78 protein-coding genes, 2 tRNA genes and 1 pseudogene (1 of these 81 running past the window's edge) are annotated in these 87763 nt (G+C 70.9%); 30 read left to right on the top strand and 51 right to left on the bottom strand.

Annotated features, from left to right (window positions below; translation table 11 throughout):
- Positions 1 to 81: 81 nt before the first annotated feature.
- The 4 genes from ACWF62_RS06805 to ACWF62_RS06790 form a co-directional block, all read right to left on the bottom strand.
- Positions 82 to 1404, bottom strand: a complete 1323-nt coding sequence (locus ACWF62_RS06805) for a C40 family peptidase (protein WP_452629690.1) — start codon at positions 1402 to 1404, stop codon at positions 82 to 84.
- Positions 1405 to 1590: 186 nt separating this feature from the next.
- Entirely contained in the window at positions 1591 to 2793 is a 1203-nt protein-coding gene (ilvA, locus tag ACWF62_RS06800) for a threonine ammonia-lyase (protein ID WP_378506033.1), read from the bottom strand.
- An 89-nt stretch (positions 2794 to 2882) separates the two neighbouring features.
- Entirely contained in the window at positions 2883 to 4031 is a 1149-nt protein-coding gene (locus tag ACWF62_RS06795; protein WP_378505705.1) for a cystathionine gamma-synthase, read from the bottom strand.
- A gap of 24 nt (positions 4032 to 4055) precedes the next feature.
- On the bottom strand, positions 4056 to 5441 hold the full coding sequence (locus ACWF62_RS06790; RefSeq protein ID WP_452629689.1) for a cystathionine beta-synthase: 1386 nt from the start codon (positions 5439 to 5441) through the stop codon (positions 4056 to 4058).
- A gap of 167 nt (positions 5442 to 5608) precedes the next feature.
- Here ACWF62_RS06790 and ACWF62_RS06785 point away from each other — a divergent pair, with 167 nt between their 5' ends.
- On the top strand, positions 5609 to 6826 hold the full coding sequence (locus tag ACWF62_RS06785) for an acetyl-CoA C-acetyltransferase (RefSeq protein ID WP_378569664.1): 1218 nt from the start codon (positions 5609 to 5611) through the stop codon (positions 6824 to 6826).
- A 151-nt stretch (positions 6827 to 6977) separates the two neighbouring features.
- On the top strand, positions 6978 to 7847 hold the full coding sequence (locus tag ACWF62_RS06780) for a hypothetical protein (RefSeq protein WP_452629688.1): 870 nt from the start codon (positions 6978 to 6980) through the stop codon (positions 7845 to 7847).
- 57 nt (positions 7848 to 7904) lie between these two features.
- On the opposite strand, the gene ACWF62_RS06775 is transcribed toward ACWF62_RS06780, so the two are convergent.
- The 17 genes from ACWF62_RS06775 to ACWF62_RS06695 all read right to left on the bottom strand — a co-directional run bounded on the left by ACWF62_RS06775 (position 7905) and on the right by ACWF62_RS06695 (position 25390).
- A complete protein-coding gene (locus tag ACWF62_RS06775; protein WP_452629687.1) occupies positions 7905 to 8267 on the bottom strand; it encodes a hypothetical protein in 363 nt (120 codons plus the stop codon).
- Between the two features lie 93 nt (positions 8268 to 8360).
- Positions 8361 to 9206 (bottom strand): Bax inhibitor-1/YccA family protein, encoded by an 846-nt coding sequence (locus tag ACWF62_RS06770; protein ID WP_378505700.1) that lies wholly within the window; start codon positions 9204 to 9206, stop codon positions 8361 to 8363.
- Positions 9207 to 9347: 141 nt separating this feature from the next.
- A complete protein-coding gene (locus ACWF62_RS06765) occupies positions 9348 to 10475 on the bottom strand; it encodes a class I SAM-dependent methyltransferase (protein WP_378505699.1) in 1128 nt (375 codons plus the stop codon).
- A gap of 19 nt (positions 10476 to 10494) precedes the next feature.
- Positions 10495 to 11175, bottom strand: a complete 681-nt coding sequence (locus tag ACWF62_RS06760) for a nitroreductase (RefSeq protein WP_452629686.1) — start codon at positions 11173 to 11175, stop codon at positions 10495 to 10497.
- Between the two features lie 45 nt (positions 11176 to 11220).
- A complete protein-coding gene (locus ACWF62_RS06755) occupies positions 11221 to 12000 on the bottom strand; it encodes a M23 family metallopeptidase (RefSeq protein ID WP_378505697.1) in 780 nt (259 codons plus the stop codon).
- A 115-nt stretch (positions 12001 to 12115) separates the two neighbouring features.
- On the bottom strand, positions 12116 to 12790 hold the full coding sequence (locus ACWF62_RS06750) for a M23 family metallopeptidase (RefSeq protein WP_378505696.1): 675 nt from the start codon (positions 12788 to 12790) through the stop codon (positions 12116 to 12118).
- Between the two features lie 551 nt (positions 12791 to 13341).
- Positions 13342 to 13415, bottom strand: a tRNA-Leu gene (locus ACWF62_RS06745).
- Between the two features lie 26 nt (positions 13416 to 13441).
- On the bottom strand, positions 13442 to 14386 hold the full coding sequence (locus ACWF62_RS06740; RefSeq protein WP_378505695.1) for a Ppx/GppA phosphatase family protein: 945 nt from the start codon (positions 14384 to 14386) through the stop codon (positions 13442 to 13444).
- On the bottom strand, positions 14383 to 14964 hold the full coding sequence (locus ACWF62_RS06735) for a DUF501 domain-containing protein (RefSeq protein WP_378505694.1): 582 nt from the start codon (positions 14962 to 14964) through the stop codon (positions 14383 to 14385). The genes ACWF62_RS06740 and ACWF62_RS06735 overlap by 4 nt, the downstream gene beginning before the upstream one ends.
- Entirely contained in the window at positions 14961 to 15668 is a 708-nt protein-coding gene (locus ACWF62_RS06730; RefSeq protein WP_378505693.1) for an FtsB family cell division protein, read from the bottom strand. Before ACWF62_RS06730 ends, ACWF62_RS06735 begins: the two co-directional genes overlap by 4 nt.
- A 14-nt stretch (positions 15669 to 15682) precedes the next feature.
- A complete protein-coding gene (gene eno, locus ACWF62_RS06725; protein WP_378505692.1) occupies positions 15683 to 16969 on the bottom strand; it encodes a phosphopyruvate hydratase in 1287 nt (428 codons plus the stop codon).
- A gap of 67 nt (positions 16970 to 17036) precedes the next feature.
- Positions 17037 to 17756: a lytic transglycosylase domain-containing protein gene (locus ACWF62_RS06720; RefSeq protein ID WP_378569659.1), complete on the bottom strand. Its 720-nt coding sequence runs from the start codon at positions 17754 to 17756 to the stop codon at positions 17037 to 17039.
- 11 nt (positions 17757 to 17767) lie between these two features.
- Entirely contained in the window at positions 17768 to 18433 is a 666-nt protein-coding gene (locus tag ACWF62_RS06715) for a MazG family protein (RefSeq protein WP_378505690.1), read from the bottom strand.
- Entirely contained in the window at positions 18430 to 22113 is a 3684-nt protein-coding gene (gene mfd, locus ACWF62_RS06710) for a transcription-repair coupling factor (RefSeq protein WP_378569658.1), read from the bottom strand. The genes ACWF62_RS06715 and mfd overlap by 4 nt, the downstream gene beginning before the upstream one ends.
- A gap of 93 nt (positions 22114 to 22206) precedes the next feature.
- Positions 22207 to 23442: a Tat pathway signal protein gene (locus tag ACWF62_RS06705; RefSeq protein ID WP_378505688.1), complete on the bottom strand. Its 1236-nt coding sequence runs from the start codon at positions 23440 to 23442 to the stop codon at positions 22207 to 22209.
- Positions 23439 to 24746, bottom strand: coding sequence for a lipase family protein (locus ACWF62_RS06700; RefSeq protein ID WP_378505687.1), 1308 nt, complete (start codon positions 24744 to 24746; stop codon positions 23439 to 23441). The genes ACWF62_RS06705 and ACWF62_RS06700 overlap by 4 nt, the downstream gene beginning before the upstream one ends.
- A 53-nt stretch (positions 24747 to 24799) precedes the next feature.
- Positions 24800 to 25390 carry a TetR/AcrR family transcriptional regulator gene (locus ACWF62_RS06695; RefSeq protein WP_378506032.1) on the bottom strand — a complete coding sequence of 197 codons (591 nt, stop codon included), beginning with the start codon at positions 25388 to 25390 and terminating at the stop codon, positions 24800 to 24802.
- Positions 25391 to 25598: 208 nt separating this feature from the next.
- On the opposite strand from ACWF62_RS06695, the gene ACWF62_RS06690 reads away from it, so the two are divergent.
- From ACWF62_RS06690 to ACWF62_RS06665, 6 genes are all read left to right on the top strand, one after another.
- Positions 25599 to 25669, top strand: a tRNA-Gln gene (locus ACWF62_RS06690).
- A 71-nt stretch (positions 25670 to 25740) separates the two neighbouring features.
- Positions 25741 to 27216: a bifunctional UDP-N-acetylglucosamine diphosphorylase/glucosamine-1-phosphate N-acetyltransferase GlmU gene (gene glmU, locus ACWF62_RS06685; protein WP_378505686.1), complete on the top strand. Its 1476-nt coding sequence runs from the start codon at positions 25741 to 25743 to the stop codon at positions 27214 to 27216.
- Positions 27213 to 28193 (top strand): ribose-phosphate diphosphokinase, encoded by a 981-nt coding sequence (locus ACWF62_RS06680; RefSeq protein ID WP_378505685.1) that lies wholly within the window; start codon positions 27213 to 27215, stop codon positions 28191 to 28193. The genes glmU and ACWF62_RS06680 overlap by 4 nt, the downstream gene beginning before the upstream one ends.
- A gap of 69 nt (positions 28194 to 28262) precedes the next feature.
- Positions 28263 to 28889 (top strand): DUF2461 domain-containing protein, encoded by a 627-nt coding sequence (locus ACWF62_RS06675; protein ID WP_378505684.1) that lies wholly within the window; start codon positions 28263 to 28265, stop codon positions 28887 to 28889.
- 173 nt (positions 28890 to 29062) lie between these two features.
- Positions 29063 to 29749 (top strand): hypothetical protein, encoded by a 687-nt coding sequence (locus tag ACWF62_RS06670; RefSeq protein ID WP_378505683.1) that lies wholly within the window; start codon positions 29063 to 29065, stop codon positions 29747 to 29749.
- A 25-nt stretch (positions 29750 to 29774) separates the two neighbouring features.
- Complete coding sequence (locus ACWF62_RS06665) at positions 29775 to 30263, top strand: GNAT family N-acetyltransferase (protein WP_378506031.1); 489 nt, start codon at positions 29775 to 29777, stop codon at positions 30261 to 30263.
- A 34-nt stretch (positions 30264 to 30297) separates the two neighbouring features.
- Here the strand turns inward: ACWF62_RS06665 and ACWF62_RS06660 are convergent, their stop codons facing one another.
- A complete protein-coding gene (locus tag ACWF62_RS06660) occupies positions 30298 to 30624 on the bottom strand; it encodes a hypothetical protein (protein ID WP_452629684.1) in 327 nt (108 codons plus the stop codon).
- Positions 30625 to 31114: 490 nt separating this feature from the next.
- On the opposite strand from ACWF62_RS06660, the gene ACWF62_RS06655 reads away from it, so the two are divergent.
- A complete protein-coding gene (locus ACWF62_RS06655) occupies positions 31115 to 31249 on the top strand; it encodes a hypothetical protein (protein ID WP_378505681.1) in 135 nt (44 codons plus the stop codon).
- Between the two features lie 72 nt (positions 31250 to 31321).
- Here ACWF62_RS06655 and egtD read toward each other — a convergent pair whose 3' ends face one another.
- The 4 genes from egtD to egtA are packed head-to-tail and all read right to left on the bottom strand — an operon-like array spanning position 31322 to position 35591.
- Positions 31322 to 32299, bottom strand: a complete 978-nt coding sequence (gene egtD / locus ACWF62_RS06650; protein ID WP_378505680.1) for an L-histidine N(alpha)-methyltransferase — start codon at positions 32297 to 32299, stop codon at positions 31322 to 31324.
- Positions 32296 to 33066, bottom strand: a complete 771-nt coding sequence (egtC, locus tag ACWF62_RS06645) for an ergothioneine biosynthesis protein EgtC (RefSeq protein ID WP_452629683.1) — start codon at positions 33064 to 33066, stop codon at positions 32296 to 32298. The genes egtD and egtC overlap by 4 nt, the downstream gene beginning before the upstream one ends.
- Positions 33059 to 34369 carry an ergothioneine biosynthesis protein EgtB gene (egtB, locus tag ACWF62_RS06640; RefSeq protein ID WP_452629682.1) on the bottom strand — a complete coding sequence of 437 codons (1311 nt, stop codon included), beginning with the start codon at positions 34367 to 34369 and terminating at the stop codon, positions 33059 to 33061. The genes egtC and egtB overlap by 8 nt, the downstream gene beginning before the upstream one ends.
- Positions 34362 to 35591 (bottom strand): ergothioneine biosynthesis glutamate--cysteine ligase EgtA, encoded by a 1230-nt coding sequence (egtA, locus tag ACWF62_RS06635; RefSeq protein ID WP_452629706.1) that lies wholly within the window; start codon positions 35589 to 35591, stop codon positions 34362 to 34364. Before egtA ends, egtB begins: the two co-directional genes overlap by 8 nt.
- Before the next feature lie 158 nt (positions 35592 to 35749).
- On the opposite strand from egtA, the gene ACWF62_RS06630 reads away from it, so the two are divergent.
- Positions 35750 to 36919 carry an aminotransferase class V-fold PLP-dependent enzyme gene (locus ACWF62_RS06630; RefSeq protein WP_452629681.1) on the top strand — a complete coding sequence of 390 codons (1170 nt, stop codon included), beginning with the start codon at positions 35750 to 35752 and terminating at the stop codon, positions 36917 to 36919.
- A gap of 25 nt (positions 36920 to 36944) precedes the next feature.
- Here the strand turns inward: ACWF62_RS06630 and ACWF62_RS06625 are convergent, their stop codons facing one another.
- Complete coding sequence (locus tag ACWF62_RS06625) at positions 36945 to 38768, bottom strand: flavin-containing monooxygenase (protein WP_452629680.1); 1824 nt, start codon at positions 38766 to 38768, stop codon at positions 36945 to 36947.
- 160 nt (positions 38769 to 38928) lie between these two features.
- Between ACWF62_RS06625 and ACWF62_RS06620 the strand changes: the two genes are divergently transcribed.
- The 5 genes from ACWF62_RS06620 (at position 38929) to ACWF62_RS06600 (ending at position 44594) form a co-directional block, all read left to right on the top strand.
- On the top strand, positions 38929 to 40224 hold the full coding sequence (locus ACWF62_RS06620; RefSeq protein WP_452629679.1) for a GAF domain-containing protein: 1296 nt from the start codon (positions 38929 to 38931) through the stop codon (positions 40222 to 40224).
- Positions 40225 to 40400: 176 nt separating this feature from the next.
- The gene (locus tag ACWF62_RS06615; RefSeq protein ID WP_452629678.1) at positions 40401 to 41021 is read left to right on the top strand and encodes a 50S ribosomal protein L25/general stress protein Ctc; all 621 of its coding nucleotides are present in this window, start codon (positions 40401 to 40403) and stop codon (positions 41019 to 41021) included.
- Positions 41022 to 41115: 94 nt separating this feature from the next.
- Positions 41116 to 41694, top strand: a complete 579-nt coding sequence (gene pth, locus ACWF62_RS06610; protein WP_378505673.1) for an aminoacyl-tRNA hydrolase — start codon at positions 41116 to 41118, stop codon at positions 41692 to 41694.
- Positions 41695 to 41837: 143 nt separating this feature from the next.
- Positions 41838 to 42947, top strand: a complete 1110-nt coding sequence (locus ACWF62_RS06605; protein WP_452629677.1) for a flavin-containing monooxygenase — start codon at positions 41838 to 41840, stop codon at positions 42945 to 42947.
- 18 nt (positions 42948 to 42965) lie between these two features.
- Positions 42966 to 44594: a LuxR C-terminal-related transcriptional regulator gene (locus ACWF62_RS06600; RefSeq protein ID WP_452629676.1), complete on the top strand. Its 1629-nt coding sequence runs from the start codon at positions 42966 to 42968 to the stop codon at positions 44592 to 44594.
- A gap of 4 nt (positions 44595 to 44598) precedes the next feature.
- Here ACWF62_RS06600 and ACWF62_RS06595 read toward each other — a convergent pair whose 3' ends face one another.
- Complete coding sequence (locus tag ACWF62_RS06595; RefSeq protein ID WP_452629675.1) at positions 44599 to 46233, bottom strand: fatty acyl-AMP ligase; 1635 nt, start codon at positions 46231 to 46233, stop codon at positions 44599 to 44601.
- Positions 46234 to 46452: 219 nt separating this feature from the next.
- On the opposite strand from ACWF62_RS06595, the gene ACWF62_RS06590 reads away from it, so the two are divergent.
- Together ACWF62_RS06590 and pnuC are read left to right on the top strand one after the other, a co-directional pair.
- Positions 46453 to 48111, top strand: a complete 1659-nt coding sequence (locus ACWF62_RS06590) for a peptide chain release factor 3 (RefSeq protein ID WP_452629674.1) — start codon at positions 46453 to 46455, stop codon at positions 48109 to 48111.
- Complete coding sequence (gene pnuC / locus ACWF62_RS06585; protein WP_452629673.1) at positions 48111 to 48779, top strand: nicotinamide riboside transporter PnuC; 669 nt, start codon at positions 48111 to 48113, stop codon at positions 48777 to 48779. Before ACWF62_RS06590 ends, pnuC begins: the two co-directional genes overlap by 1 nt.
- 66 nt (positions 48780 to 48845) lie before the next feature.
- On the opposite strand, the gene ACWF62_RS06580 is transcribed toward pnuC, so the two are convergent.
- The 7 genes from ACWF62_RS06580 to ACWF62_RS06550 all read right to left on the bottom strand — a co-directional run bounded on the left by ACWF62_RS06580 (position 48846) and on the right by ACWF62_RS06550 (position 55458).
- Entirely contained in the window at positions 48846 to 49319 is a 474-nt protein-coding gene (locus ACWF62_RS06580; RefSeq protein ID WP_452629672.1) for a hypothetical protein, read from the bottom strand.
- Positions 49320 to 49604: 285 nt separating this feature from the next.
- Entirely contained in the window at positions 49605 to 50459 is an 855-nt protein-coding gene (locus ACWF62_RS06575) for an SDR family oxidoreductase (protein WP_452629671.1), read from the bottom strand.
- A 31-nt stretch (positions 50460 to 50490) separates the two neighbouring features.
- Positions 50491 to 50982: a nuclear transport factor 2 family protein gene (locus ACWF62_RS06570; protein WP_378505665.1), complete on the bottom strand. Its 492-nt coding sequence runs from the start codon at positions 50980 to 50982 to the stop codon at positions 50491 to 50493.
- Positions 50983 to 51100: 118 nt separating this feature from the next.
- Positions 51101 to 52879 carry an ABC-F family ATP-binding cassette domain-containing protein gene (locus tag ACWF62_RS06565; protein WP_378505664.1) on the bottom strand — a complete coding sequence of 593 codons (1779 nt, stop codon included), beginning with the start codon at positions 52877 to 52879 and terminating at the stop codon, positions 51101 to 51103.
- A complete protein-coding gene (locus ACWF62_RS06560; RefSeq protein WP_378505663.1) occupies positions 52879 to 53814 on the bottom strand; it encodes a 4-(cytidine 5'-diphospho)-2-C-methyl-D-erythritol kinase in 936 nt (311 codons plus the stop codon). Before ACWF62_RS06560 ends, ACWF62_RS06565 begins: the two co-directional genes overlap by 1 nt.
- A gap of 142 nt (positions 53815 to 53956) precedes the next feature.
- A complete protein-coding gene (locus tag ACWF62_RS06555; RefSeq protein ID WP_378505662.1) occupies positions 53957 to 54151 on the bottom strand; it encodes a hypothetical protein in 195 nt (64 codons plus the stop codon).
- A 53-nt stretch (positions 54152 to 54204) separates the two neighbouring features.
- Entirely contained in the window at positions 54205 to 55458 is a 1254-nt protein-coding gene (locus tag ACWF62_RS06550) for a WS/DGAT/MGAT family O-acyltransferase (RefSeq protein WP_452629670.1), read from the bottom strand.
- On the opposite strand from ACWF62_RS06550, the pseudogene ACWF62_RS06545 reads away from it, so the two are divergent.
- Positions 55408 to 56364: pseudogene (locus ACWF62_RS06545) on the top strand (carboxyl transferase domain-containing protein); the annotation flags it as partial. The gene ACWF62_RS06550 and the pseudogene ACWF62_RS06545 sit on opposite strands and share 51 nt — an antisense overlap.
- A 71-nt stretch (positions 56365 to 56435) precedes the next feature.
- Here the strand turns inward: ACWF62_RS06545 and ACWF62_RS06540 are convergent.
- Positions 56436 to 56579 carry a hypothetical protein gene (locus tag ACWF62_RS06540; RefSeq protein ID WP_378505659.1) on the bottom strand — a complete coding sequence of 48 codons (144 nt, stop codon included), beginning with the start codon at positions 56577 to 56579 and terminating at the stop codon, positions 56436 to 56438.
- Positions 56576 to 58003: an MFS transporter gene (locus ACWF62_RS06535; RefSeq protein ID WP_378569649.1), complete on the bottom strand. Its 1428-nt coding sequence runs from the start codon at positions 58001 to 58003 to the stop codon at positions 56576 to 56578. Before ACWF62_RS06535 ends, ACWF62_RS06540 begins: the two co-directional genes overlap by 4 nt.
- A 181-nt stretch (positions 58004 to 58184) precedes the next feature.
- Between ACWF62_RS06535 and ACWF62_RS06530 the strand changes: the two genes are divergently transcribed.
- Genes ACWF62_RS06530 through ACWF62_RS06520 form a run of 3 tightly spaced genes read left to right on the top strand, consistent with a single transcriptional unit; the run spans position 58185 to position 61552 of the window.
- Positions 58185 to 58391 (top strand): heavy-metal-associated domain-containing protein, encoded by a 207-nt coding sequence (locus ACWF62_RS06530; RefSeq protein ID WP_378569648.1) that lies wholly within the window; start codon positions 58185 to 58187, stop codon positions 58389 to 58391.
- Positions 58388 to 59299 (top strand): hypothetical protein, encoded by a 912-nt coding sequence (locus ACWF62_RS06525; protein ID WP_378569647.1) that lies wholly within the window; start codon positions 58388 to 58390, stop codon positions 59297 to 59299. The genes ACWF62_RS06530 and ACWF62_RS06525 overlap by 4 nt, the downstream gene beginning before the upstream one ends.
- A 24-nt stretch (positions 59300 to 59323) precedes the next feature.
- The gene (locus ACWF62_RS06520) at positions 59324 to 61552 is read left to right on the top strand and encodes a heavy metal translocating P-type ATPase (protein ID WP_452629705.1); all 2229 of its coding nucleotides are present in this window, start codon (positions 59324 to 59326) and stop codon (positions 61550 to 61552) included.
- Between the two features lie 79 nt (positions 61553 to 61631).
- Here the strand turns inward: ACWF62_RS06520 and rsmA are convergent, their stop codons facing one another.
- Positions 61632 to 62534, bottom strand: a complete 903-nt coding sequence (gene rsmA, locus ACWF62_RS06515; protein WP_378569646.1) for a 16S rRNA (adenine(1518)-N(6)/adenine(1519)-N(6))-dimethyltransferase RsmA — start codon at positions 62532 to 62534, stop codon at positions 61632 to 61634.
- A gap of 23 nt (positions 62535 to 62557) precedes the next feature.
- Positions 62558 to 63685 carry a transglycosylase family protein gene (locus ACWF62_RS06510; protein WP_378569645.1) on the bottom strand — a complete coding sequence of 376 codons (1128 nt, stop codon included), beginning with the start codon at positions 63683 to 63685 and terminating at the stop codon, positions 62558 to 62560.
- A gap of 190 nt (positions 63686 to 63875) precedes the next feature.
- On the opposite strand from ACWF62_RS06510, the gene ACWF62_RS06505 reads away from it, so the two are divergent.
- Together ACWF62_RS06505 and ACWF62_RS06500 are read left to right on the top strand one after the other, a co-directional pair.
- Positions 63876 to 65327 carry an amino acid ABC transporter substrate-binding protein/permease gene (locus ACWF62_RS06505; protein ID WP_378569644.1) on the top strand — a complete coding sequence of 484 codons (1452 nt, stop codon included), beginning with the start codon at positions 63876 to 63878 and terminating at the stop codon, positions 65325 to 65327.
- Positions 65324 to 66073, top strand: a complete 750-nt coding sequence (locus ACWF62_RS06500; RefSeq protein ID WP_378505652.1) for an amino acid ABC transporter ATP-binding protein — start codon at positions 65324 to 65326, stop codon at positions 66071 to 66073. The genes ACWF62_RS06505 and ACWF62_RS06500 overlap by 4 nt, the downstream gene beginning before the upstream one ends.
- A gap of 47 nt (positions 66074 to 66120) precedes the next feature.
- Here the strand turns inward: ACWF62_RS06500 and ACWF62_RS06495 are convergent, their stop codons facing one another.
- Complete coding sequence (locus tag ACWF62_RS06495) at positions 66121 to 66960, bottom strand: TatD family hydrolase (RefSeq protein WP_378505651.1); 840 nt, start codon at positions 66958 to 66960, stop codon at positions 66121 to 66123.
- A gap of 20 nt (positions 66961 to 66980) precedes the next feature.
- On the opposite strand from ACWF62_RS06495, the gene metG reads away from it, so the two are divergent.
- From metG to ACWF62_RS06480, 3 genes are all read left to right on the top strand, one after another.
- Positions 66981 to 68537, top strand: coding sequence for a methionine--tRNA ligase (metG, locus tag ACWF62_RS06490; protein WP_378505650.1), 1557 nt, complete (start codon positions 66981 to 66983; stop codon positions 68535 to 68537).
- Between the two features lie 65 nt (positions 68538 to 68602).
- A complete protein-coding gene (locus ACWF62_RS06485) occupies positions 68603 to 69682 on the top strand; it encodes a DUF2786 domain-containing protein (protein WP_452629669.1) in 1080 nt (359 codons plus the stop codon).
- 59 nt (positions 69683 to 69741) lie between these two features.
- Complete coding sequence (locus tag ACWF62_RS06480; protein ID WP_452629668.1) at positions 69742 to 71055, top strand: aminodeoxychorismate synthase component I; 1314 nt, start codon at positions 69742 to 69744, stop codon at positions 71053 to 71055.
- On the opposite strand, the gene ACWF62_RS06475 is transcribed toward ACWF62_RS06480, so the two are convergent.
- Both ACWF62_RS06475 and rsmI read right to left on the bottom strand, forming a co-directional pair.
- On the bottom strand, positions 71013 to 75065 hold the full coding sequence (locus ACWF62_RS06475; protein ID WP_452629667.1) for an NACHT and WD repeat domain-containing protein: 4053 nt from the start codon (positions 75063 to 75065) through the stop codon (positions 71013 to 71015). The two genes, ACWF62_RS06480 and ACWF62_RS06475, sit on opposite strands and share 43 nt — an antisense overlap.
- Before the next feature lie 399 nt (positions 75066 to 75464).
- Positions 75465 to 76295 (bottom strand): 16S rRNA (cytidine(1402)-2'-O)-methyltransferase, encoded by an 831-nt coding sequence (gene rsmI, locus ACWF62_RS06470; protein ID WP_452629666.1) that lies wholly within the window; start codon positions 76293 to 76295, stop codon positions 75465 to 75467.
- 23 nt (positions 76296 to 76318) lie between these two features.
- Here rsmI and ACWF62_RS06465 point away from each other — a divergent pair, with 23 nt between their 5' ends.
- Entirely contained in the window at positions 76319 to 77878 is a 1560-nt protein-coding gene (locus ACWF62_RS06465; protein ID WP_452629665.1) for a dolichyl-phosphate-mannose--protein mannosyltransferase, read from the top strand.
- Positions 77879 to 77882: 4 nt separating this feature from the next.
- On the opposite strand, the gene ACWF62_RS06460 is transcribed toward ACWF62_RS06465, so the two are convergent.
- The 5 genes from ACWF62_RS06460 to ACWF62_RS06440 all read right to left on the bottom strand — a co-directional run bounded on the left by ACWF62_RS06460 (position 77883) and on the right by ACWF62_RS06440 (position 81377).
- Positions 77883 to 79547: a BCCT family transporter gene (locus ACWF62_RS06460; RefSeq protein WP_452629663.1), complete on the bottom strand. Its 1665-nt coding sequence runs from the start codon at positions 79545 to 79547 to the stop codon at positions 77883 to 77885.
- Positions 79548 to 79614: 67 nt separating this feature from the next.
- On the bottom strand, positions 79615 to 80046 hold the full coding sequence (locus ACWF62_RS06455; RefSeq protein ID WP_378505643.1) for a DoxX family protein: 432 nt from the start codon (positions 80044 to 80046) through the stop codon (positions 79615 to 79617).
- 64 nt (positions 80047 to 80110) lie between these two features.
- Positions 80111 to 80503, bottom strand: a complete 393-nt coding sequence (locus ACWF62_RS06450) for a DUF2784 domain-containing protein (protein ID WP_452629662.1) — start codon at positions 80501 to 80503, stop codon at positions 80111 to 80113.
- Between the two features lie 40 nt (positions 80504 to 80543).
- Positions 80544 to 80903: a GntR family transcriptional regulator gene (locus ACWF62_RS06445; protein WP_378505641.1), complete on the bottom strand. Its 360-nt coding sequence runs from the start codon at positions 80901 to 80903 to the stop codon at positions 80544 to 80546.
- 36 nt (positions 80904 to 80939) lie between these two features.
- A complete protein-coding gene (locus ACWF62_RS06440; protein ID WP_452629661.1) occupies positions 80940 to 81377 on the bottom strand; it encodes a nuclear transport factor 2 family protein in 438 nt (145 codons plus the stop codon).
- Positions 81378 to 81444: 67 nt separating this feature from the next.
- On the opposite strand from ACWF62_RS06440, the gene arsC reads away from it, so the two are divergent.
- Positions 81445 to 81819, top strand: coding sequence for an arsenate reductase (glutaredoxin) (gene arsC / locus ACWF62_RS06435; protein WP_452629660.1), 375 nt, complete (start codon positions 81445 to 81447; stop codon positions 81817 to 81819).
- Between the two features lie 47 nt (positions 81820 to 81866).
- Here the strand turns inward: arsC and arcA are convergent, their stop codons facing one another.
- The 3 genes from arcA to ACWF62_RS06420 all read right to left on the bottom strand — a co-directional run bounded on the left by arcA (position 81867) and on the right by ACWF62_RS06420 (position 84966).
- Positions 81867 to 83072 (bottom strand): arginine deiminase, encoded by a 1206-nt coding sequence (gene arcA / locus ACWF62_RS06430; protein ID WP_378505638.1) that lies wholly within the window; start codon positions 83070 to 83072, stop codon positions 81867 to 81869.
- An 80-nt stretch (positions 83073 to 83152) separates the two neighbouring features.
- Positions 83153 to 83776, bottom strand: coding sequence for a response regulator (locus tag ACWF62_RS06425; protein ID WP_378505637.1), 624 nt, complete (start codon positions 83774 to 83776; stop codon positions 83153 to 83155).
- Positions 83773 to 84966 (bottom strand): sensor histidine kinase, encoded by a 1194-nt coding sequence (locus ACWF62_RS06420; RefSeq protein ID WP_378505636.1) that lies wholly within the window; start codon positions 84964 to 84966, stop codon positions 83773 to 83775. Before ACWF62_RS06420 ends, ACWF62_RS06425 begins: the two co-directional genes overlap by 4 nt.
- Positions 84967 to 85094: 128 nt before the next feature.
- Between ACWF62_RS06420 and ACWF62_RS06415 the strand changes: the two genes are divergently transcribed.
- Both ACWF62_RS06415 and ACWF62_RS06410 read left to right on the top strand, forming a co-directional pair.
- Positions 85095 to 86162, top strand: a complete 1068-nt coding sequence (locus ACWF62_RS06415; protein WP_452629659.1) for an FtsX-like permease family protein — start codon at positions 85095 to 85097, stop codon at positions 86160 to 86162.
- Positions 86163 to 86179: 17 nt separating this feature from the next.
- Positions 86180 to 86872, top strand: a complete 693-nt coding sequence (locus tag ACWF62_RS06410; protein ID WP_378505634.1) for an ABC transporter ATP-binding protein — start codon at positions 86180 to 86182, stop codon at positions 86870 to 86872.
- Between the two features lie 61 nt (positions 86873 to 86933).
- On the opposite strand, the gene ACWF62_RS06405 is transcribed toward ACWF62_RS06410, so the two are convergent.
- Positions 86934 to 87763: the 3' portion of an Ig-like domain-containing protein gene (locus ACWF62_RS06405; RefSeq protein WP_452629657.1), read on the bottom strand. The gene runs 580 nt beyond the window's last position; the window shows 830 of its 1410 coding nt (coding positions 581–1410); its start codon lies off the right edge, out of view; the stop codon is at positions 86934 to 86936.

Below are 87763 nucleotides of genomic sequence, written 5' to 3'. Positions count from 1 at the left end.
GGGGACCCCACTGGACGCGGGAAACTGGGGAGGAGTCCCACTCGGGGGGGGGGAAACTCAGCGCACAGGCGCGCAGCGCAGCTAGACGATGCGGCGGGCCTTCATGCCGTCGAAGACCGGGCCGACCTTGACCACGTCGCCGGTCTGCGGGGCGTGCACCATCTGCCCGTTACCCATGTAGATGCCGACGTGGCCGGGGCCGCCGGACTGCCAGTTCCCGAACACCAGGTCGCCGGGGCGGGCGGCGTCCATCGGGATCTCGGTGCCGATGTTCCATTGCGTCTCCGAGGTCCGTGGCAGGGTGAGGGTGTCGCCGGTGGCCGAGTACATCGCGTACGACGTCAGGCCGGAGCAGTCGAAGCCGCCGCCGGAGGGGCCGTTGATGTTGCCGCCGCCCCACACGTACGGCAGGCCGAGGTACCGCAGCGCCGCCTCGACAACCCGGCCGCCGATGGTGCCGTCGGACCCGCTGAGCGGGGCCAGGATCGCCGCGAACACCGGCTCCGATTCCCGGATCTTCTTCACGTACGGCTTGGTCTGATGCTCGTAGTCGTATGCGCCGCTGGGCATTCCACCCGCACGTCGGACCGCCCCGATGCCCGCGTTGTATCCGGCGAGGGTCAGGTCCAGGGTGTCCCCCTCGACGAGGCCCTGCCGCTTCCACTCGTCGATCTGCCCGTACATGCTGCACAGCATGTTTCCGGACGCCATCACCGGGTCCGCGACGCCGAGGATGTCGACGGTGCCGTCTCCATCGGCGTCCTTGCCCCACGTCTCCCAGGTGCCCGGCATGAACTGGCCGGGGCCGCGGGCGCCGGTGCGGGACACCGGGGCGGTCGGGCCGTACCGGAACCCGTTCTCCGCGTTGTACAGCGCGGCGAGGATCGGCGCGCTGATGCCGTCGCAGATCTCGCCCGCCTTGGTGAACCAGGGCACGAACACGGCGATCGACCCGATCGGTGCGATGTTGCCGCCGGGGAACGCCGCGTCGAGCGAGGACACCGCGCGGGACAGGTCGCCGCCGAACGGGACACTCGAGACGTCGGCGCCGCGCGCGTCCGCACGGGGCGCCTGCGGGGCGATAACGGGCGGCGGGGGCGGCGCGGGAGCCGGCTCGGGTTCCGGGGCGGGGGCGGGGGGCGGCGGCGGGAGGTACGGGTCGAGGGCGTCGACGGCCGCGGTGGACGCGTCCTCGACGGCCTGCCGCGCCTGCCCCTGCATCGGTGCGGGCAGCAACCCGATCACGTCGTCGACCTGTTGACTCGCCGTTGGCGAGGTGGCCTGGAACGACTCGATGGCGGCCGTCGCCTGCTCCTTGACCGGGGCGGGCAGGTCGGCACCCTGCACCAATCCGCCCAGTGCCGTGGCAACGGCCACAATGACCGCCGATGGATCAACCGGCATTCGCATCCTCCCTACGTCGACCGAGGTGCATCGGCACCGCGGCCGCCCCCTGATCTGTGACTCGCATCACCGTATGGTGCACGGTGTGAGATCCGGCGCATTTCGAGCGAACTCTTAGACAGCCTTCAGATTGTCCGGAACGTGCGGTACCGGATACCCGGAATCGGCCGTCCGCGCGCGCCACGCCTACTCCTGGACCCTCGCGGTGAAGCCGGCGGACCGGATGGCGGCGAGGACGCCGTCGCGGTGCTCGCGACCCCGGGTCTCCACGGTCAGCAGGACCTCCACCTCATCGAGGCCGAGGTCGCGGCCGGTCCGCGCGTGCACGACGTCGACCACGCTCGCCCCGGTGCCGCCGACCACCGACAGCAGGCCCGCGAGACCACCGGGCCGGTCCGGGATCCGCACCCGCATCGCCAGGTAGCGGCCCGCGGCGCGCAGTCCGTGAGTGATGACGTGGGTGAGCAGCAGCGGGTCGATGTTGCCGCCGGACAGGATCGCGCACACCGGCCCGTCCAGGCGCGGACCATCGCCGCCGAGCGCCGCGACCGCGGCCGCCCCCGCGGGTTCGACGATCAGTTTCGCGCGCTCCATGCACAGCAGCAGCGCGTGGGAGAGCGCGTCCTCGCTGACGGTGGCGACCTCGTCGACGTACTCCGTCACGTGCGCGAACGGGACCTGCCCCGGCAACCCGACCGCAATCCCGTCCGCCATTGTCGACATCGACTGCGCGGCAACGGGTTCGCCGGCAGCGATGGATGCGGGCCAGGCCGCCGCCTGGTCGGCCTGCACCCCGACGATGCGGACGTCGGGGCGGGCCGAGCGGATCGCGGCCGCGACCCCGGCGAGCAACCCACCGCCGCCGGTGGGAACCAGCACCGTTCCGACGTCGGGGAAGTCGTCGAGGATCTCGAGGCCGACGGTCGCCTGCCCGGCGACGACGTCGGGGTGGTCGAACGGGTGGATCGGCACCGCACCCGTCTCCGCGGCGAAGTCGAACGCGGCCGACAGCGCCTCGTCGACGGTGTCTCCGCGCAGGTGCACGGTGGCACCGTAGGCACGGGTGGCTGCGAGTTTCGGGAGCGACGCGCCGACGGGCATGAAAACGGTCGCGGCGACGCCCAGTTGCCGCGCCGCCCACGCCACCCCCTGCGCATGATTACCCGCGCTCGCCGCGACCACCCCGGCCGCGCGGTCCTCGTCGGTGAGGTTCACCATCCGGTTGTAGGCGCCGCGGGGTTTGAACGACCCGGTGTGCTGGAGGTTCTCGCACTTGAGCCGCACCGGCCTGCCGGTCCGCTCGGTCAGCACCCGAGAGTCCAGCAGCGGGGTCCGGCGGATCACCGGGGAGAGGGCACGCTCCGCCGCCGCGATCCGGGCCGGCGTCACGAGCTGCACGCCGTCAGCCTAAGGCGGCGGCGCCGCTCGTGCGCGGCGTGCGGATCCGGCGGACCCGCGCGCCGCGCGGACGGGAGGCGTCAGCCGAGCGCCTGCTCGATGTCGGCGAGCAGGTCGGAGGCGTCCTCGATGCCGACGGACAGCCGCACCAGGTCGCCGGGAACCTCCAGTTCGGAGCCGGCGGTGGACGCGTGCGTCATCGCGCCAGGGTGTTCGATCAGCGACTCGACGCCGCCGAGCGACTCGGCGAGGGTGAAGATCGTCGTGCGGGAGCAGAAGTCGAGCGCGGCCTGCTGACCGCCCTTGAGCCGCACCGACACCATGCCGCCGAACCGGCGCATCTGCCGTGCCGCGACCGCGTGCCCCGGATGCGACGCCAGGCCCGGGTAGATCACCTTCTCCACCGCGGCATGCCCGGTGAGCAGGTCCACGATCTTCTCGGCGTTGTCGCTGTGCCGTTCCATTCGCAGCGCGAGGGTCTTGATGCCGCGCATCGTCAGGTAGGCGTCGAACGGTCCGGGCACCGCGCCAGCACCGTTCTGCAGGAACGCGAACTTGGTGTCGAGTTCCTCGTCGCTGGTCACCAACGCGCCGCCGACGACATCGGAATGCCCGCCCAGGTACTTCGTGGTCGAGTGCAGCACGACGTCCGCGCCGAGCGCGAGCGGCTGCTGCAGGTAGGGCGAGGCGAAGGTGTTGTCCACCACGATCTTCGCGCCCGCCTCGTGCGCGAGCGCGGACAGCGCCTCGATGTCGCCGATGTTCAGCAGCGGATTCGTCGGGGTCTCCACCCACACCAGCTTGGTGGTGGGGCGGATCGCCGCCCGGACGGCGTCGAGGTCGCCCATCGGCGCCGGGGTGTGCTCGATCCCCCACTCGGTGAACACCTTGTCGATCAGCCGGAACGTGCCGCCGTAGGCGTCGTTCGGGATCACCAGGTGGTCGCCGGGCCGCAGCACCGACCGCAGCAGGCAGTCGGTGGCGGCCATGCCGGACGAGAACGCCCGCCCGTGGCGTCCGCCCTCGATCGCGGCGAGGTTCGCCTCGAGCGGACGCCGGGTCGGGTTGCCGGTCCGCGCGTACTCGAAGCCGCCGCGCATGCCGCCGACGCCGTCCTGCGCGAACGTGGAGCTGGCGTAGATCGGCACGTTCACCGCACCGGTCTGCGGGTCCGGATCGAAGCCCGCGTGAATGGCCCTGGTGGAGAATCCCTGCTGCTGCTCGCTCATGGCGACAGCCTAGCGAGCCGGGCGTCAGGCGCCCGCGCTGAGGAAGCCGAGCAGGTCCTGCCGGGTGATGACGCCGACCGGCTTGCCGTCGTCGACGACCATCAGCGCGTCGGTGTCGCCGAGCGCCTTCGTCGCGGCGCTGACCGGCTCGCCGGAGCCGATCAGCGGGAACGCCGCGCTCATGTGCTTGGACACCGGGTCCGCGAGCTGCGCGCGGCCCTCGAACACCGCGGAGAGCAGTTCCCGCTCGGTGACGCTGCCCGCGACCTCGCCTGCCATCACCGGCGGCTCGGCCCCGACCACCGGCATCTGCGAGACGCCGTACTCGCGCAGGATCTCGATGGCGTCGCGCAGCGTCTCGGTCGGGTGGGTGTGCACCAGGTCGGGCAGCTCGCCGGACTTGCCGCGCAGCACATCCCCGACGGTCGGCTCCGCGGCCCTGCTGCCGTCGAGCGGGGTGCGGAGGAAGCCGTACGACGCCATCCACTTGTCGTTGAAGATCTTCGACAGGTACCCGCGGCCGCCGTCGGGCAGCAGCACCACGACCACCGCGTCCGGGTCCCGCTCGGCGACGCGCAGCGCCGCGACGACCGCCATGCCGCAGGATCCGCCGACCAGCAGGCCCTCCTCGCGGGCGAGGCGACGGGTCATGTCGAACGAGTCGGCGTCGGAGACGGCGATGATCTCGTCGGGGATGGACGGGTCGTAGGCGGTGGGCCAGAAGTCCTCGCCGACGCCCTCGACGAGGTAGGGCCTGCCGGTGCCGCCGGAGTACACCGAGCCCTCGGGGTCGGCGCCGATGACCTGCACCTTCCCGCCGGAGACCTCCTTGAGGTAGCGGCCGGTGCCGGTGATGGTGCCGCCGGTGCCGACGCCGGCGACGAAGTGGGTGATCTTGCCGTCGGTGTCGCGCCAGATCTCGGGGCCGGTGGTCTCGTAGTGGCTGTCCGGGCCGCCCGGGTTGGCGTACTGGTTCGGCTTCCAGGCGCCGGGGATCTCCTGCACCAGGCGGTCGGAGACGTTGTAGTAGCTGTCCGGGTGTTCCGGGGCGACCGCGGTCGGGCAGACCACGACCTCGGCGCCGTACGCCTTGAGCACGTTGCGCTTGTCCTCGCTGACCTTGTCCGGGCAGACGAACACGCACTTGTAGCCGCGCTGCTGCGCGACGAGCGCGAGGCCGATCCCGGTGTTGCCGGAGGTCGGTTCGACGATTGTGCCGCCCGGCTTCAGCTCCCCGGACGCCTCGGCCGCGTCGACCATCTTGACTGCGATCCGGTCCTTGGAGCTGCCGCCCGGGTTGAGGTACTCGATCTTCGCCGCCACCAGGCCGGAGCCGGGTGAGACCACCGAGTTCAGCTTCACCAGGGGGGTGTTTCCGATGAGGTCAACGACGTGATCCGCGATGCGCATGACCCCATCGTCCCAGAGTGCGCGGTGTCGGCAACAGCTGGTCCTCGGCCCGCTGACCGGACTGTGTGACATGCGCCCGATCGGGGCAACGTAACGTCATTCCCACACACCCGAGTTCGGATTCACCTGTTCGGATTCACCGCTGCACAGAAACGCAAGGAGTACTCATGCCCGAGGCTGTCATTGTCTCCGCCGTGCGCTCGCCGATCGGCCGCGCCGGTAAGGGATCGCTGAAGGACGTCCGTCCCGACGATCTGGCCGCGCAGATGGTCGCCGCCGCGCTGGCGAAGGTCCCCGAGCTCGACCCCGCCGAGATCGACGACCTGCTCATGGGCTGCGGTCAGCCGGGCGGCCAGTCCGGCTTCAACATCGGCCGCGTCACCGCCGTGAACCTGGGCTACGACTTCCTGCCCGGTGTGACCGTCAACCGCTACTGCTCCTCGTCGCTGCAGACCACCCGGATGGCGATGCACGCGATCCGCGCCGGTGAGGGCGACGTGTTCATCTCCGCCGGCGTCGAGTCGGTGTCCAGCTTCACCACCGGCAACGCCGACGGCTGGCCGAACACCAAGAACCCGAAGTACGCCGAGGCGATGGAGCGCTCCGCCAAGGAGGCCGAGGGCGGCATCGCGTGGTCCGACCCGCGCGAGAAGGGTCTGCTGCCCGACGTCTACCTGGGCATGGGCCAGACCGCCGAGAACGTCGCGTCGCTGACCGGCATCTCCCGCGAGGACCAGGACCGCTGGGGCGTCCGCAGCCAGAACCGCGCGGAGGAGGCGATCAACCGCGGCTTCTTCGCCAATGAGATCACCCCGGTCACCCTCGCGGACGGCACCGTCGTCTCCACCGACGACGGCCCGCGCGCCGGCACCAGCTACGAGAAGATCAGCCAGCTCAAGCCGGTCTTCCGCCCCGATGGCACCGTCACCGCCGGCAACGCCTGCCCGCTCAACGACGGCGCGGCCGCGCTGGTCATCATGTCCGACACCAAGGCGAAGGCCCTTGGCCTGACCCCGCTCGCGCGCATCGTCTCCACCGCCGCGACCGGCCTGTCCCCCGAGATCATGGGCCTGGGCCCGATCGAGGCGGTCAAGAAGGCCCTCGGCTACGCCAAGATGGGCGTCTCCGACATCGACCTGTTCGAGATCAACGAGGCGTTCGCGGTGCAGGTGCTCGGCTCGGCCCGCGCCCTCGACCTGGACGAGGACAAGATCAACGTCTCCGGTGGCGCGATCGCCCTCGGCCACCCGTTCGGCATGACCGGTGCCCGGATCACCAACACCCTGCTCAACAACCTGCGTGAGCAGGACAAGACCTTCGGCGTCGAGACCATGTGCGTCGGCGGCGGCCAGGGCATGGCGATGGTGCTCGAGCGCCTGAGCTGATTTTCGTTCCGCCGAACGGGCGGTTACCGGGCGGGCCTCTCGGCCGATGCCCCGGTAACCGCCCGTTCGGTGTCTGTGGACAGGTTCTCGAGTTGTCCACAGCCACGGCGCAGGGCTGTACGGCGGGTGCGGCGGACGGCACGGTGGGGCGATGGGGGTGTACGACTCACCGTTTCGCGGTTCGCGCGCGGTCGCGGCGCGGCAGCTGACCCAGCATCAGCTGCGTCACGACTGCACCCGCATCTACCGCGACGTCTACGTCGGCAACCGGGTGCCGGTCACCGCGGCGGTCCGTGCCCGCGCCGCCTGGCTGTTCGCCGGACCCAACTGCGTGCTGGCAGGGTTTTCGGCCGCCGCACTGCACGGCACCAAGTGGATCGACGACTGCACGCCAGCGGAGGTCGTCCGGCACGGGCACTGGAGAGCACCTGCCGGGATGCGCTGCCACGACTACCGACTGGACCCAGACGAGGTCACGGTGGTCGAGGGCGTGCCGGTCACCACCGCGGCTCGCACCGGGTTCGACCTCGGTCGGAGATTGCCTCGCATCGCCGCGATCACCGCGCTCGACGCGCTCTGCAACGCCACCGGCCTCGAACCCAAGCAGATCGCCGACGTCGCGGACCGGCACCCGGGTGCGCGGGGAGTGCGCAATCTTCGTCGACACCTCATCGACGTGGACGGGGGCGCTCAGTCGCCGCCGGAAACCCACACCCGGCTGGCCATGGTCGACGCGGGGCTGCCGCGGCCAGCAACGCAGATCCCCATCGCGGAGGACGACGGTTTCGTCTTCGCGCACTCCGATATCGGGTGGCCGCAGTGGCGCGTGCTGGTCGAGTACGACGGCGAGCACCACTGGACGGACCGCAGGCAGAGGGCCTGGGACATCGAGCGTCTGGCGCGGATCGAGGCGCTCGGCTGGACGGTGGTCCGCGTCGGCGCGGAACTGCTCTACAGGCGCCGCGCCGTGTTGGTGGAGCGGGTCACCGACGCCCTCCGCGGCGCCGGTGCGCCGGTGTAGCGCCGAACGGGCGGTTACCGGGACGGCCACTCGGCCGATACCCCAGCAACCGCCCGTTCAGTGCGGGCGCGCGTGTGCGTCGACGAGATTCTTGGCGTCGAGCAGGCCGAGGCCCGGATGCAGTTCACGTAGGGCCTTGACCGCGCGCACCGCCGACGGTGCCGAGGCCACCGCGTCCCGCACATCCTCGACGGGGACGGTGGCGGGGTCCACCCGCTCGGGTGCCGGTCCATTGCCACGCCCGCGCCAGATGACGACGGCAAAGGTCACCGATCCGACCAACGCGAACGCCCAAACCGCGAACGTGACCCAGTCCCACACCGACGCGTCGGACCGCACCCCCTGAACCGTGTCGGGCGCGGACAGGATCAGCCAGACGAACAGCAGCACCCAGTACCAGCGCTCCGCCTTCCGAGTCATGCCTCGATGATGCCTCCTGAGACACCGAACGGGCGGTTACCGGGACGGCCACTCGGCCGATGCCCCAGCAACCGCCCGTTCGGCGGGGTGCTGCTAGTCGTTGTTGAAGTAGCTCAGCAGTCGCAGGATCTCGACGTACAGCCACACCAGGGTGACGGTGAGGCCGAGGGCGACGCCCCACGCCGCCTTCTCCGGCGCCTGCGCGCGGATCAGCTGGTCGGCGGCGTCGAAGTCCAGCAGGAAGCTAAACGCGGCGATGCCGATGCAGACGAGGCTGAAGATGATCGCCATCGCGCCGCCGTCGCGCAGGCCCAGGCCGCCGTCCATGAAGAAGCTGGCGATCAGGTTGCCGAGCGAGAGCACCACGACACCGATCAGGGCGCCGACGATCATCCGGGTCAGCCGCGGGGTGACGCGGATGGCGCCGGTCTTGTAGACGACGAGCATGCCGAAGAACACGCCGAAGGTGCCGAGCACGGCCTGCGCGATCATCGTCGACGCGCTGACACCGGAGATCTGGAACGTCATCAGGAACGACAGTGCGCCGAGGAAGACGCCCTCGGCCGCTGCGTAGGCCAGCACGATCGCCGGGTTGTCCATCTTGTTGCCGAAGCTGGCGATCAGCACCAGTACCAGGCCGACGAGGCCGCCGACGATGACGAACGGCGCCGCCAGGTTGATGTTCTGGTTGACCAGCACGTAGGAGACGATCGCCGTGATGGTCAGCACGCCGAGCGTGATGCCGGTCTTGGTGACGACGTCGTCGATGGTCATGGCCCGCTGGGCGGGTCCGGTGGTGTAGGGCTCGGCCTGCGTGTACTGCGGCTGGCCGAACTGCTGGGTCATCTGCCCGGCGCCTGCCGCGGCAGAACCGAACGAGGCGTATCCGCCCTCCTGCTTCGGGAGGTTGCGGAACACCGGGTTGCTGGTGGTGCGCACCGTGCGTGTCCCTTCTTTCGATGGCCCGGATGGGCCGGTCGGGCCGGAATGACCCGACCTCACTACCTGGGTAACGACTAACGCCCGTCTGCGAGTTCCCCTCGGACGGACAATTCGGACTCTACCGTCCCGGACGCCGACTCATCGTGCCACCGACCGGGTAACGGTGAACTTGGGATTGCGTCCGATCTGTTCGGTTGGACCGACGGCGGACGCCAGCGCCGGGCGGTAGCCGAGGTGCGAGTTGAACACCGTCCACAGTTCCCCGCCGGGACGCAGGACCCGGGCGGCGGCCCGGAACATCGCCTGCGCGGCGCCGGTGTGCACGGCGGCACCGATATGGAACGGCGGATTGCACACGATCAGGTCGGCGGAGCGGGCGTCGAGGGTCGACATCGCGTCGTCACGCAGGCAGGTCACTCGCTCCCCCACCCCGTTGGCTGCGGCGGTCGCGGCGGCCGAGTCGACGGCCGCCGCGGACTGGTCGGTGGCGATGACCGCGAGCTCGGGCCGCAGCCGGGCGAGGCTGACCGCGAGGATCCCGGTGCCGCAGCCCAGATCGACGGCGGTCCGGGCAGTCGGGTCGGTGCGCGGCAGGACGTCGAGCAGGAACCGGGTGCCGAGGTCGAGCGTCGGCCCGGCGAAGGCGGCGCCGTGCGCGACGACGTCGAGACCCAACTCGGGAAGGTGTTCGCGCCGAGGGTAGCTCGCGGGGCCCGGGGTCGGTCCGGCGGCGACGAGGACACGAGACTTCTGCCGTCCGCGGGTCGCGTGCACCTCGGCGAAGGAGCCGGCCAGCACGTCGTTGAAGGTCCGGCCCATGTGCTTGTCGCGTCCGCCGCCGTAGACAACGACGGACGGATCCGCATACCGCGCAATGGTTTCGGCGATCTCGGCGAGCGCGGCCAGGCCACGCGGCAGTTGCAGAAGCACGACGGTCGCCCCCGCGAGCAGGTCCTCCCCCAGCCCGCACTGCCGGTAGCTGCCCGCCAGCCCGGCGCGCTCGGCGTTGCCCGCGAGGGCGAGCTCCCCGGTGAGCGGATCCTGATGCACCCGAACCTCGCTCGCACCGTAGCCGGCGACGGCGCCGAGGGTCAGCGCACCGTAGTGGTCCCCGATCACCGCAACCGTGCCCGACGCGGCCGCCGCGAGCGCGGCCGCGGCCTCGTCGAGGATCAGCCGGTCGGCGCCGTCAACGGCGTACAGGTTGGGCGCCTCGACGTCGGGGTGGCGACGCAGGGCGGCGAAGAGTTCCTCGGGGACCGGCACCCGACCAGTGTCTCAGGTGCTACGACACCCAGGTGACGACGGCGTCGAGGTCGGCGCGGCCGGTGCGGAACGCGTTCGCCGGATGCGTCAGGTCCGGATAGCCGAACGAGATGGCGCACAGCACGTTCCGGTCGTCGGGGATCTCGAAGAAGTCCCGCACGTAGGGTGCGCAGCCGGCGAGCGCCGCCTGCGGCACCGTCGCGACACCGAGGCTCTGCGCGGCGAGCAGGAAGGTGTTGACGTAGAGCCCGCAGTCGACGGCGGCGTAGGTGCCGAGGGCCGCGTCGGTGGTGATGATCGCGACGTGCGGGGCGCCGAAGAGGTCGAAGTTCCGCATCGTCTGGTCCGCGGAGGCCTGCCGGTCACCCGCGATACCCAGGCTCGAGTACAGCTGCAGCGCGCATTCCTTGCGGCGGTCCCGATACACGCCGTGGTAGCCGCTGGGGAACTCGATGTCGGGCGCCTGGCCCGCGACCCGCACCGCCTCGGCGAGCCCGCGGCGGAACCGGTCCGTCGCCTCACCGTCGGTGACGGCGACCTGCCACGGCTGGGTGTTGCACCACGACGGGGTGCGCTGGGCCATCGTGAGGATCTCGACGATCACGTCCTCGGGGACGGGATCGGGGAGGAACGCGCGGCAACTGTAGCGGGACGTGAGCAGTGCCGCGAGGGTGGCGGGCGCCACGGTGGTGTCGGTCACGAAATCGAATCCTCGACAGTCGAATTCCGGGCCTCGACGGCCCGGTCAGACGTTGCGGCCGTTGTTTCCCCAGGTCACCGAGACGCCGTTGTCGCGCAGCCAGCCCCCGGGGTCGACCTTATTGCCCTGCGGATCCCACACCTCGAAGTGCAGGTGCGGTCCGGTGGACTGGCCGCGGTTGCCGACGGTGGCGATCTGCTGGCCCGCGGCCACCTGCTGCCCGACCGCGACCTGGTAGTCGTTGATGTGTCCGTAGACGGTGATCGTGCGGTCGGCGTGCATCACCCGCACCCATAGCCCGAACCCGGATGCCTCGCCCGCGGAGATGACGGTGCCCGCCTCGGCGGCGAGGACCGGGGTTCCGATCGGGGCCGCGATGTCGAGGCCGCCGTGGTGCGCGCCCCAGCGGGATCCGAAGTCGGAGGTCAGCACCCCGTTGACCGGCTGAACGGCCCGCTTGGGCAGCGGGTTGGCCGAGCCGAAGTTCTGGTCCTGCGCCCACTGCTTCGCGGTCGCGAAGCCGGGGATGGCGTCCGCGGCGAAGTCGGGCACCTCGACGGTGGCGGGCACCTCGACGCCGACCGAGCGCAGGCCCGCGGTGACGTCGGCAGGGAGGGCGGGCATCTCGACCGTCGCGGCCGCCGCGGTCGCGCCGCCGAGCTGGGCACCGCCGACGAGGATCGCACCGGTCGCGGCGGCCACCGTCGCGGCCTTGACACCCGTTCCGTGACCTTGCGCGGGAACGCGGTGGCGACCCCGCACTGCATCGGGATCGACGGCGGCGAACGCCATCGTTCCCGGTCCTGAACTGCGATGATCTGCCACGGTCGGTACCCCATCCGTTTCTTTGGTCGGCGGCGAGCAGGTTCCTGCGCACCGTTTGTCCGCGTCCGAAGATAACAAGATGATCTCGGCCTCGTCCACCTTTACCGAAGCTTGATCAGGAACCCCAGGTGGGCACCACGCCGCGGTCACCGAGCCACGCGTTCGGGTTCAGCCGGTTGCCCGCCGCGTCCCACGCCTCGAAGTGCAGGTGCGGCCCGGTGGACTGGCCACGGTTGCCGACGGTGGCGATCTGCTGGCCCGCGGACACCCGCTGGCCGACGTGCACAAGGTAGGTGTCGACGTGGCCGTACACGGTGACGGTGCCGTCGTCGTGCCGGACCCGCACCCACTGCCCGAAACCGGCCGCCGGGCCAGCGGAGATCACCTCACCGTCGGCGGCGGACTGCACCGGGGTGCCGATCGGGGCTGCGATGTCGAGGCCGCCGTGGTGGGTGCCCCAGCGGGCGCCGTAGCCGGAGCTCAGCGATCCGGACACCGGCTGCACCGTGCGCGCCTTGAACGGGGCGGCGCTGCCCGGGTCGACCGATGCGAGCAGTCCGGCCGCCCAGTCCGCGGCCGGGCCTGCGGGGAGGTCGAGCACGGGAGCCTGCACGCCGGCGGGCAGCAGCCCGGCCGGGACCTCGAGCGGCTGCGCTGCCGCGGTGCCCGCCCCGAACTGGATGCCTGCGACGGCGATGGCGCCGGTCACGGCGGTGGCCGCCGCGAGAGTCAGGCGGCGGGTGAGCGGGTGAGAACGAGTAACCGTCCTGTGGGTGTTGGCCACAGTCATTTCCTTCACTGTCGTCGTGCCGCGGCGCGCGCATCCCCAAGCGCAACCGCGATCCCCCGGAACGCAGATGAAGGTAACGAAGTCATCTCGACACGTCGATCGTGACCAAATGTTTATCAAACTTTGATCTTGATGAGCCCTCAAGCCGAAACGCCCTGCTCAGCGGGTTTGCGAGTTTCGTACGGCGTAGCGTGACGTCACCCACACGTGGGCCGTTTCGCTGCGGATTCGGGCATGCACAGGGCACGAAAATGCCCCCGGTTCGCACCCGAGGATCGGGGCGCTGCCGGGGGCCGACGGTCGCCGAAACGACCGATGTCCGCCCCACCGACGGGTGGGACGGACATCGCGAGCGTGTACTAGGAGCCGAGGGCGTCCTTGACCAGGTTGGTCAGAACCTGCGAGAGAACGCCGACGAGGATGGTTTCCGCACTGCCCATGATTGCTCCTTTGATGCATGTTCGTACTGTCGGCGCCGACGCTACGGGACGGAAGCGCCCGACATGCCGGTTTCAACTGAACAATCGTCCAACCAGTCGACGCCGACGCGGTGCCCCCGGTCGGGCTCGAACCGACACTTGGCGGATTTTAAGTCCGCTGCCTCTGCCAATTGGGCTACGGGGGCGGGCGCCGGTGACGACTGTAGTGCGGTCAGAGGATCGAGAGCGCGATCCCGTCCAGGATGTCGTGCTCGCTGACGATCAGTTCGGTGATGCCCGCGCGGCGGGCGAGTTCCTCGCCGAGAACGTCCGCGACGATCGCGCCGCCGCCGATCACGTCGACGCGGCCGGGGTGGATGGTGGCGATCGCGGCCCGCTGCTCGTGGGTCCGGTGCAGCAGTGCCGCGTTCACCTCATGCAACCGGTCCAGCGACATCCGCGACAGGTGCACCCGCTCGGCGTCGTAGTGCGGCAGGTCCAGCGACACCGCGGCCAGCGTGGTCATGGTGCCCGCGACCCCCACCCAGGTGCGCGCCCGCTCGACGGGCACACGGGCGAAGGCCTCGCCGATCTTCACGGCGGCGAACTCCCGGGCCGCGGCGATCTGGTCGGCGGTCGGCGGGTCGTCGTGCAGGCAGCGTTCGGTCAGGCGGACGCACCCGATATCGGTGGAGTGCGCCGCGTGCACCCCGTCCGCGTCGCCGAGCACGACCTCGGTGGATCCGCCCCCCAGGTCGACGACGACGAACGGCCCCGCGGCCGCGTCGAGTTCGCCGACCGCACCGGCGAACGACAGCCGGGCCTCCTCGTCGCCGGTGATCACCTCGGCCTCGGATCCGGGGAGGACGGCGCCGAGCACCTCCCGCGTCAGCGCGAAGAAGTCCTCGCGGTTCGCGGCGTCGCGGGTAGCGGACGTCGCGACCATCCGGACCCTCGACGCCCCGGTCTCGCCGATCATGCCCGCGTACTCCTCGAGCGCGGCGCGGGTGCGCTCGAGCGCCTCGGGGGTGAACCGGCCGGTGGCGTCGACGCCCTGGCCGAGCCGATTGACGCGCATCTCCCGGACGACGTCGGTGAGCCGGCCGTGCTCGTCGGCGTCCGCGACGAGCAGGCGGATCGAGTTGGTTCCGCAGTCGATCGCGGCGACCCGCGTCATTCGGTATCCCCGGTGTTATCCCCTGTCGCCTCCGGCGTGATGTTCCCTGCCGCCTCCGGTGCGACGTACCGCGGCCAGTCCGCGGGAATGGCGGTGCCCCGCAACCCGGCGTCGGCGGCGAGGGCAACGGACTCGTCGCCGAACGGGTTCAGGCCAGGGCCCTTCGCCAGCGCATGCGCCATCAGCACGTGCAGGCACTTCACCCGATCCGGCATGCCTCCGCCGGTGAAATCCGTTCCGAGCGAATCGATCTGGTTTCGCTCCGCGAGGTACGAGTCGTGCGCACGCCGGTAGCCTGCCGCCAATTCCGGGTCGCGGGCGAGCCGCTCGGTCATCTCCCTCATCACCCCGGCCGATTCCTGGCGGCTGGCCTCCGCGGTCAGCCGCGGGTCGGTGAGGTAGTAGAGGGTGGGGAACGGGGTTCCGTCGGGCAGTCGCGGCGCGGTCTTGACGACGCCGGGGGTGCCGTCGGGTGCGCGGTACGCGATCGCGAGCACGCCGCGCGGCTCGCGACCGAGCTGCGCGGCGACGACATCCAGATCCGCCTTGGGCACGTTGTTCTCGGCAGGCTCGGTCACCCGGTGGGCCCTCCTTGATCCTGGGGAATGGTCATCGACCCGGCGCCGTCCTGGCTCGACGCGGGCGGTGCCGGCGGCGGCGCAGGAGGCGGCGTCGGGGTGGGTTGCGGTTCGACGATCGGACGCCACAGGTCGGTGTACCAGGGGTCGCCGTCGTGCTTGGGTTTGGTGAGATCCTCGACCGGCGGGGCGGTCGCGCCGGGCAGCTGCACCTGATACGGGGTCTCCCCCGGCATCACGTACTGCAACCGCTCACGGGCCTGCGCCCGCACATACGCCGGATCGTCGGCCTGCGCGCTGTCCCGGGTCAACTGGTCGACGTCCGCCTCAAGCTGTCTGCGTTGCTCGGCGACCTGCTCGGCCTCGCTGCGCTGCCCGAGGTAGGTGCGCAGCGGCACCGCGACGGTCAGCGCCACCACGCAGATCACCATCGCGAGGATCACCGCGCGGGCGGTGGACAGCCCCAGCACGGTCCGCTCGGGCTGCGGTGCGGTCGGGCGGCGGCGGGAACGCGCTCCGCCGACCGGCTTCTCGGTCGGCGACGGCGGCGTCGACTGGCCCGCCGCTCCGGTGGAGCCGGGCGCGGCAGGTCCGCTCGGCCGGGTCCGCGACGTCGAGCGTCGCGTCCCGTCCCCGTCGCGTTGACGACGGGGCTCACGGCCACCCGGGCTGCCGCCCGGTCGGGACCTGCCGCGCTGGCTCATGGTCGGTCAGCCGGTCAGGAGCCGAACGAGAACCGCGGGAACGCGAGCTCGCCTGCGTACCGGGCGGCGTCGCCGAGCGACTCCTCGATGCGCAGCAGCTGGTTGTACTTGGCGACCCGCTCGGAACGGGCCGGGGCACCGGTCTTGATCTGGCCGCTGCCGACGGCGACGGCGAGGTCGGCGATGGTGGTGTCCTCGGTCTCGCCGGACCGGTGGCTCATCATCGTCTTGTAGCCGTTGCGGTGCGCGAGGTCCACGGCGTCGAGGGTCTCGGTCAGCGTGCCGATCTGGTTGACCTTGACCAGCAGCGCGTTGGCCGCACCCTTCACGATGCCGTCCTCGAGACGCTCCGGGTTGGTGACGAACAGGTCGTCGCCGACGAGCTGGACCTTGTCCCCGATGGCCTCGGTGAGGGCGACCCAGCCCTCCCAGTCGTCCTCGCTGAGCGGGTCCTCGATCGAGACGAGGGGGTACTGGCCGAGCAGCTCGGCGTAGAAGGCGCCCATCTCGGCGGCCGTCCGGTTCTGGCCCTCGAACTTGTACCCGGTGCCGTCGGTGTAGAACTCGGTGGCTGCGACATCGAGCGCGAGCGCCACGTCGGTGCCCAGCTTGAGTCCGGTCTTGTCGACGGCCTCGCTGATCAGGTCGAGGGCGGCCTTGGTGCCCGCGACGTCGGGCGCGAAGCCGCCCTCGTCGCCGAGGCCGGTGGACAGGCCCTTGGCCTTGAGAACCGACTTGAGCGAGTGGTACACCTCGGTGCCCCAACGCAGCGACTCCTTGAAGGTGGCCGCCCCGACCGGCGCGACCATGAACTCCTGGACGTCGACGCCGGTGTCGGCGTGCGCGCCGCCGTTGAGGATGTTCATCATCGGCACCGGCAGGATGTGGGCGTTCGGGCCGCCGACGTAGCGGTACAGCTCGAGTCCCGAGGACTCGGCCGCGGCCCGCGCCACCGCGAGGGACGCACCGAGCAGGGCGTTGGCGCCGAGCCGCGACTTGTCGGGGGTGCCGTCCTCGTCGAGGAGGGCCTGGTCGACGGCGCGCTGCTCGCTGGCGTCGATGCCGATGATCGCAGGTGCGATGTCGCCGAGAACGGCCTCGACGGCCTTCTGGACACCCTTGCCGTTGTAGCGGTCGCCACCGTCGCGCAGTTCGACGGCCTCGTGCTCACCGGTCGACGCGCCGGACGGCACGGCGGCGCGGGCGAAGGTGCCGTCGTCGAGCAGCACCTCGACCTCGACCGTGGGGTTGCCTCGGGAATCGAGGATCTCGCGGGCTCCGACCTGCTCGATGATGGCCACGAATGGTTCTCCTAATAACGGCGTAGACGATGTCGGTACATAGTGCCAGGTCTGAGCCTAGGGCATGTCACGGCGCACTCCTGACCGCGTAAGTGTTGGCCCGGTCCCGCACATCGAGCAGGTACTGGCCGGACAGGTTGTACGCCATCAGCGCCTGCCGCCAGCCCGCCTCGCCGGTGAGGTCTCCGCCGCGGGCACACAGGTAGCGGCCCGCGGTGAGGGCCGCGTCGTCGATGTTGTCGGGGTCGACGACGCCGTCACCGTTCGCGTCGACACCCCAACGCACCCAGGTCTCCGGGATGAACTGCAACGGACCCATCGCCCGGTCGTGGACCGGGTCGCCGTCCATGACGCCGCCGTCGGTGTCGGGGATCTCGGCGACCCCGGGCCCACCGTCCAGGGGGATCCCGCGGATCGCGGGCGCGACGGTCCCGTCGGCGGCGACCCGCGCGCCACGGTGGGTGCCGTGCCTGCTCTCCACGCCCGCAATACCCGCGATCGTGGTCCAGGCGATGCCGCAGTCGGGGCGGGACCGGGCCATCACCGCCGCCGCGTACCCGTACGCCTCGAGGGCGGTGGCGGACACCCCGGTCTCCTCGGACAGTGCGGCCGCCCAGCCGGCGAGCTGGTCCGCGGTGCGCCCCGGCCCGTCGACGTCGATCGGCGGCAACGCCGCGCCGGGCAGCGGCGGGATGTTCTGCGGGATCGGCGGATCCTGTGCGCAGCCGCCGAGCAGGACGGCGACCGCGAGCGCGACACCGCCGACGGCAGCCGCTCGGGGCGGCACCGGTCGGCGCGTCACCACAGCGCGGACCAGGTGTCCGGCGTGAGCGCCCCCGGCACCGACCCCGACTCCCTGGCCGCCCGTTCCGTCGCCCGGACCCGCTCGGCGAACCCGAGCACCGCCCTGCGCAGGGCGTCCTCGGCGTTCTCCCCGGCGACGATCCGCACCACCCGAATGTCCTCGGGTATCAGGTCGGCGGGCAGCCCGGCCCGGGTGGCCCGGTCGATCACCTTCTCCGCCAACGCGAGTGCGGGCTGGGCCATCGCGATGCCGTCCAGGCAGGACGCCCGCGCCTTCTCCGCGGCCTTCGCGACCTCCCACGCGCGTTCCTGCTCGGCGACGTCGACGGGGCCGGTGTGCCCGTTGGTCAGGTGCGGGCTACGCCCCGACAGCTTCGCGACCAGGCCGCGGGCAACGTCGTCGACGGTGAACGGATCGGTGGCCGATTCCTGCGCGATCCGCGCGTGGAAGAGCACCTGCAGCAACAGGTCTCCGAGTTCCTCCCGCAATCCGACCGGGTCGCCCGCGTCGATCGCGTCGAGCAGCTCGTAGGTTTCCTCCAGCAGGTACCGGCGCAGCGAATCGTGCGTCTGGGTGACCTCCCAGCCGCCGAAGGACCAGAGCCGGTCCATCACCTCGGCGGCCTCGACCAGGCCGTCGCCCGGCCTGCCACCGGTCACGCCGACGCCCCGACCGGGACCGACACGTCGACGGCGCCGGCGGCCCGCCCGTCCATCGCGAGCAGGAAGTCGGCGATGTACTGCAGCAGCTGCACGTCCCGCACCCGATCCGACCCGACACCGCCGGTGCGCGGCAGCGGCATCTGCACCAGGCCGGTGGTGGCCCGGTATTGGGCGGCGGAGTACAGCCGCTTGAGCCGCAGCTGCTTGGAATCGGGCAGCTGCATCGGCGAGATCTTGAGCTGGGTTCCGGTGACGGCGACCTCCTCGATCCCGTACTCGCGGCACAGCAGTCGCAGCTTCGCGACCGACACCAGCCTGCCGACCTCCTCGGGCAGCGGCCCGTAGCGGTCGACGAGCTCGTCGATGACGGCGGTGATCTCGTCGTCGTTGCCGGCAGCGGCGAGCTTGCGGTACGCCTCGAGCCGCAGCCGGTCGCTGGTCACGTAGTCGGGTGGGATGTGCGCGTCGACCGGCAGGTCGATCCGCACCTCCTTCGGCGCCTCGTCGGTGGTGATCGGCTTGCCGTCCGCGACGGCGCGGTAGGCCTCGACCGCCTCCCCGACCAGGCGCACATACAGGTCGAAGCCGACCCCGGCGACGTGCCCGGACTGCTCGGCGCCCAACACGTTTCCGGCGCCGCGGATCTCGAGGTCCTTCATCGCGACGGCCATGCCCGCACCGAGGTCGGAGTTCTGCGAGATGGTGGCGAGCCGGTCGTAGGCGGTCTCGGTGAGCGGCTTCTCCGGCGGGTACAGGAAATAGGCGTAGCCGCGCTCCCTGCTGCGCCCGACGCGGCCGCGCAGCTGGTGCAGCTGGGACAGCCCGAGCGAGTCGGCGCGTTCCACGATGAGGGTGTTGGCGTTGGAAATGTCGAGCCCGGTCTCGATGATCGTGGTGCACACCAGGACATCGAACTCGCGCTCCCAGAAGCCCTGCACGGTCTTCTCCAGGGTCTCCTCGTTCATCTGGCCGTGCGCGACCACCACCCGCGCCTCCGGCACCAGCTCGCGAATCCGCTTGGCGGCCTTGTCGATCGAACTCACCCGGTTGTGCACGTAGAACACCTGGCCGTCGCGGAGCAGCTCGCGGCGGATCGCGGCGGCGACCTGCTTGTCGGCGTACGCGCCGACGTAGGTGAGGATCGGGTGCCGCTCCTCGGGCGGGGTGAGGATCGTCGACATCTCCCGGATCCCGGCCATGCTCATCTCCAGGGTGCGCGGGATCGGCGTCGCCGACATGGTGAGCACGTCGACGTGGGTGCGCAGCGCCTTGATGTGTTCCTTGTGTTCGACGCCGAACCGCTGTTCCTCGTCGACGATCACCAGCCCGAGATCCTTCCAGCGCACCCCGGTCTGCAGCAGCCGGTGGGTGCCGACGACGACGTCGACCTCGCCGTCGGCGAGCTGCGCGATGATCTCCTTGGACTCCCCCGCGTCGGTGAACCGGGACAGGCCCCGCACCTTCACCGGGAAGTTCGCCATCCGTTCGGCGAAGGTCTGCAGATGCTGCTGCGCGAGCAGGGTCGTCGGCACCAGCACCGCGACCTGCTTGCCGTCCTGCACGGCCTTGAACGCGGCACGCACGGCGACCTCAGTCTTGCCGTAGCCGACGTCACCGATGACCACCCGGTCCATCGGGACCGGCTTCTCCATGTCGGCCTTGACCTCGTCGATGACGGTCAACTGGTCGTGGGTTTCGGTGAACGCGAACGCGTCCTCCATCTCCTTCTGCCACGGGGTGTCCGGGCCGAACGCGTGCCCCGGCGCCGCCTGCCGCGCCGCGTACAGCTGCACCAGCTCGCCCGCGATCTCCCGGACCGCCTTGCGGGCCTTGCGTTTCGTGTTCTGCCAGTCGGATCCGCCGAGCTTGGACAGCGCGGGCAGCTCGCCGCCGACGTACCGCGAGAGCTGGTCGAGCGACTCCATCGGGACGAACAGCCGGTCGCCGGGGTGGCCGCGTTTGCTCGCCGCGTACTCGATCACCAGGTACTCGCGGCGGGCGCCGCCGACGGTGCGTTCGACCATCTCCACGAACCTGCCGATGCCGTGCTGGTCGTGGACGACCATGTCGCCCGCGGTCAGCGCCAGCGGGTCGACCTGGTTGCGGCGCTTGGGCGGCAGCTTCCTTCCGTCGCCGGCCGCGGCGACCCGGTTGCCGGTCAGGTCCGATTCGGAGACCAACACCAGACCGGCAGGCTCCGCTCCGGCGGGAAGGATCAGGCCGTTCTGCAGGGTGGCGCACAGCACCGACACCTGGCCGCGGGGCGGTTCGCCGCCGGGCGCGAGGTGAGCGGCGGGCACCTCCGCGTCCCCGAGTCGTTCCAGCGCGCGCTGCGCGGTGCCTGCCCCGGCGACCACGATCGCGGCCCGGCCACCGGTGCTGACGTGCGCCCGGAGCATCACGAACAGCTCGGCAAGCAGATCGTCGGAGCCGCGCACCTCCGGCGCCGCCTGCACGTCGAGGACCAGTTCGTCGGCACTGCCGGAGGCGAGCGGGCTGACCGTCCACCACGGTCTCCCCTGCGCGGTCGCGCTCGCATGCACCTGCCGCAGCGTCCGGTACGCCGACGCAGCAAGGGCGGCCCCTGACACCCCGACCCCGGAGGTGTCGAGCGTGGAGGTGTCCAGCGGTGCGGCCGCCCCGATCGACGCCGCGGTCCAGGACGCCTCGAGGAACTCCTGCCCGGTGCGGACCAGATCTGTTGCGCGGGTACGGATTTTCTCCGGATCGCAGAGCAGGACGTGGGTGCCCTCGGGCAATGCCTCGGTCAGCAGCACCAGCTCCCCGTTTTGCAGCACCGGCAGCAGCGCCTCCATGCCGTCGACGGGGATACCCGCGGACAGCTTGTCGAGCATCTCGACCAGTGCCGCGTCGGCCTGGTTGTCGCGTGCCAGGGCGGCCGCGCGGTCGCGGACCGTCTCGGTGAGCAGCAACTCGCGGCACGGCGGCGCGATCAGGGCGGCGACCTCGAGGTCCGGCAGGGACCGCTGGTCGGCCACCGAGAACGGCCGAAGCTCGGTCACCTCATCCCCCCAGAACTCCACCCGCACAGGATGATCCGCGGTCGGAGAGAAAATATCGAGGATGCCGCCACGGACCGCGAACTCGCCGCGCTTGCCGACCATGTCGACGCGGGTGTACGCCATCTCGACGAGCCGCGCGATCAGCTCGTCGAACGGGCTCTCGCTGCCGACCCGCAGGGTGACCGGTGCGATCTCGCCGAGGCCGGGTGCCATCGGCTGCACCAGCGAGCGGACGGTGGTGACGACCACCTTCAGCGGCGGCCCGTAGTCGGCGTTGTCCGGGTGCGCGAGCCTGCGCAGCACCTCGAGTCGACGTCCGACGGTGTCGGCACCCGGGGACAGCCGCTCGTGCGGCAGGGTCTCCCAGGACGGGAACTGCGCGACCGCGTCCCCGAGGATCTCCCGCAGCTCCGTGGTGAGATCGTCGGCTTCGCGTCCGGTGGCGGTGACGAGCAGCAGCTGACCGTGCTCGGCGATCGCGGACGCGAGGAAGGGCCGAACCGGGTTCGGCGCGACCAGCGCGAGCTCGGCGCGCCCGAGGGCATCCCGAACCGGGCCGAACGCGGCCCCGGCGAGCGCGACCCGGGCGATGCCCGCGAGCGGAAGATGCGGCTGCCCGGATTCCGGGCCCGCGGTGGACAGCGTCGATGGCATGTGGATGTGACCGCCCCTGGATCGCCGAACGAGGACCGGCCGCCGTGCCCGACGGCCCCGACCGATTCTAGGCCGGGCGCCCTGGCCCGGAGATCAGCGGTAGTGGACCTGCGTCGTCCGTGCCATCGAGGTGAGCATCTGCGGGAGCCGCATCAGCGCCCGCTGCTGCAGGATCTGCTGCTCCATCGGCGCGCTGAGGGTGTCGCGCCACAGCTGCGGCCGGTCCTCCTTGAGCGCCCGGTACTTCGGCAGCATCTGCTCGGTGATGTACGCCCAGCGGGCGTCCCGCTCGGACCAGTTGAATGCGGGCAGCGGGGTCTGCAGCCGCCACTGCGGTCCGGTGACCGGGCGGCCGGTGACGTCGCCCGCGGTCAGGGTCAGCGGGGCTGCCTCCCGCGGCGGGACCACCCCGGGGATCGCGGGATCGGCCGCGACGGTGGACAGGTAGGTCAGTGCCCGCCCGACCGGGCCGCGGTACGCGCGGGCGCGGTCCCACTGATCGCCGATCGACTGGTACTGCTCCCGGTACAGCAGCCGCTTGTTGCCCTCGACCACCAGGTCCGGGTCGCCGGTGGCGATGTCCCGCCACGCGCCGTACGCGTTCTCGTCGATCAGGCCGGCGTCGCGGTACTCGTCGATCGCGGTCATGCCTGCCGCGAGGTACGCCTCGTGCTGCGGGATCAGGTCCATGAAGATGTGCTTGCTCATCGCGATGACCTGCACCTGGAAGTGCGCGATGTCGTCGGCGGTGATGGTGCGGCCCACCTCGAACAGGGCCTGCAGGTCCTCGGGGAGGGTCGCCTTCGCGGGCGCAGCAGCGTCGTCGAGCGGCCGGACGATCGCGGCGACCGCGTCGGTGACGCCCCGCACACCGAGGACCACCCGGCCGAGGTCGACGTCCATGATCCCGGCCGCGAACGACGGCCCGGCCATGCCGCCCTGCCCGGTCCACAGGAAGTCCGCGTTCTCGAGTTGGAGTCGCTCGTAGTACCGGAAGGTGTTCGCCAGGTTCTGTTCGTTGGCGGCAAGGCCTCGGTTCGGGTCCCAGTTCGTCAGGTCCAGGCCCGCCTTGACGGTGGCGGTGGTCAGCCAGAACTGTTGCAGCAGTGCCGCGTACCGGGTCGGGTCGACGCCCGCCGCGCGGGCCCGGTCGAGCGCGGCACCGAGGACGGCAGGGTCGGTCGGTAGGTCCGGGGCGACGCCGCCGTTGCCTTCGGCGTCCGCGTTGGACAGCGGAACGTCGAGGTACGCGAGATCGTCGGCGAGGGCGACCGTAGGCGTCAGCAGCGCCGCGACGGCCACCAGCACCGTCGCGATCGCCGCCCTCACCGCCGCGCCTCCGCGAAGCGGCCGACGAACCAGTCCACGTTCTGCATGCCGAGCAGTTCGGTGCCGACCCGGTACGGGTTGGTGAGGATGTCGAACACGCCGCACACGCTCGGGTCGACGGTGACCTCGGTTCCGCCTGCCCGGTACGCGGCGACCAGGTTCTCGACGTCCGAGTACGGGACGAGGAAGTCGTCGCGGCAGGAGGTCATCAGCACCGGCGCCGCCGGCGCCCGCTGACCCATCCGGTTCTCGGCGTATGCCCTGGCGAAGACCGGGTTGTCCGCGGGACGGCCGTTCTCGTACAGCGCGCCGAGCGGAAGGAACGGCATGTACAGGTAGTTCTGCTGGCAGGTGTTGTTGAAGGCGTCGGCGACGAGCCTGCCGAGCGGGGTCAGTTCCCGGTCGAGGTCGATCTCCGGGTAGGTGGCGGCGTAGCTCAGCGAGTTCGCGAACACGAATCCGGCGCCGATGCCGCCGTCGGCGCTCCGCTCGAAGGTGGCGCTGTCGATGACCATCGCCTGCAGCACGGTGCCGACGACGTTCAGTTCCGGCGCGTAGCTGGCCTGCTTCTCGGCGGCGAACCCGGCGGCGACGCCGCCCCCCGCGATCCCGTACAGCCCGATCGGGGTGTCGGCGGCGAGGCCCGCGTCGGGCAGCGCAAGCGCGGCGCGCAGGCCGTCCAGGGTTGCGGCGCCCGCGAAGTTGCCGACCGCGAACCCGTTGGGTGCGGTGTCCCCGTCGTTGGCGGTGTCGCTCATCATCACGGCCCAGCCGTGCCCGAACATCTGCGCCACCGGGCCGAGCGCGGAGAACAGGGACGGGTCGCCCTGGTTGCCGCCCGTCCACTGGGTGCTCGGCATGCAGTTCGGGCCGAGGCTGTCGTTCGCCTCCGCGTATCCGACGAGCTTGCGTTCGCCGGCGGGGGTGCCGTCCTGCGGAATCATCAGGATGCCGGTGCTGACGGTCGGCGACCCGTCGAAGGCGGTGGTGACGTACATCAGCTGCCACGCCGACACGTGGCCGGGCTGCACACCGTAGACCTGGACCGTCGCGGGCCGGGCCCGCAGCAGGGTTCCCGGTGCGGCGTCACCGACCGGCGGGGCGTCGTACCAGGGGTCGTCGCTGGCCAGCCGCGGGTACCACTGCTGCGGCGGCGCGATGCCGCCGTCGGCGAGGGTGCTCAGCACGAACGGGTTGAACACCTTGTCGAGCGGCACCGGCTCGGACGCCGCCGAGGTGCCCGCCGAGACGACGAGGAGCGCGGCAGCGAGGGCGGTGCCGAGGAGTCCGGTCCTGGTGATCATGGCTGCTGTGTCGAACCGCTACACCTATTCGTTACAAACCGGTCGGTTCCCGTTCACTTCCCGAGCTGCGGATCCGCCTCCAGGTTCGTCAGGCCGTTCCAGCACAGGTTCACCAGGTGCGCGGCAACGGTCTCCTTCGGCGGTGTCCGCTCGTCGAGCCACCACGTCGCGGTCGTCGCGACCATGCCGACCAGGGCCTGCGCGTACAGCGTCGCCAACTCCGGATCGAACCCGCGACGGGAGAAGTCGCCTGCGAGAAGATGCCCGACCCGGGTGACGGCCTCGTTCAGCAGGCTCGAATAGGTGCCCTCCTCCGCCGACACCGGGGAATCCCGCACCAGGATCCGGAACCCCTCGGTGCGCTCCTCGACGTAGGTGAGCAGCGCCAGTGCCGCCCGCTCGACCCGCACCCGCGACCGGTTCTGCTCGAGGGAGCGGGTCACCATGTCCAGCAGCACCGACATCTCGCGGTCGACGACGACCGCGTAGAGCCCTTCCTTGCCACCGAAATGCTCGTAGACGACCGGCTTCGAGACGTTCGCGCGGGCGGAGATCTCCTCTATCGACGCGGCCTCGTAGCCGCGCTCGGCGAACACACTGCGGCCGATCTCGATCAGCTGCTCGCGGCGCTGCGTCCCGGTCATCCGGGTCCGGGGCGGCTTGTCGGCTGGGGGCTGCTTGTCGGCCGGGGCCTGCGGTGGTCGCGACATGGTGCCAGCGTATCGGCCCACCGCATCCGAACCGGCGAGGCGGTTAGCACCGACACGGGTGCTCATGCGAGGATCTAGGGCGCACAGCGGACCGCCGAAGCCGGGGTTTCGACCCCTGGATGTTCTGCGAATCCGCAGGCAATCCGCCGTAGTGTAATGGCAGCACCTCTGATTTTGGTTCAGATAGTTCAGGTTCGAGTCCTGGCGGCGGAGCACCTCACAGACACACACGACGCAGAACCAGCACATGTCGATTCGGGCACACTGTCGATACGAGGAGCTTCATGTCAACCGAGACCGCCGTGATCGTCCTAGCCGCCGGAGCGGGGACACGGATGCGGTCCAAGACCCCGAAGGTGCTGCACACCCTCGCGGGGCGTTCGATGCTCGCGCATTCGCTGCACGCGGCGGCGGAACTGAAGCCGACCCACCTCGTCGTTGTCGTCGGGCATGAGCGGGAGGCGGTCGGGGCGGCCGTCGCGGACACCGCCACCGCCCTCGGCATCGAGATCGCGACCGCGGTGCAGGAGCAGCAGAACGGCACCGGCCACGCGGTCCAGTGCGGTCTCGCCGCGGTGCCCGCGGACTTCACCGGCACCGTCGTCGTCACCTCCGCGGACGTTCCCCTGCTCGACGGGCACACCCTGCGGGGGCTGCTCGACGAGCATCACGCCGAGCCGACACCGGCGGGCGCGACCGTTCTGACATTCGTCCCCGCCGACCCCAACGGGTACGGCCGGATCGTGCGCGACGCCGCAGGCGCGGTGCTGGAGATCGTTGAGCACGCGGACGCGACCCCCGACCAGATCGCGATCACCGAGGTCAATTCCGGCGTGTACGCGTTCGACGCGCAGGTGCTGCGGGACGCCGTTGCGCGCCTGGATCCGAGCAACGCGCAGCGTGAGTTCTACCTCACCGATGCGCTGCGGATCGCCCGCGAGCTCGGCAGGGATGTGTACGCCGCGCAGCTCGACGACCCGGGCAAGGTCGCAGGCGCCAACGACCGCGTGCAGCTGGCCGCGTTGGCCCGCGACCTGAACCGCCGCATCCTCGATGCTCACATGCGGGCCGGGGTGACCGTCGTCGACCCGGCGAGCACGTGGATCGACGTCGACGTGATCATCGAGCGCGACGCCACCATCCGGCCCGGCGTGCAGTTGCACGGCCGGACCGTGATCGGCGAGGACGCGGTGATCGGGCCGGACAGCACGCTCACCGACGTCACCGTCGGGGCGGGGGCCTCGGTGGTCCGCACCCACGGTGAGCGGGCGGTGATCGGCGCCAGCGCCACCGTCGGGCCGTTCACCTTCCTCCGTCCGGGCACCGTGCTCGGCGCCGCGGGCAAGCTCGGGGCGTTCGTCGAGGTCAAGAACTCCGACATCGGCGACCACACCAAGGTGCCGCACCTGACGTACGTCGGGGACGCGAGCATCGGGTCGCACAGCAACATCGGGGCGTCGAGCGTCTTCGTCAATTACGACGGGGTCACCAAGACCCGTACCGTGGTGGGGTCGCACGTGCGGACCGGGTCGGACACCATGTTCGTCGCACCGGTACGGGTAGGCGACGGCGCATACACCGGCGCAGGCACCGTCCTGCGTGAGGACGTGCCGCCGGGGGCGCTGGCCGTCTCCGGAGGCAAGCAACGCAATATCGAGGGTTGGGTCGAACGCAATCGTCCCGGCACGGCGGCCGCGGAGGCGGCGGCCACCGCACAGCAGCACAACGATGACACGAACAAGGACGGCGAAGAGCAGTGACCGCGAATTGGATCGACAACCAGAAGAACCTGATGCTCTTCTCCGGTCGCGCGCATCCCGAACTGGCGGAGCAGGTGGCGAAGGAACTGGACATCCAGGTCACCCCGCAGACGGCGACGGACTTCGCCAACGGCGAGATCTTCGTCCGGTTCGAGGAGTCGGTGCGCGGATCCGACGCGTTCGTGCTGCAGAGTCACCCGGCGCCGCTGAACCAGTGGGTGATGGAGCAGTTGATCATGATCGACGCGCTCAAGCGGGGCTCCGCGAAGCGCATCACCGCGATCCTGCCGTTCTACCCGTACGCCCGCCAGGACAAGAAGCACCGCGGCCGTGAGCCGATCTCCGCGCGCCTGATCGCGGACATGCTCAAGACCGCGGGCGCGGACCGGATCATCACCGTCGATCTGCACACCGATCAGATCCAGGGCTTCTTCGACGGACCCGTCGACCACATGCACGCGCTCGGCCAGCTCGCCGGCTATGTGCGGGAGAACTACGGCACCGAGAACATCTGCGTGGTCTCCCCCGACGCGGGCCGCGTCAAGGTCGCCGAGAAGTGGGCCGACGCCCTCGACGGCGCACCGCTGGCGTTCGTGCACAAGACCCGCGACCCGCTGGTCCCGAACCAGGTCAAGTCCAATCGCGTCGTCGGCGACGTGAAGGGCATGACCTGCGTCCTGATCGACGACATGATCGACACCGGCGGCACCATCGCGGGTGCGGTGAAGGTGCTCAAGGACTCCGGAGCGGGCGACGTGATCATCGCAACCACGCACGGCGTCTTCTCCGACCCGGCGGCCGAGCGCCTGGCGACCTGCGGCGCGAAGGAGGTCATCGCGACCAACACGCTGCCGATCCCGGAGTCCAAGCGCTTCCCGACGCTGACGGTGCTGTCCATCGCCCCGCTGCTCGCGCGCACCATCAAGGAGGTCTTCGAGAACGGCTCGGTGACCTCGCTGTTCAACGGCATCGCGTAGGCGTTCGGCGCCCGTGCCCGCGTCCGGCGGCTGAGCCCCGGCACGCGCGCACGGGCGTAGCCTTTTCGTGTGTTCACCGGATTCCCCGTCGCGGCACTCGACTTCTACGAGGACCTCGAGTCCGATAACAGCAAGCGCTTCTGGACCGCGCACCGGTCGGTCTACGACGCGTCGGTGCGGGCTCCAATGCTCGCATTGCTCGAGGAGTTGGAACCGGACTTCGGTTCCGGCAAGGTGTTTCGGCCGTACCGCGACGTGCGGTTCGCGCGGGACAAGTCGCCGTACAAGACCCATCAGGGCGGGTACATCGAAGCCTGCCCCGGCACCGGCTTCTACGTGCAGATCGATGCCCGCGGCCTGTTCGTGGCAGGCGGGTACTGGGCGCACACCCCGGACCGGCTGGCCCGCTACCGCACCGCCGTCGACGCCGACCTGCGCGGCGACCAGCTGGTGACGATCACCGCCGACCTCGAGGCCGCCGGATTCGAGATCGGCGGCGACCGACTCAAGACCGCCCCGCGCGGCTACCGCGCGGACCATCCGCGGATCGAGCTGCTGCGGCACCGCACGCTCACCGCGGGCCTGCTGTTCACCTCACCCGACTGGATCGACAGTCCCCGGACGCTGCGTGAGGTCCGCGAGGCCTGGGGCGCGATGCGGGCCCTCGTCGACTGGCTCGGCGACGTTCTCGACTGACCGCCACCCCGCGACGACGTGACGCAAACCTCTTGCGCGACAACTACTGCCAGCGCACGGACGCCCGCTCCACGCAAGCGAACATGAGATTGATCACGACCGGGGGAAGAACGCCAGGTGCAATGCCGAGCCGGTGTGAAGGGTCCCGATCGTCTGCTTTATTGTCATGCGTCGTGATTGACGCGCAGACTCTCGACGCTCCGGCCGAAACCACAACGATGATGTCGGCCAGACGCGAACCTCGACGAGCCTGGGTTCCCGGAGCCTGCGTCTGGTGCGGTGACGACGAGTCGGTCGACATGTATCGCAACGAGCCGCGCTGCGGCACGTGCCGCGAGAAGGAAGAGATCATCGAGGGCGCACGCCGGTTCCTCGGGATGTACGGCCTGCGCCCCCTCGGCGGCACCCTGCAGTCCGACGACGAGGAAGAGCGCGAGTGGCGGGTCACCGCCCGTGACGCCCGCCAGGTGCTGAACCAGATCAAGCTCGCCACCCCGCCGGATCCGGCGTTGGTCCGCAAGGCGTTGCGCCCCCGCGCCGCCGCCGTCGTCGCCGAGTCCCCCGCTGCCGCAGCGCGACCCGCCCCCTCCGGCACCGCGACGGCCCCCCGCGCCGCGCGCCCGGCGGCCACGCCTGCTGCCGCGCCGGTCCGCTCCGACGCCGTGGACCTCGAGGAGATCCAGACCCGCGCCCTTGCGCTGCTGGACCAGATGACTCAGGTCGACGCGCAGCTGGCCCAGGTGGCCGAGCAGTCCGGGCTCGCGGCCCGCGCCCGGCGCAGCGATCTGGAGAAGCAGAAGGCCACGATCATGCGCACCCTCGGCGCGCTGGAGAAGGCGCGACTGAGCGCGCAACGCTGACAGCGGGCACGATGATCCGGTGACCATCGAGATCCGCGACGCCAGCGCCGCCGACCTGCCCGGGATCCTCGAGATCCACAACGAGGCGGTCCGCAACACCACCGCGATCTGGGACGAGGAGACCGTCGACGTCGCCGACCGGCGGGCCTGGCTCGAGGATCGACGCGCCAACGGGTTCCCGGTGATCGTCGCGGTGTCCGGCGGACGCGTCGCCGGCTATGCCTCCTATGGGGTGTGGCGCGCCAAGAGCGGCTACCGGCACACGGTCGAGAACTCGGTGTACGTGCACCCCGACCATCACCGCAGGGGTGTCGCGTCCGCGCTGATGACCGAACTCGTCTCCCGGGCCCGCGCCGGGCAGGTCCACGTGATGGTGGCCAGCATCGAGGCGGGCAACACCGTCTCGATCGCCCTGCACGAGCGGTTCGGATTCACGGTGGTCGGCGTGATGCCCGAGGTCGGGATCAAGTTCGGCCGGTGGCTCGACATGACCTACCTGCAGTTGATCCTGTAGGTCACCGCCCGCGACCGGCGGGGCTGCCTGCCGGTCAGGCCGGTGCGGGCAAGGCGGGGCTCAGCCACATCGGCTCCCCCGGCAGCTCGCACTCCTCCGGCGCGGGCAGCGGGACGAGTTCCGGCTCGTCCTCCTCCAGCCCGCACGCACGCTCCAACTCCCGCTGTTCGCGGCGCTCCTCCATGCGGTCGCGCCGATCCTGATCGTCGTCCCGGTCCGTTACGTCCGCCGACCGCGGGGCGGCCGACACCGTCGTCGCGTCCGGGCCTGCTGGCGGCGTGGCCCCCTGCAGCGGAGTCGCCAGGCCGATCGCCGCCGCGGTGATCGATCCCAGGAGCCAGGCCGTCGTTGCCATTGTCATGGTGGTGCCGTCCCTCCAGCGGGAGGCCGCGGCGCGTAGCGGTGATCGAGGTCCGCATCGCCGACGCGTCGCCCGGCCATCCGGCGGGCTGTCGTCATGTGCGTACTGGCGACAACCTCTCCGTACCGCGCGTTATTCCCGTCACACGACACCGGTGGACGGGATCGAAACGCAGCGGAAGGCACGCCGACCCGCCGCCGACGACCCTTCAGTCCCGCTGAGCGGGATGAATCTCCGGGACGCCCGCGGGCCGGACGGCCCGCGCACGGCCCCGAACGGACGCGCCAAACCCGCAGGTGACGCCTCAGGCGAATCCGTCAAACGGGGCAAAGCAGACACATTTCCTTCGCCACCCTCACATCATGCCCCGGTGAGAGTTATCCGGATATTCATCTGCATGGTTATCACCGTGCCCAAACCGTGATACCAATTACCCGGCGCTGGCCGATGAGACCTGCGTCACCAACCCCCACATCACAGGAGAAATCACATGGGATCGACCGCTGAAGACCTCAAGCTCGCTGGCGACCTGCAGAAGGTCATCGGTGGCGTCGGCGGCGTCATCGTCGGCCTCGGCGCCGTTGTCGGCCTTGGCATCGCGCTGACCTCCTTCAGCGCAGCCTGATCCGTGGTCTGAGTCCCCGAGCCGGATCCGTCGAAGGCCCCCTCAGCGACGACGGATCCGGCCTCGGTGCAATCAGACCCGATCGGCGAGGACGAGCGCGAAGCGCTCCCGGGGATCGGTCCACACCCGATCACCCGCGAAGCCCGCCACGTCGAGTTCCTTGCGGATGCCGTCGACGTGCAGCTTCGCCGAGATCTCCGTCCGCATCTGCTCCCCCTCCGTGAAGCTCACGTCCAGGTCGAGCGCCGGAATCCGCACCCGCATCGGGGCGAGCGCCTCCACCCGCATCTCGATCCACTCGTTGCGTGAATCCCACAGCGCCACATGACGAAACCGGTCCGGATCGAAGTCCGCACCCAGCCGGTCATTGAGCACCGCCAGCACGTTCAGGTTGAACCGTGCCGTCACCCCCGCCGCATCGTCGTAGGCCGGAACCATCACCGCCGGGTCGGTCGCCAATCCGACCCCGAGCAGCAGCTGCTCGCCCTCGTCGAGCACGCCCGCCACCGAGGCGAGGAACTCGGCACGCTCGTCCGGAACAAGGTTGCCCAGCGTCCCCCCGAGGAACGCGATCATCCGTTTGCCGTCCCGCGCCCGCGGCAGGGTGTTCAGGGTGTCGGTGAAGTCGCTGACCACCCCCCGGACCGCCAGCGACGGGAAGTCGCGCGCCAGCTCGTGCACCGACGACTCCAGCGCCGCCACCGAGAAGTCCTGCGGGACATACTGCTCCAGGGTTCCGTGGTCGGTGAGCGCGGCCAACAACAGCCGGGTCTTCTCCGACGACCCCGCCCCCAATTCCACCAGCACCTCTGCCGAGGCGGCCGCCGCGATGTCCGCGGCGCTGACCCGCAGCAGTTCCCGCTCGGTCCGCGTCGGGTAGTACTCCGGCAACCGGGTGATCTCCTCGAACAGTTCGCTGCCATGCGCATCGTAGAACCACTTGGGTGGCAGCCACTTCGGTGTCGCCGTCAACCCGATCTGCGCGTCGGTTCGCAGGTTCGCCTCCACCTGCTCCGGCACCAGGTGCACCTCGATCGTCGGCTCGATCATGCCCGTCCCGCCCCTTCCCACTCCGGTATCGCCAGATCGGTGATCTCCAGGTGCCCCGGACGCGCCTGCACCGCGTGCCCGTCCGGCACCGCAACCCAGCCGTCGCGGTCATCGGTCGGTTCCGACGCCACCACCGCGCTTGACTCGTCCACCCGCACGGACAGGGCATGATCGACGGCCGTCGCCCACACCCCGGTACCATCGCTGAGCAGCAGATTCAGCCGCGAGCGCGGCGCCGCAGCCACGACCTCCACGACCAGCTCGCGCAGCGCGTCCGCGGGCGACGACACCGCGAGGCGGCGCCGCAGCAGGGTCCACAGCAACGCCGAATCCGTCAACGCGGGCATCGTCAGCAACTCCACCGCGGGCAGCCACTCCGCGATCGCCGCGACGGACCCCGGCCACCCGGCTATCCGCCCGTTGTGGCTGAATACCCACCGTTCGTGGAGGAACGGGGCGCACGCCTCCCGCGACAGCGGCATCCCCTCGGTGGCCGACCGGACCGCACCGACGACCGCGGACGACCGCACCTGCGCGAGCACCCCGACAACCGCGGGATCCGACCAGATCGGGCTCGCGTTGTGGTACGCCACCGCGGGGGCGGCGCCGTCCGGCCACCACGCCGCGCCGAATCCGTCGGCGTTGACCGTGCCGCCGCCCCGCATGTCGGTCGGCGCCCAGGACTGCCGGAACAGGCTGTGGGTGCCGCCGGTGATCACCTCGGCCACCGACCTCGGCGGGCCGACATACGCCAGATGCCTACACATCGCGCGCACACCGGAAGCCGGCGAAGATCTGCCTGCGGATCGGGTGGTCCCAGTTCCGGAAGGTGCTCCGGCACACCACCGGGTCGGTGCCGAACGACCCACCCCGCAGCACCCGGTAGTCGCCGCCGAAGAAGACCTCCGAGTATTCCCGATACGGGAACGCCGCGAATCCCGGATAGGGGCGGAAGTCCGAACTCGTCCACTCCCATACGTCGCCGATCAGCTGGTGCACGCCGGACGGGGACGCCCCGCCGGGGTAGGCACCGACCTCCGCCGGCTCAAGGTGCCGCTGCCCGAGATTCGCATGCTCCGCGGTGGGTTCGGCATCGCCCCAGGGGAATCGGCGGGATCGTCCCGTCGCCGGGTCCCACCGGGCGGCGAACTCCCACTCCGCCTCCGTTGGCAGTCGACCCCCCGCCCACCGCGCGAAGGCCTGCGCCTCGAAGTAGCAAACGTGCGTCACCGGCTGCCGCGGGTTCACCGGGGTCATCACCCCGAACACCCGACGCCACCAGGTGCCGGAGGTGTCCCGTTCCCAGAACTGCGGCGCCTCGAGCGACTCGTCCGACCGGTGCGCCCAGCCCCGAGTGCTCCACAGCTCGGGGCGGTCGTAGCCGCCGTCGGCGATGAATTCCAGGTAGCGGGCGTTGGTCACCGGAGCCGCGTCGATCACGAAGGGCGGCAGCGAGACCCGGTGCGCGGGCCGTTCGTTGTCCAGCGCCCAGGGATGGGTGGAGGTGCCCAGTTCGAACTCGCCGCCGGGGAGCGTCACCTCTCCGGCGACGTCCACAACCGCGCCGGGGGCGGGGGCCGCCGTCAGCACCGGGGTGCCGCTGCGCAACTGGTGGGTGGCGAGCATCGTCTCGTCGTGCTGCTGTTCGTGCTGGGCGATCATCGCGAACGCGAACCCGTCCCGCTCCAGGCGTCGGCCCGCCAGCGGTGAGCGGTCCAGAACGTCCCACGTCATCTCCCGCACCTGCCCGACGTAGCCGCGTGCCTCACCCGGATCCAGCAGCGGCAGTGACGGTCTCGCGGAGCGCGCGTGCTGGAACGCGTCGTAGAGGTCGTCGATGTCACGGCGCAGCGGAGCACGCCCGCCGACGTCCCGAACCAGCCACAGTTCCTCCTGGTTGCCGATGTGCGCGAGATCCCACACCAGCGGGGACATCAGCGGGGAGTGCTGCGCGATCAGGTCCCGGTCGTCGACACACTCGGTCAGCGCTCGACTGCGGTCGCGGGCCCGGGCCAGGTGCCCGGCGAGCGTCGCCCTGATCTGCTCGGGTGTCGCCGTCTCGTCATGCATCGGCGACCGCCTCGGCGACCGAGCGACCGCGACGACATCGGCGGGCCGCTGCGGCGAGGTCCCCGGCACAGGACTCCGCTCCTTCCGCGGCGAGGTCGAGGAGATCCGCTGCCACGGAACGAATCTCCCGATCCCGGAGGCCGAACTCGGCGGCATCCCGCCAGCGTCCGACGGTCCCCGACGCCAGCACCGTCGCCGCCGCGACCGTCCGCGGATCGCCGAGCAGCGCACCGAGCGCCGCGATCGGCACCCGCCACAGGCCGCCGGGCTGAGCGTCGAGATACCGCACCTCGACGTGTCCGCCCGCGCGCACCGGAGGAAACAGGGTGGTCAGGTGGTAGTCCAGGTCGTCGCGATCGGGTCGCCGCCCGATCTCCGCGTCGAGTTCCCCGTCGAGCCACGCCGCGAAGCTGGCGTCCCGGTCGAGCGACCAGTCGTCACCGCGGCCGCCGCACCCGTTTCGCACGCACAGCAGTGGGGCGTCGAGCGCCCACCGCGCGTAGCCCGCGATCGGCTCTGCCATCGGGGGTGGGGAGGTGCGGCCGTGGTCGAGCTCGAACCAGGTCCGCATCCGCTGCGACGCCCACTCGCCATCGGGAGCCCCCCGCAGCCTGGGGGAACACGCGAACGCGGCGAGCAACGCCGGCCCCATCGCGTGCAGTGCCGTCCAGCGGGCCGCCACGTCCGCCGGATCCGCGCCGGCATCGACGCTGATCTGGGTGGCGGTGGTGTTGCACATCATCAGTCGACCGAACGGACCGATCCGGTCGAAACGTCGTTGCATCGCAGAATATCTGGGGGCGGGAAGGATCCGCTGGGCACGCCGCTCCACGTCCGCCGCCGCATCATGCATCGCGATCCCGGACCGGTCGAGCAGTCCGCGCAGGTGCGCGGTGTCCGAGGCGAGGGCCTCGCACAGCTCCGCCACCGACGGCAGTGGGGGGCTGGAGAGTTCGACCTGGCCGCCCGGCTCGAGGGTGACGCGGCTACCCGCGGGCAGCGGATCCGCAGGCGAGCGGGCATCGACGGTGGTCGGGGCGTGCGATCCGAGCGCGGCCCGGAAGTCGGCGAGGGCAGGGCGGTGGCCGTCGGGTGATCGGGTCAGCCATTCCAGTTCGGCCCCGATCAGGCGCGGCGGGCCGAGTTTGAAGCAGACGCCACCGACATAGGCCTCCGCGGCGGCCCTAGTGGTGAGCCGACCGGGTCCCGTGTGGGTCGCCATGGTCATCGCCTGCTCCGATCATCGGACGGCACTCGTGCGGCAGTACGGATCGCAGAACGTGACCGACACTAGACCGGTTCCGCCGTCCGTGTCACCCGCGCCACCCGGAACGCGCGGGTAGCGTCGATGCCAGCCGGCGACCAGCGTGGGAGGACCCGATGCTCGATCAGGACCGCGTCCGTACCGACACCCCTGGCTGCCTGGATCGGGTGTTCCTCGACAGTGCGGGGTCGTCGCTGCCACCGACCCCGGTGCTCGAGGAAACGGTCGCGCACCTGCGGCGCGAGGCGGAGATCGGCGGCTACCTGGCCGCCGCCGAACGCGCCGACGACCTCGCCGAGGTCAAGCTCGCGCTGGCCCGACTGCTCGGGGCGCAGCCGTCCGACCTCGCGCTGGTCGAGAGCGCAACCCGGGCCTGGGCCGACTTCTTCTACGCGGTCCCGTTGACGGCGGGCGACCGGATCCTGATCACCGAGGTCGAGTACGCGAGCAACGCGATCGCCGCGTTGCAGCGGGCCCGCGCGTCGGGGGCGAGCGTCGAGGTGGTGCCGTCCACCCCGGCAGGCGACGTCGACCTGGACGCGCTGCACCGGATGCTGGACGAGCGGGTGCGGATCGTCTCGCTGGTGCACGCCCCGACCAACGGCGGACTGCTCAATCCCGTCAGGGAGGTCGTCGATCTCGCGCACGCGGTCGGCGCCCTGGTGCTGCTCGACGCCTGCCAGTCCGTCGGCCAGATCCCGGTCGACGTCGGCGTCCTCGGGGTCGACGCGTTGTCCGCCACCGGGAGGAAGTGGTTGCGGGGCCCGCGGGGCACCGGGTTCCTGTACCTGCGACCCGAACTGGCCCGGACGATGGAGCCGGCCGCGCTCGACCTGCACGGCGCGCAGTGGGCGGAGGCGTCCGGCTACCGGCTCGCCCCGGACGCGTCCCGGTTCGAGTTCTGGGAGTGCTCGGTCGCCGGGCGTCTCGGGCTCGGCGCGGCGGTGCGGTACCTGCTCGCCCTCGGCGTCGACGAGGTCGCGGCCGCGGTGTCGGCGCGGGCCGAGTTCGCCCGCACCGAGCTCGCCTCGCTCCCCGGGGTGACCGTCCGCGACCTCGGCGGCCATCGCAGCGGCATCGTCTCGTTCACCGTCGACGGCGTCGATCCGGCCACCGCACGGGAGATGTTGGCGGAGAAGAACATCACGGTGACCGTCAGCGGTCGGGGCTCGACCTACGTGGACATGACCCGACGTGGACTCGACGGTGTCCTGCGCGCGTCGCCGCACTACTTCAACACCTTCGAGGACCTCGAACGCCTGGTCGCGGCCGTCGCGGGGCTGTAGCCACCCGCGACGCCCGCGCCCCGGCTCAGCTGAGGTGATGCACCTCCGCCAGCCCGTACACCGGGGTGGGGATGCCCTCGTACCGGGCCTTGAGTTGCAGCGCCAGGTACAGCGAGTAGTGCCGCGACTGGTGCAGGTTGCCGCCGTGGAACCACAGCGCCTCCTGCCGGGTCGGCTTCCACATGTTGCGCTGCTCGCCCTCCCACGGACCCGGATCCTTCGTGGTGTCCGACCCGAGACCCCAGCACTTGCCGACCCGGTCGGCGACCTCCTGCCCCATCAGGTCCGCGACCCAGCCGTTCATCGAGCCGTAGCCGGTCGCGTAGACCACCACGTCGGCCTCGAGTTCGGTGCCGTCCTCAAGGATCACCGACGTCTCGGTGAGCTCCCGGACGTTGCCGTGTGCCAGCGCGATGTCGCCGTTCGCAACGAGTTCGGCGGCGCCGACGTCGATGTAGTAGCCGGACCCGCGCCGCAGGTACTTCATGAACAGCCCGGAACCGTCGTCGCCGAAGTCATGGTCGAAGCCGACCGCCTCGAGCCGATCGTAGAAGTCCCTGTCCCGCTCGCGGATCGCCTGGTAGATCGGAATCTGAAACTCGTGCATGATCCGGTACGGGAGCGACGCGAACGTCAGATCCGCCTTGTGCGTGGTCATTCCGGCGGCGAGGGCTCGTTCCGAGTACAGGTCACCGAGGCCGAGGTCCATCAGCGAATCCGACTTGACGATGTGCGTCGAGGACCGCTGCACCATCGTCACCTCCGCGCCGTGCTCCCACAGCGCCCCGCAGATGTCGTGGGCGGAGTTGTTTGCACCGATCACGACGGCCTTCTTGCCCGCGTAGGCGTCCGGGCCCGGATGCGCGCTGGAGTGGTGCTGGTCGCCCCGGAACCTCTCCATCCCGGGGAAGGTCGGCACGTTCGCCTTGCCCGACATCCCGGTCGCGAGCACCAACTGCTTGGGCCGCAACGTGATCGGTTCACCGTCGCGTTCCACCTCGACCGTCCAGGTGCCCGTCTTCTCGTCGTAGGACGCGGACGTGCACGTGGTCTTCGACCAGTACGGCACCTCCATCACCTTCGTGTACATCTCCAGCCAGTCACCGATCTTGTCCTTCGGCGCGAACACCGGCCAGTTGTCGGGGAACGGTAGGTACGGGAGGTGGTCGTACCAGACCGGGTCGTGCAGGCACAGCGACTTGTAGCGGCCCCGCCACTGGTCGCCGGGCCGGTCGTGCTTGTCGAGCACCAGCGTCGGAACCCCGAGCTGACGCATCCGCGCCCCCAACGCGATGCCGCCCTGCCCGCCGCCGACGATCGCCACGTACGGCTGCGCCGTGTAGCCGAGCTCGCGTTCCTCGATCTCCCGCTGCTCCGCCCAGGTGACCCGGTCCCGGTCGGCGCCGTGCGCTGCCCCCTTCGGCCTGCGCGCGCCCTGACCCTCCTCGTGCCCCTTCAGCTCCTGAAGGGTGGTCAGCAGCGTCCACGCGAGATCGTCGCGCAGGCGCAGGTGTCCCTCCCCGCGGCCGGTGGCGGTCTCAAATGCGATCCAGGCGGTGACCACCCCGTCCGCCTCGGTCGGCTCCTCGAGGACGCGGAAGCCGGACGGATCGGTGTCGTCGAGCCGGTCCCGCAGCATCGCCGCGACGCCCTCGCGCCCCTCGACCGTCTTGAGGTTCCAGGTGAACGAGACGAGGTCGCGCCAGAAGCTGTCGGTGGCGAACAGGCCTGCCGCGGCCGCCACGTTCCTGGCCGCGAGCGCGGTCTCGAACGCCGCCAGCCAGGCGTCGACGCGCTCCCGCGGGGTGCCGGTGCCGGGTGTGGTGACCGGATCGAGTGTCTGGGTCATGACGCCATCCTTCCGTTTGTGCTGTGATGCAGAGCACACTCGCGAAGGCGGCGGCCGACAAGCGTTGCAGCGCGTTGCAGCACCGACGCGGGGCATGTGACACCCGACACAGGGCGGGCATATGCTCGCGGAACCACCAACGGAGGCGGAGGTCGTGGGGATGGTCGGCGCACCCGGATTCGGCGCGATCACGCCGGGGACGGACCTGTCCCGGCACGCGCGCGACCTGGTCCGCATGCACGACGCCGTGATCGGAGGCGGCCGCCCCGCACTGCGGCCGCGCGCGGTGGTGCAGCGGTCGTGGCGTCGGGTCCTCGAATCCGGGCTCGCACCGGACGGCGGCAACACCCGCACGCTGCTCCCCCTCGACGAGATCGAAAACCGCAGGCGCCGGTCCGCGCTGGCCGAGGTGATCGCCGACCTCAACCGGGTGATCGCCGCGGTCGCCGAGGCGTCGCACATGCTGATGGTGGTGGCCGACGCCGACGGCATCATTTTGTGGCGGTCCGGCTCGGCCAGGGTCCGCGGTCGGGCCGACGCGCTCGGCTTCCTGGAGGGCGCCGAATGGACGGAACGAACGGTCGGCACCAATGCGATCGGCACCGCCCTCACGGAAGGCGCACCGGTGCAACTGTTCTCCGGTGAGCACTTCGAGCAGACGCAGCACCCCTGGTACTGCACCGCCGCCCCGATTCACGACCCTCGCACCGGCGACCTGCTCGGCGTCGTCGACGTCAGCGGCCCGGCCCTGACCCTGCACCCGGCGGTCACCGCGCTCGTCGAGACCGCGGTGCGGCTCGCGGAGGCGCAGCTGTGGCGGCATCACGAGGCGCGGCTCGACCGGCTGCGCGCCGTTGCGGCGCCCGCGCTGGCGTCGACGTCGGGGCCGGTGCTGCTGGTCGACGATAACGGCTGGGTCGCGCACTGCGCCGGGGTCGCGGCGACCAAGCGGATCCCGGCTCCCAGCGCGGACCGCACCCTGACCGTCCCCGGGCTCGGCGCCTGCACGCCCGAACGCGTCGGCGACGGCTGGCTGGTGCGGCAGGCCGGCCCGGACACCCGCATCACGATGGAACTGGACCTGTCCGGCCCGCCGGTCGTCGTCGTGACCGGCGACGACGCCACCTGGCGGGCCCCGCTGTCGGGCAGGCACGCGGAGATCCTGCTGCTCCTGCACCACAGCGGCCGCGACGGCCTGTCCGTTGCCGACCTCAGCACCGGCCTCTACGGGGACCCCGACCACGCCGTTGCGGTGCGCGCCGAGATCTCCCGGCTGCGCCGCGTCCTCGGCTCCGTCGTCGACGGTCGGCCCTACCGTCTCGCGGGGTCGGTGCAGTTCACGGTCGCCCTCGGCGACGTCGACCGCCTCGCCGACAGCACCTTCCTCCGACGGTCCACCAGCCCCGGGGTGCGGGCACTTGCCCGGCAGTGGCGGCCGCCCCGCCCCGTCGGGTAAGCTGTCTCGCGTTGTCTCGGCGAGGGTGAACCCGCTTACGCAGGCTCACCGTGATCGACGCGGCCATGGCTGATTCCCAACGAGCACCTGCTCCGGGGCCGTGCGCGTCCGTCGCCCCCCGTTCGAGATGACATCCGACTTGCAAACACTGATGTGATCCGTAGGAGCCGATTCCCATGTCGACAGATGTCAACAACCTCAAGGCCGCCGTCCGCACCGAGTTCGGCAAGGGTGCCGCCCGTCGCGCCCGCCGCGACGGCAACGTGCCCGCCGTGCTGTACGGCCACGGCACCGACCCGCAGCACCTGAGCGTGAACGCCCGCGAGTTCGCCGCGATCCTGCGCGCGCACGGCACCAACGCGGTCGTCACCCTGGACATCGAGGGCACCGAGCAGCTCGCGCTGACCAAGTCGGTCGTCGTCCACCCGATCCGCCGCCACATCGAGCACGCCGATCTGCTGGTCGTGAAGAAGGGCGAGAAGGTCACCGTCGAGGTGCCCGTCGTCCTCACCGGTGAGGCCGCCTCCGGCACCCTGGTCACCCAGGACGTCACCACCATCAAGCTCGAGGTCGAGGCCCTGCACATCCCCGAGCAGGTCGAGATCTCCATCGAGGGCGCCAAGGCAGGCACCCAGGTCCTGGCTGGCGGCGTCGAGCTGCCCACCGGCGCCACCCTCGCCGACGACGCCGAGCTGCTGCTCGTGAACATCGTCGAGGCCCCGTCCGCCGAGTCCCTCGAGGGCGCGGGCGAAGAGGCCGCCGCCGAGGCAGCCGAGGGCGAAGCCGCAGAGGCCTGATCCACCCGCTCGGACCACATCAGTTGACGTCGACGACGCGTCGCCCGCACCGGGCGGCGCGTCGTCGCGCATTCGAAGGACAGGACCGTCAGCGTTGAGCGACTCGACCGACACCGCCCTCGTCGTCGGGCTGGGTAACCCCGGACCCCAGTACGAGAAGACCCGGCACAACATCGGATTCATGGTCGTCGACACCCTCGCCGCCAGGGAACGGTCCCGGTTCAGCGCGCACAAGAAGTCCGGATCCGACGCCGTCACCGTCCGGCTCGCCGGCCGTCAGGTGATTCTCGCGAAGCCGCGCTCCTACATGAACCTGTCCGGGAAGCCGGTCGCCGCACTCGCCCGGTTCTTCTCCGTCGCACCGGCGAATCTCGTCGTGGTGCACGACGAACTCGACCTCGACTACGGCACGCTGCGGCTCAAGCTCGGCGGCGGCGAGGGCGGCCACAACGGGCTGCGCTCGATCTCGCAGGCCCTCGGCACCAAGGACTACCTGCGCACCCGGGTCGGCATCGGCCGACCGCCGGGCCGGATGGACCCCGCCGACTACGTGCTCAAGCCGTTCTCCTCGGTCGAGCGGAAGGAACTGGACCTGGTCCGCGAGGAGGCGGCCGACGCGGTGGAGTTGCTGCTTCGCGTCGGCCTCGAAACGGCACAGAACCAGCTGCACTAGGCGCCCCGCGCCCGTGAGTCCTTCTGGCCCCCCTGTGGGCCGAAAGTACTCACGGAGGTGGGGCGGCAGATGGGTGATTCGCCCGACGCGGGCAGCGGCCCCCACTTCCTAGCGTGGAGTGTCCACCGACACGGGAGGACACCATGACCGCGCAGCACATCGAGACGCTCATCGTCGGGGCCGGACAGGCTGGCCTGGCCACCGGCTACCACCTGCAGCGGCGGGGCCGGGACTGCCTGATCGTGGATCGGCAGGACCGGATCGGCGACAACTGGCGCCAGCACTACGACTCACTTCGGCTCTACACGCCCGCGAAGTACGACGGCCTGCCCGGGCTGCCGTTCCCCGCGGAGGATCGCTGGCACTACCCGGGCAAGGACGAGGTCGCCGACTACCTCGAACGCTACGCCCTGCACTGGGACCTTCCGGTGCGGCTGAGCACCGCCGTGAACCGGCTCACCTCCCGACCCGGCGGCGGGTTCGCCGCCTCGCTCGACGGCGACACCATCACCTGCGACAACATCGTCGTCGCGACCGGCACCTTCGGCCGCACCGCCCACGTCCCCGACGTGGCCGCCGAGCTGTCCCCGGACATCCGGCAACTGCACTCGAGCGACTACCGGCGCCCCGGCCAACTGCTCCCCGGCCCGGCGCTGGTGGTCGGCGCGTCGCATTCCGGCACCGACATCGCCTACGAACTGGCCGGCACGCGTGCGACTACCCTGGCTGGACGGGACTGCGGTCAGATCCCGTTGCCGTGGGATTCGCGCCGGATCCGGCTCGCGCTCCCGGTCCTGGTGTTCGCGTGGCGGCACCTGCTCACCCGGCGGACCCCGCTCGGCCGCAAGGAGATGACCGCGATCCGCTTCCACGGCGGACCGATGCTCCGGGTCAAGCGCGCGGACCTGGCCCGCGTCGGCGTGCGCCGGACCACCGCCCGGGTGTCCGGGTCCGTCGACGGCCGGCCCGCACTCGAGGACGGAAGCGTCCTCGACGTCCGGAACATCGTGTGGTGCACCGGGTTCCGTCAGGTGTTCGACTGGATCGAGCCGCCGGTGATCGGCGACGACGGCTGGCCGCGCGAGTATCGGGGCGAGGCGGCGGACGTACCGGGGCTGTACTTCTGCGGGCTCAGCTTCCAGTACGCGTTCAGTTCCATGGTGTTTCCCGGCGTCGGACGGGACGCCGACTACGTCGCGCGCAGGATCGCCGACCGCACCGGCATCCGCCGGCCTGTTCAGCAGGCTGCCTGATCGCCGTATCCTCGACACGTGGGCGTGGTCGAACGCCTGGTGCGGGCGCGGGAATCCTACGAACGCCGAGAATGGGTCGCGGCGTACGAAGCGCTGAGCGATGCCGCTGTCGCCACCGCCCTCGACGGAGACGACTTCGCCCGGCTGGCAGCGGCAGCGCACCTGACGGGCCGGAAGAACGACTGCGTCGCCGCCTGGCAGCGCGCCTGCCAACTGCGTCTCGAGTCCGGCGACCGGACCGGGGCCGCTGGCTGCGCGGTCCAGCTCGCAATGCTGCTGCTGACCACCGGGGAGGTGGCGGTCGGCAACGGCTGGGTCGAGCGGGCGCAGCGACTGCTGGCCGAGGTGCCCGGCGACGTCGTGGAGCGCGGATACCTGCAGATCGCGCTGATGTACCGCAGCCTGTCCGCCAGCGACTTCGCCAACGCGGCCGCCCGCGCCGACGACATCGTCGCGCACGGCCGACGGTTCGAGGACCCCGACCTGATCGCGATGGGCCTGTCCGCGCGCGGTCGCCTAGACCTGTACGCGGGGGCGGTGCCCGAGGGCGTCGCCCTGCTCGACGAGGCGATGGTCGCGATCTCCGGCGGCGAGGTGTCGACCGTCTTCGCCGGTTACGTCTACTGCACGGTCATCGAGGGCTGCCAGGAGATCGCCGACATCGGCCGGATGTCCGAATGGACGATGGCGCTGACCACCTGGTGCGAACGTCAGCCCGGCCTGATCGCTTTCGCCGGGCAGTGCGCGGTGCACCGCGGGCAGATCATGCGCTGGCGCGGCGCCTTCGATGCTGCCCTCGAGGAGTTCGACGTTGCCGTGCGCCGCTACCTGGCGGCCGACACCCCGGTCGCCGCCGGACTGGCGACCGCCGAACGCGCGGACGTGCTGCGGTTGCGTGGCGACTACGACGCGGCCGCCGCCGCGTACGCGCAGGCAGTCGAGTACGGGCATGAGCCGCAGCCCGGCATGGCGCTGCTGTGGCTCGCCCGCGGCCGCACCGCCGCGGCCCTCGGCGCGGCCCGGCGGCTGCTCGCCGAACGCGCCGACCCCGTGCACCGCTGCTCGGTGCTGCCCGCCGCGGTCGAGATCCTGCTCGCCGCCGGCGAGATCGACGAGGCGTCGGTATGCGCCGCGGAGCTGTCCGCGACGGCCGAACGCTTCGGGGTGGACGCGGTGCGCGCGGCCGCGAACGCGGCGGCGGGGCGGGTCGCCGCAGCCCGATCGGAGCCGGCCACCGCGATTGCCCATCTCCGCCGGGCGGCGCGCGGCTGGCACGACCTCGGGTCCCGGTACGAGGCGGCACGCTGCCGGGTCCGGATCGGCTGCGCGCTGCGCGACCTCGGCGACGAGACCTCCGCGATCACCGAATTCGAATCCGCCAGAAGGTGTTTCCACACCATCGGCGCCGCCCCCGCCGAGCACGAGGTGGACATGCTGCTGCGACCGGCCACACCCGGCGGGCTCACCGCTCGCGAACTGGAGGTGCTGCGGCTCGTCGCCGCCGGCCGAACCAACCCGGCGATCGCCGCCGAGCTGGTGCTCAGCGAGAAGACGGTGGCACGGCACCTGTCGAACATCTTCGGCAAGCTGAACGTCACCTCCCGGACCGCTGCGGCGGCGTTCGCGTTCGCGCATCACCTGACCTGATCGGTCATCCACGCAGCAGCGCGGCCGAATGGGAGCGGCGCAGCTTGCCGGAGGACGTCTTCGGGATGCTGCCCGGCCCGAGCACCGCGACCGTGCGGGGCCGCACCCCGATCTCGGTGACGACGGCGTGCACCACCTCGTGCTCGATGCGTCGCACCTCCGCCGGGTCGTCGATCGCATTGGTCTCGACGGCGACGGCGAACGACTCACGCCGGTTCCCTGCGTCGAGCCGCACCGCGACCGCGTTGCCCGGGCGCACGCCGCGGACCGTCAACGCGGCCCGTTCGATGTCGGTGGGATAGACGTTGCGGCCGCCCATGATGATGACGTCCTTGACCCGGCCGCACACCACGACGAGACCGTCCTCGGTGAAGTACCCGACGTCACCGGTGCTGAGCCAGCCGTCCGCGTCCTGCGCGGGACGCGGGCCGTCGACGGTGAGGTAGCCGGGTGTGACGGACCGGCCGCGGACCTCGATCACCCCGACGTTCCGTGCGGGCAGGTCCCTGCGCTCCTCGTCCACGACGCGCCCCTCGAGGTCGGACACCATCTTGCCGAGGGTGACCATTCTGCGTGCGTTGTGCCGCGTCGAGGGGACGGCGCTGCGCATCGCGTCAAGCAGGTCGGGATCGACGAGGTCGAGGACCATCCCCCGCCCCGGCGACGGCAACGACACCGCGAGCGTCACCTCCGCCATCCCGTAGGTCGGGGCCAGCGCCGCCGGGTCCAGACCGAACCGCTCGCCCGCCGCGGCGAGGGCAAGCATGGTGTCCGCGTCCACCGGTTCGGCCCCGTTGAGCAGGCAGCGCATTGACGACAGGTCGTACGCCCCGTCGGGCGCCTGCTCCAGCCGCCGCGCCAGCAACGAGTACGCGAAATTCGGTGCTGCGCTCACCGTTCCGCGGTATCGACCGATCAGGTCCGCCCACAGCAGCGGGGCGCGCAGGAACTCGAGCGGGGTGACGACGACAACCTCGGCGCCCATCTGCATCGGCAGGGTGAGGAAGCCGACCATGCCCATGTCGTGGAAGAGGGGCAGCCAGCTGATCATCACATCGTTCTCGACGTCGACCTTGAGCCGGTTCACCATGGCGCACGCGTTCGCGTAGAAGTTCGCGTGCGTGATCCGCACCGCCTTCGGCGATCCGGTGGATCCGGATGTCAACTGCTGCAACGCCACATCGGATTCGTGCGCGTCGAGTGCGTCGACCGGGTGTCCGGCGAGCAGCCGGTCGACGGGGAGGACGGTGATTCCGCGGGCCGCGAGGACGGGCGCGGCCGCGTCGAACGGGGCACCGAGCACCACCGCGTGCGCACCGATCATCGTCACCACGAGCTCGGTGTCCCGTGCCCACACCTCGAGGTCGGTGCGGGGGGTCGGCTGGTGCAGCATCGTGACCGCCGCGCGGCGCATCCAGATCGCCTGGCATACCGGGGCGATGTCGGCGGGCAGCCCGGCAAGGACGGCGACCGCGTCGCCCGGTCCGACGCCCGCCGCGGCGAGCCCGCCCGCCACCCGTCGAGCGCGGAGGTGGATCCGGCCCCAGGTCTGCCGCATCGGGGCATCGGGCTCACCGGTGACCAGCCCTCGACTGCTGGTCGCGGAGGTTTCGTACATCTCGTCGGTGAATCTGCTCATCGCGCACTCCCCACCGGGTCCCCACACGCACAACCCTCGATCGCCGCTGTTGTGTTATACGCCACACCGGCCGTGGTGTTACACCCAAAGCATGCGCCCCGGGTTCGGTGATGCGTGTCGGAACGGACGATCCCGCTGCGGGTAACCTGGAGAACCGGCGTATCGCCACTGCCCGCACGCCCGACGAGCAGACCCCAGTCCGTAGTGAGGAAGATTTCGGTGACCGAGCCCGCGTCGACGACCGCCGCCCCCGACAAGTCCGTCAAGGCGCTCGCCGCGGAGGCCGGGCGCAGGCGCACCTTCGCGGTCATCTCCCACCCCGACGCGGGCAAGTCGACGCTCACCGAGGCGCTCGCCCTGCACGCGAAGATGATCGCCGAGGCGGGTGCCGTGCACGGCAAGGCGGGCCGCAAGTCGACGGTGTCCGACTGGATGGAAATGGAGAAGGCGCGCGGCATCTCCGTCAGCTCCACCGCGCTGCAGTTCAACTACAAGTCCCCGGAGACGGACCCGGACGAGGACCCGAACGTCGTCAACCTGGTCGACACCCCCGGCCACTCCGACTTCTCCGAGGACACCTACCGGGTGCTCACCGCCGTCGACGCCGCGGTCATGCTGATCGACGCCGCGAAGGGTCTCGAGCCGCAGACCCTCAAGCTGTTCCAGGTGTGCCGGCACCGCGGCATCCCGGTCGTCACCGTGATCAACAAGTGGGACCGGCCCGGCCAGTCGCCGCTGGAACTGCTCGACGAGATCCAGGACCGGATCGGCCTGACCCCGACTCCGCTGTACTGGCCAGTGGGCATCGCGGGCGACTTCCGCGGCCTGCTGCGCCGCGGGGCGGACGGCGCCCCCCGCGAGTATGTTCGCTTCACCCGCACCGCTGGCGGCGCGAAGATCGCGCCCGAGGAGATCCTCGATGCCGACCTCGCCGCCGACCGGGACGGCGAGGCGTGGGCGACCGCGGTCGAGGAGAGCGAGCTGCTGTCCGCGTCCGGGCAGGACCACGACCAGGAGATGTTCCTCGCCGGCCAAACGTCGCCGGTGATCTTCGCGTCCGCGATGCTGAACTTCGGCGTCCGGCAGATCCTCGACACCCTCGTCGCGCTTGCCCCGTCGCCGGGGGCCCGCGACGACATCGCCGGGGCCCCGCGCGAGGTGACCGACCCGTTCAGCGCTGTCGTGTTCAAGGTGCAGGCGGGCATGGATACCGCCCACCGGGACCGGCTCGCGTTCATGCGCGTCGTGTCCGGGGTCTTCGAACGCGGCATGGTCGTCACGCACGCGCAGACCGGCAAGCCGTTCGCCACCAAGTACGCGCAGACCGTGTTCGGTCGGGAACGGTCCACCGTCGACAGCGCCTACCCCGGCGACGTCGTCGGCCTCGTCAACGCGACCGCGCTCGCCCCCGGCAACACCCTGTTCACCGAGACCAAGGTGGAGTTCCCGCCGATCCCGTCGTTCGCCCCGGAGCACTTCTCGACGCTGCGGGCGGAGAGCGCGAGCAAGTACAAGCAGTTCCGGCGGGCCGTGGAACAACTCGACTCCGAGGGTGTGGTGCAGATCCTGCGCAACGACATCCGCGGCGACGCGTCGCCGGTGATGGCGGCCGTCGGGCCGATGCAGTTCGAGGTCGTCGCGGCCCGGATGAAGGCCGAGTTCAACGTCGAGGCGCGGATGGAGGGGCTGCCCTACCAGCTGGCGCGGCGCACCGACGCCGAGTCCGCCGTCGAACTCGGCCGCCAGCGGGGCGTCGAGGTGTTCACCCGTTCCGACGGCGTCATGCTCGCCCTGGTCAGCGACAAGTGGCGGCTGCAGTACATCCAGAAGGAGCATCCCGACCTGACCCTCGAGCCGCTCGTCGCCACCGCCGACTAGTGAACCCGCTCGTCGCGCTGTTCGACGCCCAACTCCGCCTCGGCGGCGCGACCATCCTGTGGCGCGAGATCATCGGCAACGGGTTCGGCATCGCGTCCGCGATCGGCGGCATGAAGCGGGTGCTGTGGGCGTGGCCGATCGGCATCGCGGGCAACGCGCTGCTGTTCACGGTGTTCATGGGTGCGCTCTTCCACACCCCGCAGGAGCTGAACCTGTACGGGCAGGCCGGACGGCAGCTGATGTTCATCTCGGTCAGCGTGTACGGCTGGGCGCGATGGCTGCGGTCCCGGCACGAGTCCGGGCAGGCGGTGCTGCCGCACTGGGCGCCGCGCCGCGACCGGGTGCTGCTGGTCGCGGCAATGGTGCTCGGCACGGCGGTGTGTGCGCAGATCTTCGAGCGGATCGGCTCGTACGGGCCGTGGCCGGAGGCCTGGATCTTCACCGGGTCGCTGCTCGCCACCTACGGGATGGCCCGCGGCTGGACCGAGTTCTGGCTGATCTGGATCGCGGTCGACGCCGTCGGTGTTCCGCAGTTGTTCCTGGCCGGCTACTACCCGTCGGCGGTGCTGTACCTCGTCTACGGTGCGTTCGTGGTGTGGGGATTCGCGGTGTGGCTGCGGGTCACCCGGCTGGCGGGCAGGCGACCCGTTGATCTCACCGAGTCCTGAGACCGATGCGCCTGCCCCGCCGCGGCTAACGACGGGGCAGGCGCTCACGCTCCGCTGGTCGCGATGTCAGCTTCCGGAGCTACCCGAGCTGAGGGACGGCAGCGACTCGAAATCCCAGGTGTCGCAGCCGAACTTCACGTTGACTGCGAAACTGGTGCTCGCCGCTGCCCCCGTCCCGACCCGGACTCCGTATGCACGGATTACCGCATCCGGGTTGGCCGTTCTGATCGCGTCCAGGGACACCGCCTGTCGCCCTGTCGCGCCCGCGATGTCCCGCGAACTCCACCACAGGCCGTCCTCGAGGGCGTCGAAGTTCTTCCACTCCCCCACGCCCGGATTGCCGCCGTTACGGGACGGCTCCCAGGTCAGCGAGGTGAAGCCGTCCGCCGCACCGTCCGTGCGATTCGCACCCCACACCCGCAACTGATAGGCGGGTGCCACAGTGCCGTCGAGGAAGACGTTGTAGCCCAGGCCGGCGGCCTCGGCCAGCGGCGTCCGCGTCGGCTGATAGAAGGTGACCTCGTCCGACGTGGAGGTCACTCCGAAGTCGAGTGCCCCTGCCCCGGTCCCGCCAGCAACGCCCCCCGGGTTGTCGACGAAGCGCGGCCCGCGGCGGCTACGGCCAAAACCCCCGCGCTGCGTGTCTTCCGACTCACCATGCGTCCTCCAACATCTTCGACACGCGTGGGACAGCCACGATCGACTGAAATGCGTGTTCTGGTTGCGGGTTTCGTCACAGTTGGATCCAACGGTCGTCACGCTAACACGACCGTCTGGTATGCGCCGGGCGGGAGCGCGACCGATACGGGTCTGGGCTGGGCTGGATCAGATTCCGGTGCGGCGCACCAGCGCGTCGGCGATCCTCGGCGACACCGAGCCGACGAGCCGGAGCAGTTCGGCGTAGCCCGGCATCACTTCGACCGGCCGGGTGCGGACGGCGTCGACCAGCCAGGAGGCCGCCTGGTCGGCGGTGAGCGCTGGCATCGCGTCGTAGTCCGCGGTCGGGGCGATCATCGGGGTCCGGATGAGCGGGAAGTGCACCGTCGTGACCGCGACCCCGCGGCCGGCGACCTCCGCGCCGAGGTCCCGACCGAAGGCGGCGATCGCGGCCTTCGACGCGTGGTAGGCCGCGAACTTCGGCATCACGCCACCGGGCACGCCCCACGTCGCGACGTTCACGACGTGCCCCCGCCCCCGGTCGAGCATCCCCGGCAGCAGGGCCAGCGTCAGCCGCACCGGACCGAAGTAGTTGAGCGCCATCGTGCGTTCGTAGTCGTGGACCCGGTCCACCGTCTCGGAGACGGGCCGCCGAATGGAGCGGCCCGCGTTGTTCACCAGCACGTCCAGCGGCCCGTGCTCGGCGTCGACCCGCGCCGCCAGGTCGGCGATCGCATCCGGGTCGGTGAGGTCGCACGGGATGCTGTGTGCGGCCCCGCCTGCGGCCCGAATCCGGTCCCGCACCACCGCCAGGTCGTCGGCGCCGCGCGCCACCAGGATCACCTCGGCCCCGCGGTCGGCGAAGGCCGTCGCCGCGGCCTCGCCGACACCGGAGGACCCGCCGGTGAGCAGGATCCGGGTTCCGCGGATCGGGTGGCCGCGGCCCGGCAGCACCGCGGAGGTGAGGGTGCGCAGCGACGGGAGCGGTTGCAGGGCAGCGCGGGTGACGATCTCGGAAATCATCCGTCGAGTGTGCATCGCCGCGCCGCGCCGGTCACGACGGCGATTCGGCTTCGGCCTGCGGGGTGATCGCCATTGCCCAGCGGTTCGAGGTCAACTGCAGGCTCGGCATGTCGGCAAGCGAGATCACCAGTTCGTAGGTTCGTTCATACCCGGTGTGCGCGATCCGCCACTCGCCGGACTCGTCGCGGGCATAGCGGTCGTGATAGAAGGCCGCACCGCGCAACAGCATTCCGTCCTCCGGGATGATCACCGTGTCCGCGAGCACCCACGTTCCGGCCGCGGAGTCGCCGGTGATGTCGATCTCCGGTTGCCCGCACAGATGCTCGGTCAGCACGTGTGGTCCGAGCGTGATCTCCATGAACGAGCACAACGCATCCCGGTCCTCGAACCGGAGGTGCTCACCGTAGGTGGCGGTGGCGTCGGGGAGCAGCGTCTCCCGAAACAGCTCCCAGTCCTTCGTGTCCAGCGCCCGCGTGTAGCGATGCTTGAGTTTCGTAATCTCCGCGAGTGCCTCGAGATCCATCACGCGCGCCTTTCACGACGGGACCATGAACGCCAGGACCGACCCGCCCGTCAGCCTAGTCGTCTTCCCGCCCGCCGGCGCACCGAACACGTCCGCCGTCATTCACCCGGTGGAGTCGTCAGTCGAGATCCGCGGCCAACTCCATCCAGCGTTCCTCCGCGGATTCCTTCTCCGCCACCACCGCGCGCAGCTCCGCGTCCAGCTTCTGCAGTTCTCCCGGATCGGTGGCGGCCGCCGCCAGCGAGGCGTGCAGCGTTGCCTCCCGATCGGACAGCTTCGCGACCTGCCGTTCGATCCGGCTCAACTCCTTGCGCGCGGCCCGGTCGGCCGCGCCGTCCCGCACCGAACTCGTGGTTGGCGCACTGACCGGCGCCGGACCCGGCGCGGCCGCCCGGTCAACGGCTGCCCTGCGGCGCAGGTATTCCTCGATGCCGCCGGGCAGGTTGGTCAGCCTGCCGTCGCCGAACAGCGCCCAGGTGGAGTCGCAGATCCGCTCGATCAGGTACCGGTCGTGGGAGATCACCACGAGGGTGCCCGCCCAGCCGTCGAGGATGTCCTCGAGCTGCTGCAGGGTGTCGATGTCGAGGTCGTTGGTCGGCTCGTCGAGCAGCAGCACGTTGGGTTCGCCCATCAGCACCCGGGTCAGCTGCAGGCGGCGACGCTCGCCACCGGACAGGTCCCCGACCGGGGTGCGCTGCCGTGCCGGGGTGAAACCGAGCCGCTCGGCCAGCTGACCGGCGGACATGTCCTTGTCCCCCAGCGTGATCCGCTCGGCAACGTCCTTCACGGCGTCGAGCACCCGCATGTCGGTGGGCAGGTCGTCGAGTTCCTGCCGCAGCCAGCCGATCGCGACGGTCTGGCCCTGGATGCGCCGACCCGCCGCCGGCTCCAGCTCACCGGCCAGGGTGCGCAGCAGCGTGGTCTTGCCGGACCCGTTGACCCCGACCAGACCGACCCGCTCACCCGGCGCGAGCCGCCAGGTCAGGTCGTGCACGAGTTCCCGGCCGTCCGGGGTCGTCAGCCGGGTGTCCTCAAGTTCGATGACGACGCGGCCGAGCCTGCGTTTGGCGAACGACGCCAGCGCGACCGTGTCCCGCGGCGGCGGCACATTCGCGATCAACGCCTCCGCCGCCTCGACCCGGTACCGGGGCTTGGACGTCCGTGCCTGCGGGCCGCGGCGCAGCCACGCAAGTTCCTTGCGGGCCAGGTTCTGCCTGCGCTCCTCGGCGGCGTCGGCCTGCCTGGCCCGTTCGGCGCGCGCGAAGATCCAGTCGTTGTAGCCGCCGTCGTAGCTCTCGACCTTGCCGCCGACGACCTCCCAGGTCCGGGTGGCGACGGTGTCGAGGAACCAGCGGTCGTGGGTGACGACGACCAGTGCGCTGCGCCGGGACAGCAGGTGCTCCGCCAGCCACTGCACACCCTCGACGTCGAGATGGTTGGTCGGCTCGTCGAGCACCAGCAGGTCCAGGTCCTGCACCAGCGCCGCGGCCAGCGCGACCCGACGCCGCTCCCCGCCCGACAACCCCTCCACGCCCCGGTCCAGTCCCACCGCGTCGATGCCGATGCCCGCGAGGATGGACCGGATCCGTGCGTCACCCGCCCACTCGTGCTCGGCCATCCCCAGCGGCGCCAGCACCACGTCGGCGACGGTCGCGCCCGCCGGGAGGACACCGCGCTGGGTCACGACCGCCATCCGCAGATCCCCGACCCGACTGACCCGGCCGGAGTCGGGTTCCTCGAGACCGGCGAGCACCTCGAGCATCGTGGTCTTGCCGCCGCCGTTGAGGCCGACGACACCGATTCGTTCGCCCTCCTCGACGCCGAGCGAGACCGAGTCGAGCAGGGGCTTGATGCCGAACGACTTCGACACCTGCTCCAGGTTGATCAGATTCGCCATCAGTGTTCCGTTTCCCGCTCGTCGTCGATGATGCGTGCGCCGGGCACCGGCCCGTGCGCGACCCGGACCGTGCGGCACACGCCTGCCCCCGCCAGTTCGGCACCGACCGCGACCGCGGAGTCCGCGTCGGCGCAGAGGAAGGCGCAGGTGGGGCCCGAGCCGGACACGATGCCCGCCAGCGCGCCCGCGGTGGTCCCCGCGCGCAACGTGCGTCGCAGCTCCGGCTTGAGGGACAGGGCGGCGGGCTGCAGGTCGTTCCCGAGCAGCGGGGCGAGCTGGCCCGGATCCCCCGCGGCGAGCGCCTGAATCAGGTCCTCGGCACCGCCGATCCGCGGCGGGGCGCCCACCGCGCGCAGCCGATCGAGTTCGGCGAACACCGCAGGCGTGCTCAACCCGCCCTTTGCCAGCGCGAGCACCCAGTGAAAACTGTTGCGCGACAGCACCGGAAGCAGCTCTTCGCCCCGGCCGGTCCCGAGCGCGGTCAACCCGTGCAGCGTGAACGGGACGTCGCTGCCGAGTTCCGCGCCGAGCACGAGCAACTCGTCGCGATCGAGGCCGAGCCGCCACAGTTCGTTCAGCCCGACCAGCGTCGCCGCCGCGTCGGCGCTTCCGCCGGCCATCCCGCCCGCAACCGGAATCCCCTTGACAATCGTGATCGCGACCTCCGGGGACCGCCCCGCCCGCCGGGCGAGCAGTTCGGCGGCCCGCCACACCAGGTTGCTGCGATCGGTCGGCACCGCCGCCGCATCCTCGCCCCGCACCCGGACCGACAGGGTCTCGCTCTCGGTGAGCACGACGTCATCCCCGAGCGACAGCGCCTGGAACACCGAGGTCAGGTCGTGATAGCCGTCCTCGCGCAGGTCACCGACTCCCAGGTGGAGGTTCACCTTCGACGGCGCACGGACGGTCACCGGGCGCGGAACTACGGACAGCACGGGGACCCAGCCTAGTGGAGGCCACCCGGGCCCAGCACCGGACCGGGCACGGCCGCTGGACATCGGCCGCGCCGCGGGCGACCTGCCGGGATCACTGCCACACCGAAGTCACCTGTGCTGCCGCGAATCTCGTCGATCCGGCTCAGATCATGACACCGGCGAGGCCGACCCCCGCGACGGTTCCTCCCGCGATCAGCAGCGCCAGCGGCGCCGACCCGGTCATCACCGCGGCTGGCGTCGCGGCCACCGCCGCGGAGGTGAGCGCGATGACCGTGGACGATCGCATGCGGGTGTCACCGCGGCGGGGGCGGTGCCTGCCGTGTGCGCTGTGGTCCATGTCGGAACTCCTTCCTGCCGAGGTCGCGGACCCGCCGGAATGGACGCAGGTGGTCACAGGCCCACCACCCGTTCGAGTTCGGCGAGTTCGGTGTCGAGGTGGTCGAGCAGCGGCGCCAAGGCCGGAACGGTGCGCCTGCACCCGGTGAGGCCGAACGCGATCTCGCTGTCGGTGCTGGTGCAGGTGATGTTGAGGGCCTGCCCGTCCACCGGGATGGACAGCGGGTACAGCGCGGTCATCCGGGCGCCGTTCCAGTACAGCGGGGCGCGCGGACCCGGCACGTTGGAGATCATCACGTTCGCCGGGCGGATCGGACTGTGGCGGCCCAGCACGATCCCCAGCGCCAGCGGCGCGACCCCCAGCGCACTCATCGCCCGGATCTGGGTGGCGCTCCGGGACCGCATCGCGTCCTTGCCGTCGGCCATCGCCGCCCGGACGACACCGAGCCGCTCCTCGGGATCGGCGAGATGGGTGCCGAGATTGCAGGTGAGCATGCCGATCTCGTTGCCCTCGCCGCCCCGGTGCTGCTCGTTGCGCAGCGACACCGGCACCATCGCGTGCAGCGGTTCGGCGGGCAGCGCGTCGATGTCGGCGAGGAAGGTCCGCAGGGCACCCGCGCACATCGCCAGCACCACGTCGTTGATCGTCGCGTCCGCGCACTTGGCCACCAGCCGCAGCCGTTCCAGCGGCCACGACCGGGCCGCGAACCGCCGGGCACCGCCGATCGGCACGTTGAGCAGCGACGACGGCGCGGCAAGTGCCAGGGTTCCGCCGCGCCCGTGCACCGCCCGATCGACCGTGTCGACGAGCGCGGGCACCAACCCCATCGCCTCACCGATCGCCGCCCGGGCCGCCCGCGCCGCCGCGCCAGCGAGGTCGGCCGCGCCCTCCGCCGCCGCGGCCGGAACCAGCTCCAGCCTCGGCGCTGCCGGCTCCCATGGCGCGGGCATGTCCCTGGCGTCCTGATCCTCGCTGAGGGCCGACCGCAGCAAGCGCATCGCCGCGACACCGTCGGCAAGGGCGTGATGGATCTTCGTGTACACGGCGAACCGTCCGTCCGCGAGGCCCTCGATCAGGTGCATCTCCCACAGCGGCCGATCCCGGTCGAGCAGGCTCGCGTGCAGGCGCGACACCAGCGTCATCAGCTCGGCGACACCACCGGGCTGGGGTAGCGCATCGTGCCGGACGTGATGCGCCAGGTCGATCTGCTCCTCGGTCTCCCAGCCCCACTGCCCGAGGGTGGTCAGGGATCGACCAAGGCCGAGTCGACCGACCCGGTCGACCGGGATGTGCGCTCCTTCCCGCACGTGCACCCGTCGAGCGAGTTCACCACGGTCGGCGAGATCTTCTCCGCCGAGACCAACCCGGACCGCAAGAAGCCGTTCGACATCCGCACGGTGATGCGCGCCGTCGTCGACCAGGACCACGCCGTGCTCGAGCGGTGGGCCGACATGGCCGACGCGGACACCTCCGTGGTGTTCGACGCACACCTCGGCGGCAACGCCGTCACCGTGATCGGCATCGAGTCTCGGGCCATCGCCCGCAAGGGCTTCCTCCCGACCGACGGCCCGGACCAGTGGACGTCGGGCACCCTGTTCCCGCGGTCGTCGAAGAAGACGGCCCGCGCGATCAACGCGGCGTCCGGAAACCGCCCGGTCGTGGTGCTGGCCAACCTGTCCGGCTTCGACGGCTCCCCGGAGTCGCTGCGCAACCTGCAGCTCGAGTACGGCGCCGAGATTGGCCGCGCGATCGTCAACTTCGACGGCCCGATCGTGTTCGTTGTGGTCTCGCGCTACCACGGCGGCGCGTTCGTGGTGTTCTCCGGCGCGTTGAACGAGAACATGGAGGTGCTCGCGGTCGAGGGCTCGTTCGCGTCGGTCCTCGGTGGCGCCCCTGCCGCGGCGGTCGTGTTCACCCGTGAGGTCAATGCCCGCACCGCGGCCGACCCGGCGGTGCAGGGCCTCGAGGCGCGGCTCGCCGCCACCGACGACGACGCGGCGCGCGCCCAGCTGCGGGTGGATCTGGCGGCCGAGCGGGCCGCGGTCCGCAGCGCCAAGCTGGGTGAGGTGGCCGCGGAGTTCGAGGCCATCCACAACATCGAGCGGGCCAAGGAGGTCGGTTCGGTGCACGACATCGTCCCCGCCGCCGACCTGCGTCCGCGGCTCGTCGCCGCGGTCGAGCGCGGCATGGGCAGGGTGCTGAACGCGCAGTAGCACCACCGCCCGCACACCCGAACGGCGTCACCGGATCGAATTCCGGTGACGCCGTTCGTGTGCAGCGTGCACTATCGGGTCGGCCGCTCGCCGGTGTCGAGGTGACCCTCGCGGCTCGGGCGGAGCCACTCGCGGGCCGCCGTCAGCAGGCATCCGCCGAGGCAGCGCAGCGCCGCTCGCAGTCGCCGGTCCGCGAGCAACTCGCCCGGCCTCATCGGACCGACACCGGCTCGGCCTCGGTCCGGACCGGCCGCAGGGTGAGCGCGGCGAGGACCGCGCCAGCGACGGCGATCAGCGCGGCGGTGACGAACGCGGCCGAGAAGCCGTCGGTCAACGCGACCAGATCGCCGACCCGGGCCGCGCCTGCCCCCGCCGCCGCGGCGGTGGCGACCGCGAGACCCAACGCGGAGCCCAGCTGGTAGCTGGTGTTGACGATGCCCGAGGCAAGTCCCCCCTCCTCCGGGCGGGCACTGGAAATGGCGGTGCCGAGCGACGGGATGAACGCCAGCGCCATCCCGAGCGCCGACAGCAGCGACGCGGGCAGCACGTCCACCCAGAAGTTGCCGTCCGGGCGCACCAGCGACAGCCAGCCCAGCCCGGCGGCGAGGAGCAGCAACCCGACCACCACGAGGGGCTTGGGGCCGAACCGCCCAATCAGCCGGGGTGCGAGCACGATCATGCCGATCATGATCAGCGCGGTCATCGGGATCAGCGCGGCGCCGCTCGGGAAGGCGGAGAGCCCGAGCACCTGCTGCAGGTAGAGGTTCAGAAAGAACCACATCGGGATCCACGCCGCGCCGAGCAGGAACTGGGCGATGTTGGCCGCACCCAGGTTCGGGGTCCGGAAGATCGCCAGGCGCACCAGCGGGTCGCGCCGGGACGCCTGGAGCGCGAGGAACCCGGCAAGGGCCACCGCGGCGACGAGCAGGCTGCCCCAGGTTCCTGCCGAGGTCCAGCCTGCCTCCGGTGCCCGCACGATCCCGAACACCGCGGCACCGATGCCGACCGTGACGGTGAGCGCGCCGAGCAGGTCGACGCCTCCGGTGGCGGCGCCGCGGCCACCCGGCAGCAGCGCCGGCGCGGCAATCAGCGCGAGGACCGCGACCGGGATATTGACGAAGAACACCCACGGCCACGAGGCGTACTCGGTCAGCAGACCGCCGAGGAAGACGCCCGCCGTCCCGCCGGCCGGGGCCGCGGCGCCGTAGACGGCGAGGGCCCGGGTCAGCTCGCGCGGCGTCGCCCCGAACAGCATCATCAGCAGCGTCAACGCCGACGGGGCGATCAGCGCCGCGCCCGCCCCCTGAACCGCCCGACCGGCGAGCTCGACCGGGACGTTCGCGGCGACGCCGGCGAGCACGGAGCCGACCAGCAGGATCAGCCAGCCGAGCCCGAACATCCGGCGGGCGCCGAACAGGTCCGACAGCCTGCCGCCGAGCAGGAGCAGTCCGCCGAACACCACGACGTAGGCGTTGAACACCCAGGTGAGGTTCTGCTGCGTGAATCCCAGGTCCTCCCCCATCTGTGGCAGTGCGACGCCGATGATCGACGTGTCCATGATGACCATGAACTGCGCGAGAGCAATCAGCGCGAGTGCCAACCACTTTCGTGATCGCACCCGCTCTTCTGTCCGAGTCATTTCCGATCCCTCCGTCTGTCGGTGCGCGACCGCTCATCGATCACGCCCCCTCGTATATACCCCCCATGGGTATATGACGCAATCCTCAAACCGGGTTGCGCGATATGCCCACTGGGGGTATGTTTCCTCTCGTTGGAGCAATACCCCCGCTGGGTATCTGAACGAGCCGAAGGAGAACATCATGGAGACCTCGAACTACACCGTCACCGGCATGACCTGCGGGCACTGCGCAAGCTCGGTCCGCGAGGAGGTCGGCTCGATCGAGGGCGTCACCGCCGTCCAGGTCGACGTCCCCACCGGGCTGGTCACCGTCACCTCCGCCGTCCCCGTCGACGCCGCCACGGTCCGTGCCGCCGTCGAAGAGGCTGGCTACGCCGTGGCGTCATGAACACCGCCACCAAGCTGGCCGCCTACACCGGGGGGCTCGCCGCGATCTTCGCGGCGGCCCTCGGTGTCGGGGCGGCCGTGGGGAGCCCGATCGACATGCCAACCGCCACCCACGGCGACACCCACCTCGAGACGCCGAACGCCGCACCGGAGACCCCCGGCGGCCTCCAGGTGTCCGAGCAGGGATACACCCTGTCCGAGATCACCACCGGACCGGATGCGCTGAGCTTCCGGATCACCGGCCCCACCGGCGAACCGGTCACCGCGTTCACCGAGGAGCACGAGAAGAAGCTCCACCTGATCGTCGTGCGGTCCGACACCACCGGGTACCGGCACGTCCACCCGACGATGTCCGACGACGGCACCTGGACCGTCGACTGGGCCTGGCCGTCCGGCGGCAGCTACCGCGTCTTCGCGGATTTCCGGCCCACCGACGGGCCCGCGCTGACCCTGGGGCGGACCGTCGACGTGGCGGGCGACACCGCCCCGGCGCCGACCCTCGCGCCCAACCGCATCGCCGAGGTCGACGGCTACCGGGTCGAACTGACCGGTGAACTCGACACCGGGGGCGGCCCGCTGACCCTGAACGTCAGTCGTGACGGGGTCCCGGTGACCGATCTACAGCCCTACCTCGGCGCCTTCGGGCACCTGGTCGCGCTGCGCACCGGCGACCTCGCCTACCTGCACGTCCATCCGCAGGGCGCACCGGGCGACGGCGTCACCGCGCCCGGACCCGAGATCGTGTTCCACGCACAGGCGCCGAGCCAGGGCACCTACCGGCTGTTCCTGGACTTCCGGCACCAGAACACCGTCCGCACCGCCGAATTCACCGTGACCGCCGACCAGCCGGGCACCCCGGACGCCCACCCAACTCCCGCCCCGGCCGGCAGCACCGGCCACGGACACTGACCCGACACCCGGAGAGGAGTCATGATGAACCCCGTCGCACCCGCGCCGACCGAGGGACAGGTTGAGCTACTGATCGGTGGCATGACCTGCGCCTCCTGCGCCAATCGCATCGAACGCAAGCTCAACAAACTCGACGGGGTGACCGCCACCGTCAACTACGCCACCGAGAAGGCGCGCGTGGCGATCAGCGGAGACGTGCTCCCCGCCGACCTGGTGACCGCCATCGAGGAGGCCGGGTACACCGCCACCCTCCCCAAAGAGGACGTGGAACCCGCTGCCGTCGACGACGACCCGACGTCGGGCCTGCGCCTGCGCCTGCTGGTCTCGCTGGTTCTGAGCGTGCCGGTGATCGCGATGGCGATGATCCCGGCACTGCAGTTCCCCAACTGGCAGTGGCTCTCGCTCACCCTCGCCGCCCCGGTCGTGGTGTGGGGCGCGTTGCCGTTCCACCGGGCGGCATGGACGAACCTGCGGCACGGCACCGCCACGATGGACACCCTGGTGTCGATGGGCACCCTCGCCGCGCTCGGCTGGTCGGTGTACGCACTGTTCTGGGGCACCGCCGGGGTCGCGGGCATGACGCACCCGTTCGAGTTCACCATCGCCCGCACCGACGGCACCGGGAACATCTACCTCGAGGCGGCGGCGGGCGTCACCACGTTCATCCTGGCCGGCCGCTACTTCGAGGCCAGGGCCAAGCGCCGCTCCGGGGCGGCGCTGCGGGCGCTGCTCGAGATGGGCGCCAAGGAGGTCTCCGTCCTGCGCGACGGTGTCGAACAGCGGATCGCGGTCGACCAGCTCGCGGCGGGCGACCTGTTCGTCGTCCGCCCCGGCGAGAAGATTGCCACCGACGGTGAGGTCACCTCCGGTTCGTCCGCCGTCGACGCGTCGATGCTGACCGGCGAGTCCGTTCCGGTCGAGGTCGGACCCGGCGACACCGTCGTCGGCGCCACCGTCAACGTCGGCGGGCGGATCGTGGTGCGCGCCACCAGGATCGGAGCAGACACCCAGCTCGCACAGATGGCGAAGCTGGTCGAGGACGCGCAGACCGGCAAGGCCAAGGCCCAGCGGCTCGCGGACCGGATCTCCGGCATCTTCGTTCCCGTGGTCATCGCACTCGCCGTCGCGACCCTCGGATTCTGGCTTGGCACCGGCGGTTCCGTCGCCGCGGCCTTCACCGCGGCGGTCGCGGTCCTGATCATCGCCTGCCCCTGCGCACTCGGCCTGGCCACCCCGACCGCACTGATGGTCGGCACCGGCCGCGGCGCGCAGCTCGGCATCCTGATCAAGGGGCCCGAGGTGCTCGAGTCGACCCGGCGGATCGACACGATCGTCCTGGACAAGACCGGCACCGTGACCACCGGAACCATGACCCTGCTCGATGTGGTCGCGGCGGAGGGTGAGCTCGCCGATGAGGTGCTGCGGCTCGCCGGCTCGCTCGAGGCGGGTTCCGAGCATCCGATCGCGAGGGCGATCGCGGGCGCGGCGGCCGCGGCGGGACCGGTTCCCGAGGCGGAGGAGTTCGCGAATGTCGAGGGCCTCGGCGTGCAGGGTGTCGTTGCCGGCCACGCGGTGATCGTCGGCAGGCCCCGCCTGCTGGCGGACTGGGCGCAGCCCCTGACGGACGATCTCGAATCCGCCCTGCGCACAGCCGAATCCGCCGGACGCACCGCGGTCGCGGTGGGCTGGGACGGCAAGGCCCGCGGCGTCCTCGTGGTCGCGGATGCGGTGAAGCCGACGTCGGCGGAGGCCGTAGCGCAGCTGAAGGCACTCGGCCTGACCCCGATCATGCTGACCGGCGACAACGCCGCGGCCGCCCGCACCGTCGCCGACCAGGTCGGCATCGACGAGGTGATCGCCGAGGTGCTGCCGCAGGACAAGGTGGAGACCGTGGCGCGGTTGCAAGCGGAGGGGAAGGTGGTGGCCATGGTCGGTGACGGCGTCAACGACGCGGCCGCCCTCGCCAAGGCCGACCTCGGGCTGTCCATGGGCACCGGCACCGACGTCGCGATCGAGGCCAGTGACCTGACCCTGGTTCGCGGCGATCTGCGGGCCGCGGCCGACGCGATCCGGCTGTCCCGCAAGACCCTCCGCACGATCAAGGGCAACCTGTTCTGGGCGTTCGCCTACAACGTGGCCGCCCTGCCGCTGGCCGCGGCAGGCCTGCTCAACCCGATGCTCGCCGGCGCCGCAATGGCGTTCTCCAGCGTGTTCGTGGTGAGCAACAGCCTGCGATTGCGCCGCTTCCGCTAGCCCCTCCTCCCCGAATGGCCCATTGATTCAGCCTGGACTGAATCGATGGGCCATTCGGGAAATGCGGCGGGAGGTGCGGCTATCCGGCAGCGAGGCGAACGAAGGCGGACGCGTCAAGGACCTCGCCCCGTGCGGTGGGGTCGATGCCCGCGGCGACGAGTCGACGTTCCGCCTCGGCGGGTGATCCTGCCCAGCTGGCCAGTGCCGCACGCAGGGTCTTGCGGCGCTGCGCGAACGCGGCGTCGACGACGGCGAAGACCCGTTTGCGGTGCTCCTCGTCCATCGGCCACGGCGCTTCCTCGTACCGGTCGATGCGGACCAGGCCGGACTCGATCTTCGGCTCCGGCCAGAACACCTGACGCCCAACGGAGCCAGCCCGGCGCACCCGACCGAAGAAGCAGGCCTTGACGCTCGGCACCCCGTAGATCTTGTTGCCTGGCCGCGCGGCGAGCCGGTCCGCCACCTCCGCCTGCACCATCACCAGCGCGGTCCGGAGCGACGGAAACTCGGCGAACAGGTGCAGCAGCACCGGCACCGCCACGTTGTACGGCAGGTTCGCGACCAGCGCGGTCGGCTCGGCGGGGACCTGGGCGGGCAACACCCGCATGGCGTCCTCGAGGACCACGGTCAACCGGTCCGTCAGCTCGGGGGCTCGCTCGGCGACGGTCGCGGGCAGCCGGGCCGCCAGCTTCGGGTCGATCTCAACGGCGACGACCCGCTCCACGACGTCGAGCAATGCCAGGGTCAGCGAGCCGAGCCCCGGCCCCACCTCGAGCACCACGTCGTTGCGGGTGACACCGGAGACCGCGACGATCTTGCGGACGGTGTTGCCGTCGTGCACGAAATTCTGGCCGAGCTGCTTGGTGGGCCGGATGTCGAACTCGGCAGCCAGCGCCCGCACCTCGGCGGGTCCGAGCAGGGCCGCCAACCCCCGCGGAGCGGATTCGGGCAGGTCGGAAGCGGTGGCAGGTTCGTCGGACACCCGATGAATCTAACGCAGCGGGGTCAGCGAAGGCCGAGTCGGCTCGTGCACGAGGGCCACGCGCCCCAGCCCTGCGTCGCCTGCGTCTTCGACGCGATCGCGATCTGTTCCTCGCGGGTCGCGAGATCGGCCCGCGGGGCGTACTTCAGTCCGCCCTGCCGTTCCCAGGTGTTCTGGTCGAACTGCACACCGCCGTAGTAGCCGTTGCCGGTGTTGATGTTCCAGTTGCCGGTCGCCTCACACTGCGCGAGCGCGTCCCAGGTGGCGCCGTTCGCCACCGGCGGGACCTCGGTGCCGGGTTTGGCTCCGACCCGGACCACCTTCGGTTGCGCCGCGGTGATGACGTTCTCGGAAAGTTCCTCGCGGCCGGATTCCACCCCGTTGACGGTGGTCACCGCGACGGTCACGTCCCGCAGGCCCGGCGCGCCCGGGCTCTCCTGCACGGTGCGACTCATGTTCATCGTCGGATCCTCCACCCGCTGCTCCGGGGGCGCGACCGGCTGGGTCTCGGTCCGGTTCTCGGTGCGGATCCGGGTGACCTTCACCTGAAGTCCCTCGGTGACCGGGGCGTCCGCGGCCGGTTCGACCGTGTCCTGCTGCTCGAGCGGCACCCCCTGCGCGGCGAGCAGGTCGCCGACGGTCGGCGCGGCGAGTCGGAGGTCGGCGGGAGCGGCAGCCCCGTCGAGCAGCCGGACCGCCTTCGGGCTGGTCACCTCGAGGTCGGCCCCCTCGAGCGGCAGGCGCTGGGAACGGGAGGCGGACACGTGCACGTCACCGGCGAGGCGTTCCCTGGACAGGGCCTCATCGACGGTCAGTGCGGTCGTCCACAGGGTTCGCGGCGCGCCGTCCACGGTCAGGGTCAGCTCACGCGCGCGGCGCAGCACGACCGTGTCCCCGTCGGAGACGGCGGCGTCCGGTGCCGGTGCGACGACGTCGCGGTCCCCGACCCGGTAGCCCGCGGCGTCGAGGACCGAGCCGACGTCGGTGGACATCGTGCTCACCGCGACCGTCTCGCCATCGACGTCGACCATGACGGTCTTGTGGCGGCTTACCGCCAGTGCGCCACCGGCGATGAGGGTGAGAAGAAGGGCTCCGACGACGAGACGCAGCAGTCGCGAGTTCGCCCGGTTAATTCGAGTGAGAGGTGACACGAGAAGTCCTGAGCTGTCGGTTACCGGGACGTGATCCCGGACTTAAGCGATCACGGTACGGTAACGAAGGCGCGGCGCTCCGGCAACCGCACGGGGAACAACCAGCGAAAATGGGACCGACCTCACCCCGGACCCCGACACGCCGCGTGCGGAACACCGGCACGCGCCCGTGGCGAGGATGCTGACTCGAATGAGCACCAGATACCGCGCGCGATCCGTCGCCGCCGCCGCCCTGATCGGTGCGCTCGCCCTGCTCGCCGGAGTCCTCGGCGCGGGCACCGCCGCCGCCCAGCCCGACCGGACCTACGTCATCGCGACCGACGTCACGTTCGCCCCGTTCGAATTCCAGAACGCGCAGGGCAACTTCGTCGGCATCGACATGGACCTGCTCGCCGCGATCGCCGCCGATCAGGGCTTCGAGTACGAGATCAAGCCGCTCGGCTTCAACGCCGCAGTGCAGGCCCTGCAGTCGAGGCAGGTGGACGGCGTCATTGCGGGCATGTCCATCACCGACGAACGCACACTCGTCTTCGACTTCTCCGACCCGTACTTCGAGTCCGGTGTCCAGCTGGCCGTCGCGAAGGACAACGACTCCATCGAGTCGTTCGAGGATCTGCGCGGGCAACGTGTTGCGATCAAGACCGGCACCGAGGGCGCCCTGTTCGCGGAGTCGATCCGGGACCAGTACGGCTTCACCACCGTGACCTTCGACGACTCGGCCAGCATGTACGACGACGTCAGGACCGGGAACTCGGTCGCCGTGTTCGACGACTACCCGGTGCTGTTGTACGGCATCGCGCAGGGCAACGGGCTGCGGGCCGTCGGCGACAAGCAGGCGGGCAACTCGTACGGGTTCGCGGTGTCGAAGGGACAGAACGCCGAACTGCTGACCAAGTTCAACGCCGGACTGGCGAACCTGCGCGCCAACGGGCAGTACGACGAGATCATCGACCGGTATCTCGGCGAGGGAGCCCAGCAGGCGCAGGGCGGCAACACCTTCTTCTCCCTCCTCAAGGACAGCTTCCCGCTGCTGATGAAGGGCCTGTGGCTGACGATCGTGCTGACCGTGGTGTCGCTCGCGATCGCGCTGCTGCTCGGCCTGGTCTTCGGATTCCTTCGGGTCTCGACCAGCCGGATCCTGCGGGGCATCGGCGTCGTCTACGTCGACATCTTCCGCGGCACCCCCCTGCTGGTGCAGGCCTTCTTCATCTACTTCGGCATCCCCGCCGCGCTCGGCTTCACGATGCCTGCGATGACCGCGGGCATCATCACCCTCAGCCTCAACGCGGGCGCCTACATCACCGAGATCATCCGCGGCGGCATCCAGTCCGTCGACCGCGGTCAGATGGAGGCCGCCCGCAGTCTCGGCATGGGCTATCTGCCGTCGATGCGCAAGGTGGTGCTGCCGCAGGCCTTCCGGACGATGATGCCGTCGTTCGTGAACCAGGCCGTCATCACGCTGAAGGACACCTCGATCCTGTCCGTGATCGGCATCGCCGAACTGACCCAGACCGGCAAGATCATCATCGCCAGGAACTTCGAGTCGTTCAACATGTGGCTGATCGTCGGCATCTTCTACTTTGTCATCATCATGGCGCTGACCAAGCTGTCCGGCCGGCTCGAGAGGAAGGTCAACGCGTGAGCGAGCCCGTCACCACCGAGAGCAAGATCCGGGTCACCGGGCTGAAGAAGTCCTACGGCGACAACGAGGTACTCAAGGGCATCGACGTCGAGATAGCTCCCGGCGAAGTGGTGTGCGTCATCGGCCCGTCCGGGTCCGGAAAGAGCACCTTCCTGCGCTGCCTGAACCGGCTCGAGGACATCACCGGCGGCACGGTTGTGGTCGACGGCGTCGACCTCACCGCCAAGAAGGTCGACATCGACGGGATTCGCCAGCGCATCGGAATGGTCTTCCAGCATTTCAACCTGTTCCCGCACATGACCGCCCTCGAGAACGTCATGCTCGCGCCGGTCCAGACGAAGAAGGCCACCAAGGGCGAGGCCCGGGAAGCCGGGATTCGACTCCTCGCCCAGGTCGGACTCGCGGAGAAGCAGGACGCCAAGCCCGCGAACCTGTCCGGCGGCCAGAAGCAGCGGGTCGCGATCGCCAGGGCGTTGGCGATGAACCCCGACGTCATGCTGTTCGACGAGGCGACCAGCGCCCTCGACCCGGAGATGGTCGGCGAGGTGCTGCAGGTGCTGCGGGACCTCGCCGCTGGCGGCATGACGATGGTGGTCGTCACCCACGAGATGGGCTTCGCCAGGGAGGTGTCCGACCGCGTCATTTTCATGGCCGACGGCTATCTCGTCGAGGAAGGCACCCCCGAGGAGGTCTTCGGCAACCCGCAGCAGCCGCGCACCCAGGACTTCCTCCGCAAGGTCCTGTAAATGCGCTTCGCGCCTGTGCGTGATTTTCACCCCGATTGGGGTGGAAATCACGCACGGTCGCGAAGTGCGTAGACGCGTTCGGCGGTGGCGGTCGCGGCGGCGGCGAGCTCGAACGGGTCCTGACCGCGGGTCGCCGCCAGGGATCGCACGGTGTACGGCAGGCAGTACGGCTCGTTGGGGGCGCCGCGGAACGGGTGCGGGGTCAGGAACGGGGCATCGGTCTCGACGAGCAACTGGTCGTCCGGGACGAGCTTCGCGGCCTCGTGCAGTTCGCGGGCGTTGCGGAAGCTGACGGTGCCGGAGAAGCTGAGCACGTACCCGGCCTCGACGCAGGCCAGCGCCATCGTCGCGTCCGACGAGAAGCAGTGGAAGATCACGGTGTCCGGTGCGCCCTCGTCGAGCAGGACGGTCAGGAGGTCGTGGTCGGCCTCGCGGTTGTGGATCATCAGCGGCTTGCGCAGCCGCTTGGCGAGGTCGATGTGCCAGCGGAAGCCCTCGACCTGCTCCTCGACCGTCGCGCACCCGTCGAGTTTCCCGGGCCAGTAGTAGTCGAGGCCGGTCTCCCCGACCGCGACCGTCCTCGGGTCGGCGGCGAGCCGCTCGATCTCGGCTTTGGTGGCGTCGTCGAGCACGTTCGCTCGGGTGGGATGGATCGCGACCGCGGCGTACACCCGGCGGTCCCAGCCCGCGGCGTCGACGGCGAACCGGGCGGCGGCCAGGTCGTCCGCCACCGTCACGACCCTGCCGACCCCGACCTTTTCCGCGCGGTCGACGATCTCGGCGACCGACGCGGCATCGGTGGCGCCGCACGCGTCGAGGTGGGTGTGGGCGTCGATCAGCGGCGCGAGGGGCTCGGGCAGATCCGGGGCCGGACGATCCTTGGGCACACCGATACGATAGGCGCACCATGACTGCACCCAGCCGGCCCCCGTTCTACATCACCACCGCGATCGCGTATCCCAACGGCGCCCCGCACATCGGGCACGCGTACGAGTACATCGCGACGGACGCGCTCGCCCGCTTCAAGCGGCTCGACGGTTTCGACGTCTTCTTCATGACGGGCACCGACGAGCACGGGCTGAAGATGCAGCAGACGGCAGCCAAGGAGGGCATCGACGTCCGCGACCTCGCGGCGCGCAACTCCGACGTGTTCCAGTCCATGGACAAGGTCCTGAACGTCTCCTACGACCGGTTCATCCGGACCACCGACGCCGACCACACCGCGGCGAGTCAGGCCATCTGGGAGCGGATGGTCGCGGCCGGTGACATCTACCTCGACACCTACGCCGGGTGGTACTCGGTGCGCGACGAGGCGTACTACACCGAGGGCGAGACGACCCTGTTGGAGGACGGCAGCCGGATCTCCACCGACACCGGAACCCCGGTGGTGTGGACCGAGGAGTCCACCTACTTCTTCAAGTTGTCCGCCTACCAGGACCGGCTGCTCGCCCTCTACGAGGCGCACCCCGAGTTCATCGCGCCGGCGACCCGCCGCAACGAGATCGTCAGCTTCGTCTCCGGCGGACTGAAGGACCTGTCGGTGTCGCGGACCACGTTCGACTGGGGCGTTCCGGTGCCGGGCGACCCCGACCACGTGATGTACGTGTGGGTGGACGCGCTGACGAACTACCTGACCGGTGCCGGGTTCCCCGATACCGACGCCGAGTCGTTCGGCAGGTACTGGCCGGCGAACCTGCACATCATCGGCAAGGACATCAGCCGGTTCCATACCGTGTACTGGCCCGCGTTCCTGATGTCCGCGGGCATCGACCTACCGCAGCGGGTGTTCGTGCACGGCTTCCTGTACAACAAGGGCGAGAAGATGTCGAAGTCGCTCGGCAACGTCGTCGACCCGCTCGGCCTGGTCGAGGAGTACGGACTCGACGCCGTCCGCTACTTCCTGCTGCGGGAGATCTCGTTCGGCCAGGACGGCAGCTACAGCCACGAGGCGATCGTCACCCGCATGAACGCGGACCTGTCCAACGAACTGGGCAACCTCGCGCAGCGGTCGCTGTCGATGGTGGCGAAGAACTGCGACGGCCAGGTCCCGACGCCGGGCGAGTTCACCGACGCCGACACCGCCCTCCTCGCCAAGGCCGATGCGCTGCTCGACAAGGTGCGCGCGGAGTTCGACGTGCAGGCCATCCACCTCGGCATCGAGGAGATCTGGCACGTCCTCGCCGAGACCAACCGCTACTTCAGCGCGCAGGAACCGTGGGTGCTGCGCAAGACCGACCCGGCGCGCATGGCGACGGTGCTGTACGTGACGATCGAGGTGGTGCGCATCGTCGGCATCCTGGTGCAGCCGGTGATGCCCGACGCCGCGGACAAGATCCTCACCGTGCTCGGCCAGGGGCCCGAGAATCGCCAGTTCACGGACCTGGGGACGCGGATCGCCGCCGGCACCGACCTGCCCGCTCCGGCGGCGGTGTTCCCCCGGTACGTCGAGGCCACCGACGCCTGACCCCCCGAAACACCCCGTGACCTGCGGCGGGGAAACGTGTCGTACCCCCGATGCACACTGCACCCATGGGGATGAATCGAACAGGCATTCGAGCCGAGGGGCGTGGGGCGGAGCAGGCCCTGCGCCACGCATACGAGAACGGGTGGCAGCCGGGTGACGTCCTGCACGTCGCCCGGCGTGGCCTCGCCGGGGTCGAGGTCGCGCCGATTGCGCTGCTGATCCTCGGGGAGGCCAATCGCAGCGGTGCCTGGGCTCGGGCACCGCTGCACTGGGCGGACCAGCTCAGGGCGCTCGCCGACGGCTATCCGCGCCGGGTCGACGAGCCGCCGCTGACACCGGGCGGCCTGCGGCTGCTGCAGCACCTGCAGCCGCTGCGGCGACTGTGCCCACCGCCGTCGCTGTGGCCGGACGTCCGGTCGACCCACCCCGGAACCCCCGCCGACACCGCGGACGTCAAGATGCTGAACCGGATTCGCGGGCTGCTCGCCAAGGCCGAGAGCACCGAGTTCACCGAGGAGGCCGAGACCCTCACCGCCAAGGCTCAGGAACTGATGACCCGGCACTCCGTCACCGCGACCCTCCTCACCGCGGACTCCTCCGCTGGCCGGGACGTCACCGTCCACGCCCGGCGCATCCACGTGGACCGGCCCTACAGCAAGCAGAAGGGTCTGCTGCTGACCACGGTCGGCGAGGCCAATCACGTCCGCACCCTCTTCAACGCGGTCGACGACATCGCGACCGTGATCGGCACACCGGCGGACCTCGAGCAGGTCGACCTGCTGTTCACCTCGCTCCTGGTCCAGGCCACCCGTGCGATGCGGGCCGAGCAGGCGCGCGGCGCGAGCGCGGCGCCGTTCCGTCGCGCCTTCCTCTACGGCTTCGCGGTCCGGATCGGGCAGCGCCTGACCGAGGCGGAGAAGGCGGCCACCGCGCAGGCCGTGATCGACGCCCGGGCACAGTTCGGTGATCTGCTGCCGATCCTGGCCCGCCGGTCCGACGCCGTGCAGGCCGAGGTGGACCGCCTGTTCGGGCCGAAGCTGCGGTCCTGGGGATTCAGCGTCAGCGACCTCGACGGGGTCGCGGCTGGCCGATCCGCGGCGGACGCCGCGCACCTCGCCCCGACACGGCGGGCGGTCACCGGGTGAGCGGCCGCCCGCGCCTGCCGGTGTGTCGGGGTCGGGAACCCTCGTGACACCCTTTCCGCATGCGGATCGAACGGTTGGGCACCGGCGGGGAACCGGCGGCGGTGCTGCGGGCGCTCGCGTCGCAGGCCGCCGCGACGGGCGCGCCCGGGCCGGCCGCGCTGATCGGCGACTGGTTCGGGTCCGGGGCGGTGCTGGTCCCGAGTGTCACGACCCGGCCGGTCGCGCCGCGGCGGGCGTTCGCGCTGACGCGTCCCCCCGCCGCGCCGATCACCACGCCGACGACCGCCGGGCGCGGCGACACCCCGCTGATCGGCGGCGGATGGATCGGGTACCGCGGCTACCCCGACGCGCCCGACAGCGGCCGGACCGCCGCCCTGCCGGAGGCCGCCGGGGGCTGGACGGACTGCGTCCTGCGGCTCGACGCGGACGGCTGCTGGTGGTACGAGTCGCTCACCGGCCGCCCCTGCCCACCGGCATGGTCGACCGCCGTCACCCGACCGCGAAGCCGGCCGCGGCCCTGGCATCTCGACTGGACGGCACCCGACCGGGACGCACACCGCTCCGGGGTGCTCGCGTGCCTCGATGCGATCGCCGCGGGCGAGGTGTACCAGGCATGCGTGTGCGCCAGGTACACCGGCACGATCGACGGCGAGTCCCTGGACTTCTTCGCCGACGCGACCGAGGCGACCCGCCCGGCGCGGGCCGCCTACCTCCAGGGGTCGTGGGGGGCCGCCGCGTCGCTGTCGCCGGAACTGTTCCTCGCCAGGAACGGCGACCGGGTGACGTCGAGCCCGATCAAGGGGACGCTCCCGATCGACAGCGACCCGCGGCGGCTGCGCGCGTCGGTCAAGGACGTCGCCGAGAACGTGATGATCGTGGACCTGGTGCGCAACGACCTGGGCCACCTCGCCGTCCCCGGCACGGTCACCGTCACCGACCTGCTCGGCGTGCACCCCGCGCCCGGCGTGTGGCACCTGGTATCCACGGTCGCCGCCACCGTCCCGTCCGGCACAACGACGGCCGACCTGTTCGACGCCGCCTTCCCGCCCGCGTCGGTGACGGGATGCCCGAAACACCGTGCCCGACAGCTACTCTCCGCGTGGGAGCCGTACCCGCGCGGACTGTACTGCGGCACCGTCGGGTTCGCGTCCCCGCTGGCGGGCACCGAACTGAACGTCGCGATCCGGACGGTCGAGTTCGCCCCCGACGGCCGCGCGGAACTCGGGGTCGGCGGCGGCATCACGATCGACTCCGACCCCGACGCGGAGTGGCAGGAATGCCTCGACAAGGCGTCCAGCATCGTGACCCTCCGGCCTGCCGGGATCCCGCGCTATCCGGAGCACTCCCCCCGCGCCGACCTGGACAGCTCGTAGTCGGTCTCCTGGTCCGCCGTCAGCGGCGACGACGACGCGCAGATCCGGTCGATGATCGCGGCGACATCCAGCCGCCACGCCCGCAGCACGCCGTCGCCGTCCGCGGCCACCACCGTGTCCGACCCCGGCAGGAAGGCGACCTGCCATCGACCCGACCCGTCCGTGGCGATCGGTCCGCCCACCTCGCGCATGTGATCGCGGTCCGCGACGTCCCACAGTCGAACGGTGCCGTCATCGCTGCCCGACACCACGTGCCTGCCGTCCGAACCGAACGACACCGAGTAGACGGTGCCGCTGTGCCCGCGCAGCGCGGGCTGCCGCACCGTCAGCGAACCGTCCTCCGCGCGGTCCCACATCACCACCGTCTGGTCGTCGCTTCCGGTCGCCATCGCCGACCCGTCGGGCGCGAACGACACCGCGTTGATCCCCGCCCCGCCGCCGCCGTCGTCGACGTGCTGCGGCACCGGCCGGGCCGGATCGTCGACCAGCCACGCGAACACCCCCCCATCGGCGTCGGCGGCAACCAGGGTGGACCCGTCCGGGCTGAACGCCGCGGTGCGCACGAGGTTGCTTGGGCCGTCGAGCCGGTCGCCCCACGGAATCGGGTGCGCCGGATCGGTGAGATTCCACAGCTGCACGCTGGTGTCGTCGTCGCCGGTGGCCAGCGTCCGGTTGTCCGGGCTGAACGCCAACTCCCAGGTGAACCTCGTCCGGATCGTGATCGGTTCGCCGAGCGGGCGGGGCCGGGCGGGGTCGGCGACGTCCCAGACCTGCACCTGACCGCCGGTCGTCGGCGCGGTCGCCATCAGCGTCCCGTCCGGCGACAGTGCAACCATGTGGGCCCCGCCGAACGGCCGCGGCAGGTGCACCGACCCGACCACCCCGGCACGACCGTCCCCGTCGACCCGCCACATCCGGACCACCGAGTCGTAGCCGCCGGTCGCCATCAGCGACCCATCCCTGCTGATCGACGGCAGCGTCAACGCCGCCTCCGACACCGACAGCGCGGAGCGGGGCAGTGTCCACACCCGCAGGTTCGAGTCCTGCCCGCCGGTCACGACGGTCGACCCATCCGGCGACACCGCCAGCGCGGGCACCCCGCCCCCGTTGCCGGTCAGGGCCGGCTTCACCTCGCTCATCGTGCCGCGACCGGTCGCGACCGCCCACCGCTTGACGGTCCCGTCCCAGGACGCGCTGACCAGCGTCGCACCGTCCGCGGCGAAGGCGATCGTCCAGATCGCCCCGGTGTGCGCATGCACCGGGGCACCGACCTCCCGGACGGCGCGCACGTCGGTGGTGTCGAACAACCGGATGACCCCGTCGTCGCTGCTGGCGGCGAGGGTGCGCCCGTCCGGCGCGAACGCCACCGAATGCACCACGTCCCCGAAGTCCGCCTGCACCGGCGGCAGCGGCGTCGGCGCCGACCGGTTGCTCATGTCCCACAACCTGACGCTGCGGTCGTCGCTGGACGTCGCCATCACCGCCGAGTCCGCGCGGAACGCGATGGTCCGCACGCCCGCCGGGTGGGCGGCCAGCGTCGTCGCCGGATACGGTCCCGGCGCGGGCGGCGAGGTCAGCACGGTCGAGGTATCGAACAGGGTGACGGTGCCGTCGTCGTTGGGTGCAGCCAGGGTGCGCCCGTCCGGGCTGAACCGGATGTTGTGCACCGCCTTCGTCCCGGCGCGCGCCCCCTCGAGGAGCGGTCGGGGTGCGGCCGGGTCGGTGACATCCCACGCGGACACGGTGCCGTCCCCGGCGCCCGCGGCCAGCACCCGCCCCGTCGGCGCGAAGGACACCGACGCGATGTACTTCTCGGATCCGGTCAGCAGCACGCCGACGGGGTGCGGGGCCGCGGGGTCCCGCATGTCCCACAGCCGCACCGTCCGGTCGTCGCTGGCGGACGCCATCATCGACCCGTCCGGGGAGATCGCGACGCCGTACACGGGCCCGGTGTGACCGTCGAGCGCCCGCCCGATCGGCGTCGATTCGCTCGCGATCAGCCGCGAGTAGGCGGTGTCGCTGCCCGGGCGCATCTGCCAGGCGGCGAGCGAGAGCCGCGCCGCGGTGGTCGGGTCGGTGCTGCGCAGCGAGTCTGCCAGGGCCACCACCTGACGGAACTGGGCCGCGCTGCGCTCCGACTCGGCGCGGTTCTTCGCCGACCACGCCATCGACACCGCGACAAGGGCCACCACCGTCGACAGCACCAGCGCAGCCATCACCGTCCGCGCGATCCAGGTGCTGCGCCGCACGTTCCGCGTCGACGTGGACAGGAACTCGGTGGCGACCGGGGTCAGGGTGGCGGGGACCCGGTCACCGTCACGACCGGGGTCCGGATAGCCTTCCGCCGCGATCCGCGGCGCATCGTATTCGCGGACGATGTCCAGCCTGCCCCGCTGGTAGAGGAGGCTGCTGTCGCGATCGGACTCCTCCCACCGGGAGGCGTCCTCCTCGATCTGCTGGCGCACCGCCGAGTACGACCGGTCCTCCTGGATCCAGGTCTTGAGCCGCGGCCAGGCATCGATCACCGCGTCGTGGATCAGTTCGACGCTGTCCGCGTCCGCGACGAGCACCCGGGCCCCGATGAACCGGTCCACGACCTGCCTGGCCGGGTCCGCGGCCCCGCCTGCGAACGCAAGCAGCTGCGGCAGCGTCCGCCGGATCTTGACGTCGGCCCCGGTCTGCGTCACGTACACCAGGTGCACCATGATCGCCCTGGCCAGCAGGCGTTCGCGCTCGTCGAGGCCCTCCCAGGTGCGTTCCGCGGTGGCCGCGACCGACCCGCGGACCCCGCCCGTCGCCCGGTACGCGGCGACGGTGAGCTGTCCGCCGCGCCGCCGCTCCCACATCGAATCGAGCAGGTGCGAGAGCAGCGGCAGCACGGTGCCACCGCCGTCGGTGGACGTCAGCACCCCGAGGTCGTGCAGAATCAGGTCCACCAGCCCGGCCTCGAGCTTCAGCCCGATCAGCTGCGCAGGCCGGGTGATGACCTCCACCATGTCGGCCCGCGACAGCGGCGACACCGCCCGGCTGCGGCGTTCGAGCGCGTCCGCGAGCACCGGATGGGTCAGTGCCCGCGCGTAGAAGTCGGACCGCATCGTCGCGATGATCAGGGGGGCCGCGTCGGCCGTCTCGTCGGGGCCGAGCGAGAACGCGGCCAGGTCCAGCAGCCGCAGAAACGGATCCCTGGCCCGGGGGTCGCGGCACTGGGTGAACAGTTCCTCGATCTGGTCGACGACGATCACCAGCTGGGCGCCCCCAAGCCGGTCCGCGGCGGACCGCATCGCGAGCCGGACCGCGGCCGCGTCCGCGGCGGGCGGCAGGGCACCGAGCTCGGGCACCGCGGCGGTGAGCGCCCCGAGCGGGTCGGGTCCCGGGGTGAGGACGATCGCGACGCCCGCGGCGGTGCCGTCATCGGGGCTCCCCGACGCTTCGCCGAGCAGCGCGGGAATGAGGCCGGCCTGCACGAGGGAGGACTTCCCGACCCCGGACGCGCCGGTGACGATCGTCATGCCCCGCCCCTGGGCGGCGGTCACCACGTCGATCAGCCGCTGCAGGCTCTCGGTCCGGCCGAAGAACAGCCGGGCATCCTCCGCCCGATAGGGCTCGAGACCGCGATACGGGCGCACCCCGGCCAGCGGTGGCGTGGCGTCGGCCCGGTCCGACTCGGCCCGGTTGCGGGTCGCGGCGCCGCCGTCGCGGGCGCCCTGCCACCACGACTGCCACTGTTTGAGGGAGTACAGGCCGGGGGTCGGGGGGTTGCCGTGCATCGACTGCGCGGTCCGGATCAGGACGACGAGGACCGGTCGCACCGCGTCGAAACTCGCGGGCACCCGTTTGCCGGAGCGCCAGTCGCTCAGCCGTTGGATCGACACCTGCTTGTCCGCGCCGATGGCCCGACCGAGCGCACCCGCCTCCGAGACGACGGTCTTGAGCGGCGGTCCGCCAGCGGTCGCGAACAGCAGCCGCAACTGGTCGGCAAAATGCAGCCTGGCATCGGGCCCTTCCGACATCCGGTCCGTCCACCTTCCGGTTCCCACCCGCGGAAAATCCGCTGCGGAATAGTTCCTCATAGCGTGTGAACAGGGAGAATACCGGAATCCTCGGGCAGACCAATTGGTCGGGTGCGGTCGGGGCGGCACAGTGGTGTCCGGTGCAGGTGGGGTCCTGCACCACGTAGCGGCACCGGCGGGGACTGACGATTCTCGAGGGGTAGTTCCCGCCGGGCACGCTGCACCTGGGCACGCCGAACACGCAGAACCCTAGGAGTCGACCATGAGCCGAATCGCCGTCAAGATCGCCGCGATGGTCCCGCCGACACTGGCGGCCGCGCTCGTCATCGCCGCATCGGTGGGGCTGATCGTGGTGCTCGCGGGCATGCCGAGCTGAGCGCCGACGCCCGACCGGCCGCGTCAGTCCTTGCGCGCAGCGAGCACCGCCTCGTAGATCTCCCGCTTCGACACACCGTTCGTGGCGACCACCGCGCATGCGTCCTTCAGTCGCGCACCATCCGCGACGAGCCGCTCGACGTCGCCGACGAGATCCTCCGGCCGGGCCGCGACCGGGGTTGCCCCCTCCAGCACGACCGTGATCTCCCCCCGCGCTCCCTCGACCGCCCACGCCGCGAGCTCGGCGAGGGTGCCGCGGCGCACCTCCTCGTAGGTCTTCGTCAGTTCCCGGCACACCGCGGCCCGACGCTGCCCACCGAGCACCTCGACGGCGTCGGCGAGGCAGTCCGCGAGCCGGTGCGGCGCCTCGAAGAACACGCAGGCCCGGGATTCGGCGCGCAGGGTCTCCAGCCAGGACCGGCGCGGCCCCTGCTTCCTCGGCGGGAACCCGTCGAAACAGAACCGCTCGACCGGCAGCCCCGACAACGCCAGCGCGGTCGTCACCGCGGACGGGCCGGGCAGGCAGGTGACCGGCAGGTCCCGCGCCACGCACGCCGCAACGAGCCGGTAGCCGGGGTCGCTGACCGACGGCATGCCCGCGTCGGTGACCAGCAGCACCGTCCGCCCCGCCGCGACGTCCTCGACGAGCGCGGGCAGTCGGGTCGTCTCCACCTGGTCGTAGAAGCTGACGACCTTCCCGGTGATCGTCACCCCCAACGCCGACGCGAGGTGCCGGGTGCGGCGGGTGTCCTCGGCGGCGACCACATCCGCGGTCGCGAGGGCGTCGCGCAGCCGCTCCGAGGCGTCACGCACCTCTCCCATCGGCGTGGCAGCGAGGACCAGACAACCGTTCATGCCCGACAGCCTACGATCGTCCGGTGACCCAGTTGACCGACGCGCGTTCGACGCCCCGCGTCGACCACCCCGTCCTGGTCGGCCCGGGTCCCGCGGCGCCCGTCCCCGATCCGGGTCCGACCGACCGGCTGCGCGGCTGGGTGGTCACCCTGTTCCTGACCGCGGTCGCCGCGATCACCCGCTTCACGATGCTCGGCTATCCGACGGATGCGGGGACCCCGGTCTTCGACGAGAAGCACTACGCGCCGCAGGGCTGGCAGGCGCTCACCGGCGGCGGACTGGAGGACAACCCCGGCTACGGGCTGGTGGTGCACCCCCCGGTCGGGAAGCAGCTGATCGCGCTCGGCGAGGCGATCTTCGGCTACAACGGCTGGGGCTGGCGCTTCGCCGCGGCGGTCGCTGGCACCGTGCTGGTCCTGCTGGTGATCCGCATCGTGCGGCGGATGACGCGGTCCACGCTGGTCGGCGCGATCGCGGGCATCCTGCTGATCGCGGACGGTGTCACGTTCGTCTCGTCCCGGATCGGGATGCTCGACATCTTCATGGCGGTGTTCGTCGTCGCCGCGTTCGGGTGCCTGATCGTCGACCGCGACCAGGTGCGGGGCCGGATGGCGGTGGTATTCGCGGAGGGCCGGATCGCGCACTCCGAGTTCGGCCCGCGGCTCGGGGTGCGGTGGTGGCGGTTCGGGGCGGGCGTCCTGCTCGGTCTGGCGTGCGGAACGAAGTGGTCCGGGATCTACTTCATCGCGTTCTTCGGGCTGATGTGCGTGGCGTTTGACGTCGCGGCCCGGCGCTACCACGGGGTGCGGCGACCGTGGGTTGGCGCCGCGGTGCGCGACATCGGGCCCGGCCTGTATGCACTGGTCCTCGTGCCGATCGGGGTGTACCTGGCGTCCTACTGGGCGTGGTTCACGTCCGAGACGGGGGTGGACCGGCATGCGGTCGGCGACCAGCTCGGGTACGGCGGCACCTTCTCCTTCGTGCCCTCCGCGCTGCGGTCGCTGTGGTACTACAGCGGCAACGTGCTCGAGTTCCATTCCGGCCTGACGAACTCCGCAGGCAACCACCACCCGTGGGAGTCGAAGCCGTGGACGTGGCCGATGGGCCTGCGGCCGATGCTGTACTACTTCGCCGAGGGCGACCAGGTGTCCGGCTGCGGCGCGGAGAGCTGCGTTAAGGCGGTGATGCTGATCGGCACGCCAGCGATGTGGTGGCTGGCGCTGCCGATGCTCGGGTGGGCGCTGTGGCGCACGGTGGTCGGACGGGACTGGCGGTACGCGGCGGTCCTCGTCGGCTACGGCGCCGGGCTGCTGCCCTGGTTCGTGACGATGGACCGGCAGATGTACTTCTTCTACGCGGTCGCGCTGGCGCCGTTCCTGGTGATGGGTCTGGCGTTGGTGTGCGGCGAGGTGATCGGGTCCGCGCGGGAGGCGGCCGAACGGCGCGGCGTCGGCCTGCTCGCGGTGGCCCTGTACCTGGGGCTGGTGGTGGCGAACTTCGTCTGGCTCTGGCCGATCCTGACTGCCCTGCCGATCACCCCGGAGACGTGGCAGCAGCAGCTGTGGCTGCCGAGCTGGCGCTGACCCGTCAGCGGGGTGTCGCCGACCCGGTGTCGCCGGCCCGGCGGTGCCGGTGCGGCAGCTGGCCGTGCAGGGGCAGCTTCCGCCGCTGATGCGGCCGCAGGATCATCGGGTCGTGCCGCAGGTCCCGGTACAGCGACACGCACAGCCCGATCATCACGACCACGAACGGGGCGGCCGCGATGATCGTCATGGTCTGCAGGCCGTCGAGGGCGTCCTCGCCACCGGTCCAGAGCATCAACGCCGCGACACCGCCGGTGAGCATGCCCCAGAACACCACCACCCAGCGGCTCGGTGCCAGGTTCCCGCGCTGTGAGAGGGTCCCCATCACCATCGAGGCGGCGTCCGCTCCGGAGACGAAGAAGATCGCGACCAGGATCATCACCAGCACCGTCGACACCCCGAACAGGGGCAGGTGTTCGAGCATCCCGAACAGCTGCGACTCGGACGTGCCGCGGGTCGCGAGCTCGATGCCGTCGCGCTGCTCACCGATCCCGGCACCGCCCATCACGCTGAACCACAGCAGGCTGACGACGCTGGGGACCACGATCACACCGACGACGAACTCCCGGATCGTGCGGCCGCGGCTGATCCGGGCCAGGAACATCCCGACGAACGGGGTCCAGGAGATCCACCACGCCCAGTAGAAGATCGTCCACGACGAGAGCCATTCGGCGGTGGCGGGGTTGCTCGACGCCGCGGTGCGGGCGGACATCTCGGCGAGCTGGCTCGCGTAGGCGCCGATCGTGGTGGGGATCAGGTTCAGGATCAGCACGGTCGGCCCGAGGACGAAGACGAACACGGCAAGGGCGAGGGCCAGCACCATGTTGGTGTTCGACAGCCATTGGATTCCGCGCGACACCCCGGACACGGCGGACGCGACGAACGCCAGCGTCAGGATCGCGACGATCGAGACCAGCAGCAGCACCCCCGCCTTCTCCAACCAGCCGACCACCTCGAGACCCGAGCCGATCTGCAGTGCCCCAAGACCGAGGGACGCGGCGGTGCCGAACATCGTCGCGAAGATGGCGAGGATGTCGATGACCTTGCCGATCGGCCCCTCCGCGCGGCGGCCGAGGAGCGCGACAAAGGCCGAGCTGAACAGCTGCTTGCGGCCGCGCCGATAGGTGCCGTATGCGAGGGCGAGGCCGACGACCGCGTAGGTCGACCACGGGTGCAGGCTCCAGTGGAACATCGTGGTCGCCATCGCCGTTCCGACCCGGCTCTGCCCCTCGGTGCCGGGTGGGGGCGTGACGAAGTGCGCGAGCGGCTCGGCGACGCCGAAGAACATCAGCCCGATGCCCATCCCCGCGCTGAACATCATCGCGATCCAGCTGACGGTGCTGAACTCGGGCTTCTCGCCGTCCTTGCCGAGCGGGATCCGGCCGTATCTGCTGATCGCGAGCCACAGGGCGAACAGCACGAACCCGCTCGCGGCGAGGATGAACAGCCATCCGATGTTCGTGACCAGCCAGTCGAGGACCGTCCCGGTGACCGAGGCGAGCCCATCGGGGTCGACGAGTCCCCAGATCAGGATGACGGCGGCGGCGGCAGCGGCGACACCGAACACGACGCGGTCGGTGCGCGGCGCCCCGCCGCCCGACGCGGCGGGCGGGCCAGCGGCCGGGCGCTCGGAGGCGTCATCCTCGAACAGTTCGGTTCTCCCCACCATGCCCTAACGTTGCGTGCCCTGCCGGGCAAAAGCAAACTTCGGCGACGGGCGGCGCGTCCCCGGCGCGCTACGCGGTGACGGTCCGTGCGCCTCCGCGTCCCCCGATCAGGGCGTCGACGCTGAACCGGCCCGCTCCGGTTGCGGCGATCAGCAGCGAGGCGACGCCGAGCGCGAGGACCAGTTCGTAGCCACCCTCGGACACGAAGATGCCCTTGTCGACGTGCGCGATGAAGAACGCGCCGACCATGTCGAGGAACAGCAGGAGGCCGGCGATCGGGGTGGCGATTCCGGCGATCAGGGCGAACCCGCCGACGAGTTCGACCGTCGCGGCGATGACCGCGGACACGTTGTGCACCGGCGCCCCCATCTGCTCGAACGACGACTGCACCCCGCTGATCCCATAGGTGAAGAACTTCTGCCAGCCGTGGGCGACGAAGATCACGCCGATGCCGACGCGGGCGATGAGCAGGGCAATGTCGCGGAGTGCGCTGGATTTCATGTCGCGGTCCTTTTCGGTGTGCGGCGCGGGTTCCCGCCTCGGGAACTCATTCACTGTGACACGCTTAGGTTGAAGCGTCAACCATCCGGGGGTGGCGGTGGGCCGATGCTCGGGCCTGACGCGGATACCCGATCCACGAGAGCAGCACCACAGCGACGACGAGCAGCCGAACCAGGTTCTCGGCGTCGACCGGGTAGAGCACACCGGTGATGTAGTGCGCGATGAAGCCGGACGACGGCAACGGCGACCCGCCCGCCGCAACCCGCGCCCAGTTCTGCACCGCGGTCAGCGGACAGTCGTACCCGACCAGCACGGACCCGGCGCCCCACACCACGGCGGCCCCGTGCACCGCGATCGTCCGCGGCCAGCGCCACGCCAGGAAGCCCCCGAACACCAGATACCCGAGGAACGCGAAGTGTCCGACCATCGCGAGCACCTCGACGACGCGGTAGACCATGGCCACCTCCGTTGGCGCGCCCTCCTCCGAGCGTAGGCCCTCACGCGCCGCGGATCGCGGCCTCAACCAGGGATCGGGCAACGCCGTCGGACAACCCGAGGCTCCGGACGGTTGCCACGTACTCGGTTGCCGCGCGGGCCGCGACACCCCGCGACGCGTCGCCGGTCGCCGCGACGAACGACCCGAGCCGCCCGCGGGTCTCGATCGCACCCATCGCCTCGAGTTCCCGATACGCCTTGGCGACCGTGTTCGCGGCCAGCCCCAACTGCTCCGCCAGCGCCCGCACCGTCGGCAGCTTCGTGCCCGCGATCAGCCCGCCGTCCCGCACCTGCTCGAGGATCTGCAACTTCACCTGTTCGAACGGGGCGGTCGCCGCAGCCGGATCGATGTCGATGCGCATCTCGCGAGGCTAGCCCGTGGACGCCGCCCGCGCGGGCTACCCGGAGAACGCCTCCTCGGCGCGATCGAACCACGCCGCCTCCTCCACGAGCCGGACGCTGCGCCAGCCGTCCGGCGTGCGCACCAACTCGTGGTGGTACCAGCCGCCGCAGAAGAACTGCTTGCCCGGCGCAACGATCAGCGGGTTGTAGAACATCGCGCTGACCGACGCCGTGCCACCATCCGGGTCGAAGCCGCGAATATCCATGTTGGTGACGTAGTGCTGGGTGCGGGTGAACAGCGCGAGCATCGGCTCGAGTTGCTCGATCACCGCCTCCCGATCGCCGGCAGGCCCGCCCGAGGTGCTGTAGTCGATCCGGGCATCCGCGACGAACACCGTGCGGTACAGGTCCCAGTCCCTGGCGTCGACGGCGCGGGCGTACCGGGTCAGCAGGTCGGTGGCCTCGATCCAGAGGTGCAGGTACGCGGAGTCCATCGGGTCATGGAACCCCACCCGGGCCGCCGCCGTCCGCGATTTCGGTGATGCGGGCACACTATGGGGCATGGCAACGACTTCCGCAGGCAGCACTCCGGCGCACACCGCGACGATCTACCACAACCAGCGCTGCAGCACCTCCCGCAAGGTGCTCGCGCTGATCGAGGAGGCGGGCATCACGCCGACCGTCGTCAAGTACCTGGAGACGCCGCCGTCCCGGGACGGGCTGCGCAAGATCCTCGACGACGCGGGCCTCAAGCCGAGCGAGGCGATCCGGAGGAAGGAGGCCATCTACAAGGACCTCGGACTGGCCGACGCGAGCGAGGACGAACTGCTCGACGCGATGGTGGAAAATCCGATCCTGATCGAGCGACCCCTGGTCGTCACCGACCGCGGGACGGTCCTCGCCCGGCCGGTCGAGAAGGTCACCACCATCCTCTAGCCTCGATGTTTCGTCTGCTCACCTGGTGAGCAGACGAAACATCGAGGCTAGTCGCGGCTGATCGGGCAGGACATGCACCGGGGTCCGCCGCGGCCGGACCCGAGTTCGGAGCCTGCGATGCGCAGGACCTCGATGCCCGACGCCTCGAGCCGCGCGTTCGTCTCCACGTTGCGCTCGTAGGCGACGACGACGCCCGGCGCGAGCGCGAGCGTGTTGTTCCCGTCGTCCCACTGCTCCCGTTCGGCGGTGACGTGGTCGAGGCCGGTGTCGATCACGCGGAGCTTGTCGATGCCCATCGCGGCGGCGGCGGCGTCCAGGAACGGTTCCGCACCTCGAATGGACACCCCGGTCTCCTCACTGCGCAGGGTGAACGCGGAGAGGGTGTGCGCGACCGCCGGATACATCACGACGGCGTCGACGTCGACCATCGTGCACACCGTGTCGAGGTGCATCGACGCGCGCCGCTGCTCGATCGGCACCACCAGGACCGTGTGCGCGAGCCCATCCTCGAAGACGCTGCGCGCCAGTGCTTCCGCGCCTGCCGGGGTGGTCCGCTCCCCCACCCCGACCGCGACCACCCCCGGAGCGAGCAGCAGCACGTCACCGCCCTCGACGGGCGCGGTGTGCGACTCGTAGGCGCGGCGCACCCCCAGGAACCGCGGATGGTGTGCGTAGATCAGGTCGGTCAGCGACGCCTCCCGCACCCGGGCGGGGAGGGCCAGCGAGGTGATCGCGACCCGGTCCCCGATCCAGAACGACGAGTCGCGGGTGAACAGCAGGTTCGGCAGCGGCTCGATGACGAAGTCGCCGCCGTGATGCATCCGCCGCACCAGCGACGGCCCGCCCGGACCGATCGGCAACTCGTCGAAGGTCATCCCCGCGGTCAGCACCGTCGCGAGGGTGTCCGGCGCGACGGTCCGCAGGTACCCCGAAAGCTCCTGCGCCAGTGTGTGTCCGAGTCGTCTCGGGTCGACTGCCGCCGCGATGCCCTGGATGCGTGCGGCGCCACTGACGGTCAGCGTCTCGGTCAACACCTCCGAGAGCAGCAACACGTCCACCCCACGCGAGCGCAGCAGGTCGGCGAACGCGTCGTGCTCGTCCTTGGCCCGGTCCACCCATGGCAGCCCGTCAAAGAGAAGCTGGTCGCTGTTGCGCGGTGTCAGCCGTTTGAGCTCGTCTCCCGGCCGGTGAAGCAGCACGGTGCGCAGCCGCCCCACCTCCGAATCGACCCGCGGGGGCTGGCTCTCGTTCATGATCCGACAGTAGTACCGACCGCGGCGGGCCGCGCAGGGCATACCGCGGCAAGCCGCGCAGGGCGTAGCGCGGCGGGGGCTCAGCTGATCAGCCCACGTTCCCTCGCCACCGCGACGGCCGCGGTGCGGCTGTCCACTTCCAGTTTCGAGAAGACGTGCACCAGATGCGATTTCACGGTGGCCTCGGTGACGAACAGGTCCTTGGCGATGGCCCGGTTGGAGAGGCCCCTGGCGACGAGGGCGAGGATCTCCGTCTCCCGACTGCTCAGGTCCACCCGCGGGTCGCGAATCCTCCGGTAGAGCCGTTGTGCCACAGCGGGGTTGAGGACGGTGTCGCCGCGTGCCGCGGACCGGATCGCATCGACGAGCACCTGCGGGTCGCTGTCCTTGAGCAGGTAGCCCGACGCGCCTGCCTCCACGGCCCGCAGGATGTCGGTGTCGGTGTCGTAGGTGGTGAGCACCACGACACGCGGCGGACCCGGTTCCGCGACGATCGCCGCGGTCGCCTGCGCGCCGTCCATGCCCTCGCCGAGCCGCAGGTCCATCAGCACGACGTCGGGTCGCTGCGCGCGGACCAGGTCGAGCGCGTCCTCCCCCGAGGACGCCTCCCCGACGACGTCGAGCCCGTCGTGCGATCCGATCAGGGCACGCAGCCCCGCCCGGACGACCGGGTGGTCGTCGACCAGCACGATTCTCAGGGTCATGATGGCACCGGAAGCGTCGCGGCAAGGGCCGTTCCGTCCCCGACGGCGGACTCGACGACGAGTGATCCGCCGAGCGAGTCGAGTCGTTCCCGCATCGCGCGCAGGCCGAACGAGGTCGGCGCTGGCGCCGCGTCCGGGTCGAACCCGACCCCATCGTCGACGATGTCGAGACGCACCTCGTCGGGGGTGTAGGCGATGGTCACCCGCACCTGCTGTGCCCGGGAGTGCAACCGGACGTTGGCCAGCGCGCTCTGCGCAACGCGCAGCAGCGCGACGTCGTATTCCATCGGCAGTCCTGCCTGTTCTCCGTCGACGACGAGGCCCGCGTCGATTCCGGTGTGGTCGCGCAGTTGGCCGACGAGCCTGCCGAGCGCGGAGGCCAGCGAGGCGTCCTCGAGGGCGGACGGCGTCAGCGCCCCCACCACCCGGCGCGCCTCGGCGAGGTTGTCCTGCGCGGTGTCGGCGATTCGGGCGAGCGCCGCGACCGGATCGGACGCCCGTTCCCCGGCCCTGGCCAGCAGCACGATCGACGAGAATCCCTGGGCGAGGGTGTCGTGGATGTCGCGGGCCAGCCGCTCACGCTCGGCGACCGCCCCGGCTTCCCGCTGCACCAGGGCGAGTTCGTCTTGGGCGCTGAGTAATTCGTGATGGGAGCGGGCGAGTTCGTCGTAGAGTCGGCGGCGCTGCTGGGCGTCTTGGACGAGCTGCTGGTAGACCACCGCCATCCCGGCGGCGGCCGCGGCACCGAAGACCGGCCCGAGGATCGAGGCGACCGTGTTCGAGGTGCCGTGCCACAGCGTCGCGGCGACCGCGACGGCGGTGATCGCGACCGTGGACGCCAGCGCCGCCGCGGTGGACAGCAGGTGGAAGCACAGGAAGAACAGCGGAAACGCCACCCAGACGAAGTTGCCGTCGAGCGCGGAGAGTCCCAGCCAGCCGAGGACGAGGACGCCGAGCCACAGCCGACCGTATCCGGGGCGGCCGGTGGCGGCGGACCGCCCCGCGAACCAGACGCCTGCGAGGTACCAGCCGAATAGGAGCGCGGCGAGGGCGACCGCAGCGGCGGGGTTCGCGTCACCGGTCAGGGCGCGGGCCACGCCGACCGCGAGCAGCAGCACGAACAGCACGTGGGCGCCGAGGGTCATCACCCGCAACACCGGCATCGGGCCGCGGTCGTGAGGGAGCTGCATTTCGTCCACGCTAACACCGCCGGCGGCCGTCGACCTGCCGCGGCGCAGTCATTCCAACTTTCGATTGACCACCACACCCAACCGTCGCGCGATGCGAGCGCACCCGTTCCCGGGCGAGGCTGGATGTCATGTTCATCGGTATTCGTGATCTCCGTTTCGCCAAGGGCCGCTTCACTCTGATGAGTGTGGTCCTGTTCCTGATCGCGCTGATGGTGGTGATGCTGTCGGGTCTGACGGCCGGGCTGGGCAACCAGTCGATCGCGGCGGTCCGGGGCATCGGGGCGGACCGGTTCGCGTTCGGGGTGCCCGCGCAGGGCCAAGACCTGTCGTTCTCCGAATCCCGGGTGGACGGCGCCCAGCGGGACGCGCTCGCGGCGCGTGCCGGGGTGGAGGAGGCCGCGCTGATCGGTATCGCACCGGTGCGGTTGACGGTGGACGGGCGGGACGTCGGCGCGAGCGCGTTCGGCGTGGACGGCGCCTCGTTCGCCGCCCCGGTGCCGCTCGCCGCAGGGGAGGTCGCGGTGGACACCGAGCTGGCCGAGGACAACGGCTGGGCGGTCGGGCAGCGGGTCGACGCGGGCGGCCGAACCGTGACGGTTGCCGCTCTCGTCGACGACTCGTTCTACAACCACCAGCCGGTGGTGTGGTTCGACCGCGCGGACTGGCTGGCGCTGCCGACCGCGGCGGGCAGCGACGGCACCGTCGTCGCGCTGCGCACCTCCCCCGACTTCGACGCCACCGCGGCGGGCGCCGCGACCGGCACCGCGATCACCGACGTGGACGACGCGGTGAACGCCATCGGCGGGTACAGCTCCGAGCGGGGATCACTGCTGTTGATGCAGGGCATGCTGCTGGTGGTCAGCGCACTGGTGGTCGGGGCCTTCTTCACGGTGTGGACCATCCAGCGTGGCCCGGACCTGGCGGTGCTCAAGGCGGTCGGCGCGTCCACCGGATACCTGCTGCGGGATGCGCTCGGGCAGGGGCTGGTGCTGCTGGTGCTCGGCACCGGGCTCGGGACGCTGGCCGCCGTCGGGCTGGGAACGATTGCCGCACAGGCCGTCCCGTTCACCCTCACCGTCGGCGGCGTGCTGCTGCCGTTCGTCGCACTGATCGCCCTCGGCATGCTCGGCGCCGCCGCCGCGGTGACCCGCATCGCCTCGATCGACCCGAGGACCGCGCTCGCCGCGGCCCGCTGACCAGGAAGGACCTTCCCATGAGCATCGAGCTTCGCGACATCGTGCTGACCTACCCCGACGGCGACACCCGGCTGCGCGCCCTCGACGACGTCACCTGCGTCGTCGACCGCGGCGAGTTCGCCGCCGTGACCGGGCCGTCCGGGTCGGGCAAGTCCAGCCTCCTCGCGGTCGCCGGCCTGCTGACCACCCCCGACTCCGGCACCGTCCGCCTCGACGGCGCCGATCTCACCGGACTGAGCCGGGCCCAGCGCACCACGCTGCGGCGCGAGCGACTCGGCTTCGTGTTCCAGCAGTCCAATCTGATGGCCTCGCTGACCGCAACCGAGCAGTTGCTGCTGATGACGCACCTATCCGGCGGCCGGGTCCGGGATCAGCGGGACCGGGCGAGGGATCTGCTCACCACCCTTGGCCTCGGCGGGCACCTCGACCGGCGCCCGCACCAGCTGTCCGGCGGGCAGCGTCAGCGGGTGGCGATCGCCCGCAGCCTGATGAACGATCCGTCGGTGCTGCTGGTGGACGAGCCGACGTCCGCGCTCGACGAGCCGCGCAGCCGGGAGATCGTCGCCCTGCTCGGTTCGGTAGCCAGGGAGCGGAATGTCGCGGTCGTGATGGTCACCCACGACCTCGGACCGCTGGACCTGGTCGACGCCGTCTACGAGATGCACAGCGGGGCACTGACGTTCGACGGATCCACCCGCGTCACCGCCTGAACGACGAACACCCCGCCCCGGCACTGCCGGGGCGGGGTGTCGTTCGTTCGGGCCGGGAATGCTACGACGCGAACATGCCCATCAGGTCGGAGCTGCCACCACCGGTGTTGGGCAGCGGCTCGTCGGTCACGGTGATGGTCGTGGTGCTCTCGGACGGCAGGAAGCCGGGGGCTCCGCTGTACACGGCGCGGATGTCGAACACGCCGACCTCGCTGAACAGGTAGCTCTGCTGGGCGAGACCGTCGTTGACGTTGACCGGGTTGCCGAGCGGCTCCTGCCCACTGAAGTACTGCACGGTGCCCCCGCTCGCCTTCGGCGCCACGTTCGCGCGCATGAAGATGTAGCGACCCGCCTGCGCCTGCGCCGGGATGTCGAGCGTCAGCGTGGTCGCGACGTCGGCGCCGCCGGGCACGCCGACCTGGATGGTCTGGGCGGCGGACGTCGACGCCGCGAATCCGGGGGCGCCGGAGAAGACCGCGGTGATCGTCTTGGCGCCGCTGACGGTGAAGTTCTGCACCAGGCTGGCCTTGCCGTTGGCGTCGACGTCGACGGTGCCGAGCACGGTCATCCCGTTCTTGAACGTCACCGTGCCCGCACCCGGGAAGGGCTCGACCTGCGCCTCAAGCACGACATCGGTGTTGACCAGCGATGTTGCGGGGACGATCACTGTGGTCCGGGTGACCTGGTCGCCCGCCTCGATGGTGACGTTCTGCGCCGCGGAGACCGACTCGAGCGCGAAGCCGGTGCCAAGGAACTTCGCGGTGATGTCGAAGGTGCCCGCGTCATTGTTGGACGGGGTCCACGCGTAGGTCGCGACGCCGTCCGCGGCGAGCATGCCGGTGCCGATCTCGTCGGCGCCCTTGTAGAACTTGACCACGTCGTTGGCGCGAC

The sequence above is a fragment of the Rhodococcus sp. NPDC054953 genome (assembly GCF_053609225.1).
Note: the sequence above shows the minus strand (reverse complement) of the source record. Positions and strands in the feature narration are given on the sequence as shown.

Excerpts from the sequence above, each read along its gene's own strand:
- ACWF62_RS06805 (WP_452629690.1), bottom strand. The coding sequence starts at position 1,404 with ATGCCGGTTGATCCATCGGCGGTCATTGTGGCCGTTGCCACGGCACTG.
- ACWF62_RS06795 (WP_378505705.1), bottom strand. The coding sequence starts at position 4,031 with ATGAGCGAGCAGCAGCAGGGATTCTCCACCAGGGCCATTCACGCGGGC.
- ACWF62_RS06790 (WP_452629689.1), bottom strand. The coding sequence starts at position 5,441 with ATGCGCATCGCGGATCACGTCGTTGACCTCATCGGAAACACCCCCCTG.
- ACWF62_RS06785 (WP_378569664.1), top strand. The coding sequence starts at position 5,609 with ATGCCCGAGGCTGTCATTGTCTCCGCCGTGCGCTCGCCGATCGGCCGC.
- ACWF62_RS06780 (WP_452629688.1), top strand. The coding sequence starts at position 6,978 with ATGGGGGTGTACGACTCACCGTTTCGCGGTTCGCGCGCGGTCGCGGCG.
- ACWF62_RS06775 (WP_452629687.1), bottom strand. The coding sequence starts at position 8,267 with ATGACTCGGAAGGCGGAGCGCTGGTACTGGGTGCTGCTGTTCGTCTGG.
- ACWF62_RS06750 (WP_378505696.1), bottom strand. The coding sequence starts at position 12,790 with ATGACTGTGGCCAACACCCACAGGACGGTTACTCGTTCTCACCCGCTC.
- ACWF62_RS06740 (WP_378505695.1), bottom strand. The coding sequence starts at position 14,386 with ATGACGCGGGTCGCCGCGATCGACTGCGGAACCAACTCGATCCGCCTG.
- ACWF62_RS06730 (WP_378505693.1), bottom strand. The coding sequence starts at position 15,668 with ATGAGCCAGCGCGGCAGGTCCCGACCGGGCGGCAGCCCGGGTGGCCGT.
- mfd (WP_378569658.1), bottom strand. The coding sequence starts at position 22,113 with ATGCCATCGACGCTGTCCACCGCGGGCCCGGAATCCGGGCAGCCGCAT.
- ACWF62_RS06700 (WP_378505687.1), bottom strand. The coding sequence starts at position 24,746 with ATGATCACCAGGACCGGACTCCTCGGCACCGCCCTCGCTGCCGCGCTC.
- ACWF62_RS06695 (WP_378506032.1), bottom strand. The coding sequence starts at position 25,390 with ATGACCGGGACGCAGCGCCGCGAGCAGCTGATCGAGATCGGCCGCAGT.
- glmU (WP_378505686.1), top strand. The coding sequence starts at position 25,741 with ATGTCAACCGAGACCGCCGTGATCGTCCTAGCCGCCGGAGCGGGGACA.
- ACWF62_RS06660 (WP_452629684.1), bottom strand. The coding sequence starts at position 30,624 with ATGACAATGGCAACGACGGCCTGGCTCCTGGGATCGATCACCGCGGCG.
- ACWF62_RS06655 (WP_378505681.1), top strand. The coding sequence starts at position 31,115 with ATGGGATCGACCGCTGAAGACCTCAAGCTCGCTGGCGACCTGCAGAAG.
- egtD (WP_378505680.1), bottom strand. The coding sequence starts at position 32,299 with ATGATCGAGCCGACGATCGAGGTGCACCTGGTGCCGGAGCAGGTGGAG.
- egtC (WP_452629683.1), bottom strand. The coding sequence starts at position 33,066 with ATGTGTAGGCATCTGGCGTATGTCGGCCCGCCGAGGTCGGTGGCCGAG.
- egtB (WP_452629682.1), bottom strand. The coding sequence starts at position 34,369 with ATGCATGACGAGACGGCGACACCCGAGCAGATCAGGGCGACGCTCGCC.
- egtA (WP_452629706.1), bottom strand. The coding sequence starts at position 35,591 with ATGGCGACCCACACGGGACCCGGTCGGCTCACCACTAGGGCCGCCGCG.
- ACWF62_RS06630 (WP_452629681.1), top strand. The coding sequence starts at position 35,750 with ATGCTCGATCAGGACCGCGTCCGTACCGACACCCCTGGCTGCCTGGAT.
- ACWF62_RS06625 (WP_452629680.1), bottom strand. The coding sequence starts at position 38,768 with ATGACCCAGACACTCGATCCGGTCACCACACCCGGCACCGGCACCCCG.
- ACWF62_RS06620 (WP_452629679.1), top strand. The coding sequence starts at position 38,929 with ATGGTCGGCGCACCCGGATTCGGCGCGATCACGCCGGGGACGGACCTG.
- ACWF62_RS06615 (WP_452629678.1), top strand. The coding sequence starts at position 40,401 with ATGTCGACAGATGTCAACAACCTCAAGGCCGCCGTCCGCACCGAGTTC.
- ACWF62_RS06605 (WP_452629677.1), top strand. The coding sequence starts at position 41,838 with ATGACCGCGCAGCACATCGAGACGCTCATCGTCGGGGCCGGACAGGCT.
- ACWF62_RS06595 (WP_452629675.1), bottom strand. The coding sequence starts at position 46,233 with ATGAGCAGATTCACCGACGAGATGTACGAAACCTCCGCGACCAGCAGT.
- ACWF62_RS06575 (WP_452629671.1), bottom strand. The coding sequence starts at position 50,459 with ATGATTTCCGAGATCGTCACCCGCGCTGCCCTGCAACCGCTCCCGTCG.
- ACWF62_RS06570 (WP_378505665.1), bottom strand. The coding sequence starts at position 50,982 with ATGGATCTCGAGGCACTCGCGGAGATTACGAAACTCAAGCATCGCTAC.
- ACWF62_RS06565 (WP_378505664.1), bottom strand. The coding sequence starts at position 52,879 with ATGGCGAATCTGATCAACCTGGAGCAGGTGTCGAAGTCGTTCGGCATC.
- ACWF62_RS06555 (WP_378505662.1), bottom strand. The coding sequence starts at position 54,151 with ATGGACCACAGCGCACACGGCAGGCACCGCCCCCGCCGCGGTGACACC.
- ACWF62_RS06540 (WP_378505659.1), bottom strand. The coding sequence starts at position 56,579 with ATGAGGCCGGGCGAGTTGCTCGCGGACCGGCGACTGCGAGCGGCGCTG.
- ACWF62_RS06535 (WP_378569649.1), bottom strand. The coding sequence starts at position 58,003 with ATGACTCGGACAGAAGAGCGGGTGCGATCACGAAAGTGGTTGGCACTC.
- ACWF62_RS06530 (WP_378569648.1), top strand. The coding sequence starts at position 58,185 with ATGGAGACCTCGAACTACACCGTCACCGGCATGACCTGCGGGCACTGC.
- ACWF62_RS06525 (WP_378569647.1), top strand. The coding sequence starts at position 58,388 with ATGAACACCGCCACCAAGCTGGCCGCCTACACCGGGGGGCTCGCCGCG.
- ACWF62_RS06520 (WP_452629705.1), top strand. The coding sequence starts at position 59,324 with ATGAACCCCGTCGCACCCGCGCCGACCGAGGGACAGGTTGAGCTACTG.
- ACWF62_RS06505 (WP_378569644.1), top strand. The coding sequence starts at position 63,876 with ATGAGCACCAGATACCGCGCGCGATCCGTCGCCGCCGCCGCCCTGATC.
- metG (WP_378505650.1), top strand. The coding sequence starts at position 66,981 with ATGACTGCACCCAGCCGGCCCCCGTTCTACATCACCACCGCGATCGCG.
- ACWF62_RS06485 (WP_452629669.1), top strand. The coding sequence starts at position 68,603 with ATGGGGATGAATCGAACAGGCATTCGAGCCGAGGGGCGTGGGGCGGAG.
- ACWF62_RS06480 (WP_452629668.1), top strand. The coding sequence starts at position 69,742 with ATGCGGATCGAACGGTTGGGCACCGGCGGGGAACCGGCGGCGGTGCTG.
- ACWF62_RS06475 (WP_452629667.1), bottom strand. The coding sequence starts at position 75,065 with ATGTCGGAAGGGCCCGATGCCAGGCTGCATTTTGCCGACCAGTTGCGG.
- rsmI (WP_452629666.1), bottom strand. The coding sequence starts at position 76,295 with ATGAACGGTTGTCTGGTCCTCGCTGCCACGCCGATGGGAGAGGTGCGT.
- ACWF62_RS06460 (WP_452629663.1), bottom strand. The coding sequence starts at position 79,547 with ATGGTGGGGAGAACCGAACTGTTCGAGGATGACGCCTCCGAGCGCCCG.
- ACWF62_RS06455 (WP_378505643.1), bottom strand. The coding sequence starts at position 80,046 with ATGAAATCCAGCGCACTCCGCGACATTGCCCTGCTCATCGCCCGCGTC.
- ACWF62_RS06450 (WP_452629662.1), bottom strand. The coding sequence starts at position 80,503 with ATGGTCTACCGCGTCGTCGAGGTGCTCGCGATGGTCGGACACTTCGCG.
- ACWF62_RS06445 (WP_378505641.1), bottom strand. The coding sequence starts at position 80,903 with ATGCGCATCGACATCGATCCGGCTGCGGCGACCGCCCCGTTCGAACAG.
- ACWF62_RS06440 (WP_452629661.1), bottom strand. The coding sequence starts at position 81,377 with ATGGACTCCGCGTACCTGCACCTCTGGATCGAGGCCACCGACCTGCTG.
- arsC (WP_452629660.1), top strand. The coding sequence starts at position 81,445 with ATGGCAACGACTTCCGCAGGCAGCACTCCGGCGCACACCGCGACGATC.
- arcA (WP_378505638.1), bottom strand. The coding sequence starts at position 83,072 with ATGAACGAGAGCCAGCCCCCGCGGGTCGATTCGGAGGTGGGGCGGCTG.
- ACWF62_RS06425 (WP_378505637.1), bottom strand. The coding sequence starts at position 83,776 with ATGACCCTGAGAATCGTGCTGGTCGACGACCACCCGGTCGTCCGGGCG.
- ACWF62_RS06420 (WP_378505636.1), bottom strand. The coding sequence starts at position 84,966 with ATGCAGCTCCCTCACGACCGCGGCCCGATGCCGGTGTTGCGGGTGATG.
- ACWF62_RS06415 (WP_452629659.1), top strand. The coding sequence starts at position 85,095 with ATGTTCATCGGTATTCGTGATCTCCGTTTCGCCAAGGGCCGCTTCACT.
- ACWF62_RS06410 (WP_378505634.1), top strand. The coding sequence starts at position 86,180 with ATGAGCATCGAGCTTCGCGACATCGTGCTGACCTACCCCGACGGCGAC.